At 48.1% G+C, this 115,343-nt stretch carries 98 protein-coding genes, 2 tRNA genes and 1 other annotated feature (2 of these 101 running past the window's edge); of the genes, 58 read left to right on the top strand and 42 right to left on the bottom strand.

The annotated features are described in order from the left end of the window. On the bottom strand, positions 1–193 hold the beginning of the coding sequence (gene cysC, locus EL633_RS13110; protein ID WP_126627609.1) for an adenylyl-sulfate kinase. It extends 362 nt beyond the left edge of the window; 193 of the gene's 555 nt are visible here — the first part of the coding sequence; it begins with the start codon at positions 191–193; its stop codon lies beyond the left edge, outside the window. Between the two features lie 647 nt (positions 194–840). Here cysC and EL633_RS13105 point away from each other — a divergent pair. Further along, entirely contained in the window at positions 841–1,989 is a 1,149-nt protein-coding gene (locus tag EL633_RS13105) for an inositol-3-phosphate synthase (RefSeq protein ID WP_126627608.1), read from the top strand. Positions 1,990–2,216: 227 nt separating this feature from the next. Here EL633_RS13105 and EL633_RS13100 read toward each other — a convergent pair whose 3' ends face one another. The 3 genes from EL633_RS13100 to EL633_RS13090 form a co-directional block, all read right to left on the bottom strand. Further along, positions 2,217–2,432 (bottom strand): carbon storage regulator, encoded by a 216-nt coding sequence (locus EL633_RS13100; RefSeq protein ID WP_246039128.1) that lies wholly within the window; start codon positions 2,430–2,432, stop codon positions 2,217–2,219. Between the two features lie 185 nt (positions 2,433–2,617). After that, positions 2,618–2,923 carry a hypothetical protein gene (locus tag EL633_RS13095; RefSeq protein WP_126627607.1) on the bottom strand — a complete coding sequence of 102 codons (306 nt, stop codon included), beginning with the start codon at positions 2,921–2,923 and terminating at the stop codon, positions 2,618–2,620. Positions 2,924–3,076: 153 nt separating this feature from the next. Continuing rightward, a complete protein-coding gene (locus EL633_RS13090) occupies positions 3,077–4,036 on the bottom strand; it encodes a sigma-70 family RNA polymerase sigma factor (protein WP_126627606.1) in 960 nt (319 codons plus the stop codon). Positions 4,037–4,301: 265 nt separating this feature from the next. On the opposite strand from EL633_RS13090, the gene EL633_RS13085 reads away from it, so the two are divergent. Next, positions 4,302–4,577 (top strand): hypothetical protein, encoded by a 276-nt coding sequence (locus tag EL633_RS13085; protein WP_126627605.1) that lies wholly within the window; start codon positions 4,302–4,304, stop codon positions 4,575–4,577. 56 nt (positions 4,578–4,633) lie between these two features. Here EL633_RS13085 and EL633_RS13080 read toward each other — a convergent pair whose 3' ends face one another. Together EL633_RS13080 and EL633_RS13075 are read right to left on the bottom strand one after the other, a co-directional pair. Then, positions 4,634–5,695: a lytic transglycosylase domain-containing protein gene (locus EL633_RS13080; RefSeq protein WP_126627604.1), complete on the bottom strand. Its 1,062-nt coding sequence runs from the start codon at positions 5,693–5,695 to the stop codon at positions 4,634–4,636. Positions 5,696–5,975: 280 nt separating this feature from the next. Continuing rightward, the gene (locus EL633_RS13075) at positions 5,976–8,420 is read right to left on the bottom strand and encodes an endonuclease MutS2 (protein ID WP_126627603.1); all 2,445 of its coding nucleotides are present in this window, start codon (positions 8,418–8,420) and stop codon (positions 5,976–5,978) included. A gap of 345 nt (positions 8,421–8,765) precedes the next feature. Between EL633_RS13075 and EL633_RS13070 the strand changes: the two genes are divergently transcribed. The 3 genes from EL633_RS13070 (at position 8,766) to EL633_RS13060 (ending at position 12,028) form a co-directional block, all read left to right on the top strand. Continuing rightward, positions 8,766–9,953, top strand: a complete 1,188-nt coding sequence (locus EL633_RS13070) for a hypothetical protein (RefSeq protein ID WP_126627602.1) — start codon at positions 8,766–8,768, stop codon at positions 9,951–9,953. A 97-nt stretch (positions 9,954–10,050) separates the two neighbouring features. Continuing rightward, positions 10,051–10,485 (top strand): hypothetical protein, encoded by a 435-nt coding sequence (locus EL633_RS13065; RefSeq protein WP_126627601.1) that lies wholly within the window; start codon positions 10,051–10,053, stop codon positions 10,483–10,485. Between the two features lie 196 nt (positions 10,486–10,681). Next, the gene (locus tag EL633_RS13060; protein ID WP_126627600.1) at positions 10,682–12,028 is read left to right on the top strand and encodes a zinc ribbon domain-containing protein; all 1,347 of its coding nucleotides are present in this window, start codon (positions 10,682–10,684) and stop codon (positions 12,026–12,028) included. Between the two features lie 84 nt (positions 12,029–12,112). On the opposite strand, the gene lepB (EL633_RS13055) is transcribed toward EL633_RS13060, so the two are convergent. Next, positions 12,113–12,931, bottom strand: a complete 819-nt coding sequence (lepB, locus tag EL633_RS13055) for a signal peptidase I (protein WP_246039127.1) — start codon at positions 12,929–12,931, stop codon at positions 12,113–12,115. A gap of 128 nt (positions 12,932–13,059) precedes the next feature. After that, positions 13,060–13,770: a signal peptidase I gene (lepB, locus tag EL633_RS13050; RefSeq protein WP_246039126.1), complete on the bottom strand. Its 711-nt coding sequence runs from the start codon at positions 13,768–13,770 to the stop codon at positions 13,060–13,062. Between the two features lie 550 nt (positions 13,771–14,320). On the opposite strand from lepB (EL633_RS13050), the gene EL633_RS13045 reads away from it, so the two are divergent. Beyond that, complete coding sequence (locus EL633_RS13045) at positions 14,321–15,088, top strand: phytanoyl-CoA dioxygenase family protein (protein WP_126627598.1); 768 nt, start codon at positions 14,321–14,323, stop codon at positions 15,086–15,088. A gap of 383 nt (positions 15,089–15,471) precedes the next feature. Next, positions 15,472–18,678, top strand: a complete 3,207-nt coding sequence (uvrA, locus tag EL633_RS13040; protein ID WP_126627597.1) for an excinuclease ABC subunit UvrA — start codon at positions 15,472–15,474, stop codon at positions 18,676–18,678. 100 nt (positions 18,679–18,778) lie between these two features. Here the strand turns inward: uvrA and EL633_RS13035 are convergent, their stop codons facing one another. Then, positions 18,779–20,140, bottom strand: a complete 1,362-nt coding sequence (locus EL633_RS13035; RefSeq protein ID WP_161982119.1) for a glycosyltransferase family 4 protein — start codon at positions 20,138–20,140, stop codon at positions 18,779–18,781. 133 nt (positions 20,141–20,273) lie between these two features. After that, positions 20,274–21,146: a peptide chain release factor N(5)-glutamine methyltransferase gene (prmC, locus tag EL633_RS13030; RefSeq protein WP_126627595.1), complete on the bottom strand. Its 873-nt coding sequence runs from the start codon at positions 21,144–21,146 to the stop codon at positions 20,274–20,276. Positions 21,147–21,483: 337 nt separating this feature from the next. On the opposite strand from prmC, the gene EL633_RS13025 reads away from it, so the two are divergent. Beyond that, a complete protein-coding gene (locus EL633_RS13025) occupies positions 21,484–22,092 on the top strand; it encodes a sulfite oxidase-like oxidoreductase (protein ID WP_126627594.1) in 609 nt (202 codons plus the stop codon). A gap of 402 nt (positions 22,093–22,494) precedes the next feature. Here EL633_RS13025 and EL633_RS13020 read toward each other — a convergent pair whose 3' ends face one another. The 5 genes from EL633_RS13020 to EL633_RS13000 form a co-directional block, all read right to left on the bottom strand. After that, positions 22,495–23,163, bottom strand: a complete 669-nt coding sequence (locus EL633_RS13020; RefSeq protein WP_218027481.1) for an MOSC domain-containing protein — start codon at positions 23,161–23,163, stop codon at positions 22,495–22,497. 160 nt (positions 23,164–23,323) lie between these two features. Further along, entirely contained in the window at positions 23,324–24,769 is a 1,446-nt protein-coding gene (locus tag EL633_RS13015) for a SpoVR family protein (protein ID WP_126627593.1), read from the bottom strand. 17 nt (positions 24,770–24,786) lie between these two features. Beyond that, positions 24,787–25,929 (bottom strand): sporulation protein YhbH, encoded by a 1,143-nt coding sequence (gene yhbH, locus EL633_RS13010; RefSeq protein WP_126627592.1) that lies wholly within the window; start codon positions 25,927–25,929, stop codon positions 24,787–24,789. A 125-nt stretch (positions 25,930–26,054) separates the two neighbouring features. Continuing rightward, entirely contained in the window at positions 26,055–27,950 is a 1,896-nt protein-coding gene (locus EL633_RS13005) for a PrkA family serine protein kinase (RefSeq protein ID WP_126627591.1), read from the bottom strand. 844 nt (positions 27,951–28,794) lie between these two features. Beyond that, on the bottom strand, positions 28,795–29,628 hold the full coding sequence (locus EL633_RS13000) for an SAM hydrolase/SAM-dependent halogenase family protein (protein ID WP_126627590.1): 834 nt from the start codon (positions 29,626–29,628) through the stop codon (positions 28,795–28,797). A 475-nt stretch (positions 29,629–30,103) separates the two neighbouring features. Between EL633_RS13000 and EL633_RS12995 the strand changes: the two genes are divergently transcribed. Continuing rightward, on the top strand, positions 30,104–32,368 hold the full coding sequence (locus EL633_RS12995; RefSeq protein ID WP_126627589.1) for a hypothetical protein: 2,265 nt from the start codon (positions 30,104–30,106) through the stop codon (positions 32,366–32,368). 66 nt (positions 32,369–32,434) lie between these two features. Here the strand turns inward: EL633_RS12995 and murA are convergent, their stop codons facing one another. The 4 genes from murA to EL633_RS12975 form a co-directional block, all read right to left on the bottom strand. Beyond that, positions 32,435–33,769 (bottom strand): UDP-N-acetylglucosamine 1-carboxyvinyltransferase, encoded by a 1,335-nt coding sequence (gene murA / locus EL633_RS12990; protein WP_126627588.1) that lies wholly within the window; start codon positions 33,767–33,769, stop codon positions 32,435–32,437. A gap of 15 nt (positions 33,770–33,784) precedes the next feature. Further along, entirely contained in the window at positions 33,785–35,308 is a 1,524-nt protein-coding gene (locus tag EL633_RS12985) for a phytoene desaturase family protein (protein WP_161982118.1), read from the bottom strand. Between the two features lie 258 nt (positions 35,309–35,566). Further along, positions 35,567–37,015 carry an FHA domain-containing protein gene (locus EL633_RS12980; protein WP_161982117.1) on the bottom strand — a complete coding sequence of 483 codons (1,449 nt, stop codon included), beginning with the start codon at positions 37,013–37,015 and terminating at the stop codon, positions 35,567–35,569. A 365-nt stretch (positions 37,016–37,380) separates the two neighbouring features. Further along, positions 37,381–38,106: a hypothetical protein gene (locus tag EL633_RS12975; protein ID WP_126627585.1), complete on the bottom strand. Its 726-nt coding sequence runs from the start codon at positions 38,104–38,106 to the stop codon at positions 37,381–37,383. A 516-nt stretch (positions 38,107–38,622) separates the two neighbouring features. On the opposite strand from EL633_RS12975, the gene dnaA reads away from it, so the two are divergent. The 5 genes from dnaA (at position 38,623) to EL633_RS12950 (ending at position 43,134) form a co-directional block, all read left to right on the top strand. After that, on the top strand, positions 38,623–40,263 hold the full coding sequence (gene dnaA, locus EL633_RS12970; protein ID WP_161982116.1) for a chromosomal replication initiator protein DnaA: 1,641 nt from the start codon (positions 38,623–38,625) through the stop codon (positions 40,261–40,263). Positions 40,264–40,411: 148 nt separating this feature from the next. Next, a complete protein-coding gene (locus tag EL633_RS12965; RefSeq protein ID WP_126627583.1) occupies positions 40,412–40,996 on the top strand; it encodes a hypothetical protein in 585 nt (194 codons plus the stop codon). A gap of 162 nt (positions 40,997–41,158) precedes the next feature. Continuing rightward, positions 41,159–41,467, top strand: coding sequence for an ATP-dependent Clp protease adaptor ClpS (locus EL633_RS12960; RefSeq protein WP_126627582.1), 309 nt, complete (start codon positions 41,159–41,161; stop codon positions 41,465–41,467). A gap of 347 nt (positions 41,468–41,814) precedes the next feature. Continuing rightward, the gene (locus EL633_RS12955; protein ID WP_126627581.1) at positions 41,815–42,324 is read left to right on the top strand and encodes a universal stress protein; all 510 of its coding nucleotides are present in this window, start codon (positions 41,815–41,817) and stop codon (positions 42,322–42,324) included. A gap of 210 nt (positions 42,325–42,534) precedes the next feature. After that, positions 42,535–43,134: a GAF domain-containing protein gene (locus EL633_RS12950; RefSeq protein ID WP_126627580.1), complete on the top strand. Its 600-nt coding sequence runs from the start codon at positions 42,535–42,537 to the stop codon at positions 43,132–43,134. Positions 43,135–43,161: 27 nt separating this feature from the next. On the opposite strand, the gene EL633_RS12945 is transcribed toward EL633_RS12950, so the two are convergent. From EL633_RS12945 to EL633_RS12935, 3 genes are all read right to left on the bottom strand, one after another. After that, positions 43,162–44,349: a DUF711 family protein gene (locus EL633_RS12945; RefSeq protein WP_126627579.1), complete on the bottom strand. Its 1,188-nt coding sequence runs from the start codon at positions 44,347–44,349 to the stop codon at positions 43,162–43,164. 250 nt (positions 44,350–44,599) lie between these two features. Beyond that, positions 44,600–46,498: a glycosyltransferase family protein gene (locus EL633_RS12940; RefSeq protein ID WP_126627578.1), complete on the bottom strand. Its 1,899-nt coding sequence runs from the start codon at positions 46,496–46,498 to the stop codon at positions 44,600–44,602. A gap of 315 nt (positions 46,499–46,813) precedes the next feature. Further along, entirely contained in the window at positions 46,814–48,697 is a 1,884-nt protein-coding gene (locus EL633_RS12935; RefSeq protein ID WP_126627577.1) for a glycosyltransferase family protein, read from the bottom strand. 363 nt (positions 48,698–49,060) lie between these two features. Between EL633_RS12935 and EL633_RS12930 the strand changes: the two genes are divergently transcribed. Next, positions 49,061–52,312: an AAA domain-containing protein gene (locus EL633_RS12930; protein ID WP_126627576.1), complete on the top strand. Its 3,252-nt coding sequence runs from the start codon at positions 49,061–49,063 to the stop codon at positions 52,310–52,312. Positions 52,313–52,330: 18 nt separating this feature from the next. Here the strand turns inward: EL633_RS12930 and EL633_RS12925 are convergent, their stop codons facing one another. After that, positions 52,331–53,257, bottom strand: coding sequence for a helix-turn-helix transcriptional regulator (locus EL633_RS12925; RefSeq protein WP_126627575.1), 927 nt, complete (start codon positions 53,255–53,257; stop codon positions 52,331–52,333). 279 nt (positions 53,258–53,536) lie between these two features. On the opposite strand from EL633_RS12925, the gene rbsK reads away from it, so the two are divergent. The 6 genes from rbsK (at position 53,537) to EL633_RS12895 (ending at position 60,018) form a co-directional block, all read left to right on the top strand. Then, positions 53,537–54,484, top strand: a complete 948-nt coding sequence (rbsK, locus tag EL633_RS12920) for a ribokinase (RefSeq protein ID WP_161982115.1) — start codon at positions 53,537–53,539, stop codon at positions 54,482–54,484. A gap of 127 nt (positions 54,485–54,611) precedes the next feature. Then, complete coding sequence (locus tag EL633_RS12915; RefSeq protein WP_126627573.1) at positions 54,612–54,923, top strand: iron-sulfur cluster assembly protein; 312 nt, start codon at positions 54,612–54,614, stop codon at positions 54,921–54,923. A gap of 350 nt (positions 54,924–55,273) precedes the next feature. Beyond that, positions 55,274–56,134 carry a hypothetical protein gene (locus tag EL633_RS12910; RefSeq protein ID WP_126627572.1) on the top strand — a complete coding sequence of 287 codons (861 nt, stop codon included), beginning with the start codon at positions 55,274–55,276 and terminating at the stop codon, positions 56,132–56,134. A 140-nt stretch (positions 56,135–56,274) separates the two neighbouring features. Then, positions 56,275–57,360, top strand: coding sequence for a hypothetical protein (locus EL633_RS12905; protein WP_126627571.1), 1,086 nt, complete (start codon positions 56,275–56,277; stop codon positions 57,358–57,360). Positions 57,361–57,589: 229 nt separating this feature from the next. Continuing rightward, the gene (locus EL633_RS12900; RefSeq protein ID WP_126627570.1) at positions 57,590–58,846 is read left to right on the top strand and encodes a hypothetical protein; all 1,257 of its coding nucleotides are present in this window, start codon (positions 57,590–57,592) and stop codon (positions 58,844–58,846) included. A 140-nt stretch (positions 58,847–58,986) separates the two neighbouring features. Further along, positions 58,987–60,018 carry a hypothetical protein gene (locus EL633_RS12895; RefSeq protein ID WP_126627569.1) on the top strand — a complete coding sequence of 344 codons (1,032 nt, stop codon included), beginning with the start codon at positions 58,987–58,989 and terminating at the stop codon, positions 60,016–60,018. Here EL633_RS12895 and EL633_RS12890 read toward each other — a convergent pair. Further along, on the bottom strand, positions 60,008–61,291 hold the full coding sequence (locus EL633_RS12890; protein ID WP_161982114.1) for an ArnT family glycosyltransferase: 1,284 nt from the start codon (positions 61,289–61,291) through the stop codon (positions 60,008–60,010). The two genes, EL633_RS12895 and EL633_RS12890, sit on opposite strands and share 11 nt — an antisense overlap. A 144-nt stretch (positions 61,292–61,435) precedes the next feature. Next, positions 61,436–61,670: a binding site (T-box leader), on the top strand. A gap of 92 nt (positions 61,671–61,762) precedes the next feature. On the opposite strand from EL633_RS12890, the gene serS reads away from it, so the two are divergent. Continuing rightward, positions 61,763–63,043 (top strand): serine--tRNA ligase, encoded by a 1,281-nt coding sequence (gene serS, locus EL633_RS12885; protein ID WP_126627567.1) that lies wholly within the window; start codon positions 61,763–61,765, stop codon positions 63,041–63,043. A gap of 170 nt (positions 63,044–63,213) precedes the next feature. Here serS and EL633_RS12880 read toward each other — a convergent pair whose 3' ends face one another. Beyond that, positions 63,214–63,717, bottom strand: coding sequence for a metallophosphoesterase family protein (locus EL633_RS12880; RefSeq protein WP_126627566.1), 504 nt, complete (start codon positions 63,715–63,717; stop codon positions 63,214–63,216). Between the two features lie 138 nt (positions 63,718–63,855). Here EL633_RS12880 and EL633_RS12875 point away from each other — a divergent pair, with 138 nt between their 5' ends. After that, the gene (locus tag EL633_RS12875) at positions 63,856–64,566 is read left to right on the top strand and encodes a metallophosphoesterase family protein (RefSeq protein WP_126627565.1); all 711 of its coding nucleotides are present in this window, start codon (positions 63,856–63,858) and stop codon (positions 64,564–64,566) included. A gap of 155 nt (positions 64,567–64,721) precedes the next feature. Here EL633_RS12875 and EL633_RS12870 read toward each other — a convergent pair whose 3' ends face one another. Beyond that, positions 64,722–64,964 carry a hypothetical protein gene (locus EL633_RS12870; RefSeq protein ID WP_126627564.1) on the bottom strand — a complete coding sequence of 81 codons (243 nt, stop codon included), beginning with the start codon at positions 64,962–64,964 and terminating at the stop codon, positions 64,722–64,724. Between the two features lie 56 nt (positions 64,965–65,020). Beyond that, positions 65,021–65,209 carry a hypothetical protein gene (locus tag EL633_RS12865; protein WP_126627563.1) on the bottom strand — a complete coding sequence of 63 codons (189 nt, stop codon included), beginning with the start codon at positions 65,207–65,209 and terminating at the stop codon, positions 65,021–65,023. A gap of 693 nt (positions 65,210–65,902) precedes the next feature. On the opposite strand from EL633_RS12865, the gene lpdA reads away from it, so the two are divergent. Beyond that, entirely contained in the window at positions 65,903–67,324 is a 1,422-nt protein-coding gene (gene lpdA / locus EL633_RS12860; protein WP_126627562.1) for a dihydrolipoyl dehydrogenase, read from the top strand. 107 nt (positions 67,325–67,431) lie between these two features. On the opposite strand, the gene EL633_RS12855 is transcribed toward lpdA, so the two are convergent. Continuing rightward, on the bottom strand, positions 67,432–67,887 hold the full coding sequence (locus EL633_RS12855) for a hypothetical protein (protein WP_126627561.1): 456 nt from the start codon (positions 67,885–67,887) through the stop codon (positions 67,432–67,434). Between the two features lie 480 nt (positions 67,888–68,367). Here EL633_RS12855 and EL633_RS12850 point away from each other — a divergent pair. The 4 genes from EL633_RS12850 to EL633_RS12835 all read left to right on the top strand — a co-directional run bounded on the left by EL633_RS12850 (position 68,368) and on the right by EL633_RS12835 (position 72,263). Further along, a tRNA-Ala gene (locus EL633_RS12850) sits at positions 68,368–68,440 on the top strand. Between the two features lie 256 nt (positions 68,441–68,696). Then, positions 68,697–68,772, top strand: a tRNA-Ala gene (locus EL633_RS12845). 154 nt (positions 68,773–68,926) lie between these two features. Next, positions 68,927–71,395, top strand: coding sequence for a leucine--tRNA ligase (leuS, locus tag EL633_RS12840; RefSeq protein WP_126627560.1), 2,469 nt, complete (start codon positions 68,927–68,929; stop codon positions 71,393–71,395). 655 nt (positions 71,396–72,050) lie between these two features. Next, positions 72,051–72,263 (top strand): hypothetical protein, encoded by a 213-nt coding sequence (locus tag EL633_RS12835; protein ID WP_126627559.1) that lies wholly within the window; start codon positions 72,051–72,053, stop codon positions 72,261–72,263. 126 nt (positions 72,264–72,389) lie between these two features. On the opposite strand, the gene EL633_RS12830 is transcribed toward EL633_RS12835, so the two are convergent. Beyond that, the gene (locus EL633_RS12830) at positions 72,390–73,352 is read right to left on the bottom strand and encodes a phytoene/squalene synthase family protein (RefSeq protein WP_218027479.1); all 963 of its coding nucleotides are present in this window, start codon (positions 73,350–73,352) and stop codon (positions 72,390–72,392) included. Between the two features lie 401 nt (positions 73,353–73,753). On the opposite strand from EL633_RS12830, the gene EL633_RS12825 reads away from it, so the two are divergent. Both EL633_RS12825 and EL633_RS12820 read left to right on the top strand, forming a co-directional pair. Then, positions 73,754–74,932 (top strand): ArsA family ATPase, encoded by a 1,179-nt coding sequence (locus EL633_RS12825; protein ID WP_126627557.1) that lies wholly within the window; start codon positions 73,754–73,756, stop codon positions 74,930–74,932. A gap of 38 nt (positions 74,933–74,970) precedes the next feature. Further along, positions 74,971–75,351 carry a hypothetical protein gene (locus EL633_RS12820; RefSeq protein ID WP_126627556.1) on the top strand — a complete coding sequence of 127 codons (381 nt, stop codon included), beginning with the start codon at positions 74,971–74,973 and terminating at the stop codon, positions 75,349–75,351. A gap of 21 nt (positions 75,352–75,372) precedes the next feature. On the opposite strand, the gene EL633_RS12815 is transcribed toward EL633_RS12820, so the two are convergent. Continuing rightward, positions 75,373–76,323: an RpnC/YadD family protein gene (locus EL633_RS12815; RefSeq protein ID WP_126627555.1), complete on the bottom strand. Its 951-nt coding sequence runs from the start codon at positions 76,321–76,323 to the stop codon at positions 75,373–75,375. 277 nt (positions 76,324–76,600) lie between these two features. Here EL633_RS12815 and recG point away from each other — a divergent pair, with 277 nt between their 5' ends. The 3 genes from recG (at position 76,601) to EL633_RS12800 (ending at position 81,875) form a co-directional block, all read left to right on the top strand. After that, positions 76,601–79,375 carry an ATP-dependent DNA helicase RecG gene (gene recG / locus EL633_RS12810; RefSeq protein ID WP_126627554.1) on the top strand — a complete coding sequence of 925 codons (2,775 nt, stop codon included), beginning with the start codon at positions 76,601–76,603 and terminating at the stop codon, positions 79,373–79,375. A gap of 107 nt (positions 79,376–79,482) precedes the next feature. Next, positions 79,483–80,691 carry an acetate/propionate family kinase gene (locus tag EL633_RS12805; RefSeq protein ID WP_126627553.1) on the top strand — a complete coding sequence of 403 codons (1,209 nt, stop codon included), beginning with the start codon at positions 79,483–79,485 and terminating at the stop codon, positions 80,689–80,691. A 275-nt stretch (positions 80,692–80,966) separates the two neighbouring features. Next, complete coding sequence (locus tag EL633_RS12800; protein ID WP_126627552.1) at positions 80,967–81,875, top strand: YtxH domain-containing protein; 909 nt, start codon at positions 80,967–80,969, stop codon at positions 81,873–81,875. Between the two features lie 238 nt (positions 81,876–82,113). Here EL633_RS12800 and EL633_RS12795 read toward each other — a convergent pair whose 3' ends face one another. The 4 genes from EL633_RS12795 to EL633_RS12780 form a co-directional block, all read right to left on the bottom strand. Beyond that, positions 82,114–82,797: an HAD family hydrolase gene (locus EL633_RS12795; protein WP_126627551.1), complete on the bottom strand. Its 684-nt coding sequence runs from the start codon at positions 82,795–82,797 to the stop codon at positions 82,114–82,116. Between the two features lie 149 nt (positions 82,798–82,946). Continuing rightward, the gene (locus tag EL633_RS12790; protein ID WP_246039125.1) at positions 82,947–83,570 is read right to left on the bottom strand and encodes an RNA polymerase sigma factor; all 624 of its coding nucleotides are present in this window, start codon (positions 83,568–83,570) and stop codon (positions 82,947–82,949) included. Between the two features lie 367 nt (positions 83,571–83,937). Continuing rightward, positions 83,938–84,885, bottom strand: a complete 948-nt coding sequence (locus EL633_RS12785) for a Rieske (2Fe-2S) protein (protein ID WP_126627550.1) — start codon at positions 84,883–84,885, stop codon at positions 83,938–83,940. A 15-nt stretch (positions 84,886–84,900) separates the two neighbouring features. Then, a complete protein-coding gene (locus EL633_RS12780; protein ID WP_126627549.1) occupies positions 84,901–85,860 on the bottom strand; it encodes a methyltransferase domain-containing protein in 960 nt (319 codons plus the stop codon). A 293-nt stretch (positions 85,861–86,153) separates the two neighbouring features. Here EL633_RS12780 and EL633_RS12775 point away from each other — a divergent pair, with 293 nt between their 5' ends. From EL633_RS12775 to EL633_RS12765, 3 genes are all read left to right on the top strand, one after another. Continuing rightward, complete coding sequence (locus tag EL633_RS12775) at positions 86,154–87,527, top strand: dihydrolipoyl dehydrogenase family protein (protein WP_126627548.1); 1,374 nt, start codon at positions 86,154–86,156, stop codon at positions 87,525–87,527. Positions 87,528–87,862: 335 nt separating this feature from the next. Then, positions 87,863–88,873 carry a diacylglycerol/lipid kinase family protein gene (locus tag EL633_RS12770; RefSeq protein WP_126627547.1) on the top strand — a complete coding sequence of 337 codons (1,011 nt, stop codon included), beginning with the start codon at positions 87,863–87,865 and terminating at the stop codon, positions 88,871–88,873. After that, positions 88,866–89,780, top strand: coding sequence for a phosphatase PAP2 family protein (locus tag EL633_RS12765; protein WP_126627546.1), 915 nt, complete (start codon positions 88,866–88,868; stop codon positions 89,778–89,780). Before EL633_RS12770 ends, EL633_RS12765 begins: the two co-directional genes overlap by 8 nt. Before the next feature lie 75 nt (positions 89,781–89,855). Here EL633_RS12765 and EL633_RS12760 read toward each other — a convergent pair whose 3' ends face one another. From EL633_RS12760 to EL633_RS12750, 3 genes are all read right to left on the bottom strand, one after another. Further along, entirely contained in the window at positions 89,856–91,427 is a 1,572-nt protein-coding gene (locus tag EL633_RS12760) for an MDR family MFS transporter (protein WP_246039124.1), read from the bottom strand. Between the two features lie 133 nt (positions 91,428–91,560). Continuing rightward, positions 91,561–91,845, bottom strand: coding sequence for a DUF427 domain-containing protein (locus EL633_RS12755; protein ID WP_126627545.1), 285 nt, complete (start codon positions 91,843–91,845; stop codon positions 91,561–91,563). Positions 91,846–92,105: 260 nt separating this feature from the next. Further along, positions 92,106–93,209, bottom strand: a complete 1,104-nt coding sequence (locus EL633_RS12750) for a serine/threonine protein kinase (protein ID WP_126627544.1) — start codon at positions 93,207–93,209, stop codon at positions 92,106–92,108. A gap of 295 nt (positions 93,210–93,504) precedes the next feature. Between EL633_RS12750 and EL633_RS12745 the strand changes: the two genes are divergently transcribed. The 16 genes from EL633_RS12745 to tatC all read left to right on the top strand — a co-directional run bounded on the left by EL633_RS12745 (position 93,505) and on the right by tatC (position 104,915). Further along, positions 93,505–94,056, top strand: coding sequence for a PadR family transcriptional regulator (locus EL633_RS12745; RefSeq protein WP_126627543.1), 552 nt, complete (start codon positions 93,505–93,507; stop codon positions 94,054–94,056). An 85-nt stretch (positions 94,057–94,141) separates the two neighbouring features. Next, complete coding sequence (locus EL633_RS12740; protein WP_126627542.1) at positions 94,142–95,392, top strand: MFS transporter; 1,251 nt, start codon at positions 94,142–94,144, stop codon at positions 95,390–95,392. Positions 95,393–95,521: 129 nt separating this feature from the next. Then, entirely contained in the window at positions 95,522–95,902 is a 381-nt protein-coding gene (locus EL633_RS12735) for a hypothetical protein (protein WP_126627541.1), read from the top strand. Between the two features lie 198 nt (positions 95,903–96,100). After that, positions 96,101–96,616: a pantetheine-phosphate adenylyltransferase gene (gene coaD, locus EL633_RS12730; RefSeq protein ID WP_126627540.1), complete on the top strand. Its 516-nt coding sequence runs from the start codon at positions 96,101–96,103 to the stop codon at positions 96,614–96,616. Positions 96,617–96,757: 141 nt separating this feature from the next. Beyond that, complete coding sequence (locus tag EL633_RS12725; RefSeq protein ID WP_126627539.1) at positions 96,758–97,417, top strand: ATP synthase subunit B family protein; 660 nt, start codon at positions 96,758–96,760, stop codon at positions 97,415–97,417. Between the two features lie 226 nt (positions 97,418–97,643). Next, the gene (locus EL633_RS12720) at positions 97,644–98,183 is read left to right on the top strand and encodes a YceD family protein (protein WP_161982113.1); all 540 of its coding nucleotides are present in this window, start codon (positions 97,644–97,646) and stop codon (positions 98,181–98,183) included. A gap of 72 nt (positions 98,184–98,255) precedes the next feature. Continuing rightward, entirely contained in the window at positions 98,256–98,444 is a 189-nt protein-coding gene (gene rpmF / locus EL633_RS12715; protein WP_126627537.1) for a 50S ribosomal protein L32, read from the top strand. A gap of 270 nt (positions 98,445–98,714) precedes the next feature. Then, positions 98,715–99,740, top strand: coding sequence for an ACP S-malonyltransferase (fabD, locus tag EL633_RS12710; protein ID WP_126627536.1), 1,026 nt, complete (start codon positions 98,715–98,717; stop codon positions 99,738–99,740). Between the two features lie 87 nt (positions 99,741–99,827). Continuing rightward, a complete protein-coding gene (gene fabG, locus EL633_RS12705; RefSeq protein WP_126627535.1) occupies positions 99,828–100,598 on the top strand; it encodes a 3-oxoacyl-[acyl-carrier-protein] reductase in 771 nt (256 codons plus the stop codon). A 19-nt stretch (positions 100,599–100,617) separates the two neighbouring features. Then, a complete protein-coding gene (locus tag EL633_RS12700) occupies positions 100,618–100,956 on the top strand; it encodes an Asp23/Gls24 family envelope stress response protein (RefSeq protein WP_126627534.1) in 339 nt (112 codons plus the stop codon). A 104-nt stretch (positions 100,957–101,060) separates the two neighbouring features. Continuing rightward, positions 101,061–101,504, top strand: coding sequence for a transcription antitermination factor NusB (nusB, locus tag EL633_RS12695; RefSeq protein ID WP_126627533.1), 444 nt, complete (start codon positions 101,061–101,063; stop codon positions 101,502–101,504). After that, on the top strand, positions 101,504–101,740 hold the full coding sequence (gene acpP, locus EL633_RS12690; protein WP_126627532.1) for an acyl carrier protein: 237 nt from the start codon (positions 101,504–101,506) through the stop codon (positions 101,738–101,740). Before nusB ends, acpP begins: the two co-directional genes overlap by 1 nt. Positions 101,741–102,540: 800 nt before the next feature. Then, positions 102,541–103,287: an RNA polymerase sigma factor gene (locus EL633_RS12685; RefSeq protein ID WP_246039215.1), complete on the top strand. Its 747-nt coding sequence runs from the start codon at positions 102,541–102,543 to the stop codon at positions 103,285–103,287. After that, positions 103,280–103,567: a hypothetical protein gene (locus EL633_RS12680; protein WP_126627530.1), complete on the top strand. Its 288-nt coding sequence runs from the start codon at positions 103,280–103,282 to the stop codon at positions 103,565–103,567. Before EL633_RS12685 ends, EL633_RS12680 begins: the two co-directional genes overlap by 8 nt. Before the next feature lie 145 nt (positions 103,568–103,712). Next, positions 103,713–104,045 carry a Sec-independent protein translocase subunit TatA/TatB gene (locus tag EL633_RS37835; protein WP_126627529.1) on the top strand — a complete coding sequence of 111 codons (333 nt, stop codon included), beginning with the start codon at positions 103,713–103,715 and terminating at the stop codon, positions 104,043–104,045. 33 nt (positions 104,046–104,078) lie between these two features. After that, positions 104,079–104,915: a twin-arginine translocase subunit TatC gene (gene tatC, locus EL633_RS12670; protein ID WP_126627528.1), complete on the top strand. Its 837-nt coding sequence runs from the start codon at positions 104,079–104,081 to the stop codon at positions 104,913–104,915. A gap of 237 nt (positions 104,916–105,152) precedes the next feature. Here tatC and EL633_RS12665 read toward each other — a convergent pair whose 3' ends face one another. The 3 genes from EL633_RS12665 to EL633_RS12655 are packed head-to-tail and all read right to left on the bottom strand — an operon-like array spanning position 105,153 to position 107,554. Further along, a complete protein-coding gene (locus tag EL633_RS12665) occupies positions 105,153–106,484 on the bottom strand; it encodes an MFS transporter (protein WP_126627527.1) in 1,332 nt (443 codons plus the stop codon). A gap of 3 nt (positions 106,485–106,487) precedes the next feature. Then, positions 106,488–107,057 carry a hypothetical protein gene (locus EL633_RS12660; RefSeq protein ID WP_126627526.1) on the bottom strand — a complete coding sequence of 190 codons (570 nt, stop codon included), beginning with the start codon at positions 107,055–107,057 and terminating at the stop codon, positions 106,488–106,490. Beyond that, entirely contained in the window at positions 107,057–107,554 is a 498-nt protein-coding gene (locus EL633_RS12655) for a hypothetical protein (protein ID WP_126627525.1), read from the bottom strand. Before EL633_RS12655 ends, EL633_RS12660 begins: the two co-directional genes overlap by 1 nt. Positions 107,555–108,041: 487 nt before the next feature. On the opposite strand from EL633_RS12655, the gene EL633_RS12650 reads away from it, so the two are divergent. The 4 genes from EL633_RS12650 (at position 108,042) to EL633_RS12635 (ending at position 111,615) form a co-directional block, all read left to right on the top strand. Further along, positions 108,042–108,428: a hypothetical protein gene (locus EL633_RS12650; RefSeq protein ID WP_126627524.1), complete on the top strand. Its 387-nt coding sequence runs from the start codon at positions 108,042–108,044 to the stop codon at positions 108,426–108,428. Positions 108,429–108,572: 144 nt separating this feature from the next. Next, positions 108,573–109,220, top strand: a complete 648-nt coding sequence (locus tag EL633_RS12645) for a MarC family protein (protein ID WP_126627523.1) — start codon at positions 108,573–108,575, stop codon at positions 109,218–109,220. Positions 109,221–109,477: 257 nt separating this feature from the next. Next, positions 109,478–110,347 carry a rhomboid family intramembrane serine protease gene (locus EL633_RS12640; RefSeq protein ID WP_126627522.1) on the top strand — a complete coding sequence of 290 codons (870 nt, stop codon included), beginning with the start codon at positions 109,478–109,480 and terminating at the stop codon, positions 110,345–110,347. A gap of 56 nt (positions 110,348–110,403) precedes the next feature. Beyond that, entirely contained in the window at positions 110,404–111,615 is a 1,212-nt protein-coding gene (locus tag EL633_RS12635; RefSeq protein WP_126627521.1) for a rhomboid family protein, read from the top strand. A gap of 225 nt (positions 111,616–111,840) precedes the next feature. Here EL633_RS12635 and EL633_RS12630 read toward each other — a convergent pair whose 3' ends face one another. Continuing rightward, positions 111,841–112,284 carry a DUF4288 domain-containing protein gene (locus EL633_RS12630; protein WP_161982112.1) on the bottom strand — a complete coding sequence of 148 codons (444 nt, stop codon included), beginning with the start codon at positions 112,282–112,284 and terminating at the stop codon, positions 111,841–111,843. 446 nt (positions 112,285–112,730) lie between these two features. Beyond that, a complete protein-coding gene (locus tag EL633_RS12625) occupies positions 112,731–114,284 on the bottom strand; it encodes a phytoene desaturase family protein (protein WP_161982111.1) in 1,554 nt (517 codons plus the stop codon). A 75-nt stretch (positions 114,285–114,359) separates the two neighbouring features. On the opposite strand from EL633_RS12625, the gene EL633_RS12620 reads away from it, so the two are divergent. Together EL633_RS12620 and EL633_RS12615 are read left to right on the top strand one after the other, a co-directional pair. After that, positions 114,360–115,112 carry a lysophospholipid acyltransferase family protein gene (locus EL633_RS12620; RefSeq protein WP_126627518.1) on the top strand — a complete coding sequence of 251 codons (753 nt, stop codon included), beginning with the start codon at positions 114,360–114,362 and terminating at the stop codon, positions 115,110–115,112. 9 nt (positions 115,113–115,121) lie between these two features. Continuing rightward, on the top strand, positions 115,122–115,343 hold the start of the coding sequence (locus EL633_RS12615; RefSeq protein ID WP_126627517.1) for a glycosyltransferase family 2 protein. The gene runs 990 nt beyond the window's last position; the window shows 222 of its 1,212 coding nt (coding positions 1–222); the start codon lies at positions 115,122–115,124; its stop codon lies off the right edge, out of view.

Below are 115,343 nucleotides of genomic sequence, written 5' to 3'. Positions count from 1 at the left end.
GCTTAATATTGGTATCGCGATCCTCCTTGCTAAATCCCAACCCCTTACTTAGATGGGTCCGAACCACATCCCCATCCAAAACCTCAACATTGCGGCCACGTGCACGCAAGCGCTGCTCAATAATTTCAGATAACGTGCTTTTACCAGCACCAGATAGGCCCGTAAACCAGATTGTGAAACCAGCGTTCGCCATGATGAGTCGCTCCTTTGTCAAAAAAAGACAAGCCAGGTCATATAAACCCTGCATATCAATCAAATTGTAAGATAGTGTTTGATTCGCATGAAATCCATGTCCCTCTGATCGTTTTTTCGCGCCTTTGGCGCTCCAACGGTTTTACATGTGGCGTCAAAACATGAGTAAAGCTCATGTTTTGACGCCACATGTAAAAGAAGTATGCGCCCTTCAGGGCCTGAGTGCGGCTGTCTGCACGCTCCTTGATAAGAGTGGGAAACAAACACTATCTAAGTGTGGCTTTTCATATTTAATTGTAACATTGGTTTCAATTAAATACCATCATTTTCTGTTTTATCTACTTATAAGCTACATTTAGCGTTCAAAATAGCAACGCCAGTCACATTTCATATGGTCAGAATACATATATTTTCAAAGGAGTAGCAATCAAACGTTAATCGGGGGTATAGTTATACGTAGTATGATCTTTTATTCATGTTTAGCTAACAAGCTTTAGAGCTTCAGCTAAACAGAGATGCACTATTTTTTCAGAGTGATAAACTTAATCTGCGCGGATAGTATTATTCATATAAAGGAGCCGCGTCGAACTGAAGCTTATCCTTCTGACTAGAACAACATAAGCATTTCATAGAGGAGTTTCAACATTCATGGCCAATAATAAAAAGGTACGTGTAGCGATTATCGGAGTGGGCAACTGCGCCAGTTCGCTGGTGCAGGGCGTTCAGTATTACCAGAATGCCAGGGAAGAGGATTTCGTACCAGGCTTAATGCACGTAAATCTGGGCGGCTATCATATCCGTGATATCGAATTTACAGCTGCCTTTGATATCGACAAAAACAAAGTCGGAAAAGATCTATCCGAAGCAATCTATACCGAGCCAAATAATACCTATCGCTTCGCTGATGTTCCTCCAATGGGCGTCAAGGTCTATCGCGGTATGACCCATGATGGTCTGGGCAAATACCTGTCACAAATTATTACAAAGGCTCCCGGCCAGACTGACGATATCGTCAAAATTTTGCGGGAGACCAAAACCGATGTGGTGATTAACTACCTACCAGTCGGATCCGAAACTGCAACGAAATGGTATGTTGAGCAGATTCTCAAAGCAGGTGTCGGCCTGGTAAACTGTGTGCCAGTCTTTATTGCACGGGAGAATTACTGGCAGCAACGCTTCAAAGACGCAGGTCTGCCCATGATTGGTGATGACATCAAAAGTCAGGTGGGAGCTACTATTGTACACCGCATGCTCACGCGCCTATTCCGCGAACGTGGTGTCAAACTGGAACGCACCATGCAATTGAATGTAGGCGGCAATACCGACTTCTTCAATATGCTTGAACGTGACCGCCTGGAATCAAAAAAGATCAGTAAGACCAATGCGGTAACCAGTCAGTTGGATTATGAGATCGGTAGCGATAATGTGCATATCGGTCCTTCTGATTATGTGGCCTGGTTAAAGGATCGCAAATGGGCATATATCCGCCTGGAAGGTACAACCTTTGGCGATGTGCCTCTGAATGCCGAACTGAAACTTGAGGTATGGGACTCCCCGAACTCGGCAGGCGTCGTTATCGATGCGGTACGTCTGGTTAAGTTGGCCCTGGATCGTGGTATCAGTGGCACCCTGGAAGGTCCTAGCTCCTACCTGATGAAATCACCACCAATTCAATATCATGATGATATTGCACGCCAGTACACCGAGGACTTTATTACGCAGGAAACCCCGAACGAGAATGCAGTTAAAGTTGAGGATCACGTCAACGGCCATCAAGTCGAAAATACTATCGAATAAAGCCAGAGCAGCAAAAAACGTACGTACCCACGGAATTGTGGGTACGTATGAACAACGTCCTTATGAAAGCTTTTTGAAAAAGATATACACAGGACGACCAAGCTTCCATTACCACTTCAACACACTCGTCGTTTCGCCTATCTCACCATCCCACGTCCCTGAGGTACATATCCCACTCAAAGAAACAGCAGTGGATCCGCCAGAAAACGCGATGATACAGGTCGTCGCTAGCGAGGTTGTGGCTGGGCTGGAGGCGTAGGAGTATTTGGATTTGTTGCCGGGTCGGTACTAGCGTTGCGTAAAAGTTCTTCACGCACAATAGTTACATCAGGCGGCGCGCTTATTCCTATTTTTACGCGCTCACCTTCGACAGCCAACACTGAAATGTTGATCACCCCAGCAAGCACAATACTTTCACCAACTTTTCGTCGCAAAACAAGCATGTAAAGCTCCCTTCATAAGAAGCATAGCCTAAGCGTCCCTGCGCCGCGACTAACATTAGCAAGGGCGCCTCTTTCAGCGTGACCGCATTAGAAGATCGAATAGCAAATGCGGGTCGACATGCCACTTTTCGTAGACGCAAAGGGAAAACACAGTGGGTAGAGCGAACCTGGCTACATTGATACCACTACTCTGGATGCACACGTACAAAATGGGTTTCATTTCTTAGTATACACCTTGCCAGGGTAACACTATCAACCACATAAGTACCCAGCAGAATACGCTCCCGCAACTCATCGATCTGGAGTGAGTATCCTTCTGAGACCAACGGTAGCACGCCAGTTGACCATGGTTCCGCAACCAGACGCGCCATCCGAGCCACCTGATCTACCCAGGAAAGTGACTGCTTCGTCCTTCGGGTTGTTTTGTTGGTACGTCTTCTTTGCTGCATACCAACCAGGTATAATTGTGAGCCCACACTACCGACTTTCATGGAAACGACTCCCCTATAAGAAAACACGTCGAATTAGCATCAGATGTTCCATCTTTCCCCGCTCATCCATTCTCCCACTACCACCATAATCAATAGTATCGGACCCTTTATTCGCGTTCAATAGGTCCCTGTCAGGCCTGCTGTGAAGACGCCTTAGGAGATTTTCCTACGACCGCGTGTCCCATTTCCTGACAGTGCATTCGATTTTCTTGTTTCCTGACCTGCATAGGTAGGAGAGACTGAACTCGCGCTTCCTTTCTGCGCAGAATTACTTTTACTATCGTTCGCTGACTTTTTTCGACCCGTTCCTGCGCCGACCACTTCCACCTGCCCTTCCTGGTCCAAACGATAGGCATGCAAGGTGCTACGCAGCCGCATAACCGCCTGAATATGCAGTTGACAGACACGCGATTCAGAGACACTTAAGACTTTGCTGATCTCCTTCATGGTTAATTCTTCTTGGTAATACAGAGCTAACAGTAATTTTTCACGATCTGGTAAATGATCAATAGCACCCCCCAATACGTCCGTCAATTCTTGCTTTTCAGCTTGTTCAACGGGGCCGGGTGAACTTTGATCTTCTAGCAGTTCTGAGAGGGAGGTTACCTCGTCGTCTTGAAGGAGTGAACCAAGGGGAGCATCAAGTGAGAGTACTGTGGCATTCATTTCCAGAAGCATCTGTCGATAACGTTCTGTTGACACCCCTAATTCCTCTGCTACTTCATCTTCCTTGGCCGGTCGCCCCAGACGCTGCTCCAGTACCGCCAATGCACTTTCAACCTGGCGTACCCGTGAGATCGCTGAGCGTGGTAGCCAGTTGAGAGAACGCAGTTGATCAATAACCGCACCACGGATACGCACTGAAGCGAATGCCTCAAAGCGCACACCCCGTCCAGGGTCAAAGCGATCAATTGCATTAATCAGGCCAATCATACCATAGCTGACAAGGTCTTCGGCATCCAATAATCCCGTTGGGGGTATTCCCAGACGTCCAACTACAAATCGGACCAGGGGAGCATAGACTGTGATTAATTCATTGCGAATTTCAGAGGTTTTATGCTCTACATATTTCATCCAGAGTATCTCTACGTCCACCCCAGCATCGGTACCCATACTACACCCCTTTATTGCATAAACATTCTTTCGCCACACATTCCCCGCCACTGTTGAATAGAGTGTAGCGTGCAAGCAAGCATTCTTAATATTGACACAGGTCCCTTGATTACTCTCGCAAGAGTCCTCAAGTCATTATGGGTACTGTTGAGCCAATAGAGAGCCGATAGAAAAAGGTATAGCAAAGAAATGGGGAGGCCGAATGCGGAGTGGTGCCGTTCACTATACAGCAGAAGTAAGAGCTGATGAATAGAGGAGACGCGCAATGCGAAATATGCCACCGCCAGACGGATTTACCAACCAACCAAAGCACCTTGCTCACAAACTTGAAACCAGGCCCTACGATTCAGGACCAGGCACGGACCAATTGTTGCTAGATTATCTCCTGGATAGCGGCTTTCAATGGGAAGAGGCTGTGACGCTACTGAATCTACGTGAACATTTATATGATAATGCGGAGATGCGTCAACGTGTGACAGAGGATTATCGCATGCATTTTGTGAAATGGCTTTACGAGCATGGCATGATAAGTGATCATTGATGCAAAAGAAAAGGGGAAGCACCCGATCAGGCGCTTCCCCTTTTTGTGATACGTATTTATCCTTCAATAATATAGACATAGGCCTGCGCCTGTGGATCCATACAAGATAACCAGGCACCACCACAATTACTGACGGCAACATCTACCGCACCAGGACCTGCATTATAGCCCGCCAGAGCTTTGGCATAATCCCCATGGAAGTAGTTATTTAAGTTGCCCATAAAGCGTGCGCCCGCATCCAATGATGCTATCGGATCATGTGGATCAATATGCATATCCGCAGCGGTCCCGGGCATAAATTGTGCGATACCGATCGCTCCTACATATGAATAGGCATTCGGATCAAAATGGCTCTCCTGCTGGATCTGTCGCTCATAGAGATCCGGGCTGATACCATATTTCATAGCATCCTGGCGAGCCAGCGCTACATACATAGCTTTCGTCCCACTCATTGGTTCATTAAAACCATCAACCGTCGAGCTGCCACTTGAACGCCGCGCTAAAATGTCGATATCCTTCTGGCTGACTGATGTCCATTGAAATAGTCCTGAGACACCGGCGCCATGATTTTGGCCAATGGGTGTCAGGGAAAACATCATCATCAGGAAGGTACACAACGTTGCTAGTATCACTAATCCATGCCGCAAACGTTTCGTCAGGTGATGGCCACCATGAAAGTCTAATTCGTCGGTATCCAGCTGGCGTGTTTTCTTTCTGGTCCCAGGAATCACCAGCGGTGCCTTGCCCTGCCGCACCACCAGAGATTGATCCCTGGTAGGTGGTAATGGCGTATAGCTCAAAGGAATAGAAATAGAGATCGGATTGAGCTGTCTTGTTGTTCTTACTGCGGGCAAGTTGCGCTGCACCTCAGCCACTGGCATACGCTTAAAGCCCAGAGGTGGGGTATTCGGTTCTGGTATTGCCCGGCCGGCATTCTGACCAAAACTGGAACCCCTACTTCTGGCTCCATCGGGAACAGGCATCGGCAGTGTTTCTGGTTCAGCAGCCATTTTGTGCATGACATGTGCATCGGTGTCAGGCTTTCCCCTGAGAGTACTGGCACGAGAATCTGCTGGTGGATTCTTCTTCAGGGTTCGCGTCGGTTGAAACTGAGGCATCTTTTGTACTCTTACCACCTTCGATATATTCAGTGCGCGTCACAGTGATAAACCATGCTAGTTTTCACACACCAGGGACAGCTTAGCTAAAATCCCCCCTGGCGGTCAAATCATAGCGGCTACACAGGACCTTATAACCACTGTACGCATGTATTTAGTACTAAATATAGCAAAAAAAAGACCTGATATGCGACAAAAGTCATGTCGCATATCAGGTCTTCTGGCTATTTTTCAGTTACTAAGCAATTTTACCATTCTGTCGGAATGTATATATTTGCGATCAGGCACTTAATTTGACGATGGTTGCACCATCCCCACCTTCCTGTGGCGGGGCTGTGGTGTATGATTTAACCAATGGATGGCGGGCCAGCGCCTCACGTACCGCGGTCCGTAGCGCGCCGGTGCCTTTTCCATGCACGATACGGACCGAAGACATCCCATAGAGGACTGCATCATCCAGATAGCGATCTAGCTCCTCTAAAGCATCCTCGACCCTCCAGCCCCGCATATCTAGCTGCAAACCAACAGGCTCACGCTCGGCGACCTCGGACATGACCACATTGGGACGTGCGGTATATTTGTCTTCTGCGGCAGCTTTGCGTTTGCTGATACGCTCGATGTTATCCACATTGACGCGGAAACGGAGGGCACCCATCTGGACTTCCGCCTCATTGCGATCCGCTGAAAGGCCAACCAGATCGGCGTTCTGACCAAAGCTGAGTACGCGGACAGTATCTCCAATCTGCAATGGACCATCCAACTTCTCAACATTCTCAACCACACGCTTACGCTGGGGTTCGGGGATCGGTGTGACTTTCTCTTCCAGATCACGAGCACGCTGGCGGGCATCGTTCAGACGCTCTCGGTTCAGTTGTCCGCGATCCACCTGCACCCGTACTTTGGACAGCTCACCCAATACAGAATCTAATTCACGGCGCGCCTGAGAGCGGGCCTCGTTAAGGATACGTACGCGTTCCTCTTCAAGATTCTGTCGCTCCTCCTCCAGCTTTTTACGTTGATACTCGGCCTCGACACGCTCCATGTTCAAATGGTAGCGCTCATCCTCCGCTCCTTTGCGCTCACTTTGGAGATCCTCCAGCAGATTCTCCATGCGCACACCGGCACTTCCCAGGAAGCGTCGCGCGCCACGAATAATACGCTGATCCAGACCAAGACGCTGGGCAATGGCCAGTGCATTACTACGTCCAGGTAAGCCAATACTCAACTTGTAGGTTGGCGAGAGCGTCTCTACATCAAACTCAACGGAAGCGTTGACCACATTCTTCTGCTCATGCGCAAAAGCCTTGAGCTCGGTATAGTGGGTAGTAGCCACAGTAGTCACATGCCGATCCAGTAAGAAGGTCAGGATGGCACGAGCCAACGCGGAACCTTCACTGGGATCAGTACCTGCTCCCAGTTCGTCAAAAAGGACCAGCGTATTGAGGGGTCGGGCTTCACGTTGGGCCAGTTCTTCACCAAGTTTGCCACGTAGATCCGGCCTACTACGTTTACGTGCCGCCTCAATACTGGTCAGGATCTCAATGATCCGGCTGAGATGGGATGAAAAGGTACTGAGGTTCTGCTCAATGCTCTGCTCATCACCAATATCAGCAAAGACATTCTGGAAAATAGAGATCTCAGAATCATCATCCACCGGAATATGCAGTCCTGACTGGGCCATCAAAGTTAGCAGGCCAACAGTCTTCAAGGCCACGGTCTTACCACCAGTATTTGGACCAGTGATGACAACCATGAAGAAGTCGCGACCAATATGGAAGTTGGTCGGAACCACCTTACCGGTCAGAAGCGGGTGGCGGGCATTGCGTAGATTGATATTGCCCTCTTCATTGAGTTTAGGCGCGCTACAACGGGTCATGCGACCATAGCGTGCCTTGGCCAGATTAAGATCAAACTCGGCCAGCAATTCAACCGCCAATTTGAGTGGTTCGGCCTCTTTACCTAGTTCGGATGAAAGGACACGCAGGATACGCTCGACCTCTTGCCGCTCCTCAACCTGAAGCTCGCGTAGTTTATTATTGAGCTCAACGATAACCATTGGCTCTACAAACAATGTCGCGCCACTGGAAGATTGATCATGTACAATGCCACGCACCTGTCCGCGATAATCAGACTTCACTGGTATCACATAGCGATCATTGCGAGTGGTAATAATAGATTCCTGTAGGGCAGAACCAAACTCATGTACCAGTGTCCTCAAACGATCTTGCAGGCGCTGATTGGCACCCCGAATATCGAAGCGCAACTTCCGTAAGGTGGCACTGGCTGTATCCAGCACGTCACCATCCTCACTTACCGTCTCCTCGATACGGCGAACAATCTGTGGACGCTGTGGCATATCGCCTCCCAATACCTGTAATAATGGGAAGGTATCTGGATCTAATTTATCCAGTGTACGCGCCACATACAAGGTACTGCGTACCGTCACCAGTACTTCTACCAGATCGCTCGGAGACAACACACCATCACGAGCAGCACGCACAAGCAAGGGACGAATATCGTGGGCACCACGCACCCCGATATCCGAATTCAAATCAAGCAGGCGGGTTGCCTCAGAGGTATAGGCCAGGCGGCGGCGGGCCTCATCAATATTTGCAGTAGGTTCCAGGGCCAGCACCAGCTCTTTACTGGCAGAAAAAGACGCCTCGTGCGCTACTCTGGCCAGGATTTTTGGGAACTCTAGCGTTTGTATACTTTTCTCGTGCATAATCTCGTCTTGGGTCCTTCTTTACACAGCCGCGTCAACGCTAGACGCAGCTTTTTTTCTTCTTTACATATATCCACGGGCAGCGGCCCAATAAAGTGCATTACTTTAAATATCCTCTCCCGGCTTCAATGCTCCAAAAAGCTAGCGGCAGGTCTAACAATTTTGGCATATTCAAAGTAAAATAGGATAGGAGAAAGAGAATACGTGCAACACTCTTTGGTACCTTGCAAGGGCGCTTTCTCTCAAAAAAGTATCCTGTCTCATTTAAAATCGTCGGAGAACAACAAACGCACAATCAAACAAAGATCGGTTTGTCGATCTTATTGATCAAAGGAAGAGAATACGATGGCAAAAACAATTCAAGGTGTACAGCCCATCAGACAGGCCACAACACACACATCACCATTTGCACTGGTGAGGACACTGCGCCTTACAATCGGCCTGGGTATCGTAGTCAGTGCGCTCATCTCGCTTGTAGGCACAAGCTGGGATATTCAATGGCATCTCTTTGTCGGACGGGATCGCACACTTATCCCGCCGCATCTTATGATGCTTACAGGCATAACATTGGGTGGTCTCCTGGCATTAACAGCCGTCTGCGTAGAAACAATGGTGGTTCGGCGTAAACCCCAACTAGCACAGTATAGCACACAATTCGCTGGAATGTTCTATGCCCCGTTGGGTGCGTATATTGCTGGCTTTGCGGCACTGGACGCGGCTGTTGCCTTTCCACTTGATAGTTACTGGCATTCCCTTTATGGTATTGATGTAGCTCTATGGACCCCATTTCATGTTATGATTCTGATGGGAATGGGTATCATGCCGTTAGGGGCAGCGTATCTGCTGAGCTCCACGAAAATTCTGCCTCAACAGACAGGAGAAAGACGTGGGGAAGCGCTCGGCCGCTTTGGTGTCCTGGCCGCTCTGGCCGTCGTCTTCAGTATCTTCACGATCCTGCTGGCGGATGCGCTTACACTCAGTAATTATGTTGATCTGGCAATGGTGAAAATCAATCTTTTTCCCCTGGTAGCCTGTCTGTTGACGGCCTTTATCTTTGCCACAGCCAGAACGGCCATCGGAACGCGCTTTGCGGCCAGCATTGTTATACTGGTCTATATGATAGTAGCCATGATCTTCTCACTATTTGTGCCACCGGCTACCGGCTATCTGGTTACGCTGGAACGATTACAATATCGCAAAGCACTGAACTCCTTTGCCTATCTCTCAATTTTAGCTATGCGTCTCTGGCCACTGGTACCCATTGTACTTGCCCCACTCTACGACTGGATGCACAACTACGCTGGACAACAACAATGGTCTAAGCAGCGCATCCTTTGGAGCAGTACAGGACTCTGTCTGCTGGCGGGTATTCCAGTGATGATTTTGAATCTCAACGCCATTGTCAGAGTAATCCAGAATGTTGGTCCCGTTGGCCTGCTCTTAAGTCTCCTACTTGGTGTGCTCGGTAGCTATGCAGGGACAATACTGGGCCAGCACAGCGGCGAAGTGATGCGTCCAAGCGAACAGGCGTAACCCGCAAAGCTGGAACTATCTGCTAGATAGCCCGTATACCTTATAGAGAGACAAAAGACAGGCGTTAGACGAGCAAGATAGAAATGGAGTAAGTACCATGATTTTGCACGTAGGAGAGCGTGTCTTCTGGGGGGCCCCGGAGGTCATCTATCTGGAAGGTACGGTCGTCACACTACAACCATCTGAACAGAAGGCTGTCGTACACATTGAACGTGCGACACCATATTCTGCTCACTTGATCGATAGTAATATACCATTTGCAGCCAATGGGCTATCTCCCTTACAAGGCAATAGCCCTCCTGGTACTACCGATAAACGCAGTGCGGAACGAGTACCACCGCCACAATTGAGCGATGATGAGAAAGTCCGTCGGACCGCGGCAACTGCGATCCATCAGCTATATGGCTATGAACTGCCTGCTGAACAGGAAGAGACACTGATTAATCAGGTCAAACAAGAACTTGAGCGTGATCCTGCGAAGCGAGCTCAGATTATTACATCGATGGACGAAATTTTGAAACGTGAATGGTAAAGTAACCAGTGGGATGAATGCTCACCCGTTCATCCCACTCAGCCCTCCTACTGTTTTACTTTCATGACCTGAGAAGCCAGCAAAGGCTTTTCGCTCAAACTTTGGTCAGCTCTTACCTTACCTTCATAGACAATATCTGTAATTAGCCATATACTTATAGTAACAATAACACTCTCTATGGAGCGATTTTCGAGCTATGAAGTGTAAACAGTGCCATGCAATCCTGAACGATCAGGCGCGCTTTTGCCCACAGTGCGGCGCCCCGGTAGAGGTCCAGCAACAGAACCAGGCTGTTTCTGAAGAACAGTCTGGCCCAATACCGTCCGAATCAACAGAAGAACAATCATCGCCTGGAGAGTCCCCTCCCTCTGAGGATACTTCCTTACAACAGGAACAAACTGAAACCACGCAGGAGGTGGAAAAACCCGTTTCCGATGACCAGAGCGAGTCTGATCCAAAATCAGTTAGAAACGAGCCAGATGCAACAGTTCGCGTCACGCCAATTTCCAGGCGTGCAGCCCGAGCAGCGCGCAAAGCGCAGGCTGCTATCACCCCATCAGTACCAGCACGACCTCAACCACTGAAAACTATCAGCAAGTCTCTTTCGGACAGTTCTGATCAAGATATGTCCCAGGAGGCACCTGCTAACCAGGAGGCACTGGTCCTTCCCGAGCCAGCAGAACCAGATACCGTGATTGAACTGGAGGCTCTCCATCTTTATGCCAGTGTCCCTTCGGCTAAAGCGCCGGTACCATCTCTACAGATCGAGCAGCAATTTCCGTCTGAGCAACCTACCATGCCAGTGCCGATCCCAAAAGTCTCACATCCCGAGCTTTTCGCGCAGGATCGTAATCTTTCCCAGCAGGCCCAGAACGAGTTGTCACCATTAGAGCAGGCACGCCCGTTACTATATTATAAGTTAAACACAACAACGAAAGGGTCTCAAATGCTTCCAGCTGTTATCAATCCGGCACCCTCAAGAGAAGAGGGACCACGCCGCAAGCGTAGCCGAGGAGGCTGTGTACTGGGTTGCCTCACCGTTCTTATCTTATTACTAGTCGTACTTGGAGCCACCTGGATTTTCGCTGTCCGTCCTTATGCCCATAATATAGCGCAAACAGAATTAGATAAAGCCATGACCTCGGCGGTTGACCAGATGCCCAACGGGAATGGGTTGACGCAGCTCTTACCGCCAAATAGTACCCTACCCATCAATGAAAATACCATCAACAATCTGATCACACTCAATCTGGCCCCTTCAAATCCGGTTCAAAATCCTAAAACCAGCATCGATCCACAACGGATACGTCTGGACTTCCAGATATATGGTTATCCATCCGCGATCAGCATGGTACCCGCGTTGGATAAAAATGGACGGCTGGTGGCAAATAATGTCAATGTGGATGGAGTACTCGGTCTTATTATGTCGCCGGATGAACTCAAACCATTATTGGATAAGCATTTTTCGGATGCACAGAACAAGCTAGGCCGTAGCATCAAAGCGGTCAACTTAAAAGACAACGAACTTGATATTACCCTCTAAAGCAACTTTTTTAGCGCACATAGCCAGAGGAGCGGAGACGACATTGCGTTCGTCTCCGCTCCTCTGTTTGTAATCTCTCGTACATCAGCCACGTTTTGCCTGGATAGCGGTACGACGGTGTCTCCACCTGTTCCAACCGATAAACAGGCTGGGAAGTAAAAGCATCGATGCGGTACCCAGTGGGTCAGTGTTTTCGGAGGGTGTGGCGGTTAGCTGACTGCTTGAGGAGGCCGCCGCCGCACTGGCAGTTCCTAAGGGGGAGGATGCCGTCGCGGGCTGAACATGACGAATAGGACAGAGATTATTGCCGGTGATGGTCTGGGACTGGCTCACATTATTATAGACGGAAGAGACACCTGGCAGGAAACCAAAGTTATCCTGACCAAGTGGCCAATAGACCAGAGCGGCGCGCCCAATGACGTTTGGCTGAGGCACACAACCCCAGTCACGCGAATCAGAGCTGCCATTGCGATTATCACCTAACACAAAATATGCGCCTTGAGGAATAATCATGCGATTGATTGGCGCATAGGGATTTCCCTGGCGCTGCGGATCGACATAGGTTTCGGTAAGCTGCTGGTTATTGACAGTTACTTTGGTATCCTGAATGGTAACCACATCACCGGGTAAGCCAACAATACGCTTAATATAATCCTGGGTAGGATTTGGGGGTGCCACAAAGACAATTACATCCCCACGTGCAGGTGCGTGAAAAAAATACGACCATTTATCGACAATAACTAACTCTTGATTATGTAAACTGGGTTCCATGCTCATGCCATCAATATTAAAATTCTGAACGGCCAGACGGATGACCAAAAACATCAATACAGTTAATACCAGGGTCTCTATAATTTCACGAAAGAGACGATAGCGTTTTTCAAAATCAAATTCTAAATCCACCGCTTTTCCTCTGCGCTCTGTCCAAATGAACAACGATCCTTCTATCAGAATAACGCGCGGCATGCTCGTAAATAACCTGGAGAGAGATTGACGTTGTTCATAATGTGTTCATTTCATACCATTTTGTATCAACGTTTCTTTCGATACCTTGAGCATACCAGGAAAAGTCCTGGCATAGCGAAAAATATCACTTCATCCATCCCGAAAGTACTGTCCTTTAAAGGACTACTGCTAGAGACATTATTTATGTTTGCGGCTTTAACAGGAACATGCGCGAAGACACCAGAAACATCGGGGAGGAAACCGCTATTGCCATCATTGAGAGGCCAATAAACCAGGGCTGCACGCCCCACAATGTTTGTGCGTGGGACAAAACCCCAGAGTCGCGAGTCAGAGCTATTTTTGCGATCATCTCCCATCACAAAAAAAGAATCTTTGGGCACAACTTTATTGACGATTGGCAGATACGGATTGCCTTGATAAGAGGGAGAGACATAACTTTCTTGCAGGACTGTATTATTGACCTTGACTACCGTACCTTGAATCGTGATCACATCGCCGGGTACTCCGATAATGCGTTTGACATAATTTAGTTCAGGATCAGGGGGTGCGATAAAAACAATCACATCTCCACGTGCAGGATCATGTAGATGGTAGGAAACCTTATCCACCATAATGCGTTCCTTGTTATGCAGGCTGGGCTCCATGCTGGGACCATCCACGTCATAATTTTGGACGGCGAGATTAATAATGACAAACATCAAAATCGTGAGCACCAGTGTCTCAACAATCTCTCGCACAACGTGGCTTTGCTTTCCACTTTTCTTTTCTTCTTTCAAACCATTCACCTATGTTACCACAGCATATATAAAAACACTCAGTAGCTAAGCAACGCGGGAGTGCAGAACCTGCAATACCACAGGATATAACTACACCCATCTTCATTATAGCGATGCTTTAAACCCAGACTCCCAATCGTGGCGTGTTAGACGTGATGATGCCTATAACAGTATACGTCTTTCAGCTCCTTCTGTTACGAAAAATCTGCCTGTTAGCTGAACATTGAGCTTCACCATGCCCTCTCTTAAATTGTGCCGCATAGCTTGAATGGACGTCAACAATAAAGATGATCGGCACGCAAAGTAGTTGCGTTTAAAAACACCAACTCATTCATGCAGATACTGTACGAAATATACATTGTTAGCGGAATGGACTCCTGAAAACGCACATCTAACCGTTTCTGTGGTAGGCTTTTAGTAGATAGAATGATTCCCAACCTATTGTAATCTGATGCCCATGCATGGGCGCTTAAGCATTCATATTTTTAGCCCGCTACGATACACATTATGGATCACAGCATACTAAAAAACCTTACGAGGAGCAATCACATTGAATTTAACAACTGAGCAGAAACAAACTTTCTTTGATCAAGGTTTTGTGAAACTTCCCAATGCCGTTCCTGAGCAGCTGGTCCATAAAGCCTTACACGCTATCAATGCCTCGCTAGGTTCTGAAGGTATGGATCCCGCCCGTCTGGTCACTTTTCGCACACAATCCTATTGCCCTGAAGTACAAAGAACCGCCGCGATTACCGACCTGATGACCGCCTCACCACTATGGAGTCTGGCTGAGTCGGCAATTGGAGCTAATACTATCCAGCCGGTACAAAGTGGGCAGATCGCGCTCCGCTTCCCAACAGCAGGACTCGACAAAGTTGGTGGTCCGCACCTCGATGGTATGTATAGTCCTGATAACGGCGTCCAGAAGGGCAGGATTCAAAACTTTACGGCCCTGGTGGGCATCTTCCTGAGCGATATTCCCCAACCCTTCATGGGCAATTTTACCGTCTGGCCAGGAACACACCATCTCTATGAGCAATACTTCCGCGAGCATACGCCTCAGAGCCTGCTGCAGGGACTACCAGCGATTCAATTACCAGAACCTCAGCAGATTACAGGTAAGGCCGGCGACGCCGTCCTGGTTCACTACCAGTTGGCCCACGCCATCGCCGCCAACACCTCGCCTTTTATTCGCTATGGCATCTTCTTCCGTCTTTCTCACATCAACCATGATGAAATTCACTGGGAATGCATGACAGACATCTGGCGCGAATGGGCGGGTATGCGCGACATTACCAGCGCAGCCAGGCGCGCATAAACCCAGGCAGTACCATTTAAACGGAATAGAATAGCCACCTCCAATGTTTTATATAACGGAGGATATGTGGAGGAAGTCCGTGCGTGCAAAGCTGTATCGCAATAGATAAAAAGTAGAAGAACACAACAAAACACGCTTATCCATCCACTTCACACAACCATATATATCCTATCTATGACCTGTCCTATGACCACTTGACGTCAAGAGAACAAGTATAGTAGTGTATATGGAACGTTTGTTTGTATTAGCAATCATTGCCTGACAATACTCTACACGCAGAAAATCATAAAACCAGACCGTAGGAGCAGCTATTGCCCACTACGGCATAACTTGTGTCTTTGTAAGCTATAAAATAATCAGTTAGTAACGGGTGGATTGAGTGTATGCCCCAAGATAAGATCGTGATCCGTGGTGCCCGAGAGCACAACTTAAAAAATGTCGATGTGACCATTCCCCGCGATCAACTCGTGGTGATCACTGGTCTCTCTGGCTCCGGCAAGAGTAGCCTGGCATTTGATACCATTTTTGCCGAGGGACAACGCCGTTATGTCGAGTCTCTTTCGGCTTATGCACGCCAATTCCTGGACAAAATGGATAAACCCGATGTAGAGCACATCGATGGACTTTCCCCGGCTATCTCCATTGATCAGAAGGGTGCGTCCCATAATCCTCGTTCGACCGTAGGCACGGTCACCGAGATTTATGACTATCTACGCCTGCTGTATGCCCGTATCGGTCATCAGCATTGTCCAAAGTGTGGGCGAGAAGTAAGCCAGCAGACACTGCAACAGATCGTGGATGCAGTCTTAAGCCTACCCGAAAACTCGCGTATCCTGTTGCTTGCTCCGCTGGTCCAGGGACGTAAGGGCGAGTATAAAAGTATCTTTGAGGAGATGCGTCGCTCGGGTTATGTACGTGTGCGCGTGGATGGGAAGATTCTGGATCTGAGTGATGAGATCGATCTAGATAAACAAAAGAAACATACCATCGAGGTAGTGGTTGATCGTCTGGTATTACGCAAAAATAAGCAGCAGGCCGAAGCGAATACAGAAGATGGTACTACGCCTCTGAAGCAGGTCGCGGAACCGGCCGCCCTCTATGAAGTCAATGCCGCCAAAGAATCCCACGCGGACGAAGATGGTATTGCTGAACCAGATATCCCCGCTATTCTCCATCAGGAGATTGATCCCGCCTTTCGTCAGCGCCTCTCAGACTCATTGGAGACGACACTTAAATTAGGGAGTGGAGTCGTACTGGTCTCGGTGGTAGATGGAGAGGAGATTCTATTCTCGGAGAAGGCTTCCTGTGCGTATTGTGGTATCAGCCTGCCAGAGATTGCTCCTCGTACCTTCAGCTTTAATAGTCCACACGGCGCCTGCCCAACCTGTACTGGACTGGGAACGCAGTTAGAGGTCGATACCGAACTGATTGTGACAAATCCTAATCTGAGCATCTTGCAAGGAGCGATTGCACCCTGGAGTAAGGTCGTTAATGGTAGCCAGTGGCATGCCGCGACATTAGAAGCTATGGCGCAACGCTATCAGTTTGATCCTAATACTCCCTGGAAAGATCTGAGCGAAGATATCCAACAAAAGCTCCTCTATGGTGTTGAGGAGCCGCTTAGCATTCGCTACACGCCACAACACGGTCATACACGCACCTATAATACCAACTTTGAGGGGGTCATCCCTAATCTGGATCGGCGCTATAAGCAGACCGAGAGCGAGGGTGTGCGTGAGGATATCGAGAGCTATATGTCGTCCCGTATCTGTCCTGATTGTCATGGGGCACGCCTTAAACCTGAGGCACTGGCAGTTACGGTTGGCGGTCGCAACATTGTCCAGGTAACACGTCTGGCGATCTCGCGTACGCAGGCTTTCTTCCATGAACTGGAAAATGGCAAGGCCGAGGTTATTCCACCAGTAACCCATATCACCACCAGTGGCAATGGTAAAAGTAATGGCAAAGCCAATGGGAAGGCCAAAAAAGCCACCGGCAATGGTTCCCTGCTGGGTGATCCATTGACCCCAATTCCAATGCAAGGTCCATTACTCCTGACCACGCTGAGTGAGCGCGACCGCTTTATCGCACGCCAGATCTTAAAAGAGATCCGTGCCCGTATCCAGTTCTTGCTGGATGTTGGTCTGGATTATCTGACCCTGGATCGTGCTGCTACCAGTCTTTCTGGTGGTGAGGCGCAACGTATTCGGCTCGCGACCCAGATCGGTTCCGGTCTCATGGGTGTGCTCTATATCCTGGACGAGCCCAGTATTGGACTGCATCAGCGCGACAATGATCGCCTGATCCGTACACTGGAACGTCTACGTAACCTGGGCAATACCCTGCTGGTGGTTGAGCATGATGAGGATACCATGCGGGCCGCCGACTATATCATTGATGTTGGTCCTGGCGCAGGTGAACACGGTGGACATATCGTGGCCACCGGTACCTACGATGAGATCGTGGCTAACGAGAACTCGATTACAGGCGACTATCTCTCACATCGTCGGAGGATTGAGGTGCCGCAGCAGCGTCGGGAAGGCAATGGTAACTTCCTGACCATCAAAGGTGCCAGCGAAAACAATCTGAAAAACGTGAACGTCGATATTCCACTCGGCAAGTTTGTGGCCATCACAGGCGTATCAGGCTCAGGTAAGAGTACCTTGATCACCGATATCCTGTATCGCAAACTCTCACAGTTCTTCTTCCGCGCCCATGATAAGCCAGGCAAACATGACGCTATCGAAGGACTCGAACATCTGGACAAGGTGATCGATATCGATCAGTCGCCGATTGGCCGCACGCCACGCTCCAATCCAGCGACCTACACCAATGCTTTTACCAGCGTTCGTGAGCTATTCGCCCAGGTTCCTGAATCCAGGATGCGTGGTTATCAGGCAGGACGCTTCTCCTTCAATGTGAAAGGTGGACGCTGTGAGGCCTGTCGTGGTGAGGGTATCGTCAAGATCGAGATGAACTTCTTACCAGATGTCTATGTGCCATGTGAGGTCTGTCAGGGCAAACGTTATAATCGTGAAGCTCTGGAGATCCACTACAAAGGCAAAACCATCGCCGATGTACTGGATATGACGGTTGAAGAGGCATTGGACTTCTTCTCAAATGTACCATCGATCCAGAACAAAATGAAGACACTTTATGATGTTGGTCTGGGCTATATGCGTCTGGGACAGCCGGCAACAACGCTATCGGGTGGTGAAGCCCAGCGTGTAAAACTGGCGACAGAGCTATCGCGCCGCGCCACTGGCCGTACAATGTATATCCTGGATGAGCCAACTACCGGACTGCACTTTGCCGATGTGGATCGACTACTGGATGTACTCCAGCGGCTGGTTGATGCAGGCAATAGTATCGTAGTCATTGAGCATAACCTGGATGTCATTAAGAGTGCTGACTGGCTTATTGATTTAGGGCCCGAAGGCGGTGACGGTGGTGGCACGATCGTGGCTGAAGGGACACCAGAAAAGGTTGCTGAGAATAAGAAGTCTTACACCGGACATTTCTTGAAACGTACACTGCAAGAAGAGGTGGAAAATAAGTCGAAGCGGGTTCTGAGCGCTGTTCCCAATTAGGGATCCAGATGAACTAAAGGCTCGCGCTTCCATACATAAAATACCCGTGACTGACAGCTACAGCCGTCAGTCACGGGTATTTTATGTGCGCGGGGTGGTTTTATGAGTTGTGGGGACGCTGGCCGCTGCTATTGACGACCTCACCATCCTGTTCGGTCACTGCTTTGTGATCGGAGACTGGCTCAAAGGTTTCAGGGACGGTGATAGGCACCTCAGGAACTGCCGGGGTATTCGAAGCATTCCTGGTACCCGGATCTGATTTGTCCAGTTTGATTGGCAGCCCTCGCTGACGCTGACGCGAGTCAATCCAGATAATCAGGCCAGCCATGGTTGCCATGACCAGGGCGATACCAATCAGTTTAAAGAAATGTCCAAAGGAGAGCGCCAGTATGCCAAAGAGGATCGTCAGCCCATAAAAAATATAACATATCTGCCTGACACTCAGTCCAGTCGCCTGGAGCCGATAGTGGAGATGGGTGCGATCATAATGTAAAGGATGCTGTCCTCTGCGAATACGGTTGATCAGGACGATGGCAACGTCCAGAATGGGCACGCCCAGCACCATCAGGGCCAGCGCAATTTTTGCTCCTCCCATAATCGAAAGCACCGCCAGGGCCAGGCCCAGAAATTGCGAGCCGCTATCGCCCATAAACATTTTAGCAGGATTCCAGTTATGCGGCAGGAATCCCAGCACGGCACCAGCAAAAATAGCCGACAGGACTGCGATGGTGTATTGCTGCAGGATCCAACTGGTAATTGTGATAAAGATAGCCGTAATCGCCACCACACCACCCGCCAGACCATCCAGGCCATCAATGAGATTGACCGTGTTCATCATGCCAACCATCCAGAACCAGGTAAAGAGCACCGCTGGAATGGCCAGCAGACGAATATCGGTGTTCTCGATGAAGATGTTGACGGTCCCACCATGATAAAAAGGGACAATGCCAGAGGAAAAGGACTGAAAAGGATTACTGAAACCAAATAGGAGCACACCGTTAAACTTGCCGTTCAAGAAAGGTCCCATCAGGATGATCACTGCGATCGTCTGGGCCAGTAACTTTGGCAGAGGTTTAAGTGGCCTAACATCATCATAGGCATGCACGGCGACAATCAAGGTCGCGGCTGCCAGAAATAACCAGTAGATGATCATCTCTTTGGGTTGTAAGTCTGGATTATGGATATAAAAAAGCAGGGATGCGATGACAAAGCCCAGATAGATGGCGACGCCACCCAGGCGCGGCACACGGTCTGGCTTACGACCGGGCTCGACCCGTCGCGTCAAATTAAACCTGCGGCTAAGTTTCGCGACGACGAAGATCAACAGATACGATACTACGAATGCGCTAAATGCGCCAGCCAGCAGTAAGAAAAGACTTGTATCAGGGTGATCAGCGTTTGACATTAATCTGGATAATACAGAGAATAGTGGCTGGCTATATGTGATATGCGCCAGAACCATGGACATGCCCCCCAAAACGGTGGTAATAACAGATGAGCAGCAGATATCTTAGCTGTACATCTATTCGATTGATTATAAGGCTCTACAAAAGAAAACGCTAGCAGCTTTCCTTTTCAGTGTACTGACTTCGCTTCTATGATGGCAGAGAAACCCGCAGCAGGCGGTCCCAACCAGCATAGTCTTTCTGACAATCCACAGTCACCTGTGGCCAGAGTTGATGAAGCATCTTTGTCAATGCTGCACATTGTTGGTATCCAATCTCCAACAATATGATGCCTCCACTTTTTAGCGTACCAGATGTAGCGGCCTCTTTGCATAATCGATATAAGAGATCTAGCCCATGTGGGCCACTAAACAAAGCTAGATGTGGCTCGTAATCCAGCACATCACTCCTCATCTCATCTATTTCATTTTGTCCGACATATGGCAAATTAGCCAACAAAACATCCACAGGCTCTGGAATAGGTGCCAGCAAGTCTCCTTCTAATAAACGTATGCGCCCTGTCACATGATGCCGTTTACAATTCTCACGGGCAACGGCAAGCGCATCAGCAGAGATATCACAGGCGTAAAGATATGGCAGGCGTGGCTCTTCAAGCGCAATGGAAATAGGAATAGCACCACTACCCGTACCAACATCAGCCACCACGGGCCGCTGTCCTTGCACAATGCGCTGGCGAATCTCGCTCAGGGCCTCCTCTACCAGCAACTCGGTCTCAGGACGAGGAATAAGGACACGCTGGTCCACGCTAAAATCCAGCCCATAAAATTCTTTATGTCCGACAATATAGGCCACCGGTTCATGCTCACAGCGCCGTTGAATGAAAGACCAATAGTTTTGTTCTTGCTCAGAAGTTAACGTTTGCTCTGGATATGCCAGCAAGCGCGAGCGATCCATACCTACTACGCTACCCAGCAACACCTGTGCATCCAGACGGGACCCCTGGAGATCGGCCTGAGCCAGCAAGCGCGCCCCCTGTCCCCATGCCTCCTGATATGTTGTCATCTCTTTTTTTTCCTTGCCTGCAAGAGCTAGCGACCCATAAATAAAAGCGCTCCAAGGCACAAAAATAATGGGCCATTGATAAACTACCCATTGCCAGATATGCACTGATTATATCATCACGATGGCGATACGCTGCATTTACAAGAGGGCAACCCATAATAGCATCTGAATAGTGCGCTGAACATAAAAAATCGCCTGATAAATTGGTATAATTGGAGCTTTCCCCACGTAATTACTTTTGAGGGATAGAATAATCCATGATTATCCGCTGGACAAGTCGATTAGTGTGGTACTAATCAAGGTGTAGTTGACACTGATCATGCAAGGAGTTTTTGGTATGAGTTTATTCGGTAAAAAACCTGCGGCTGAAGTAGAGAAGCGACCAGATGGTCTGGATCGTTTGCCTCCTGGACAGTATTTGACGAAAAAGTGGCCTATCTTGAGCTATGAACGTACTCCCAGTGGGCTGCCATCAGACTGGAAGTTGAAGATTAGCGGCCTGGTAGAGCAGCCTTTTGAACTAACCTGGGAGGAGTTTCTAGCCCTGCCACATACAACCTTCACTTCAGATTTTCATTGTGTCACGAGTTGGAGTCGCTATGATAATACCTGGGAAGGGATCCATATCCGTGAGATTCTGCAACGGGCGAAACCTTTACCCAATGCGCACTTTGTCATGGCCCACTCGTGGACCGGCTATACAACAAATATGCCGCTGAAAGATCTGGATGATGACGATGTAATGATTGTGTTGAAACACGATGGACAACCACTAGAGGCCGATCATGGTGGGCCGGTCCGTTTACTGGTGCCCAAATTGTACGCGTATAAAAGCGCAAAATGGTTGGATGGTCTGGAATTTCTGGAGAAAGATCGTCCCGGCTTCTGGGAACAGCGTGGCTATCATAACCATGCCGATCCATGGAAGGAAGAACGCTTCTGGTAATACCAGAAGCGAAATGACATATATAATATGGGAAGCTAACCGTTTTTGTGCGGACGTGCGCTGACACGTCCGACCTTTTTTCTTATGTGGTGCGCCAGAGCTCTTTTCCTATCGTTGACGCAACCAAGCTCTTTTCTTATGTGGTGCGCCAGAGCTCTTTTCCTACCGCTGACGCGACCAAGCTCTTTTCTTATGTGGTGCGCCAGAGCTCTTTTCCTACCGCTGACACGACCAAGCTCTTTTCTTATGTGGTGCGCCAGAGCTCTTTTCCTATCGTTGACGCAACCGAGCTCTTTTCTTATGTGGTGCAAAAAGTGCGCACTGCGCACTTTTTGCACCACATAAAATTCCTTGCGCGCCAAAGGCGCGCAAAACCAGGCATAAAGATCACGCAGATCATCTCTAACGATGTGAGCGTTGGAGGTGCTGTATTTTCTTCTGAAATAACTCACGGAGATGTTTTCCCATACCATCCAATGTAATGGCGCGTTGGAGCGTCTCAAGCTCGCCGGGCTCGCGTACAAGAGTGATGATCTCACGTACCGTCAGGCTTTCTTCATCGCGATACAGCAGTTGTAAACGATCGCCAGCCGCAACCTCTCCTTCCTGTACCACCGCGAAATAAAATCCGGTGCGCCCACTAGCCAGAAACATTTTGATCATGTCGGGGCGCCCAAGTTTGTTGGCCAGTTTGAAACAAGGAATGCGTGGACGCGTAACGCGCAATTCGGCACTCCCCACGCGGAAACGATCGCCAATCTTGATCTGGTCATCAGAGGTGCCCTCTAGCGTGAAGTTCTCACCAAACGCGCCCCAGTCTAGCTCTCGACCCAGGATTGAACGCCAGTAGGCATAATCGGTAACGCTATAGGCATAGATGGCCTGTTCAATACCACCATGAACACTTAAATCGCCCTGGGCATCACCGGCTAGATTCTCACGCCCAACGGCCACCTGTCCTGTTACAGGCTCTTTAAAAATACCAGTCGGCTCTACTCTACCACGCCAATTTACCTCACGAGGTTGAGCTACATTAACAGAGACAATACGCATATTTTCAGTGGCTTGCATAGCTTATATATTCTCCCGCTATTTTTTATATATTGTCTTATAAGAGTTTGCGCGCCGAAGCCGCGCAGAAAGAATCTTGTGTGGTGCCAAAAGTGCGCTGAGCGCACTTTTGGCACCACACAAGAAATTAGCTCTACTTCTATAGCATGTCCATAATGCCCTATTTTTCTAACGTGCTTTTGCTGTTACGCTCGCCATCATAGGTGAGCAGGATGCGCTTCCCTTCGTAGACCGTCTCCAGATGGACTGGACGTCCCCAGAGCACATACACATGCTGGAGAGTCTTCTCAGCATAGTTAAGATCCAGTTCCTGGCCCTCAAAAAGATGGGTGAGGTAAAGTTCGCGATTGCCACGATAATCGCCATTATCCACCACCAGATAGGGGTGGCCAAAATTGGTTAGATTACCCACGATAGTATCGCGTACTTTCTGCCAATTTTTTTCGGCGATAACCCAATCATCGCCCTCTTTCTTGTATAGGTAAAGATCTAGATCTTTGATCAGGTCCTCCGTCAGATAGTTTCTGAGGAAGGAGATATCATTATCCAGTTCTCGCACCTCAAAGATTTTCTGTCGTCCCTGACCCGGTTTACGACCCAGCCGATCCTGCTCTTCACGAGTGGGATTATCCCAGCGACGCTCAATATCCTCCAGGATCTTAAAGCCGATATAATACGGATTAAGCGAGGTGCGCGATGGGGTCAAGACACTGGAGTGCAGTTGCGCGAACTCGACCGTTTCTGAGTCCGAGATGACGGCTCGATCTCCCAGTTGGCGCATAATACGTGAATGCCAGATCGAGGCCCAACCTTCATTCATGATCTTGGTCTGCATCTGGGGAATAAAGTAAAGCATCTCGATACGTACAATTTCGATGATGTCGCGCTGCCATGGCTCCAGATTTGGCGCATGGCGCAGCAGGAAGAGCAGTAAGTCTTTTTCCGGCTTCTCTGGAAACTTGGGAGTCTTGCCTGGACGAAGATCACGCTCCTCCTCGGCCTTGCGTGCCTTCTCATCCATACCCCAGAGATCATCAAAATCACTACTGAGTGGTTTAGCTACTTCATCCTTTTTAGAAGGATCGCCAGTGTTGAGTAAGAGATTATAATCGATATGCTCTTGAATTGAGAGTACAGCATCCAGGAAGCGCTCAACTTCATCTTTGCCATGGTCAAATTCATATTTAGCAATGCGCTCAGCGTGTACACTGGCCTTATCAATCATACGCCGCGACGTATGTTGAAAGTACGCATTGTTCTTAAAGAAATCTGTATGGCCAAAAACGTGGGCCGCGACAAAGGTATTTTGCAGCAGGTCATTCATATCCATCAGGAAAGCATAGCTAGGATTGGTGTTGACCACCATCTCATAGATTTTGCTCAGTCCAAGATCATACTGCATTTTTTGTCGATGGAACGCCTTACCATGGGTCCAATGGCTAAAACGTCCTGGAAGGCTGTAGGAGGCGAATTCATACATGATGGAGGCCGGCACCAACTCAAAGTGGGTTGGAAAAGGATCGAGGCCGAATTTTCGCGCCTCTTCCCAGGCCGCATCTATTCCATCGCGCAAGCGTTCAATGTCGCTATGGGCAACATCATTCATGCAAGCAACTCCTGACTCTACCTGCCTGCCACAGGATCACGTTGGGCAAAGAACTTGCGCAACGCGGGATAGACCTCTTTTTTATCCGATATGGTGACTGGAATAAACTTCTTGTCATTGATTTTGTTGTACGCCGACATCAAAGTGCTGGGCGAACGATAATGCCCCTCACGAATTTCACCGTACCCAAAGATGTTACACTGCTCCATCAGCTTATTAACCAGTTGCACACAACGATCATTATCCCAGGGCAGATTATCTCCATCCGAAAAATGGAAAGGATAGATGTTCCAATCATTAGGATTGTAACGCTCTTTAATGATCTGTAGGGCTAACTCATAGGCCGAGGAGACCTGTGTGCCGCCACTCTCCCCCTTATGAAAGAACTCTTCTTCCGTTACCTCTTTGGCCTCAGTGTGGTGACTGATAAACACAATTTGCACGTTATTGTACTTTGTGCGCAAAAATCTCACCATCCAAAAGTAGAAGCTTCTTGCAATATATTTCTCGAATTCACCCATTGAGCCCGAAACATCCATCATTGCCAGTACTACAGCGTTGGATTGATATTTGATGGTGGGTTCCCAGGTCTTGAAGCGCAGGTCGTCGGACTTGATGTCTTTGAAGGCAGCATCACCCTTGGCGGCGTTACGCTTGATGTTCTCCATAATGGTGCGCTTTTTATCCAGGTTGGCCATGGCACCCTTTTTACGCACATCGGTAAAGCGCACGGCCTCAGTCTGCATCTCTTGTTGCCGCTTCTGCTCTAGATTTGGCAAACCAAGATCTTCAAAGATTAACGCGGCCAGTTCTTCCATTGAGATCTCAGCTTCATAGTAATCATAGCCCGCATCCTTACCAGCATCACCCTTCTTGCCCTTACCCTGCTTCGGCTCCTGAGCTACTACATCGCCGACCTTACTTTTACCGTTGCCCTGACCAGCATGCTGCTGGCGACCAAAATCATAGCGGAAATTATATTCTTCAAGAGAGCGAATCGGTACCCGGACAGTCTTCTTACCATCTGAAAGAATAATGCTCTCTTCGCTGACAATCTCACCAAGATTCTTTTTTACCGCTTCACGAATTTTCTCTTTGTGGCGTTCCTGGTCGATCTGACCTTTACGGTGCAATGACCAATCATGTTGGGAGACAGACATGGATGATTTCCTCCTTGCTACTCTGAGACAACTCGGGGATGGAGGTATTACCGTTGGAAGTTCGACATTGAACTACCAACGGCTTCCTGCACGTTCCACGGTGATCATCCTGCATCTGACACAAATTATCGATTTAAGAGGCTACCAGTGTAGCGGAGGAGTTCATTTGCGCTCTCATAGGTGTACCCTTGCTCAGCAACCAGGCGCTCAACGACTTCATTGATCTTACGCAGCTGCTCTTTATCTGGAGTACGGGTCGAGGTCGTAATTTTCACGACATCGCGCAGATCGGCAAACAACTTTTTCTCAATAGCTTCTTTCAAGCGCTCATGGCTGGTATAGTCGAAGGTCAAACCTTTACGGGCCAGAGAAGAGATACGAATCAGAATCTCCTCGCGGAACGAACGCTTGGCGTTCTCTGACACCCCGATCTGCTCCTCAATTGAGCGCATCAGATGCTCATCGGGCTCCATCTCCTCGTCGGTAATGGGGTCGCGCAACTTGGTTTTATTACAATACGACTCAACGTTATCAAGGTAGTTGTTTAACATTGTGCGGGCAGACTCTTCATAAGAGTAGACAAAAGCACGCTGAACTTCCTTTTTGGCAATCTCATCGTACTCTTTACGTGCCTCATGAATGAAATTAAGATAACGTTCACGCTCTTCGCGGGTAATGCTGGTATGTTGATCCAAACCATCGCGCAATGCACGCAAAGCATCAATGGGGCTGATATAAGTGACATTGTTCTTGATCAAGGCATTGGACAGACGGTTAATGACATAACGCGGGGAAATGCCATCCATGCCCTCACGTACAGCTTCTTCCTGAAGTTCGCGCACATCCTTCTGCTTGAAGTCTTCCATATCTTCGCCATCATAGAGCTTGAGCTTCTTCATCAAGCTCATACCCGCTTTCTTGGAGGGCTCCAGGCGGGTTAGAATCGCGAAGATACTGGCGATACGCAGGGTATAGGGAGCGATATGCACATTTTGGAGGGAGCTTTGTTTCAGCAACTTCTCATAAATCTTGACTTCATCAGAGACGCGCAGGTTATAAGGAACCTTGGCCAGAATAATACGGTCCTGTAAAGCTTCCGATTTCTTGTTACCAACAAACGACTGATACTCATGCTCATTGGTGTGGCTTACCACGACCTCATCAGCATAGATCATACTGAAGCGCCCGGTTTTGATGTTTTGTTCCTGGCTGAGGGTCAGGAGCACATACAGGAACTTCTCGTCTGTTTTGAGCATCTCGACGAATTCCATTACGCCACGGTTAGCAATGTTGAGCTCACCATCAAAGCGATAGGCACGGGGATCACTCTCAACACCAACCTCACCAATGGTCGAGAGGTCGATGCCACCGACAAGCTCACTGATATCCTGGCTCTTTGGATCTGAAGGAGTAAACGTACCGACACCGACACGATACTTCTCACTGAAGGTAATACGCTTCAATGGAACTTCCTCAATCCGGCCACGATAATTATTATCCACCATATAGCGGCAATGGGGACACAGATCACCCTCAACATAGAGACCAAAGTCTTTCTCGACTTCTCCACGCAACTCATAAGGAATCAAGTGGAGTGGCTCCTCATGCATTGGACAATCTTTAATCGCGTAGATCGCTCCTTCGGGCGTGCGACTATAGGCTTCCAGGCCACGCTTAATCAAATGTACGATTGTCGACTTACCACCACCAACTGGTCCCATGAGTAGTAGGACACGTTTACGAACTTCCAGGCGCTGGGCAGCAGAATGGAAGTAGTCCACAATCTGCTGGAGAGGCTTCTCAATACCAAAAATCTCATCACTAAAGAACCTGTAGCGCGTCTCTCCTGTACGGGTGGTATCTACCCCCCCGTCCATAATCATGTCATAGATGCGTTCATGAGAAAGTCGAGCTACCGCTGGCTTCTTACAGGCTATCTCGAAGTATTCCGCGAAGGTCCCTTCCCACATGAGCTCGCGCTCACGGTCCCGGTATTCTTCTAACCGCTTCACCAGATCCATAGTTCATCCTCTCTGTGTATCACTAGGTAGTATAAGAAGAATGGGGTCCTTACCCTTGCTGGGGGCTTTCTTACTACTACGCTTTTTTGATTGAAGCTACGTTGTACGAACCAGAAAACGCACTACGTGACCGGGAGGCAAGAAATGAGAGTACCGATCATAATGCACTTTATCTCCGTCATTTTAGCGGAACGCATTAGAGTCATAAGACCAAAAGGGCCGGATTCTTGCTCGTCATGTATAGCGAGAAAACCAGCCCTTTCTACTCTCCTGAGGATAATTATTTAAATGTAGATCTGTGATACTCTGTGTCCAACCCTTAGGTTGATGCCGCCTGGATAACTGTGAGAGCTGCATCATATTGATGCTCCTACGCCATTTCAACCGATTTCTTTGTCACTCCAGGTATCAAGCAAGAGATGAACGCTATCTACGATTGAATATGCTATTCTCATCCTCCACGTTGCCACCGCTGTGGGCTCCCATTATCGTATAGAGTATAAGCTCATTATAGCATATTTCTCTCAAGCAAACAATTCTTCTAGGATAGTCTGGACAGGTAATTTTGCCGATTTGGGCTGTTCTCTCTGATTTTCTAATAAATGGCCGCTCGTTGAAAGCTAAATTCTCCTTTTCTTCATAAATAGCAATTTAATCGTTCATGAGTCGTTCTATTTTTGCGCGCCGCCTGCGGCGGCGCGAGAGGGAGAAAGAAGAGCGGGGACACCCCGCACCCCGGCAGGGAGGGCCCTGCACCCCCAGCATGTCTGCCCACACCCCGGCAGGGAGGGCCCTGCACCTCCGGTTTTAAGCACTTTTTCGCCACGGCACCTGAATTTTCACTCTATCTATTGTTAAAGAGCAGGGTAACAGCCTCTCCGCGCTGGATGTTCAGTTCACGAGCGGCGGAACCATTACGGATCGCGATGCCGATATAGCCAGAACTGTCAACATAAAGAAACGGCTCCTGCGCATTCCCTGGCGCGGCAAAGAAGCGACGGCGTTCAGTGATCATCAGTTGTTTGCCAGCAAGGAGGAGACGGACCCCCGAGCGCTCAAAAAAATCTGGTAGCAGATTCAGAGAAATGGAACTGATCAAGTTACCAAATTGGTCTATATATATGATCTCGGACTCAATACGGTCATTCTTGATAAGTGGTTGCTGAAGTTCAAGTTGCTGTAAGCTGTCTGCCTGGATCATTTCACCCAGTTCATGCAATTGCTGTCCTGCGGCGATGTGTGCAGCGACAGGAGCAAAAATGTCTCGGCCCTGGAAAGTCGAGCTGACATTTGGAAGATGGTAGGCTCGATTGGTCAACCTGACTACAGCCTTCGCGGTCTGGTCCGCCAGTACAAAATGGAATAGACCATTGTCGGGTCCAACAAAATACCAACCACCAGCCTGCAGCGCGATAGGCGCGCGCTCACTACCAACACCTGGATCCACCACACAGACAAAGACACTCCCCTGCGGAAAATAGTGATAGCCAGTCCCGAGCACCCAGGCGCCAGCGATAACATCCTGCGGCGGAATCTTATGGGTAAGATCAATAAACGGAACCCCGGATGCAATACCAGACATAACCCCTTTCATAACCCCTACATAATTATCATCCAGGCCAAAATCCGTTAATAAAGCAATCACAGCAGCAGCCGATGAAGAAACAGGTTGGTACATAATACATTCTCCTCTTATATGCTATACTATCCCATAAAATAAAAATAAAATGAAGCCATCAAGGGAAAAAACCTAAATGGCTCATTTGCTTTGTGCGGGCTTGTGACCTTTGTCCGTGGGGATGCGTCATTAGTCATGCATCTGACTCCATTCTATGACATCATAGGCGATATATGCTATACTAGCCCCGAATACAGTCACGGCACAGCACGCGCCAGAGCAATTCGGCACGCCCGGCCAGTTACAGTACTACCACAGAGGTTTGTAGGCGGCGCCACATAGCTATCCAGATGTCTGGATCGCGCCAAGGAACAACTTCCCTACTCTGTGATGCGTCTCCTCCCGTGTCTGTAAAAGTTAGGGGTATATGCACAGGAGGCTTTGATGGACAGCGTTGTAGGGCCTAGCGAATGGACATTGAATCTTACCCCTGTGAACTCAGTTTCCATGCGGCTAACAACTGGAGTGTACAGGCATGAATATTAGTACCGGCGGACCACATATTCTTCTCTTTGAACGTGATCAACAATTCGCAATGCTGCTCAACAGCGAGTTACAATTAGCGGGCTATACTAACCACACAGCACGTACGGCTGTGGAGGTTTTTGACGCTATCGCTCGCTTTCCTATCCGACTTGTGCTGGTAAATTTAGCACAGGCCGCCACCGCGCGACGAGAATTCTGGGTCGCGCTAGATACCCAGCGCCGCGATCGTAAGGTTCAGGTTTTAACCTTTTTATCAAGTAATCTGGCCAGCTATGGGCCAAGTGAATTTGAGGACCATGCACAACATGCCAATGTAGATATGGAAATTGATGGCATGCTTGGCTTGATGAGCCTGGTTGATGCAGTCCGTAACCGTGTACCTAGCGCTACTGTACCAATGGAAAGTACGAATAGCGGTAATACGTTACCACGCATGCCACGCTTCTCCACATCCAACCAGAATCCGGTACAAACTTCATCGATGGGGAGTGGAAATTCCTTCCCAACAGCCCTTTCATCAGATACCAATTCGATGCGTGCTGCTCCCCGCCCGACAAATTCACAGGTTCTGCCTCAAACACCAGTGAATAATCCAATACAATCACCCCCCACGTATTCACAACAAACGACAGCACAGAATACCAATCCATCCCCGATCACGGGTATGCCTGGTTCCAACCAACCATCCTACAGCGAAAAAATTCGTGCCGTACTCTATCCTAACCAGCGCAACTGGAACACACCAGATACTGGCAACCAGAATATTGCGGTCGATCAAAGAGAAAAAAGTAGTCCACCCCCAGCCCAACCAACCACGTCAACGCAATTTTCATCCTACGAAACACCTGCCCTGCAACGCCTGGCAAATGGACAAAACAGTCCCGATAATCAGAACGAGTCTAGTCTGGCTCAGCTCTCACGCATGGTTCAAGGCTTTCGCTCGCCTGCCAGAGACGAGCAGTCCATCAATTCAGCATTTTCATCCACTACATCACAGTGGACGCCACTGCAGACATCATCCTATAATACGCCACCATCCCCGCCAACCGAACAAGTCCAATACCAGCAGCCTGCTCCACAAACCGAAGGTACACATAATTCTGCCCCATTCCGTAGCACGGTTTCTCCCTCCGCGACCAGTTATTCAACCCTGGAAGCACGCCAGGAGCGCGGGATTAATCAGGAGAAGCCCATACAACAACAGGCACCACGGCAACACCATAACTTTGCACCACCAGTAATGCCAGTCAGACAGCCCACACAAGGTGAGGATAGAATTGGTACCCAGCCATTACGCGCATCACCAATTCAGGATATGCCAATTGAACGTACCGTCACCGGACCCGCTATCAATGAGATGAATAGACGGCCCGACGTACTATCACGGACCAATTATGGTCCACAAACCGCGCACCAGCCAGCGGTAAATCCGGGCAATCAACATACATCACCACATCTGGCTTCAATATCGGCAGCGATGCCAGTGGTGACACCACCCCCCGCTCCCGTTAAAGAAGCAGCGGCGATACCACCCACACATGTCCCCAATAAAGACATGGCGGAACTCTTTGCACCAGAAATTCAAGAAGCAGTAGCAACAAAGATACCTGAGCCAGCACCAAACGTTCAGGAGACACCAGAAACCAAAATTCCAGAGGCCGAAGCGCCAAAGGCCGAAACGACCACGGATGCCAGGGAGCAAACCGTACTGCGAGAGAAAGATAAAAGCAGTCAGGCAACTTTTACGCGTCCAGAAGAGCTACAATTAAACGATGTACATATTCCAGATGACGTCGCCGAAAGTATGACCACGAACAATGCAGTCCTGCTTGACATTGTCCAGAGTCTTCCGCCGATGCCATCACTAGCCCAGCAGCAAGCAATTGAGCCTCAGGTCTTAAATGGTAGAGCAACCCGCTCACTCAACAAGGTTCTGCTCGATGGACACCTTGTTCCACAAGATCGCTTAGAGGTAGCCCAAAACATTCAGCGTATGTTACGTGGGGTGGATTTAAATTATCAGCTTGGTGAGATATTGCTTATGTTTAAGTTACTGACTCCCGACCAATTATTAGCGGCGAGCCTGGTAAGCTATGGCTTGATTACCACAACTCAGATCAGCGCCCTGGGAAAGATCCGTCAGGAACTGCACTCAATGGGGCTTGAATACGACCTGGAAAATCTCTTGATCCTGTTCAGAATTTTAACCCCTGAACAGTTACGCGAGGCTCGCTCTAGCCTACAAACCAACTAATCATACCAACACAATAAAAAGGGAAAATGGCGCGGCAGTCGCGCCATTTTCCCTTTTTATTGCTGGCTAACTAACTTTCTCGATATAAGCACCCAGGCTGCGCAACTTGACATCTAGATGTTCATAGCCACGCTCAATATGCTCAATACCATACACTTCGGAAGTTCCCTCCGCACAGAGAGCGGCCAGGATGTAAGAGCAGCCAGCACGGATATCAGGAATATCCAGGCGGGTCGCGACTAGCGGCGTTGGCCCACTCACCACACAGCTATGCATATGCTGCTGCTCACGGAAACGGCAAGGAACCTCTCCCAGACACTTGGGATACAAACCGACGTGGGCGCCCATACGTGTTAACGCGCTCGTATAACCAAAGCGATCCTCATAAATAGTTTCATGGATCACCGACATCCCTTCCGATTGCGTCAATAGCACGGTAAAAGGTTGCTGCCAATCAGTCATAAAACCAGGATGGACATCTGTCTCTAACGAAATAGCTGGCGAAACGTTGGAGTCGCCGATAAAACGAATACCTTCGTCATCCACTTCGAAGCGTAAGTGCATTTTAAGCAAGGTATTCAGGAAAGACAGCAATGTGTCCTGCTGGGCATGCCTGAGGTAGACATCTCCACGGGTCAAGTAGGTGGCAATCGCCAGTGAGACAGCTTCATTACGATCACTGAGCAGGGTATGGCTGGCTCCATGCAAGGATTCAACACCTTCAATGACGATCCGTCGATCCACTTTGAATTCGATGATCGCGCCCATCTTTTGCAGCATTTTTACCAGATCAACGATCTCAGGCTCATTAGCTGCATTCTCAATAATGGTCACACCTTTAGCCAGTGAGGCTGTAATCAGTAGATTCTCGGTCGCCATAACGCTAGGAAAGGGTAGTGAGATCGTGGCACCGTGTAGCCGCTCAGGAGCCCGGCAATGATAATATCCATCTTTTTCAATAATGTGGGCACCCATTTGCTGCAAACCCTGGATATGGAAGTTAATCGGACGGGGGCCAATACGATCGCCACCCGGCATCGGAATAACAGCTTCACCGCAACGATGCAACAGGGGTCCAATCGTCATCACACAGATGCGATTCAGACCACCAACCGTAGTTGAAACATGGTAATCCTTGATATCGGTGGTTTTAATCGAGAGGGTATGCTTCTCACGATCTAACTCTACCTGGGAGCCAAATTCCTGACATAGCTTGACCGTTAACTCCAGATCACCCAGAATCGGAATATTGCGCAATGTGCAGGTATCGGACGTCAATAGCGATGCAATCACCATTTTGGTCACCGCATTTTTGGCACCGCTCAGCGTTACTTCACCATGCAGAGGCTGTCCCCCTGTCACCAGGTAATGGGGAGACAACGATGCTTGCTTCTCAGACATAATTACTAGACCTTCCTAAGATTTTCCAGAATTCCCTGGAGCCTTCCACAACCAGCGTAGCGCGTTTAAGCGGGAAGGGGGTAGCATCACATTACGGCGCAGACGGCGATCCATCTTATGCGCCACAGATTGCTGCTGATCCAGATCATCTAAGAGATCTAGAAAATTATTGACACTCTGTGCCACACCCTCAACCATTAGATAACCAGATGGCTTGACCGCATCTCCTACCAGATAGAGTCCCTGCACGTCCAATTGCGGCTCCACGTCTTCGCCCTGAGCTACGCGGTTCACCGGCCACTCGCCACGATACGTTCCCATTGTCAGAATCTGGCAATGCTGGTCGAAAGCGGCTCCAAACATGAACCGCAGATCGGCCAGGGCCAGGGCGCGTTCCTCCTCAACGTTATTGCTTTGAATAACTTGATGGCTGATCAAAAGATGCTTGCCAGCTGGCGCCAGAGAAGGATCACTATTGGTCGGCTGCACCATGCCGGCAATGCGTTTGGTGTCCAGACAATACATGATTCCCTTATGAGGAATCAACGAGATATCGCTCAAAATATGGACTTTTAAGCCCACAGCTTCCTGCACATCATCGGCAGCGGTATCATTAAAGGTATGGTCATCAGCATATTTTTGCTTCAGTACCTCGGCCTGCCGCACACGGCGATTTTCGAGCAGTCCGGTGGTAGCTCGCGGACCAATATCGCTCACGACCAGGGGAGCCCGCAACACCTCTTCAGCCCCTGTTACTTTATGCTTGATCCTGACCCCCGTCACCTTATTCTGCTCTTGTAAGATCTCAAGGACCTCACAGGAAAGGAAGATCTCACCGTTATAGCTCTGCACAAGCTGTGTTAACTGCCTGGTCAGCTCACCACATCCACCCGCCACAATGGCAGGTGCACCATAGCGAAACATATTCTTGGTGGTACGGATTACCTCGGCTGTACTGACCTGGTGTAGTTCCAGACTGAGGGCAAAGCGAGAGATGCTGGCAAAAAAAGCCACCAGTTGCGGATTACGCCGCACATCAATCTGGCGCTCCAGCCAGAGATCAAAGGGCATTTGTCGTTGCTGGTCCGGCAATTTTTGAAAAAACATTACATAGCCAAGGCGCATAAACTGGCGAAACTGGGCTGGTCCGAGAAATTTTGCGACCCCCAGCAAGCCACGCGATCGATATTGCCGACCATGTACATGGAAGGACCCAAAGACATCCGCATCATAGAGGCGATGCGGTACATTCAAACGACGTAACATATGTGAGAGCACACCACTACTACCAAAAGGTACCATGTGGACGGCTCCTGTGCTGACCTGTACTCCATGCAAATTTTTCGCGGTAAAACGTCCACCACTATGTGGCAGGCGCTCTACGAGCAAAACTTGTTTGCCACGTTGTAACAAATGGGCCGCGCTCAACAGACCTCCCAGGCCTGCGCCAATAATAATGGCATCAAATTGTTTGGTTGGATGCGCGGCCAAGGTATTTTCGGGAGCAACCTCAACACGCGCCGGCACTTGTTCGTACATAAAAATTCCGGTAAATAACACGTTTGATGATACTTCGACACACCACACAGCACGATCCAATTTTAGCCTGAAGGACATCAGCGGGAAGGGTTGCAGGTATTTGTCGGGTAGTACATCAGGACAACCTGAAAAATGGAAAGGGCGGTCATTGCCTACCGCCCTGTTTGTATGTCTTTTTACGCCACCACTGCTAGAAAATTTTCTGTACAGATGGACGCATTCCACTTCCTACAACACCAATGTTAGGAGGAATAGAATCTATCGCTCTTCACCAATCAAACTGCGTAACAGACTATTGCACTCGGCCATAGTATTTAACACATTCTGATGAATCTGGAAGACTTTGTTAAGCTCACGTGCTTTACGAGCTAACTTGGTCACATATTCAATGTCGCGAGGATTATTCATCACATCTTCCATCAGTTGCAACAATTCAGCCCAGGCCAGAGCCTCACGACTGCGAGCAACATCGGCAATCATGCCATCCATACGGTCAGAGACACGGCGAATACCACTACGCAACTGGTTAGCAGTCTGTACATACTCCTCATCATGACTACGCACAGCGTCCTGGGTGGCATTAAATTGCTCTTGCAATGACATAATCTGTCCATCCAATGCAGACAGAGCCGCAGTTAAAGCGCTCAGGTCTGGTAAGTTTGGCGCAGATATATGCGAGAAGCGGTTAAATGTCACATTTCCATCCACTGGAACCGAGGGGGTGTAGGCTGGTTTTTCCACGTTCACTGGTGGTGCATATGGTGTCTTTTCAATAGCCGCCGGCGCTTCAGGAACCACAGGCTCAGCTTCTGGCGCGACTACTTCCTGCTGGGGCTCTTCAGGAGCGACAGGGTCAGGGGCTGGAACGGCCCCATAATCTGAAATGTGATCCATCACCTCTGGAGTTGGCGTTGCGGGCGGCTCAACTGATTGCTCGTTATGAGACGAAGCATCATAAGAGGCCAGATCAGCATTTTCCATCTCAGCGGTACCATAATCATCACGATCAGACTGATTCTCACGGGTATTATCACCATGTGTGCGATAGGTCCGATCGGGATTGGCATCATCATTGGGTACAGAGATAGTTGGCAGATCTTCCAGGGCTCCATGAGCGCGGAACACTAACTCATGCTCACCAATACCAACCTGGTCGCCATTTTTCAGCAGATAGGGATTAGCCTCTTCCAATTGCTGTCCATTGACAAATGTGCCATTGGCGCTATGCTCATCATGCAAGAGATATTGACCATTCTCATAACGAATCGTCGCATGGCGACGCGAGGTCAATTTGTCTTTCGATAATAAGATATCACTGGTCGGCGCCCGGCCGATAACGATCTCATTCTTATCTAAAGGATATTCCTGAATGACATCTCCATTATCAGACCGCAATACAAAGAAACCAGGTTCAGTAATCCTATCCATAGTTGCAACTGGCTCGTGGGCTGGTGATGCTTCAGCCGCTGCGCCAGCCGCAGTCGGAGCCGCGGGATCAACAGGTGCCCAGGATGGGCCACTGGATGGCGTCGGCGTTGGTGGTGGTGAACTCCAATCATCGGCGGCAACGGTTGCATCGCCAAGCACTGGCTGTGCCTGCTGATCTGGAGTAGGTGAGGGAGTCGCTGGAAGCAGGCGATTGCCACAATTCAAACAGAAGTTGTCACCTTGCCGAGTCTCAGCCCCACAATAGGGACACTTATCCATGTTAAAAGTTCCTCCCATTGGTATACGCGCTTGAATATAGTACGCGTGCACGTAAAACTTCTGACTATTATATCAGAAGTGTAAGTTGAGCGTCGAGTGTAGCTCTCAGAAGACCTGCATCCTGTGCTTTCTCCGCCACACCTTCTCCAATACATTCAGTGCTTTTTATCATTAGCACCTGAAATACCATCATTAGCATTGTTGACTTGTTGAAGTCGTATGCTCCCCCGCTCCACGACAGGCATTCTTCCTTCTTTGAGGATTGTGAAAATAAGCTTTTCCACATATCAACACTCCATGTATTACGACGAAGTGGCTGAGAAAATTTCACGCACCCGCCTCTATAGATAGACGTTAGCTGCGTGTTATTTAGCGGGTGTCCAATCTACATTCGCTTGCAGGTTCTGAAAAAACTGCTGGAGATACGCTGTGGTACCACGAGCCGAAAACACAATGTTTGTTTTGTCGTGAATGCCATTACATAATTGGACAGGATCTTTAGCAGCCGTGGCGGTCGGTGTGACATTTTTCCTGGCCGTGGCATTGGTATCCTGTGAGACAGTACACTGAAAAGCTACATTTTTAATCCGTACCGGAGCCTGCGAGAAACTGATAGCATCCTGGTTCGGCAATACATACGTAATCGTAAAATTACTGCCGAAGATAGGGTCGCGTAACGAGCCAGAGACATTTAAGAGGCAGGTACCAGCCGGCAGATTTTTGGGTAGATACAGATCAAAGCCAAGGTTGTCCTTCATGGTTTTCCAATCTGCGATTGTCTTTGGTTTACCGTCGGCTGGACCCAGGGTGGATGCCTGACCATTTGTGGCTTGTGCACGGGGCGAAGCCTGATCGCGGAAAACCTGATGTGGCTTATCGCACCACGCTAGCTGCGCTAAACTCAGTGGGGCTGGAGTTGGGGTAGTCTGCACACCATTGCCAGTCTTCTTAGGCGTATCATCTGAACAAGCGGCCATCACCAGACCCAAAAGGATAAGGAGACAGATCAAAGAAAAGGATATACGTATAGGCAAATGGCCAGACGCTCCACGGCCTTGCCGTCGCTGACCAGATTGAAAAGAGAGAGACATAAAAAAGCTCCTTAACTTAAGTATGTATAAAAAGGCATGTTCTGCAACAATATTCTTCCCGACCCACCTCATCGCCCTCGTGTCATACACCTATACACTTCCCCGATGGGAAGCTGCTAGTTTTATTATATGCGGCAAAAAATGGGCTAAACCCATTTTTTGCCGCATATAATAAAACTAAAATAAGCCTGACTGGTTCAGTATACTTTACACAACGTATAAGCACTATGAAATAATGCTCAAAGTGGTACCAAAGGCAGCAATCACCCTCCAAAAGCATCCAACACCACAAGAACATTCTGCCACCAGTTATAATGGTCTGGATGGTACGAAAGGAGGGCTTTACAGCGTTTTGATTTAATGCTACCATTACACTCTGCCGTCACGAGATTACTATCAGAGAATTATTTTTGTCTAAAAACACCTATACATACAGCTGATAACGTGCGGAGAGTGTATAAAAAAGCAAATTGAGACACTAGCTACAATAAACCAATCCCCAAAGGGGTGCTGCGTGTGAATGCAAAACAAATATGGCAAACAGCAATTGAACGATTACGAACAAGAGTAAACTCTGCCGTTTTTACCACCTGGTTTCAGGGAACCTCGGCGCTCTCCTTTCAAGATAGCGTCTTTATTATTCGTGTTCCTACCACCTTTGCTAAAGCCCAATTAGAAACCCGCTTCCAGGAACTAATTCGTTCTACGTTAATAGACGTCACAGGGGGTCCTGTTGAGGTCCGTTTCGAGGTTACTAAAGAGCAGCCAAGCGCATCAGATGCATCATCAGATCAGGGTTCCTATCGCCCAGCCAAACGCACCTACCGCCTTTCGAAGGGAAGACTTTCAGCTCCATTACGTGGAAAACGCGTCCCACCTGCTGATGGGGCCACCACAATGAATGCGATGGCCCCATCGACGCCTCCCGAGAATGCTTATCGTCAGAAGAAAGAAGATTATGGCATTCCACAACGATCGGCAACCTCCTATAATCCGGAACCCGCTTCTGAACCACCGACCGCGCTATCTTATGTCTCTTATCCTGAGGGGCAGGATATACCCGCAGAGTCTATACGCAAAGAGCCAATCAAAACCCAGGAATATAGTCCGGTCCATCCCAGTATTGAGGGCTTGCTGAATCCGCGCTATACGTTTAGCTCGTTTATCGTTGGCAAATCCAATAAACTGGCCCATGCCACATCACTTGCCGTCGCGGAAAATCCCGGTCGAGTCTATAATCCACTTTTCCTATATGGTGGGGTAGGACTGGGCAAGACCCATTTGCTGCATGGCATCGGCCATGCCGGTGAAAGCGCTGGACTCAACGTACTGTATACGACTTCTGAGAAGTTTACGAACGAGATCATTAACGCTATTCGTTTTCAGAAAACGGAAGAGTTTCGCGCCAAGTATCGTCAGATTGATATTTTATTAGTCGATGATATTCAGTTTATCGCGGGTAAAGAATCAACTGAAGAAGAATTTTTTCATACGTTTAATTCACTACACAATGCCAATAAGCAGATTGTGGTGACCAGTGATCGTCCTCCCAAAGCAATTAGTAGCTTACAGGATCGCTTACGCTCACGCTTTGAATGGGGACTATTGGCGGATGTGCAACCACCTGAGTATGAACATCGCCTGGCCATATTACGCTCAAAGTGCGATTCGTTACGCTTCACTGTGCCAGCGAACGTGATTGAATATATTGCTCGCCCTGTCTGTAGTAGTGTGCGTGAACTGGAAGGCGCGCTCAATCGCGTCATCGCCTATGCAACCTTGCACGATGCACCACTCACTGTCAGTCTGGCGGCCCAGGCCCTTGAACACATTTACGATACCAAGCCACCAGTCACCTCTAACCTGACCGTCGAAGAAGTATTTGATGGCGTCTGTCGCTACTACAACGTCAATCCTCAGCTTGTACGCGGCAAACAACGAGATCGTGACATTGTCTGGCCACGACAGGTTGCGATGTACTTGATGCGCGAGGAGACCACCGCCTCATTGCTACAAATTGGGAGCGCACTGGGCGGTCGGGATCATAGCACCATTATGCATGGATGGGAAAAAGTGCACGCCGAGATCGGCAATAATGAACAGGTACGCCAGGAAATCGCCGCGGTCCTCGATTCACTACAGAATCGCTCTTTTTAAGTCCGCAGCTTTAAACCGCCAGCCAGCAACCTTAAACAGTTGCTGGCTCACGGTCGGCTTGCGAGAAACATCCCCCAAATTCCATTCAGACAGTGTATAATAAACTCCAAAACGAGTATCAGTGCACCCTTACTAGGAGCTACTTTGTATGCAGAAACAACAACACGCCAGCTATGATCTGCTGGCGATCTTTCCCGATGAATCGAAGGCGGAAGCGGCCTCAGAGAAGCTCAAAAAAGCTGGCTTCAACCAGGAAGAGATTTATCAAATCGCGCCCGGTAGCATTGGTAGTGGCCAGTTCCGCGAACATGGACCCAATCAAGCCCGTGGAGACTTCTTCCTGCAGACGCGACGGTCAGGTCCTAATCCGGCTGTTATCCTGCTATTCGCCATTGTATGTGGCCTGGTAGTAACAGGACTTACCTTTGCTACTACGTTTGCTTTACCTAATCTACCTGAGCCAACCACCTTGCTGGTTGGTGCAGCAGTAGGACTGGTGTTAGGAGCGATCATGGGCCTGCTCAGACGTGGACGTGTACGTGGTGCAATAGGACAACAGGAGCCGGCGAAAGCCCCCCCTTCAGCCGCAGGTTCGCGTCAGGCACAAGGCAAACTCAATGCCATTGCCCTGCGCTTCGAAAATCCTGAAAATATCAGCCGTAATTCGCGAGCACGTGCAATATTACTCAACAATCAAGGGCGCATCGATCGAAGTGTCAGTCGCCAGGAGTAAAGCCGCAGCATATACAAACATCCCATTCCACTCTGAATGGGATGTTTTTTTCAGTTTATAGTAATGTTAGCTAAGACACTAGTAAAATAGCTAACTCTTGGTTACAATAGATTTGGGAAAACTTAGGGCACAACCATACTGTTTGTAACGGAGAATGTATCCATGTCCAAGGATCAGTGGACTATAACACGTTTCCAGGTGAAGCCAGAAGAGATCGTGCTTAACCGCACAAAACTTCTGCCTCCATACAAGGTTATTGTCCATAATGATGATTACAACGAAATGAACTATGTAATCTTTGCTCTCGTCCATGCAGTCAACACACTGACTATACCGGAAGCAGAGCACATTATGTTGACGGCTCATCTCAACGGGCAGGCCATTGTTGTTATTTGTCCTCGCGAGGTAGCCGAATATTACCAGGAACGATTGTTAAGTTATCAACTTACAGCAACTATCGAACCAGAGTAAAGAAACAGAAAAGCGGCCAATTGGTCGCTTTTCTGTTTTATTGAAAACAAGGATGGAGAAATTTCGACGCGAATGCCCTTTTGTTCCCCACTATAACCTTTTTTGTGCGTCTTTCGTAATATAGACAACATTACTTGCACAAAAACAATGAAAGTAATCGATAATGCTAGCAGGTAGTCAGTACAGAAGTACTTATGTATGTTTCCATTATTGACGCCGCTTATTCAGAAAGATAGAATTCTTAGTCGCCCGGATGTTAGATTCATAGACGTTCGTTTGAAAGTAAACTGACACTGAAGGTGCCAGATGATGCTGTTTTATCACGCTCCATCAGGAGGGGAGAAATCATGGTTCACTTATGGGGTTCCAAGACCAAAGAAGAGACTGAGATCAGCAAATCAGCTCTAGGGGAATGTGGCGCTGGAGCTATCGCTGTTATCATAAGTGGCGAGAAATTGGATGCCAATCTCGTCTATCTTGGTTGCCAGATGGCAAAAGGAGCCAAACGTAAGGTCCATCTCGTTCATGTCATCGAAGTGCCACGTGCATTGCCGCTAAAAGCCGTCCTCACACAAGAATCCGAACGCGCAGACCAGATGCTTAACTCAGCTATGGGAATTGCTGATCGCGTGGGTTGCGACGCAGTTGCCGAAGTTGTGCAAGCACGTGATGCTGGTCCTGCTATTGTTGATGAAGCGAGGGATCACAATTGTGGTTTATTATTAATCGGTTTGATGCGACACAATGGCAAGAGCCAGAACGAACTAAGTAAAACCGTTTCGTATGTACTGGCCAATGCGCCCTGTCGTGTCTGGTTGGTACAAGATCCTCCACCGGGAAACGCAACGCATGCATAGAGGCTCATAAGTAGACAAACAACAATGTAGTTGGGCAGTTCCACTTAATCATAATTTGTAGTACAGTCAGTCAGGGAAGAAACTGAAGTGCAAGAAAATCGGGCTTTTTCTGACTGCAACTGATACATATACTCCCATACATACGTATTACTAAGTGTATGTGCAATTGTAAGCACATAGAAACTAGCATCACGTGTTGGGGAGAGAATTATGATGAAAGATGACTCGAATATTAAGAGCCAGGCGGAACTCCCATCAAAAGATTATTACAAAGCGCTTCACCAGGCTGCATTGACAATTTCGTCCAGCCTGGAGCTTGATCAGGTATTGCAAAGCGTTGTGACGAGTATCACTGAAGCAATGCAAGTCAAAGCCTGCGCCCTACGCCTGTTAGACACTGAAACAGGACAACTGCGGTTAAGCGCAGTCAATGGGCTAAGTAGCGAATATCTGGCTAAAGGACCAGTCAATGTGGTCAATAGCCCTATCGATAGCGAGGCAATTAAAGGCTCACCAGTCTATATTCCTGATGTACGCACTGATCCTCGCTTTCAATATAAAGAGGCGGCCCGCCATGAAGGGCTGGTCTCAGTGCTTTGTGTTCCCCTAGAAGTACATGGTGGCGCCATTGGTGTCATGCGCGTTTATACCGATCGTCCGACTGATTTCGTCGAAGACGACATCCAGTTCCTCTCAGTATTGGCCAGCCTCGCTGCCCTGTCGATCGAAAATGCCCGCCTCTACGAAAATATCCGCAGTTCTTACCATGGGGTGATGAACGCCTTCTGGGGCACCCATGTCTCCCTTTAGTAGCCACCTGTAGTTTGACCACAATACTTACTCTTCTGTAATGCGTGTGTTCGTAAGATACGGTGAAGTAAATTGTGTCAACTCTCCAGCTCGTCGGCCTGGTACCGGAAAAAGTCGGGCAGAGAGTGGTTTTTGGTAGCGTAGCGCCAGAGTAGCAACATCCAATAACAGATATGCAATGCTCTCTGGTGTGCTATCACCAGCCAGTGGAATAGTATCCAGGCCCGTCCCACAAACAGCGGAATACAAGAGAAGTTGGTGAGCGTTTATCCGCCTTTCTTCCCAGCGCTGCCCTAATACCACATCTTCCAGAACTGGCAGCATCAAGCCATTATAGCCACAGGTCGGCAATGAGGTTTCCTTCAAGGCTGTGGTTAATGCGGCCGCCACTGCCAGTGTTCCGGAAGAGCCCAGAGGACCATATCCACATAGCTCCATAGCTCTTACAATACTAACCTCACCCATTGGAGCCGGCGAAAGGTCAATCCCACCGAACCGCACTCCCTGCTCCCGCGCAATAGTTTGTCCTAACGCGACCACCGGACCTGCCTGCTCTTCCAGCGTAGTGCGTACACGATTAGTAATCTGCGGCAAATCAAGGGCCCGCCGACCATCAGCCCCCAATTCCTCTAGAGCCTGCATAACTACTTGAGCACCCTGTAAACCAATTGTGATAGTGCTAGCACCAGCATGATAAGCGGCCGGAAAGAAAGGACCATTGGGAGGAACACAGGCCAGCATCGCAAACCGAAAATTGCCAAAGCCTTCGGGCGTCTCATGAGCCAGCCTGAGCATCAAATGAGCAATTGGCAGTGCAGCGTCAAAGCGCAATCCATGCTCCGCATCCGCCAGGCTTACCGTCGCGTTTAAAGAATTAGTAGCAATCAAAATATCGCCCAGCACATCCAGACGCTCTAGCGAGAAATCGGGCCGATAGGCAAAGGCAGTGCCAAGTGAGCAATTTTCCAACTGCAATGAATCTAGAAATCCCTGCACGTCCTGCGCATACTTCAGAATCGCGGCAGGAGACCAATCTGCCAGATCAGTCAACAAAGGACGTGTAGATAGCCGAACCGTCTGTACCACATAACCAGCAGCGTTATAACGCTGCTGTGCCTGCTGGAGAAGCAGTCGGGCCTTCTCAAATGTTTGTCGAGAAATAGGATGTGCTTCCGCGATACCAAGTGTAATCGTACGAACTACAGGCACAGACATAGTCATTCCTCACTTCATAAATAAGGTTCATCGCTTTTATGCTGGCATTATAACGCAAACAGACAAGTGCAAGGGTGTCCCCGCATCTTTCCCCACTTTCATTCAGACTACAATCGCCGGGAGGTGCAGGAGGGCCTGGCCGGCCCGCCTGCCGGGGGTGCGGGAATGTCCCCCGCAGCGCTCCCCTCTCCCCCCGCCGCCGCAGGTGAGAAGGGCCCTTTATATATATTTAAAACCAAAGCTTTTACGCTTAACAGCTTCCATAAATTCCATGACGTGGGTCACGCAAATACTTATCAATCCGTGGATCTTTAAACGAGATCTTCTGCTTGGGATTTACGATCAACACATCCCAGCCAGGTTGAGAAGGAAAACGCTTAGCCGTATATTGCAGATGATACTTATCAAGAACTTTCTGAAAAACAGGATAGGTATCAGATGCATCGACAAAGAATAAGAAGGCATAATGATCGGACTGCGCTATCGCGGCACTCTCCGTGTGGATACGTCCTTTGGGAGGTGGTTCAGATGCTATAATCTCACCATTCGTTACAAAGGTGATAGCATCAGCAATCCAACCGGTAGCAAAGGCATAGCGAATACCATTCTGGCGCATATATTGAACCAGTGGGGTTTCATCGGGCAGCATTTTGTAACAGGACGCATTTTTGAAAATTGTCGGTGGATATGATGTGGCATAGGCCGTAAATTGTGCTGAGAAATAAATGACCAGCACCAGCAGAATAGCAATTTTAATTGGAAGACGTAGACGCATATTTCTTGCAGTTTTATTCTGTGGTACTCTCCCGGCTACCATCTGGTCGTCCGCGTTTGTCTGACTTTCAGTACGCCCAGAGGATGGAATAGTAGCTTGCCATAGCAGTGCCACCATAGCCGCCAGAAAGAATGGAAGCACAATAGTGAGCGGCACCACATAGCGTCCGGTCTGATCAAACTGTATACATGGCGTAATCGGTGTCTCACGCGCCACAATAGAAGAAAAACAGAAGACAACCGACGTGATGACCATAAAGATCAAAGGCACCAACGTTAATTCTCGCGCCCGCATTACTACGGGATGCTGCCAGAAAATAGAAGCGAGGATAGCGATAATTGCCAACGCAATACAGATACCACTGATCACCAGACCCACCGTTAATACACCTGAGTGGCCAATTTTCACATCAGGCGCAGTCGGAACTGATCCACCAATAACACGGGCAGCGGTACAGGTGCTATAAATTTTAACCAATTGCAACTTCATGTGCAGGCTTGAGGATTGGCCAGCCCCATTATGGATCACATATGTAATATTAGCCCAATTATGCTTAAAACCATAAATAATACCCGGAATAAAACCAATGACAGCACTGGGAATGGTTGCAAAGGCCAGCAATGTTTCAAGCAGGAGCTTACGACGAGCATCTGGACGTTCAACCGGATGGAGCAATCCAACCAGAATAATGCCCCCGATCCAGAGAGCAACTGCCACAACCGCATAAACCACCAGAGGATCAATCCAGAACCCAAATCCGATCAAAAATCCCAGCCAGAGCCAGCGCCAGGTCAGCTCGAATCTAGAAGCCTGGGCCTGCCAACGTTGAGTAAGTTGCAAGCCAGCGAGCATGATCCACAGCATACTGATCATTGCCTCGATATATCCACCCCAGGAACGTAGTTCAATCACGACATCATAGAGGGGTGGCAGGGCAGCAATGAGCGTAGCCACAATCATAAATATACTTTTGACAGAACCCTTGAGCTTTGCCTGATCCGCAAGCGCTGACGAGAAGAACCAGGTGAGGACCACGAGAGAAAGAGAAATACAGGTCATGCCAATGCGCAACACGAGTACTGAGGGGCCCGCAACAGCAAAGAAGAGCGCAAGAATATAAGCTTCCAGGCTCCCCATATAAGGTTGATCATAGTAATAGATTGGATGAAGACCACGCAAAATATTTTCAGCCTGGATCCCGGTTAGCGCCTCATCGCCAGGAAGAGCAGATGACCCATGAAGGATAAGAAAGATACGAACAATAATACCAACTAACAGGCAGAGCCATAAAGGTGAGTGAAGTATTTTTTTCCATCGTGGTATTGCATGTTCCTGTACCTCCTCCTGGTGAAGAGGTATCGCTATAGAATGCATTAAGTCAACCTTTCATATAATACAGCATTGAAGGGAAAGCGGGATACAGGGGTAGCAGCCCATAGATGCGAACGTAAGTAGTACATGAACAATTGAATCAACGAAAGAGACCTCAAACCGATCCAGATAGAACGTCTGGGTCAGTTGCGTGACCATCTCGGATTCTTGATGTACGCAGTTTTGCGGATGATACCGCACCACGCGACCGCCATCAGACGCATTGGCTGCTGACGTGTTCGCACCTATGGGGAGTGTCCCCCTCCCGCCATAGGCGGGAAGGACCTTTATATACGTGTAAAGCATAAGCATTTACGCTTAACAGCCTCCATAAATTGTGGAGTGCAAATACTTATCAATTAGAGGATCTTTAAACGAGATCTTCTGCTTGGGATTTACGATCAACACATCCCAGCCAGGTTGAGAAGGAAAACGCTTAGCCGTATATTGCAGATGATGCTTATCAAGAATTTTCTGAAAACCAAAATGGGTATCAGATGTATGGACAAAGAATAAGAAGGCATAATGATCGGACTGCGCTATCGCGGCACTCTCCGTGTGGATACGTCCTTTGGGAGGTGGTTCAGATGCTATAATCTCACCATTCGTCACAAAGGTGATAGGATCAGCAACCCAACCGGTAGCAAAGGCATAGCGAATGCCATTCTGGCGCATATATTGAACCAGTGGGGTTTCATCCGGAAGGATTTTGATACAGGCCGCACTTTTAAAAACTGTTGGTGGATATGATGTGGCATAGGCTGTAAATTGTGTTGAGAAATAAATGACCAGCACCAGCAGAATAGCAATTTTGATTGGGAGACGCACATTCCTTGCAGTTTTATTCTGTGGTACTCTCCCGGCTACCATCTGGTCGTCCGCGTTTGTCTGACTTTCAGTACGCCCAGAGGATGGAACAGTAGCTTGCCATAGCAGTGCCATCATAGCCGCCAGAAAGAATGGGAGCGCAATAGTGAGCGGCACCGCATAGCGTCCAGTCTGGTCAAGCTGCATACATGGCGTAATCGGGGTCTCAAGTGCCACAATAGAAGAAAAACAGAAGACAACCGACGTGATGACCATAAAGATCAGGGGGAGCAACGTTAATTCTCGTGCCCGCACTACTACGGGATGCCGCCAGAAAATAGAAGCGAGGATAGCGATAATTGCCAGCGCAATACAAATACCATTGATCACCAGACCCGCCGTTAATACACCTGAGTGGCCAATTTTCACATCAGGCGCAGTCGGAACTGATCCACCAATAACACGGGCAGCGGTACAGGTGCTATAAATTTTAGCCAATTGCAACTTCATATGCAGGCTTGAGGGTTGGCCAGCCCCATTATGGATCACATATGTGACATTCGTCCAGTTATGCCTGAAACCATAAATAATACCCGGAATAAAACCAATGACAGCACTGGGAATGGTTGCAAAGGCCAGCAATGTTTCAAGCAGGAGCTTACGACGAGCATCTGGACGTTCAACCGGATGGAGCAATCCAACCAGAATAATGCCCCCGATCCAGAGAGCAACCGCCACAACCGCATAAACCACCAGAGGGTCAATCCAGAACCCAAATCCAATCAAAAATCCCAGCCAGAGCCAGCGCCATGTTAGCTCAAATCTAGAAGCCTGGGCCTGCCAGCGTTGGGTAAGTTGCAAGCCAGCAAGCATGATCCACAGCATACTGATCATTGCCTCGACATATCCACCCCAGGAACGTAGTTCAATCACGACATCATAGAGGGGTGGCAGGGCAGCAATGAGCGTAGCCACAATCATAAATATACTTTTGACAGAACCCTTGAGCTTTGCCTGATCCGCAAGCGCTGACGAGAAGAACCAGGTGAGGACCACGAGAGAAAGGGAAATACAGGTCATGCCAATGCGCAACACGAGTACTGAGGGGCCCGCAACAGCAAAGAAGAGCGCAAGAATATAAGCTTCCAGGCTCCCCATATAAGGTTGATCATAGTAATAGATTGGATGAAGACCACGCAAAATATTTTCAGCCTGGATCCCGGTTAGCGCCTCATCGCCAGGAAGAGCAGATGACCCATGAAGGATAAGAAAGATACGAACAATAATACCAACTAACAGGCAGAGCCATAAAGGTGAGCGAAGTATTTTTTTCCATCGTGGTATTGCATGTTCCTGTACCTCCTCCTGGTGAGGAGGTATCGCTATAGAATGCATTAAATCACCCTTTCGTATAATGCAGCATTGATATGACCTTGATAACTATCTATATATGCTTAGCGCTGTACCAAAACAAAAATTCATTTCATGAAAAATGTACATAGAGGTGCAATAAATAATTAGAACAGCAGCTACTGCTAGATATTACGCAGTATAAAATTCCTTCGGTATTTATTATTGTAGATGTTATTTGCTATTGTAAAGCGTATAGGAAAAAAAGCTGAGGATATATTCGATCTTTATCGTGATCTGGTTTTGCTGGCGAGGATTTGTGAGGTTTGTGTGAAATACATCTCTTGACGAAATTGGGCACCTACCGTACACTTTCAGCATGCCAAACAAATAAGGGAGTGTACATGAATGCAAACATCAGGGATTGATTTGATACAACAGCAGGAAGCCACACAAACACACGAGTGTTTTCTTTGTACACTTGATCCCAAACCTCCCTGTCATACACCTCAGATCTCTGGCTATCTCGTAGGGGCACATGAACGTCAATATCAGGGTGAGCGCATCGCAATAGTAACATTGGACACAGGCACAGAACGCATCGAGGTCCAGTTAGAACATCACTATTACCGCAGTCTGATTAAAGAGTTAAAGCTACGCGCAGATGGTATTCCAGCTCATTCCCTAAAGATACGTATGTATCATCTTCCGACAGAGCCAGTGCAGATTGAATATAAGAATGGCAGTCGCTCACGCTATCAGGGTAACTCGTATACACTGGCAGTGTTGGAGCCGGATATATTACTCAACATCACTGATTTAAATCAGGCCGAGTATTGTTCACGTCAATATTTATTGAATCGCCTGATTCCCTCTACTGCCTCCGCTGCCACGATCCGTGGAAATATTGTGCACTATTGCTTTAAAGAACTACTTAAAGAACATGATCGTGGCACCTTTAGCAGATCGGCGACGTCTGAGTCCGAGGGTAGCAATGCTCCCGAGACGGCACTACAGGTGATGCAGCGCCATCTAAAGCAAGCTATGGAACTGAATACCATAGAGATCGCACTGGCTGATGTAGCGGTTGAAACGATGCAGGACGATGTGCTGCCGCATCTGGAGAGCCTGGCACACTGGTATGAAAGCGAGAGTAATACACTCTGGACATTGCCGGGTGTGGTTGCCGACGATCAGCCAGCGTCTGAGACGAATCAGGTGCGTGCTGAGACTTTTCTGCTGGCACCTGAAATTGGCTTACGCGGTCGCCTGGACCTTTTCTGGCAACAAACTGGACAACAAAGATTACTGGAATTGAAGACTGGTGGAGCCAGTGGCGAGCTACCCAAGAGGGATCATCGCTGGCAGGTGCTGGGTTATCATGCTTTACTGGCAGTACGCCGCCAATCCAAAATGAAGCGCGCATTTGCTACCTTGCTCTATAGTGGTACACCCGGCAAGGCACAAGCCTTCGGGATTCGAGCCACTATTCGTGAAATTCAACGCGTCAATGAGACACGCAATATTCTGATCCTTAATCGCGTCACTAACATCCCTTCGGCCCCGCCAGGACCTTCACGCTGTAGTAAATGTGCCATGTTGGAACATTGTCAGACGGTGTCAACCCTCTTACACTGGGAGCCACCAGCATTGCAAGAGCAAGCCGCTGCGGATCCCACGGATACTGCCAACGTGTTAGAAGAGATGATAGAGCCAGTACTGCCTGTAACCACGCAGTCTCCAATCGTGCAAACAGATCGTGAGTTTTTCGAAAAATATTATCGTCTGCTACAGATCGAAGGACGTGCCGGTGAGCAGCAACAGGCACAGTTGTGGCTACAGCCAGTACAGCAACGCCTGGAACGCGGAAGCGCTATTCGGGGACTACAACTGCTTGGCTCACCATCCATTCAGAGTGATGGTTGGTCGCTCACCTTTAGCTGCAACAATACGTCAGAACTGCGCGAAGGTGACGAGATCCTGTTAAGTGATGGCGATCCGATTACAGGTGAAGTTGTCAGTGGCACCATTACAGGCATCAGTGCCGAGCTACTCACAGTCTGGACCCGCGAATTAATCGGGCAGCCTCAACTCATCGACCGCTATGACAACGACCTTGTCCATGTACGCACCCTGCAAAATCTGATCCGCTGGCATCATGTACCATCCCACTTGCAGGACCTGGTAGCAGGTAAGATCCGACCTCGCTTTATTGGCGAGGAAATCCTTGGGCGCAGTGACTTTAATCGTGAGCAGAATCTAGCCGTCGCACGTGCGTTGCAAATGAAAGATTATCTACTCATCCATGGTCCTCCGGGCACCGGCAAAACCAGTGTGATCGCTGAGATCGTCAAACGCCTGATAGGACAGGGGCAACGTGTTTTACTGGCAGCCTTTACCAATCAGGCCGTGGATAATATGTTGAAACGCCTGCAGAAAGATGGCTTTTCGCAATTCCTGCGCCTGGGCAGTGAGCGTAGCGTCCATGAAGCAATCAAACCCTGGCTGCTTAAAGAGTTGCTCACCACGCTCGAACAAACAGGGGCAAGTCATGTACAGCTAAAGGAAGATCCATACCATCCAGATAAATCATATCAGGACTATGTCTTTGATCTGCTCTACACTACACCAGTCGTTGCCTCTACCACGGCCACCTGGTCTTCAGATAAATATAGTCCGCATACAGCTAAAAATGGTGAGTCCGATCTGGATAATGCTGGCTTTATCTTTGATGTGGCCATTATCGACGAAGCAGGACAGTTGACTATTCCTGCTATCCTGGGCGCGCTACGCTTTGCCAAACGTTTTATACTGGTTGGCGATGAAAAGCAGTTACCTCCACTGGTACTCAGCCAGGAAGCATCTTTGGAAGGATTGGGAGACTCGCTATTTAGCTTTTTAAAGCAACGTGACGAAGAATATATGCAACGCCATCCCCTGGATGTCAGTGCCTGCGTACCACTCACAACCCAGTACCGTATGAATAAATGGATCTCCCATTTTTCGTCCACCGTCTTCTACGACCAGAAGCTACTCGCCCATGCCTCGATCGCTAATCGACGCCTGATTTATCCGCATAAACCGAATAGCGCGGCCAACCCTCCTGTGGAGTCTGAAGGCATCCAGAAAGCGTTGGATCCACGCTTTCCGTTATTGTTTTTAGACATACAGGATGAGCAGGCAGCGCCAGATGCCAAGCAGAGCAATGCAGAGGCTCGCGCGGTCCGCGAACTGGTAGCAGGCTTACTGGCCCGTGGCATTCAACCACAGGACATTGGGATTATCGCCCCTTATCGGGCACAGGTCGCCAATATCCGCCGCCATTTATTCTCTCCAGATCCCATGACCAACTGGCAGGCTCTACCATCCAATACCCTGTTAAATGTCGATACGGTAGACCGCTTCCAGGGTGGCGAACGCCTGGTGATCATTATGTCGTTCGCCACCAGTCAGGAACCGGCACTAGAGAGCCAGCGGCGCGACTTCCTGATCAATGCACAACGCTTGAATGTCGCCCTGACACGTGCGCAACGCAAGCTTATCCTGGTCGGCAATGTTTCCGCACTGGAAAATCTGCCAACATTTTCTCGCCTGATCACCTATTGCCGTAGTATGCACACGTTACTGCGAGAGGCTGAATATAGTAAGGTGCGCTCATAGCTCGCCAGCCCACGGACATTAGAGAGATTGTAGATTAACCAGACCTTTTTTCATGGCATAAATGACCAATTGAGAGCGATCATAAATAGATAATTTATGATACACGTTGCTAATGTGATTACGTACCGTCTTCTCGCTCACCTTGAGCAGACGTGCGATCTCCTTCACAACAAAACCCCGGGCTATCAAAATCACTAATTCACGCTCACGAGGAGTTAAACCATCATCTTGTGGTGGCACTGGTTCAGTTGCCTGTAGATCGGAGACTGGATATGTCAGTAGCGCTGAGATGCGTACAGGAACTGGCATGTCCACATGTAGATGGGTTCCCTGAGCCGAAATACGCGCGATTGAGACCTGTCCCCCAAGCAGCGCGACACGCTCACGCAGGCCATTCAAACTCTGATGCCATCCCTGGGCCAGGCCAACACTCGCAAAAACAGTAGACATGCCATCATCACTGACACGCATATGCAGGCATTCCTCTCCTCGGGATAGCGACACGACAATAGATGCCGCGGCCGCATGCTGACAGATATTCAGAATGGCCTCGCGCAACACATCGTAGAGATTGGTGGCATATGCGCCTGACAGGGGAGAAGGCCAATCATGACACTCGAAGGTTACTGTATAGCCAGCATCTTGCATGCTCTTGAGGAGCGTCAGGACGGCCGCCATAAAGTCGAAATCATGCGTAGTCGTCTTAGTCTTACACAATCCACCAGAGGTCTGACGTAACGTTAACAGACTGGTAAGGGCCAGGGTATGCCAGTTAGCCACATTTCCATCCAAATCCTGCTCGATGGATTGGCAGGAACGAAAATGCTCAAGATCGGTCACCAGGACGGTCAGGGATTGTATTACGTTATCGTGCAATTCACGCGCCAGGCGGCGCTGATCTTCCTGTATTATCTGCATGTCAGGTACGTCGATACCAGGTAGCATCTTTTTTTCTTCCTCCGCTTACCACATTACTCATCACGGTCGGCTTTGCTATACATATAGATATAGCAACCTCTATATATATTATAGTATTTTGATAGCCTAAAAGCGGCATAATTACTATTTTCTATGACGTATTACTCAGATATCGCCATGTGCAGGTCCTTTTCCGACACATCGCGCCCGCGCAAACAACAGGTTGCAACGGTGAATGGCATTATCGTATGCTGCTGGCATGTGTCAGCAGGTTCAGGTTATTTTATGTATTTGTGGAGGATATTTATGAGCAGGCAAACTATTCTTGTGGTTGGAAGTATTAATATGGATCAGGTGGTGGATGTACCTCATTTACCAGTCATGGGTGAGACGTTGTTGGGAGCGAGCGCGCTCAAGCTTATTCCAGGTGGGAAAGGAGCTAATCAGGCGGTGGCGATGGCACGGCTAGGAGGTCAGGTGGCGATGGCCGGGCGCGTCGGCTCAGATCCGTTTGGGACTCAATCGCTACAGGCTTTACGCAATGACGGCGTTGCGACTGACCTTGTAGCGATAGATCCTGCTGTGGCTAGCGGTGTGGCCTTTATTTTTCTGGCTTCAGGTGATAATGCCATTGTGGTGGCGTCTGGGGCCAATGCCCATGTTGGTAAGGAGTCCGAACAATATGCCCGGATCCAGCAATCTTTGCGACAAGCCAGCGCCTTGGTACTACAATTAGAGATACCCCTCGAAACTGTCAGCAAATTGATCACGGTCGCCCATCAAGCAGGAGTGATGACGGTGTTGAATCTGGCGCCCGCACATAAATTGCCAGAAGATATTTTACGCCAGGTTTCGGTGCTGGTAGTCAATGAGAGTGAGGCCAGCTTGCTCAGTGGGCAACCGGTCGAGAGCCTGGATGAGGCACGTAGCGTAGCACGACAGCTACATACAGCGGGAATTCCATTGGTCGTGATTACCCTCGGTTCCCGTGGAGCGGTCCTGGTTACCACCGATCAACAGGGCAATGTCCAGACCATCTATCAAACAGCGCCAGATGTAAAGGTGGTTGATACCACTGCAGCCGGCGACTGTTTTGTAGGCGCTCTCACCGTCGCACTAACGGAGGAACAATCTCCAGAGGCAGCCTTGCACTTCGCTATTATGGCCAGCGCCCTGAAAGTCACACGCTTCGGGGCTCAATCAGGTTTGCCAACCCGACCTGAAGTCCTGGCATTTGAGGGCACGCAGCCATAAAGCCATCCAGCCATAAAATGTGCTCATCCAACTTTGACAACTTTTTCGGTTGGGTGTATATTACTGGCAGGAATATAATCCTACTAATTTACTCGGATTAATGGGGGCACAAAGGAGCTGTAAATAGATGGCAGAAATTAATGAAGCAGAACTCATGGACGCACTTCATGAGTGTTATGATCCGGAAATACCAGTAAACATCGTTGACCTTGGCCTGGTCTATAATCTGGATATTAACAATGAGAGTGGCCATGTCGATGTCAAAATGACCCTGACAGCAATGGGATGCCCCATGGCCGGCGAAGTTATGTCAGAGGTTGAGATGAGAGTTGGGCAGGTCGAGAATGTCAAAAGTTGTAAAGTTGATCTGACTTTTGATCCTCCCTGGTCACCAGACCGTATGACTGAAGATGCTAAATGGGAACTTGGTATGATGTAATCGCAGCATCTTTGCGATAAAAGACCCATGGGCGTTATGACTAGCATAACACCCATGGGTCTTTTTGCTGTGCTTAAGAGGACTCATGCCAGCTTTGCTCTCGTAAGCTCAAAATGCTCAATAACGCCATGCGCAAATTTCCACATCTCCATACCCACTCTTTTCAAATTTTCTACATCTCCATAAAACCCACCCTTGTTTTTGAGGAGGAGAATGGCACGGCGGTCGTGACCGCCGTGCCATTCTCCTCCTCAAAAACAAGCGAGCGCCGTAGGCGCGAGGTGTGAGGGATAAAACTTGCACATGACGTTAAATAATTATGGAGCAATCTGTACAATATCGGTAGGAGGATGATGATGGAATTTGAGGAAGCACCCGAGACAAAGAAACAGATAGCAACTTCCAACAAAGTTATCAGGAAGAAGCGCATTGCCATGGCGGCGGCGCTGCTTTTATTTGCGCTCAGCAGTAGCATTGTCGGTTATTCAGCCCTTTATCGACCATTGATACAACAGCAGCGGATTACAGCAACCGCACGGGCAAGAATTGTACAAACAGTTCAGGCACGAGCTACACACGCGGCACAATTATCAGCTACGGTAACGGCCCAGAACGAAGCAAAAGCAACTGCGGTCGCCTATCATCAGAAAAACTATGCTGAGATGACCAGTTTGTCGCCAATCATTAATGATGACCTGCGTAATCCAGACACCTATGACTGGGAGACCGGCTCTGGTTGCTCCTTCAAGGACTCCTCTTACAATACCTCAGTCAGTCAGAAAGGCTTTTTCTTGCCGTGTATCGCGCAGAACATTCAGCTCAAAAACTTTGTGTATCAGGTGGACATGAACATCACTAAAGGTGATGCTGGTGGCCTGATTGTACGTGCCCATAGCGATACTTCCCGCTCCTATATTTTTGTGGTTGGACAGGATGGTAGCTACAGCATTTATTACTATGAGGGTAATCATAAAAAGGCCGCGCTAGCACTGGCCGAAGGATATAGTGAGCATATTAATACGGGCTATCATAAAGAGAACACGCTAGGCGTTCTGGCCAGTGGTACCTCACTTGATTTCTACATCAATAAAAAATATACGACCAGCGTCATTGATACAACTCTGGGCAGTGGACAGATTGGTGTACTGGCTAATAACTACAAACATAGTACAGAAGTTATCTACTCACATGCCCGCGTCTGGAAATTCTAGCACGCACCAAGCACAGATAAACTGGCATACTCATGCATTTGCAATAAACATCAATTTTGCCTTACCAGGATGATAGCTTTTAAATGCACAAAAAGCTGAGAGATATTTTGTGCCCTTAAGAGAGGGGATAGAAGAGGTTTATGGAAAGATGCACGAATTGTGAACGTTTACTGTCACCAGGGATGATGCGCTGCCCCGCTTGTGGGCAAATGGTTTCAACAACCTCTGGCAAAATAGGATATTCTTCTTACGCCTCTGGTCCATTCCAACAGTTGGAATATCGTCACGGCACACCTAAAAATATCAACGTGGCCAGTACGGTTACCTCACGTTCTCTACAATCAGCTCAAAAACTCTCAACACTTCTGATCAGCGCCATTGTCATAGTCACGCTGCTACTACTGGCTAGTGGTGTTAGCTTAATGTATTATGCTGGTATTATTCATCCAACACAACTTCATAACCAGGCAACCGCCACGGCACAGGTACTTCAAAACGCCAGCAGGCATACTACGGCTACCGCGCACGCCCATGCCACAGCTACCGTACGCGCGGATAAAGCGGATAAAAAGGCGGCCGCCATAGTAGCAGCCCAGGCTACAGCACAAGTAAAAGCAGCTATAGCCATGCAACAAAACATGTATGCCCGGAGTACGAGCGGCAAACCTGCATTTAGTAGCCCTCTCTTCTTTGAAAGTGGAACCGACAAGGAAGGCGAAGCAGACTGGGATATCTATCCCACTAAAGATGGTGGGGGCTGTGCCTTCACAGGGAATGCCCTGCATAGTAGTGTTTTTCAAGCTAATTACTATGCGCCTTGTATCGCCCATGGCCTGCGTATCCACAACTTTGCCTTAGAGATTCAGATGGCGATCCTCAAGGGCGAGGAGGGCGGTGTTATCTTCCGCTCCAATGCTCACGACAAAAACTTTTATAGCCTACGCCTGAAAACTGATGGCATCTACGCCCTTATTCTGACTAGAGACGATGGTCATACCACTCCCCTGATCTACGAAAAAAGTCCGTTTATTAAAAAAGGAAATGGACAAGCCAATATAGTCACAGTTATTGCCCGCGCAAGCACTATCTATCTGTATATTAATAAACACTATATGGGTAGTGCCAGTGATCATACTTACAGCGCAGGAGCAATTGGAGTTCTGGCCATTGATCGTCAGGATGGTACCGATGTGGCTTTTAATAATCTACGTCTCTGGAAATTATAGCGCTACACAGATACAAAAAAGGCACGCATACCTGACCATCAATAAAAAGTAGTACTACAAACAAAGAGATGATTTGACAGAATATCTATAGCAACAAATAATAGACTAATAAGAATAGATCTATCGGTATTTGTTAGCACATAATAGAGAGAAGTGTATGAACTGCCAGGCCTGCGGATTATTTATTGCTTATAAAGTCTATCAATGTCCTCGTTGTGGACATATACTTATGGATTCACCACAGGAGTTCTCCCAATTAGAAGGAGCAGCCCTAACGCCTTCCAATCCATCACGCAACTTGTCATCAGATAACCAGCCAACACGAACACGTAGCGGCGCCTTGCGTCCTCCGGCCAAAGTGCTTTTTCGCCGTCCTGGCATGCAGGCGCATCCAGAGGGAGCAAATCCTCAATCAGGGCCCTTGACACCAAACACGTCACCACTACAACCAGAGCAGGATGTAGCGGCGCCACAGTCTGCCCCATTGCCCAATCCAGTTGCCTCTTTTCCACCAATGATTGAACGGCGCCCAATGAGGCTCCCCTCACAACCAGTAAGTCCAAAGAGTTATCAACAGTATGATACCCCGCCAGTGTCACAACCAGCCCCACATAATCCAATCTATATGGCCGCGCCTCAACCAGCAGCCAACCCCCCATTACAACCAGTACAGACAGTCCAACTCTCTCCAGCGGGAGGAAGCGGCCGACGAGCACAATTCGTCGAACAGCGTAATCACAAGAACAAGAAACTTGCCAGGACCATTATTTTTACAACTCTCACAATCTGCATTCTGCTAGCACTCAGCCTCGGGGGTTATTTGCTTTTACAAAATCCAGGCCAGACCGACAATCAATCTACACAGGCCAATCCTACAGCAGTACCAACCTTGCCAGCGCTCACCGCTACGGATCCACAAACTCTCTACCAACAAGCGACGAAACGTAAAATGTTATTGGAAGACACGCTTACAACTCAAAGTCCCTATAATTGGCAAGCAATAAACACAGATGGGGAATGCTCGTTTAAAGATCAACAACTCCATCTCTCTAGTATTCAAGGAGATAAAGCGATAATCTGCCTGGAACAGGGTTTAACATTTGATAATATCGCCTTTCAGGCGCAAATGACGCTTAATCAAGGAGACACCGGTGGCCTGCTTATTCGCGCCAATCCAGATGGAAATACGCTCTACATGTTTGGTCTCACCAACGTTGGACGTTTTCTACTGGCCAGTGCACAGGCAAAGACAGGTGCACAGACGCATATCATTACGGGAGGACTCAGTTCAGCCATCCAGCAGAAAACCAATCAATTAACCATCATTGCTCGCCAGCATACGTTCTATCTCTATGTGAATGGACAATTTCTGACCAAAGCTGATGATACTACTACCAAATCGGGGCAGATCGGCTTCTTCGCTGGCGACTCAGAACAAAATATACCGGATGCTACTTTTAGCAATGCCAGAGTATGGGGTGTTTAAAGCAACTACGCTTCTATATCCACAAAATCCAGAGATAATCGCTCACTTCCGAAGTAAACCATACGTCCGTTTTCGTTTCAAAAAAGCACATTTATGGTATCCTATAAAGAGCTGAACATGCCCATAGAAGTTATGGAGAGATGATGTCCGATATAGATTTGCAAAACAGGCCAATGGATACACCAGCACTTGCCAAACAAACCGGAGGCGACAAGACAACAACAGTCAGACCTAGCTGGCCTCCACCACCTCGTCCCCGTAAGAAACGCTCAAAACTAAAACTGGCAAGCTCGATCCTGGTAATTATTATTTCTTCTCTATTACTGATTAGCAGTCTTGCGCTGATACTCTTCAAAACATCAACCGGCTATCAAGCTTCCTTACGCCATGCAGCGACTGTTGAGGTACAGCAAACACGCAGCGTGCAAAATACCGCACAAGCACAGGCGCAAGGCACTGCTAACTATTTTCAAACGGCTCAGGCACAGATTGAAGCCAGTGCAACCGCTGAAGGCAATCAAGCAGCCATCGCTACCCAGACCGTTAATGATGCCACAGCCACAGCTACGGCTGGCGAGAAACTTTATCAGCTCTGGACGGCTAGCAAGACACTCATTGATGATCCTATGCAGGATAACAGTGGTAGCAGTAAATGGGATAGGGGTGGACCAGCAGCGAATACTGGCTGCAGTTTTACCGATAATACCTACCACGCCAAAGAAGCTCAGATAGGATATCTCCAACCATGTATCGCGCAAGGCACGAATGAGACCGATATCGCCTATCAAGCCAGTGTAAGCATCCTCCAGGGCAATCCTGGTGAGGCAGGACTCCTCCTGCGAGCCAATAGTGAAGGTAGCTCTTATTATTTTTTCCATGTGGGCAGCAATGGCTCATATGCACTTGATCTCTACCAGAGCGACAATCAGGGAAAAATATTATTGCAAGGGCTCAGTGACGCCATCACGCCAGGCCTACAACAAACGAATCAATTGATGATCCTGGCCCATCAAGATAGTCTTACAATCCTTGCCAACGGACACTATTTAGGCGCAATCTCAGATGATACGCTGACAAGCGGAAAAATCGGGGTGGCGGTAATTAACAATGGCACGCCCATTGATGCCACGTTCAGCGACGTCAAGGTCTGGAAAAACGAAATCAAATCCTAAACCGCTTTGCTGCTACGGAAAATTTTAGTAGTGACGGGAGCGCCGCGACAGCCAGCAGGATCAATAAAGGTTCAATTGGCGCTCTAAAGCGGGGAATACCATAGAATGCTATATTTTGCGCAATAGTCACTAGCAGTACCCCATAGACAAACAATAAATCACGCCAGCGCCGGCGCGTAAACCAGAGTCCTGCTATAAATAAGAGATAGATAGGCCACGGGGTAATCCTCATCAGCACCAGAACCACGCGCGTAGAGATTTGATTCGTGAAACGATCAGTAGGCAGATCAGCTTCATGCGCATCAGGAACCCACATATTGGCCAGATGAGCCGTAAGTAACGACGGCATCTTATCCAGATGCGTTTGCATCCACAGTAAAGCATAATCTTTATACAACTCTTCACGCCCTATCTCGCACCTGGCATCACATGTATACAACGGAAAGTGTCTGGAAATCCCGGGCACGGACGTCAAAGGGTTCAGCCAGGTCATCTGGTCCCAGGAGCGCTGGGAGATCAGATCATTGTAGGATCCTAGCAGGACGGTGCCATCGCCCGTGGCAATCGGCAATACACGCTGGGTGACCAGATAATTACGCCACGTCCATGGCACAATCAAAAGCAAAGCCAGTGCTGGCACTAATACCAGCATACGCCCCACATAACGCCAGGCAAACAGCCGTTGCCATCCCATGACAAGTAGCCAAACCAAAAATAGTACCAGCAACACCAATCCATTCGGTCTGGTCAAGGCCAGCAAGCCAGGCAAGAGACCACTGGCAACTGCCAGTAGCAACGTGCGCTCACGCTGGAAGCGATAAAGTAGATAACAAAAAGCCGTTAACAGAAAGGTATAGAGCGTCTCCGAATAGAGCCAGCCAGTATAGATAAAAAGATTGGGATAGAAAGCGGCGCTCATGCCGGCGACTAACGCCAGGCGCTCAGTCAATAAACGTCGCGCAAAGAGATAGATTAATAAACATGTCGCGGCATCTAAGACACAGAGAAATAAGCGTACAAACAGATCATTTGGACCAAATAGCAACGATAACAGACCAATGAGTAGTGGCCAGAGTGGTGCACGCCCAACAGTAGGGATGTTGCCATGCAAACAGAAACAGTGTGTTTGTACTATATGCAGGCCAATATCTCGATATTGCGCAGAATCATGCAGCGGCTGATAATGGGCCGCTACAGTCAAATTATAGCTAACGCGCACCAGCAAGGCCAGTACAAAAATAGCCAGGGCTATCTTATTACTTCGCCAACGCATATCTATCATAGTATCCATCACTAACTTATAACGTTTCCAAAAAAACCTTCAAGCAGAAAAAAGGTATCAATAGTGTAACATTTTTTGCTCTGATTGACTGTTGACAAATAATAAAGCTACTGCTATCCTGAAATGGAAGAAATAAGACAGGCAATGAATGGGACCAGTACCTCTTGTCATAGCAAAACAGAGACCTGCGGGACGGTGCGACGCAGGATAGGCAGGAGAGAAATCCACCCTGGAGCCTACGCGCTAAGCGTCAACGGTTGCCCCCGTTATCAGGTTGTAATGAGTTTCACTACACGCTCATCAGGGCTGTTGTATTGAAAGAAGCAAGGTGGTACCACGATTTCGCGCACGTAGCGTCGTCGTCCTTTAAGGAAGGACACGGCGTTTTTTTATTGCCCATAAATAGCGTGGTCCGCATTCTTTAGTGGAGGCACGCACACAAAATAATCAAAGGAGAAGAGCATGCTTGACCTGGCATTTATTCGTAGCAATCCAGATGTGGTAAAAGAAGCGGCACGTCTGAAAAACAACTCGATCGATATTGATGCCCTGTTGGCCCTGGATCAACAGGTGGTGGCCTTGCAACATACAGTAGAGGATACACGCGCTAAACAAAATCAGCTTTCAAAAGGTATTCAACAGGCGGCCAAGGAAAAGAATACCGAGCTACGCAACAATCTGATCGCAGAAGGCAAAAAGCTGGCTGAGTTCATCAAGGCCAAAGAACCAGAGCTGACCCAACTCGTGGAAGAGCGCTATAACCAACTGTTACTGGTACCCAATATTCCTGATCCCAGTGCCCCCGTTGGAAAAGATGAGAATGATAACGTTCCCATCAAGTATTGGGGAGAAGCACCAAATTTTGAGTTTAAGGCACTGGATCACTATGATCTGATGCTCAAACACGATCTGGTTGATATCGAGCGCGCAGTCAAGGTAGCTGGCTCACGCAGTTATGCCTTACGCAATGATGCAGCCCGACTAGAACTTGCCTTGATCAATTTCGCCATGGATAAAATGGCGCGCAAAGGCTTCACTCCTTTGATTGTACCGGCAATGGCCCGTGACTTCGCATTTGTCGGCAATGGGCAATTTCCTAAAGGCCGAGATCAGGTTTATGAGATCAAAGATCAAGACCTTTTTCTGGTTGGTACGGCTGAAGTCTCGATCACAGGCATGTATAAAGACGAGATCATCAAGGGAGAAGAACTACCACTCAAGTTCGTTGGCTATAGCCCTGCTTTCCGTCAGGAGGCCGGTACATATGGAAAAGATACCCGTGGCGTCTTCCGCATTCACCAGTTTAATAAAGTTGAGCAGTATATTATCTGTAAAGCTGACCATGAAGAGTCAGTTTTCTGGTTTGAACAACTACTGCAGAATGCTGAGGAGCTAATCCAGGCTCTTGAGCTTCCTTACCGTGTCGTCAACGTCTGTACTGGCGATATGGGTGACGGCAAAGTTGGCATGTATGATATCGAGTGCTGGGTTCCAAGTGAGGGGCGCTATCGCGAGACCCATTCATGTTCGTACCTGCATGATTGGCAGGCGCGCCGTGGGAATATACGCTATCGTGATGAAGAGGGAAAAGTTAAATTTGCCCATACCCTCAACAATACAGCGATTGCCTCGCCACGTATCTTAATTCCGCTGCTGGAAACCCACCAGCAGGCCGATGGGAGCATTCGCATTCCTGAAGCGCTGCGTCCATTCATGGGCGGACAGGAATATATTGGCCGCTAGTTCAAGGGTTCTTTTATTGTGGTCAGCAGATCTGGTCGATGCCTGTCGTCATCGATCAGATTTTTTGAGACGTGGCAGAAAATTGTCAGCGGTACCGCTGACAATTTTCTGCCACGTCTCAAAAAAATCTGGCTCTGCTTCGCAGAGCCAGAGCGTTTGGGCACGGCAAATTATTTTTTGGCAGGCAGAGGAATTATTTCAGCTACAGCCGTTTGCAATTCATCATCAATGGTCAGTAGTCCAATACTACAGGTAGGTTGGCGACGTCGATCGGTGGCACTACCAGGATTCAAGAGTAATTGTCCATCATGCTCTTGATTATAAGGATTGTGGCTATGACCAAAGATCACCACGCGTGCATCAGGAAATTCCCGTCGCGCAGTACGCGCATAGTTACGTGCCTCCCCCAGAATATGTACAATACCAATCCTGCAATGACCAACCTTTACCTCTTTCTTGATTGGCAACTTCATGACTACTTCCTCATGCTCAACATTTCCCTGTACCGCCACCACCGGAGCAAGCGTCTCCAACTCAGAGATCACAGACAGTACAGAGAGATCACCCGCATGAATGATTAGTTCAACATCAGCAAAATATTCCCATATCTCATCCGGTAGAGCCGAAAATCTGGGCAAATGCGTATCAGAAATAACACCTATGCGATGATTCATCTTTGTATCCTCTCATATTTTGAGATATAGTAGTTATGATCCTTTAAAGGATCATAGTAATAGTGCGAAACGTAGGAACATACTACCAAGCTAGAGAGTAGGGACACTGTACCGAGTGTCTTCAATCAGGATATCATAATGCGTATTGCGATTATATCTGATATACATGGAAACATTGTAGCTTTAAATGCTGTGCTTGAGGACCTGAGCAAGCAGGATAACATCGATCAACTGGTTATTGCCGGCGATCTCTGCCTGAATGGTCCTTATCCAAAAGAGGTTCTTGCTACCCTGCAAAACCTACACTGTCCTGTCATTCAGGGCAATGTAGATACAGATGTTGTGATCCAGAGCTCAAAAAAAGGGCCAAAAAAACAGAGTGTGATTGCCTGGACACGCGAACAGATTGGTCCTGCCGGTATCGATTATCTGGCGGCACTCCCTTTTAGCCATCTCGTCTCCAATCCCAATGGCACCGATCTGCTAGTCGTCCATGCTAATCCACTTAATCAAGAGGAAGCTATCTTCCCAACCACACCTGATAGCAAAATTGAGCATCTCTGCAGAAAGCTTCCACCTACTATTGGCGCTCTGGCTTTTGGGCATTATCATGTGGCCTATAAGCGCCGCTGGCAGCACCTGTTGCTGGTTGACGCTGGTAGTTGTGGATTACCACGTGATGAAGATCCAAGGGCCTCTTACGCCATTGTGAACTGGCAAGATAACATCTGGCAGGCTGAACACCGGCGCGTCAAATATGATGTTAAAGCGGTTGTCAAGCAGCTTAAACAGAGTGGTATTCCAAATGTGGATAAGCGCATTAAAGTGTTAACTGAAGCTAAATATTAGCATATATGCATTCATAAATTGTCAGACAAAGCAGTCTGACAAATCTCTTTGTTATCGCAAAAGCTATCCTTAAGGATAAGTTTACCTCAAACTATCTTCTTCCTGTGATAAATTTAGAACCACCGATTTTTCTTCATGAGCTATCCTGTAACTATTCAGGACTGGTCGATGCCTGCGGCATCGACCAGATTTTTCTTGTGCCGTTGCAGAAAATTGTCGGCTGCGCCGACAATTTTCTGCAACGGCACAAGAATTTTTTTAGAATTTTTTTTTGCTCTGCTTCGCAGAGCAAAAAAAATTCTTTTCAACCTATGAATAAAGGGATAAAACAAGGGAATAAAGGGGTAAAACAAGGCCACCAGCAAGCCGGGTGGTTTGCTGGTGGCATAAAAAAACATACTATTTGATTAGAACGTAAGTATTACAAGTCTGCATATAAACGAACGGCAACAGATTAACATAATTGATAATCATGCTCATCCGAGCACGCAATATATTGCAAACAACTGGCTAAATTCAGCGCTGCCATATCTGGAGTCTCGCCAACATTCTGGTCATCTTCGTCCAGATAAGTAGCAGCATCGCCTACATCCACTAACTCAAGTTCCTCAATAATCGAGCGCAGTTCTCCTGTTGTTGTCATTGGTTTATCTCCCAGTCCTAGACGTTTGAATTAAATGCATTCACTTCCACCTGTAAAGCTGGCAAGCCTCCGACTTCAATGTCCATGCCAGCTATTTTTCACTGGAGGGCTTGCGGGCGCAAGCTTCCCTTGGATATTAGAATAATTTTTCTCTGTATCTATTGATACGTTTTATTTTCAAACTCGTCATTATAGTAGGCCAAAAAGGTCATCCACTGACCATAAGAGGTCACCAGAGCTTGAGTACCGAGACAGAGAGAAACGTGATATACTGACGGGGAGTAAAACGACGTATCAAAGGGGTAACGGGACAGGGAGTATAAGCTACTATTTACGACTTTCAGGAACGCATCATCCTGTCAGAAAGAGCTATCCCGGTTCTACCTGCGAAACGAGATGCACGTCTATCACGATCCTGGCATTCAGATGTCTGGTTCCAAAGGCGGTGCCGACACACCATCTATGTCAAATAGAGATGCAAGGGGCTCAACCCTGGCTGGACGCTCTTCCTCCTTCGTGCCGCTCACCGCATCTCATTGGATATGAAAATTAGTCTATTTAGACAAATATACTTTTGTACCCATGTATTGAGAGAAGAATAAGCTATCCATAAGGTCTAATAAACCTGCTTGATGCTTTCAGACTTACTCACATATATAATCAATGGGTTCATAAGAACTGCAGGAGAAATTTATGACGAGTACTCATTATGATGTTGCAATCATTGGTGCTGGCCCTGGTGGCTATGTGGCCGCTATTCGCGCGGCACAGCGAGGTGCCAAAGTTGCGATTGTAGAAAAACAGTATATGGGCGGTACCTGCCTGAATGTTGGCTGTATTCCGTCCAAAGCTATGCTGCATATTGCTGAAACCCTGCACAATCTTTCTTCAATTGAAGAACTAGGCATTACCTTGCCCCAACCACCTGTCTTCAATATGAATAAGGCTGTCGCATTTAAAGATAAAGTCGTCAAACGTATGACCAGTGGTGTCAGTACGTTGATGAAGGGTAATAATGTCGATGTGTTCGATGGACTGGGTAGCGTGGATGCGTCCAGGACCGTAACTGTCACGAAAGACGGTAACACACAACAGTTTAGTGCCGATAAGGTTATCCTTGCTAATGGTTCCGTACCCTTTATTCCTTCTATGCCTGGCGTGGATGGCGATAAAGTGATGAACAGCGATACCTGCTGGAATCTACCAAAGACGCCTGAAAGCTTGATTTGTGTCGGCGGCGGCGTGATTGGTATTGAGCTTGCCTGCATGTTTGAAGCACTGGGAACTAAAGTCACGATCCTGGAAATGCTCCCCAATGTGCTGGCTCCAGTAGATGAAGAGGTCCGTAAGCTACTTGTGCGTATCATGGGCAAGCGTGGCATCAATATTGTCACTAATGCCAAAGTTGAGAGTATCGTCGACGAGAACGGACTGAAAAAAGTTCAGACCACCACAGACAAAGGTGAACAAAGCTTTTCAGCTGAATATGTCCTGATGGCCGTTAGCCGCCGCCCAAATACCAGTGGGTTGGAGCAGTTAATGGAACAGGGACTCGATACTGACCGTGGGCGTGTTCGCGTCAATGACAATCTGGAGACCAATCTACCAGGCATCTATGCTATTGGAGATCTGATCCATGGTGCAGGCCTGGCACACGTAGCTTCGATGGAAGGCGAGATTGCCGCGGATAATGCGACAGGACACCCTGCCATCATGAACTACGACGTGGTACCGAATCCTATCTATACCTTCCCTGAAATCGCCTCCGTCGGCCTGACAGAAGCCGCAGCACGTGAAAAGTATTCTGAGATTCGTGTCGAGCGCTTCCCCTGGAGTGCGATCGGAAAAGCGGTTGCAATTGGCGAGACTGAAGGCTTCACAAAGGTCATCATCGGTAAATATGGTGAATTCCTGGGCGCCCATATCATTGGTCCGGATGCCACCAACCTGATTACAGAATACTCGCTAGCCATGCGTGGTGAATTGACCGTAGATGAGGTTGAAGAAACCATTCATCCACATCCAACGCTCAGTGAAGGATTACGCGAAGCCGTGCTGGCCGCAGAGGGACATCCTATCCATATTCCACCTCGCCAGGCAGCTCGCGCCCGTTAAACACACATGGTAAAAAAGATCATTGTACTATAAAAGAGTCGCTGGTAATCAATCTTTTACCAGCGACTCTTTTATATGTTCAGCATGCAATATAAAGAACGCTACCATCAACTCTCTAGCTCACCGCGCTGCCTTTTTTGCAGCAAGGCTGTCCAGGCCATCCGTTCAGCAATTGACATAGGTAAAGTGAAAGTATATGGTTCGTCATGATCAGCTTCCATGCTCAACTCAAATTCCAGCCTTTTCACATCTATAGTATTAATGCGCTTACCGGCCAGAAATTGATCTGCGGAAACCGAACTTGAGATCTGCCCGGCGTTCTGCCTGGCCAGCATATCATCCATCTCAGTCTCAGAAGAAGCAAAAAACACACGTATATTATCTTTAGGAATATAACTATAAGCGCGCAATAATGTAAAGAGGGCGTGGGGCGATGTCAGTAAAGTTGAACGCCATTTCCAGACCGCTTGCTGAGTTATTGCCTGACTACCATGGGATTGTATATGTTCAATATTTTCTACAGTGGCTTGTTCAACACAAAACGCAACTCGATAATAAATCATTGTAGCTTTACCTCTCACTTATAACCCCACATACCAGATGGGCCACACGAATACAATCAAAAACGGTTGTCTCGGCTTTCAGCTATACAACAATGTCTTTGACTGCTGCCTCCCTGCTCACCATGAATAAAATCTAGTGTCTATATTCACTATACGTCATTATGCACTACTTTTGGGTTAAACATAACCCTTTTGGGGGGTATGACTGTCAGCTTGCTATGAATATTCAAGATAGAACAGGCAAAAAGCATATACACGACAATACTATGATCTTTTCCAGGCTCTATGGCATTGAAGGGGAAAGCGGGGTGCAGGGGCGGCAGCCCATGATGGAGCGCGACGTGTCCTCGCAACCCTCCCCCACCACCTTCCCCCGAAAGACGGAGAGCCCTTTTCTAGCTGGACATTGAAGGAAATGCCGAAAAAAAAACAAAAAAGGGTTTACAATAGCAGACAATTGTGCTAATATCTATCTCACATGGGGATGTAGCTCAGCTGGTAGAGCGCGACAATCGCACTGTCGAGGTCAGGGGTTCGAGCCCCCTCATCTCCACTAATCGTACCATTAATTGACTATCTTGCAAATCGCACGTGCGTATGATATAGTAGATTTCGTCATAAAGAAGGCGATGAGCAGGAGTAGTAGGTCTGCCAAACCAGAGAGCAGCCGGGTGGTGCGAGACTGCAATGAAGACCGAACTCGCCTGTGAGCAATAAGTGTGAAAGAGTATTAGCACTTATCGGCACGCTCCGTTACCGCGTATAATAAAGAGTAGATCTTGGTTGCTGAACCGGTTCACCAGATATATGGGCTTGTAGCGCAGCTGGTAGAGCGCCTCCATGGCATGGAGGAGGTCAGGGGTTCGAGTCCCCTCAGGTCCACCAACGCCACCATTGATCGAAAATCAGGGTGGTACCACGGAAAAGTCTTTCGTCCCTCATGGATGAAAGGCTTTTTTGTCGTTATATCTGGTTTCTCTATTCTTTTCCTGCCAGCAATTTTATCGTTCGGTGTATAAAAATACATGGGGGACCCCTAATGATCACACGTACTAAATTTGATCCCAAGGAAATTGAGAGCAAATGGCAAACAAAATGGGAAGCAGACCATATCTACCATGCTTCCGACGATTCTGCTAAACCCGACTTTTATCACCTGGTGATGTTCCCTTATCCATCCGGTGATCTGCACATGGGCCATTGGTATAATTATTCTCCTTTTGATGCCTATGGCCGCTTTAAGCGTATGCAGGGTTACAATGTCATGCAGCCAATTGGCTTTGATGCCTTTGGCCTGCCAGCGGAAAATGCCGCGATTAAGCGCGGTATTCAAGCTCGCACCTGGACCCTGGCAAATATTGAGAATATGCGTAAACAGTTGCGCGCGATGGGTGCGCAATGGGACTGGCAACGCGAGGTGATTACCTGCCTGCCAGATTATTACAAATGGACCCAGTGGCTGTTCCTGCAATTCTATAACAAAGGACTGGCCTATCGCACAAAAGCGCCCGCCAACTGGTGTCCCGGTTGTAATACTACACTGGCAAATGAACAGGTGCTGGCCGATGGCACCTGCGAGCGCTGTGGAAGCGTAGTAGAGCGCCGGGAGATTGATCAGTGGCTGCTGAAAATCTCTTCTTATGCAGAGCGCTTGCTGGATTTCTCTGAGGTAATAGATTGGCCCGAAAAAACGATTACGATGCAACGCAACTGGATTGGTCGTAGTGAGGGTGCCGAGATCCGCTTTACCGCGAATATTGGAGATAAGCAAGAAGAGATTCCTGTCTTTACGACACGGCCAGACACAATCTATGGTGTCACCTTCTTTGTACTGGCCCCCGAACATCCCTGGGTTGATAAAATTACGACTCCTGAACAGCGCGCCGAGGTCACGGCCTATGTTGATCAGGCTCGCCGTATGACTGAGATCGAGCGCATGAGTAGCGACAAAGATAAGAGCGGAGTTTTCACCGGAGCATATGTGACCAATCCTGTCAGCGGCGAGAAAATTCCAGTCTGGATCGCCGACTATGTGCTGATGAGCTATGGATCTGGAGCCATTATGGGCGTGCCAGCCCATGACCAGCGCGACTTCGAGTTCGCACGTAAATTTGGGATTCCCATTCGTGAAGTCATCTGCGCAGAGGAAGATGAGGCCAGCGATACAGCTACCTGGAGCGAGGCTAAAGAGGCATTGGGCCGAATGGTTAACTCGGGTCCTTTTGATGGTACGCCCGGCGATGAATCTAAGGCACGCGTCATCCAATTTATTAAAGAAAAAGGCATTGGTCAGAGCACCATCAATTATCGACTGAGAGATTGGTTGATTAGTCGCCAGCGTTACTGGGGTTGTCCTATTCCGATTGTATATTGTGCGGACCACGGTACGGTGCCGGTACCAGAAGATCAACTGCCAGTACGACTACCGGAAAACGTCCAATTTAAAGCTACTGGTGAATCACCATTGCGCTATGAGCCTGAATTCCTGAATACTACCTGCCCCATTTGTGGCGGACCCGCTACACGCGAGGCCGATACCATGGATACCTTTATCGACTCTTCATGGTATTATCTGCGCTATGCTGATCCACATAATAGTGAGGAGGCATGGAGCCAGGAAAAAATGCAGAAATGGCTCCCGGTTGATCAATATGTCGGTGGTGTAGAACACGCGATTCTGCACCTGCTATACTCACGCTTCTTTGTCAAAGCCCTGCATGATATGGGGCACCTGAACTTTGACGAGCCATTCCAGCGTCTGTTCCACCAGGGCATGGTCCTGGGTTCCGACGGACAAAAGATGTCGAAGTCCCGTGGTAACGTTGAAGCTCCTGACAGATATGTTGATAAATATGGGGCAGATACGGTCCGCTGCTACATGATGTTTATTGGTCCGTTTGAAGCCGGTGGCTTGTTCCGGGCGGATAATCTGGAAGGTATCTGGCGCTTCTTGAATCGTGTCTGGAGTCTGATCGGCGATACCTGGACGAATAAACCAGATACAGCCGAGACAGCGGAGAGCAAAGCCATCGAGCGGCTACGCCATAAAACGATTAAACGCGTAACTGAGGATCTGAATCACTTCCGCTTTAATACTGCCCTGGCCGCGCTGATGGAGTTTAATAATGCTCTGATCAAACAGCAGCGTGACAACGTCGCCCATAGCAGCGCTTACCGTGCAGCCCTGGAGACACTGCTGCAATTGCTGGCACCATTTGCCCCACATCTCACAGAAGAATTGTGGCATCAAACCGGACATACCAAAAGCATTCACACCTCGGAATGGCCCGTTCATATCGAGGAACTAACCAGAGACGAAGCCTTCACACTGGTCGTCCAGATCAATGGCAAGGTACGTGAACGCATCGAAGTCTCTGCTGACATCAGCGAAGAAGAAGTACGTACACTGGCGCTCAACAATGAACGCGTACAATCCTTTATTGGTCAGGCCAGCATACAAAAGTTCATTTATATTCCTGGCCGTCTGATCAATATTGTTGTTCGCTAACAACTCAGTTCACTCATAACTTAAAGAAGCAGGAATCAGGCCATGAACGTGGCCTGATTCCTGCTTCTTTCTTTGTTTTCCTATCATAGATGGCGATTAGCTACTATACTGCTCCAGAACTTTTATCACTGATTTTGGAAAGCGGTTTCTAATATTTTGGTGCCCCCATTCGCAATCATCTGACGTCTATTTAAATACAAGGTAAAGTATCCTCTAGTTTAACCCGACTAGAACATAGAGGGATGGTGACCGGGCCAGATGTAGTAAAAAATCTCACGTGGCCTGTATGGAACCTTTCCGTAGTGTCAAACGTATATAGGGCAGATAGTTCATCTGTACTGGATCAGCCATAGAGGAGCGGTATAGATGAGCCAAACACCTGCAAATGTGAGCTATTTCACACTGTAATTGTCACGCAATCGATAGCAACTGCGATCTTTTTCCGCTTATACTTTGTGTAGTGAATGTGAGATGGGATAGATTTTTGGAAGGGGGGCTAGTGCCAGCAAAGTGATATTTGAAAAAGGAACACATCCAACGTCTATTGTATTAGGATTACTCCTACTATATAAGACTTTTGGAAAATGAACTAAAAAAAGCGGGAACAATGCTGCGGTGAAGTGCCTATAAAGGGCGTTGGTGGAAGGATACGGACATGAATACGCAACCTCTAGAAATGATAAATCATACTCATAGTGCCGAGACTGAGACAGATAAGCTAGTTAGCAACGGGTTTTCCCAGGACGAAATTATTTCACTATTCTGGCTTCGTCAATGGTATCAGCATGGTGGTAGTGACCGCGTAGAAGTACTGCGCCATCTGGAATTTCTAAAACTACTTGTTGTGAATGGCAAAGTCGAACTTTAATTTCGCCAGTAGCACAAAGTACGCGCATGTTATTCCTATTTACACAATACAACATTTTATTTTCAAAGAAAACCCCCATTCCTGCTCACAAGCAGGAATGGGGGTTTTCTTTAGGCTGAGCGCCGCCTAACGATGAGAAGAGACCGCACTCTGTTGCTGCCTTATACTATGCGATCCCTTCGCATGCAGATCAAATTGCTGCATGAACCAATGCGTTGAAGCCGTCATGAGTTTTGTCTTCAAAGGGACGCTTGCACGCATGGTAAATACATTAAAATTATTACTACAGATACGATCCAGTATCCTACGATACAGGGTTCCACTTAAACGCACAGCCAGACGACAATCAGCATCCAATAATTCGATACCCAGAGTGCCGCGCCGATAATACTCATCAGCGCGTCTTATTTGGAAACGCACCAGATCACAAAAAGCATCATTGATCACACCAGCCATCAGATCAGATTCGCGATAGCCAAAACGCTCCATCTCATCAGCGGGTAAATAAATACGATCTCGACGAGCATCTTCCCCAATATCACGCAAGATATTCGTCAATTGCAAGGCAATACCAAGATCTACCGCATAAGATAAAGCTGTATCATCCTCATAACCAAAGATAGGAGAGGTCAGCAAGCCGACTGTGCCAGCAACGCGATAGCAGTAAAGAGAGAGTTCTTCAAAGTTTTGATAGCGCTGGCGTGTTAGATCCATTTCCACGCCCGCCAGTAAATCCATCGCAGGCTGAAACGGAACCGAATAATGTTCGAGCATATGTTCCCAAGCCCGGAGTATGGGGTCATCACCGGCCGTACCGCGCTCATATAAGCGGGTCAGAGCCTGACGCCAATCCTCAATGGCTGTTGCTGGAGAACTCGATCCTGATAAATGCCCAACCGCTGGCGCGGCACCATCTGCTGCCTCATCAACGATATCATCGACCTTGCGACAGAACGCATAGATAGCCCAGACGGCCTGTCTTTTGTGTGGTGGCAAAAAAACAGAACCCCAGTAAAAGGTCTTTGAAGCTCGTTGCGTCACTTGACGACAGTACTCATAGGCATCTGTCACCCCTTGTCCCTGTCGCATTGCATATCTCCTATCCATTTTCCATTGAACATCGGTACAACTTTTTTATCGAATGATAAATAATCAGCATGATGTTCTTATTACAACAATATCCTTTATGTTGGCGCTTAGATCAACCATACTTTTGGGTTACGCAATAAAAAGCTAATCCTATTGACAGTATAATTTACACAGTCATAACAAAAGTATTCGTCTCGTATCATGGCGCGATCACAATACAGATGTCTGTTCCTTGTAGAAATGGGTAACATATTACTACACCACAACAAGAATACATCATCAAACCTAAGTGGCGCAGTTTACGTACATACTACTGAAAGAATATGCTACGAGAAAGTCGTCGTGACCGCTAAATCGTTGCTACGAGTTTGATCATATAATAAAAAAGAACAAGGAATTCTATGCGCATTATTCTCTATCTCGGCAAAGGTGGCGTTGGTAAAACCACCGTTTCGGCTGCCACAGCTGTCCGGTCCGCGATGCAGGGAAAACGTACCCTGGTCGTGAGTACCGATCTTGCCCATAGCCTTGCTGATTGTTTACAAGCCAATCTCACATCAGAACCAAAAGAACTGACCACGAATCTCTGGGCTCAGGAAGTCAATGTCTTAGATGAAATGCGTCAGGGATGGGGAAAACTCCAGGAATCTATGACGAAGACACTACGTAAACAAGGCATCAATGCGGTTCTAGCAGATGAACTGGCCTTGATTCCTGGCATGGATGAGATTGTGAGCTTGATTAATATCTATCGTAATGCTCGCGATGGAAACTTTGAAGTTGTCATAATTGATGCAGCGCCAACTGGTGAAACGGTTCGCCTGCTGAGTATGCCTGATACTTTTCAGTGGTATGCCAGTAAAATTATAGGATTACAAAACGGCTTTAGCTTCGCCCGTCCTTTGCTTAAGGCAGTACTCCCAACCACCGAAATCATGGAAGCTGTCAATGCTCTCAGTGAGCGTGTGAAGACGTTACGCGAAGTACTCAGCGATCCAGAAATTAGCTCATATCGTCCTGTGGTCAACCCTGAACGGATGGTCATCAAAGAGGCACTGCGGGCCGAGACCTACCTGGCACTCTTTGGCTATCCCATCGACGCGGTGGTCTGCAATCGGGTTATTCAAGCTGGAAATTATCAGGATCCCTTTATGCAAGATCTGTATCAGACCCAGGAAAAACTGCGCCAGCGTATCCATCAGACATTTGCTCCATTGCCAGTATGGGAAGCACCATACCACTCACGAGAGATTCTCGGTATTGAGGCATTGGGAAAACTGGCCGATACCATTTTTGCTGATCAGGATCCAACACAGATCTTTCACCGTGGACCTGTACAGGAGATTATTCAGCAAGGAGATAGTTATATCCTACGCCTACCACTCCCACATGTCGAGATGGATAAAGTAGTGATGAGCAAGAAGGGTGATGAGATGGTCGTTGAGATTGGAAACTTTAAACGCGACATCACGTTGCCGGCAGTCCTGGCTAACCAGGAAGCGACCGTTGCCAAATTCGTTAACAATGCGCTAGAAATCCACTTTGGAGCGCCTTCAGAACAAGCCAATAAATCAGCCTGAGCAGAAAAAGCCTGTTCAAAATAAGGAAATTCGGCAGCATGCAAATCACAACGCTTTTAATCTTATTAACAGGATTCGTTTTTTGCGCTTTATTATGCTGGCTCTACTTACGTAGTAGACAAGGCGACCAGCGCATCATTACTACTGTGAATAGCATGCTGCTACCCATCTTGAGTGCGCTGGTCGTAACAATCAATTTACTCTTTGCCTATCGCAAGACCACACCAACCTGTACAGGTACGCCTGCGATCTTGTTTATAGCTGGCATCGTGCTGGCTATTGCTCTTATCCTCTTTGGCTGCCTGCGCTTCTTCTTCACCCAGCGACGCGACCGCAGAACTATCACGCAACCGCTGCTGTTAGCAACGATGCTTGTCACTATCACCTTCCTCGGTATGCGCCTTGGCAACTGCCTGTAAACAAAGAGACAAGCTTGAGCACTATTCAGGTGACAATGAGTTGAGTATATCCCGTGCTTCAGACTCATGCGTTGCATCCATCAGAACATCGAATAAATCGCGCAGCCGATCAGCATGCAACTCAGCCTGTAACCGCTGCTGACAGAACTCATCCAGATCCGGAAAGCGCTTATGAACACAACGACTTATCGCATCTCGAAACGCTTGCTCAGCACCTTGCTCGATACCTTTTTGCATACCTTGCTCGATACCTTTTTGCATACCTTGCTCGATACCTTTTTGCATGCCTTTTTCGAGACCCTTTTGCATGCCGGTCTCTAGCATTTCTTGATAAGCCCAGGATTCTTCAAGAATATCGTGCATACGAATGAACCTTTCCTTTAACCACTGTTTGTCCGCACTATCTTTAAAAACCAGAGCAGCTAGCGCATAGCCGAGAGGATACAAATCCTGTCTGCCAGTTGACTGCAAATCAGCAATCATTTCTTCAACAATTTCGCGTTGCGCGCCATCTTTTGTCAGAGGAAGCAATGGGAGCATACCTTCTACGCCTAATTGGCGCAACTTATCTGAAGACATTTCCCATAATTTTAGATTACGAAATTGGAAGTAATGGACAAGTTCACCATTCGGTAAACGCTGCTCGTAGGGAGGCTCAACTACATTTTTTTCTTCGATCAGATATAAAACAACGGAATAAACAGGTAACGCGGCCAGACATCCCGTTAAGACATTATATTCCCAGACGCGTCTGGCCATATTTTTATCCGCTTTACGTTGAAATTCAACGTGTAAAACGATATCTTCATTATTCCAGCGCACATTGTATAAAAGATCGGCATCTATTGTGCGCGTTCGTAGCTCTTTGTCTCGCTCACCTGTAAATTGGGCACCCGCCAACATTAAAGAGACAAAGGATTGAGGATCTGCTTTTACCAATAATTTTAGAATATCATCCCAGATTTTTGTCATATGCCCCCTCTTCTTCAACCGCCCTCTTTCTGTAATTTAACATCTCTTATTGGCTATGTACAGTTACAATATATTCATTTTTATACATGGATTTCGAATTTTTCAGGGGATGTATGCATATATTAATGCTAGTAGATAGTGCTAAAGAATAAATGATTTTAGCAAATATCTCTAGTACTTGACACCCGTTCCAATTACCTTCTATTATGGACGCTGAATATGAAACGTATGGACGCTGGAAATATGTATACCACAAGACAGAATAACAAAATTATCTATGTCAAACCATAACACAGTAACACTGACAACGTATGTAGAGCGCGCGCGCAAAGTCCTACAACATGAGCAGCGCACAAATCATCAGGATCAGGCCATCAAACCGGGTGGTGTCGAGGCATTTACGGCTCGCTGGTATGCGGATGCCAGTGCCCTCTGCCAGGCCACCGGACAGGATACTGGTCCTTTTCATCGTTTTGCAGAACATCTCCATGGGTATCACGAGCAAGATCCTATCCAGCGAGCAGCCAGTCTGCGGGCGGCCCTGGCAATTCTCAGTGAGATGGAGCCTGCTAAAACTGGTAACGCAGCGAACACACTGGCTTCACCAGAAAAAGAATATAAGCCAGCAAAAAAACGGCCAGTCCCTACGCCTGAGCAGCAAACAGCCCAGAGAGCCTCAGGGCAACGCCAGGTCTCTGCTGCTACTGAGAGCAATACACCTAAAACAGCACTCAGGAGCATGGCAACAAAAAATGGTGCTAAACCAGGGGCGGCTACGTCTGCATCGAAAGAGGCAAGAACAACTGCAACAAGCGTTAATATACAGGATATGCCTAATCCTATTCAGTTAGAAGCCGGTATGTCGCAAGGCCATACCTCATTGACATTACTGAGCGCAGACATCACAGCAATTCCTGGTGTGGGCTCAAAGGGAGCCACACAGCTCCATACACTGGGCATACGCACAGTACGCGATCTGCTCTTCTATTTTCCGCGTGAGCACCGTGACTATAGTCAGTTAGAAAAAATTGCCAATGTGCCATTTGGTGAATTAACCACGACAATGGGACTAATCTGGGACGTTGAAATAAAGCGCACGGGTAATGGACGTACGCGTACCATCGCTACTATCTCCGATGAAAGCGGAAAGCTCTACGTCTCCTGGTTTAATCAGCCATATTTGCAAAAACAGTTGCAGGCCGCAAAGGGAGCCTATCTGGTTGTCACAGGCATCAAACAACGCTTTGGCAATAAAGTCGAATTTTCAGTGCGGAGCCATGAGTTACCTGAACAAGGTGACCTGCTCAACACTGGTCGTATGGTACCTATCTATCCTTTAACAGAAGGCTTAAAAGCCAAGAAATTACGCCGCTTCACCAAATATGTGGTTGATCGTTATGCCAGGATGATACCGGATCATCTTCCAATGTCAATCCGTGAGGATGCGCGCTTAATGATGCTTTCACGCGCCATTGAGCAGATTCATTATCCGGATAATGAAGAGATGCGCGTGCTCGCTCATCGCAGACTGGCTTTTGATGAGCTATTTGTGCTTCAGCTCGGTATGCAAGAACGACGAGCGCGCTGGCAGCATGAAGCAAAAGATGGGAGCGCCTTCACGCGTTACGACCATCGCATTTTTATCGAGCCAGATCAGAATTCTGCCAACACATCGAAGTCATCCAGAAAAGTCGCTCAACCCGAGACTCCATTACTGGGCTCAACTCTCTGGTCAGTAATTGCCACCGATAAACCTTTTGAGGAAACCTTGCCATTTACTTTTACGCCGGCCCAGCGCCGGGTAATAACGGAGATTTTTCAAGATCTAGGCAAGCGTAAGCCGATGTGTCGCCTGTTACAAGGAGATGTAGGTGCCGGTAAAACGGCGGTAGCGGCTTCAGCTTTGCTGCTAGCCGCTCTGAATGGCTATCAAGGGGCAATCATGGCTCCAACCGAATTACTCGCCGAACAGCATGCCCGCAGTATTAGCGCTATGTTAGAGCCATTTGGAATTCAGACCGTACTGCTGACGGGTAGCCAGCGCCAGCGTGAACGTAATATGGCCCGTCAGGCATTGGAAGCAGGACAGGCCGCGATTGCTATTGGCACTCACGCCTTAATTCAAGATGATGTGAAGTTTCATAGCCTGGGACTGGTGATTGTGGATGAACAACATCGCTTTGGTGTAGAACAGCGAGATGCCTTACGGCAAAAAGGGCTACATCCCCATATGCTAGTTATGACGGCAACACCGATTCCAAGAACACTGGCCCTGACACTCTACGGTGATTTAGATGTCTCATCCATCGACCAGTTGCCACCTGGACGCCAGAAAATTATTACACGCTGGCGTACCGGCACCCGGCGTAATGAAGCCTACGCCCAGATCGCGCAACAGGTCTCAGAAGGGCGTCAGGCGTTTATTATTTGCCCTTTGATTGAAGAGTCAGAGACTTTATCAGCGAAGGCAGCCACCAGCGAGTATGAACGCTTACAGCGCGAAGTTTTTCCGGAATTACGTGTGGGTCTTTTGCATGGAGCAATGAAACCAGCAGATAAAGATCAGATCATGCATCGCTTCCGTGACCATGAACTGGACATTCTGGTGGCAACTTCGGTGATTGAGGTTGGTATCGATATTCCTAACGCAACCGTGATGGTAATTGAGGATGCTGACCGCTTCGGACTTTCGCAACTCCATCAGTTCCGTGGTCGCGTTGGACGTGGCAAGCATCAATCCTACTGCTATGTATTGAGTGCCGAGGCCAGTCTGCAAGCCCAGGAACGACTGGGCGTCTTTCAAGATGTCGATGATGGCTTTAAACTCTCTGAAGAGGATCTGCGCCTGCGCGGACCGGGTGACTTTGTTGGCGTACGTCAGAGCGGTATGCCTGAACTACGAATAGCTGACTTCGGAGATACGGTCCTTATCGAGCAGACCCGCGCACAGGCAGAACAACTCTGGAGTGAAGATCCATATCTACGCAAATCAGAACATGCGCCATTACGGGAACGCATGTATCTATTCTGGCAAAATTTTATGGCTCATTAAGCTGCAACCTGATAAACTGGTAATGTCACAGTCGCCAGTACGAAGCACGTGTTATAAATGACCTGGATGTCGTTGTTTAGCTTCCGAATGGAAGAGGATATAATACAATGAAAATACTGGTTTTTAATGCGGGATCAAGTAGTCATAAAAGCAGCTTATACGAAGTAATGGATCAACTTCATGATACTCCCCCTGATCCACTATGGGAAGCTGAAGCTGATTGGACCAAACAGCAAGGCCAGACAGATCTGGAAATAAGGGCAAATGGAAAGACCATCAGTCAGCAACTCTCGACCGACGAGCGAGAAGAGATTATTCATCACATGCTCGAAACGCTCTGGTCGGGGCAAACGAAAGTTATCAAAGATCTTTCAGAAGTGGATGTAGTGGGTCACCGTGTTGTGCATGGAGGAACAGAATTCGTCAATGCGGTCCGTGTGGACCAGCATGTGAAAGATGCGATTCAAAAATTAAGTATATTTGCTCCCCTGCATAATCCAGCTGACCTTAAAGGTATTGAAACAGTCGAAAAACTCAAAAAAGATATTCCGCAAGTTGCGGTATTTGATACCTCGTTTCATAGTCAGATGCCCCTGGAAGCAAAAGTATATCCTGGACCGTATGCGTGGTATGAACAAAGTATCCAGCGCTATGGTTTTCATGGTACCAGTTATCGTTATGCATCACGCAGAAGCGCACACATTCTGCATAAGGATCCGAAATCCTTGAAAATGGTCATCTGCCACCTTGGCAATGGTTGCTCGGTAGCGGCCATTCAAAATGGACAGAGCATCGATACCAGCATGGGCTTTACACCCCTGGAAGGATTAATGATGGGCACTCGCTCAGGCTCAATTGATCCAAGTATCTTGCTTTATTTGGAGCGTGAAAAAGGCTATGACGCGGATAAACTGGACCAGGCGTTGAATAAAGAATCTGGCTTCAAAGGTGTCTCTGGCCTCTCAAGCGATGTGCGCGCAATTCATAAAGGGATTGAGGATGGAAATGAACGCGCAAAGCTTGCTCTGGATATCTTTATCCATCGGCTACGCTCCACCATTGGTGGTATGATCGCGACCCTGGGGGGTATCGATGTACTCACCTTTACCGGAGGTATCGGCGAACACGATGAGATTGTACGCGCCAGAACATGTGAGGCATTCAGCTTTCTTCATCTCAAATTAGATCAGCAAAAAAATGCTACTTCCCGGGCGGACCAACAAATTTCTACATCCGACTCCACTGTACATGTCCTGATCGTCAAGGCCCAGGAAGACTGGGAGATTGCACGTCAATGCTGGCAATTAATGCAATAAATCATGACTGGCTTTTGTGTATGGTACATGTATCTTATTGCTGTGACACATGTACCATACACAAAAGATGCGATTTTCCACAGGCGCAAACTACCCGAAACAGGTCGCACAAACAACACATCTAATACTATTTTTAAGACCATCTATTCTTCGAAGAGTACTTGTATACTAAATGAAACTACATACGTAGCTGAAGCGTGCTTATAGTGCACAGGTAAACCACAAACATAAATAATTTTTTTGATAAACAATTTTGGCAAGCAAAAGGAGGGCGTATGACCAGATTAATAGATCGCCTGACATCAAATCAACCAAAAACAAAATATGAGCAGGCGCAAGAGAGATATGAGCAGGCACAGGATGCTTCAAAGGCATCATATGCAAACCTCAAAGATGCTGCCCAAACAGCATACGAGGCCACGAAAGATGTAGCGCAGTCGGCGATTTCCAATACCAAAGATGCAGCACAATCAACCTATGATGTGACGAAAGATGCTGCCCAATCAACCTATGGCAACGTCAAAACAGGCGTCTCCAAAACACAGGGTGCACTACTTGCTGGTGCTGGCGCGGCCAGTATTCTGCTACAGCAGAATCAAAAGCAAAATAAAAAGAACCTGAAGAAGGCTCAGAAAAACTTCAGCCTCTTCCAATCTAAAGCTCAAGACCAGATCAATACCAGCCGTGGAAAAGCTCTGGATACTTTTTCTACTGGTACTTCACTGGCACAGGATGCTCTTTCGAGCGGCAAAGATGCTTTTTCGAGCGGCACCTCACGGGCGCAAGATGCTCTTTCTACTGGTGCAGCGCTGGCACAGGATGTCTTTGAAAAGAACAGCAAAAAAGCTCAGAAGAACCTGAAAAAAGCCCAGAAGAACCTGTCACAATTCCAGGATAGTGTATCTCCAAGTCTGGATGCCGCACAGGAAGCCTTACAGACGAGTTCTAAGAAGGCCAACAAACAATTACAAAAGGCCGCTTCGAGCGCCAAAGATTTCACTGGATCTGTTCAGGATCAGTATGAACACTATCAGCGCAAGCGCCAGCGGGGAAAAACCCTGTTCCGTCTTGGCCTGGTAGCTGGCGTGGTCGCAGCATTGCTCTATACTCCAATTGCTGGATCAGAGGCTCGTGCGCGATTGATGGAGCAGGTCAATAAATACCGCACCTACTTCGGCATCTAGTAACCTTCCCTGAGAGTTCAGGCGCTACTAGATACAAATGAAAAGAGGATGGGAATGATTAGTTCCCATCCTCTTTTCATTTGTATCTAGTAGCGCCATATGCAAGTTTTATCCCTCACACCTCGCGCCTACGGCTCTCGCTTGTTTTGAGGAGGAAAATGCCGAGGCGATCGCAACCGCCTCGGCATTTTCCTCCTCAAAACAAGCGAGTATGTGGAAAACTTGCACATGGCGCTAGCTAGATACCCCGGCTCAAGGGTGATTCAGCATAATGGTTCAGCAAGTCTTCTGGTCCGTCATAGATAGCCAGGGCTCCTTTTAAATCTCGATCACTCCAACCACCACTACGAAACGCAATCGTGGCAAGGGAGGCCTTAGAAGCGGCTTCAATATCATAGGCGGTGTCCCCGATCATAATCAGTTGGTCAGGGTCTAAGCCAATAAGGTCAATGGTGGCATGTATAATATCAGGATCTGGTTTGGATTGACTGGCCTCTTTTGACGTGGCTTTTTGCTCAAAGAGCTGGTCAATATTGGGTTCAATCAGTTGCAACATCTCATGCAATTCATCTGGCTCAGCTGAGGTAGCAATAGCTAATTTTAAGCCTTGATCGTGCATGTGATGGAGTAATTTCGCTGTACCTGGAAAAGCTTTGACCGTCGAAAAATATTTTTCTTTGAAAATTTTTTTCCGACTCTCGGTAATTTTTTTGCCCTCGGGACTATCTTTTGAGATGTTTAGCACTTCAGGCAGTACTTTATCACCACCCATACCAATCAAAGGAGCAACCTTTTCAAAAGGTACATCATAACCATGTTCTTTCATAGCCTCTACCCAGGACTGGGCATGCGCTTTGTTACTATCTACTAAGGTTCCATCCACATCCAGGATAACGCCTTTTACAGGCCGATGGCTGGTCATATATCTTCCCTCTACTTTTCAAATTTGTATAGTGAAGAAGATAAACAGTAGCAGCTGGATCCCTTGCTCACCATACAAATGCAGTTTTGTGTTACTTTACATTGCCTATTCATACTACTCTTATGAAGGCAAAAAAGTTCTAAGCGACACTAGGCATAGATAGTCTGGGATTGCGCCAACAAAATTTTACGCAACAATACCTTGGCACGATGGAAATACGTCTTGGCCGTCGCCTCAGGCATACACAGCACTTTACCAATTTCAGAGAAACTTAATTGCGAGGCATAACGTAAAATGACTACCGAACGGAACTTTGGTGGCAGAGATTCAATCGCCTGACGTAAATGCATTTGCAGGTCACGACGTTCCATCAATTCTTCAGGCAAAGGTCCAGGATCGGGAATATCACTTAAAATCGAAAATTCACCATCACGGTTTTCTACTTCTAGTTGAGAAAACCGGATCGCATAGCGATGCCGTCGCCGTAGCTCATCAACACAACAATTACGCGCAACTTGAAATAACCATGACTTAAATGGCTCACCTGTTCCTAATTTTGGTAGCGAGGTATAAAAGCGTAGGAAGACCTGCTGGAGTACATCACAAGCCAGGTCATAGTCACCCAGAAAGCGACAAATAAAGTTAAAGAGGGGAGTATGGTACCTGCGTACCAGGAGTTCAAAGGCGTGTTCGTCTCCGTCGAGAATCATCTGGGCCAGCACGGCATCAGAGAACTCTTGAGGGGAGGTTTTTATAAATTCTGGAGTTTGCACGGGTAACCTCTTCGTTTCTGAATGTATTCATGATCTAGCCGATTATTCTTTTTACAGATACTAGCATATACTCTTCAAACGATAATTACAATGGCATTTTGCTTAAATAAATCTCTATAATTCTACTTTAAATCATAAATCAAGCTCAATTGCTAAAGCATTGTTTTATGTTATGCTTGAAATTCCCATGTACTGTATTTATCGTCAATTGTTTTATTTTTCAGTAAATAAAATTGGGCCATGGTGTCATGACCCAATGAAATGTCCCGTCTGCGGCGGGAGGGGAGGAGAGAATGAGGGACACTCCCAACCCTGGCAGGCGGGCCTCACCGGCCCTCCTGCACCTCCCAGCATCATCATAAAAATCTCAGGCATGTTCGAGGCGGCGTAGCTCGATTTTTCCGTCGCGCTCACGTACGGCGAAGGTTGGTTGAGAATAGACGGCCGGACTATTGACGACAGCTCCGTCACACATGCGGAAACCGGAGTTGTGCCAGGGGCAATAGACGACGCCATCTTCATAGCTGCCTTCATCTAATGGTCCACCCAGATGTGAGCAGGTGGCGGCGATTGCATGAATAGTTGAGCCTTCTTTGAGAAGTACCGCTGGCATACCTGCGGCATCTACACGCGTTAGTTTGCCTGGCTCCAGATCGCTGGCCTCCATGACTGCCACATATTCATCAGGCCCGGCCTCAGGAATGACACGGTTGACGCCAATCGCATCTGAATACGCCAGTTCACCACCGATATAGGAAGAATAAATGGTCAGTCCATAGGCCGCACTGGAAAGTGCGATGGCGGTCTTACGTTGTCCGGTGAAGCGCAATACCGCAGAGGAAGCATTAAGAACAGTAACACTGCCATTGAGGAGCGCATGCAACATACCAGTTCGCTGCTCCTGACCATCGGTATCCACCCAGTTAGCCAGACCGGTTGCGGCCGATCCCGTTGCACCCGCCAGGCCAAGCCACATCATCATATCCGCGCTTCGAGCCATGGCATCATCATCTTCATTAGCCAGCCAGACCAGATCAAAAACCATCGTAGAGGTCCAGGCACCAATGGGAATCGTCACCAGTATGGGGTGAACAGGATGTCCAAGCCAGATTCCCGCTAGCATATCTTTGATGCGATAGCTAGCATCTTTTGGGCTACCAAATAATCCATTCACCCATCCCTGCAAAGGTGAAGATAGTTTATCCAACCAGGGCATATTTGCGATCAGTTTGGCGCTATAATGGCGCAAGAGAGGAGAACGTGGTGGTGTGTCCATCCAACTTGTTGCCTTTTCATTTGTGGTTTCTGCAACCATATATATGATCCTTTCTTATACCGCAAGCCAAAAGTAGTCTCGTGGTGGGTTCATTCCAATTACCGAAAAAGGAATTTCTGGTTTTTGTACTTTTTGTAAGTAATCCACTACAGCAGGATTATGCCCATAAAAGAGGTGCGCAATGCGTAGCGCACATTCAAAAGAGCGAAAATAAATATACATTTCACCCTGCACAGGCATTGATACATAATGAAAGCCATGCTGCTCAAACCAATCCAGGTCTTCGGTGCGCGGCCAGATGATAATAATCTTGCCACCGGGCTTTGTTACCCTGCGTAACTCTGCCAGTCCTGGCTCCCCTCCCTGATCATCCAACGCAGTGAAAGCAGAACAACTGATTACTGTATCTATAGACTGATCAGGCACAGGTAAATGGGTAAAGCGACCCGATTGGGGCTGGATGCGCTTGCCCTTATCATCCACACGAACTTTTTGGCGTAAAAGATGCAGCAAACCTGGTGAGGGTTCAACCGCGTAAACCTTCTCAGCCCCAAAACGCACACATTCAAATGATGCACGCCCACTGCCTGCGCCAGCATCCAATACTACTTTTCCAGCCAGATCAGGCTGGATAGCTTGAAAGATGCCTTCATGCAGACGTTCACCTTCGGTCAATTCCTCATATAGATCTGGAGTTTTCCAATAAACAAGCTCCCAGAATAGATGATCGAGAAGCTCTTTCCGGGCCTGTTCGGCCTCCTGGGTGGGCAATGGATGTCGTAATTCATCTTGCAACAGTTGTTGCTGCTCAGGAGAGAGGCTTTTAGTAATATGGGATATAAGCGTAGACGAAGCACCATGCAAACCATGTGCAAGCAGTGTTCTAGAAAGCTGGGAATCACCGCAAGCAAGCATATGATGCAAAGTATCCTGATCAAACACTAATAAATCTTCAATGGAAAATGGATTTTCAAACAACACATCAGACTGAGCAGGTACATCACTACTCGCCATGTATCTTCCCTTCTTCTAGCTATCATAGGCATTTTGCTTAACACACACCGACATTCCCTCCTCCCATTATCGACTGCAAAGATGTTATCCTCAGAAGAATCGATAAATCACAGTACTATTTTTCGTACGCGCCTTTAAAGCAAATAGTTTCTAGCATAATGAATACTATAGGACAATTTTTTCATGATCAAAGCCTGTATGTGCGAAAATGGGTTATATGCCTGGTCCACCAGCGAGAGGACTGGCACGTATCACAAGTACTGTTGATTTGTAGCAAGGAGCATTGAACATATATGACAGTGACTACATATGATCTACTGGTCGTTGGAGGTGGGGCAGCCGGCAGTACTGCTGCATCTACGGCAAGTGAGATGCACAAGCATGTCGCATTGATTGAGGAGGACAAATTAGGGGGCACCTGTCTAAATTATGGTTGTGATCCAACCAAAACACTCCTGCACATCGCCACAATCCTACATCAATCTCGCCATGCGCAACACTATGGTTTAGAGATTCCTCCACCAGCGATAAACTGGGAGCAGGTTCAGACCTATGTTCAGGAGATCATAACGCGTATTCGGGGTGGCTCAGTAACGGAAGCTATTGGCAATCTCAAACAACAGGGTATCGATGTTTTCCATCACAACGCCACCTTCATCTCTCCTAACACCTTGAAGGTGGGAGACCAGACACTCCAAGCCGATAAAATCATTATTGCATCTGGAACACAAACTTCATGTCCTTCCGTGAGCGGCTTGAAAGAACTGGGATATATCACCAATAAAGAGGCGGTCGTACTCAAACAATTGCCAGCAAAATTGGCGATTATAGGTGGTGGCCCACTTGGCATTGAGTTTGCTCAATTATTGCAACGCTTTGGTGTTGAGGTTGTCGTGTTAGAGCATGGAGAACAGATACTCAAAAAAGAAGAGCCAGAAATGATAGCACTGCTCCGCAAGATTTTGAGTGATGAAGGCATTCAGATCGAGACCGGTGTTGAGCTACAACGGGCAGAGAGAGCAGACAACGGTAAGAAACGCTTAGTCTATCAACAGGCACAACAATCCAGGCAACTTGAAGTAGATGAAATCTTAATTGCCAGCGGACGTATACCGCAGTTGGATACCCTCAATCCGGCCGCTGCTAATCTACACATTACAGAAAAAGGCATTACGGTAGATGCCACGCTGCGCACGAATAATCCCCATATCTGGGCGGCTGGCGACATCACTGGCGGTCCTAGATTCACCCATGTCGCCAGTGATCAAGGCAGGCTGGCCGCGCAAAACGCCTTTGCGGCAATTCCCAAACCATTCACCGATCAACCTATTCCATGGGTCACATACACCGATCCCCCACTGGCACATGCAGGCCAAACCGAACAACAGCTACAGCAGGCAGGAACCAACTATAAAGTTGCCCGCCTGACATTCAAGGAAAATGAACGGGCCATTACTAATGGCAGAACACGAGGGTTGATAAAGTTACTGGTCGGCATGGATGATACAATCTTAGGAGGTCATATCCTTGGTGATCGAGCCGATGATCTGATCGCCCAGATAATCCTGGCAATGCGTACCGGCATCACGGCCCAATTTCTAGCCGATACTATCTTGCCATATCCCACATTAAGTGAGGTGATACGCTGGACCGCAGACCGTTTTTGATGTGTTGGTACAGTAAGAGCATATCTAATAATTCCATTCGAGCACAGTGGAAAAATCGCAGAGGGATTGGAAGCGAAAGAACAATAAACTATGGTGCTTTAAGAGGTGCACATAGTAGCTTTTTCATAGAATGGGTAAGATGACACTAACTCGTCCGTTGGTGCGTGTATTAAATAAGGTTATGTCGAGGGGGGATGGGTAAACATCGCTATAGTAGAGAGAGCCACCACAGACACTTCATTTTCACACGTCTATTAGAAGTGCCTGCCAATGCAGTCTCAGTCAAATAAATGCAGGGATGTAAATGAAAATTATACACCAAGGGGAACCGTTTTATGCGCACCGTACTTATCCTCAATCCAACATCCGGTGAGTCAGCACTGGCTGAAAATCACACAACTCTAGATGATACCAAAGAGTTGATTCTGGCCTCTTTACGGACCCACAATATAGAACCCACTGTCCAATATACAACCGTAGAAGATCCTGGCACTGGTCTCGCGCGTCAGGCAGCGGCTGATGGCGCGGAGATTGTCATTGCTGCGGGTGGTGATGGAACACTGCATGCAGTAGCTACAGGGCTTATTGGAACAAAGAGCACACTGGGCATTCTGCCGATGGGAACCATGAATAATATTGCTCGTAGCTTGAAGATTCCAGAAGAGATTGAGAAAGCCTGTGAAATTATTGCTAAAGGTTCAAACAGTCGCATAGATGTAGGAAAAGTGAATGACCAGATCTTTTTAGAGGTCTCGGGTGTTGGCCTGGAAGCTGCTATCTTTCCTGCTGCCGAAGAATTCAAAAGCAAAGGCATAGTCTCAACGGCCCGTGGTATCGCACAAGGACTCTATACACTTTTTACTTTTAAGCCGACCCGCTTTACAGTGACTTTTGATCATAAAAAACGGCGCCATGTTCATGCGATTCAAATTAGCGTCTGTAACTCACCATATTATGGAGCACGATTACAATTTGCACCCAACGCAGTCATGGATGATGGTCTATTGGATGTGTTAATCTACCGCCGATTCAGCAAGTTTAATTATATCCGCCACGCCATTTCGATCAGTCAGGGTAAACGGGACTTGAGCCAGAAAATCAGTCGCCGTAAGGTGAAAGCGATCACAGTTGAGGCGGAAAATCCAGTAGAAATACATGCAGATGGCGTTCCGGCAGGGCACACCCCGGCAACCATTGTGATCGAAGCCGGGGTACTACAGGTGCGGGTGCCTAAAAAGATTGCGGAAGGCCCCAATATCACCAAACCGGAGAACAAGAAAAGAAATATCTATCGACGGGCCGTACAACGCGACCAGAAGCAAGAGAAAGGTCCTGTATATGTTTAATCCTCTTCGTAGACCAACCAAAAAAGGGGTAATTCCTGAGCAGATAAATACTGATGCAAATGCAATCAAAGTACAAACACCACCTCTGCCCCAGGTGAAGTTGCCTGAGGTGCAAGTGCCACCAGTAATGACAGAAGCGCAACGTCTCGCGGCCGAATCCTCGGTCTCAGGACGGAGGGCTGTATCACGTGGTACCATGTTTATGGCATTCTATCTCTGGCTACTATCCGGAGCTGTAATTCTCTCCTTGATTGCTCGCCGCACACAATTTTTTCCTGGCGATATGTCGATTACAGCCAGATTACAAAAATATCGCCATCCCTGGTTAAGACGCTTCTTCTTTGGCATCTCAGAAGTTGGCTTTGCTAAATATGCAATTCCACAAACAGTGGGTGTGGCGGCCATTTTCTGGGTCTTGCGCTTCCGCCTTGAAGCGTTATTTATTCTGCTGACATCGTCATCAACGTTGCTCAACGCCATCGTTAAACGTGTCATTAAACGGCCACGCCCCACCCAGGAGCTGGTCACGGTCGTTAAAGTCATCAATGAACCCAGCTTTCCCAGTGGACACGTGATGCACTATACCAACTTCTATGGATTGCTCATCTATCTACTGGCTACCAACTGGCGCTCAGGACGGATTCGAGACATTTTAATCGGCATCTGTACCGTCTTAATTGCCTGTATCGGCCCGTCCAGAATTTATCTGGGAGCCCACTGGCCCAGTGACGTAGCGGCTGGCTACATTTATGGAGGCCTATGGTTTAGCGGCATAATGGTACTCTATCTGCGCGTCAAAGCCTGGCTCCATCCCTTCACAGGCAAAAAGCCAGAAGTCGGCTTACAGTTACAGCAACCTGGTGACGAGGAAGGAAAAGAGCTTGCCGAGAATTTAGAGCAAGCTTAAATTCAGCTATGAAAAGCGAGAGGGCGCGGTGTGCATCAATTCTGAACACCGCGCCCTCTCGCTTTGCTTTACACCTTAACCTATATGGGGTACGACGGCATCGGATTGGGGCTGTTCTTCAGTAGCAGTGGATTCGCTTTTATACATGTATTGATCAGCACGACCACCGGGAAGCCAGAACATAGCCACAACACCAATTATGGCCAGGATGAAAAGGAGCAGGTAAACCCAGAACAGGCTTTGTGAAAGGGCTACTTGCAATTGATTGAGTAGAGCTGTGGGCAACGTTTCGCGCACACCAGGCGTCAATAATACATTGGCTGGCGATACACCCTTTGGTAAGTGCTGCAATACACTCTGATAATTAGCAAAGATGGGCGTAAAACGCTGGGCCATCTGAGCATTTAAGATCGAGCCCATGATCGCCACACCGATGGTACCACCAATCGTGCGGAAAAACTGCGTTGATGCAGTCGCCACGCCACGCAAATTCCAGGGTACTGCATTTTGTACCGAAAGAATATAGGCAGAACTGGAAAAGCCCAGACCGGTTCCAATCAGGACCATCGCCACGATAATAAACGCCAGGCTAATCTGAGGCGTAAACAGCAAGGCCATACCAACACCTACCAGCGATAAAGCGGTCCCAAACAGGGCGGTTAAGCGATAGCCATAGCTTATCACGATCTTACCACTAATCGTGGCCGCAATCGGCCAGGCCAGCAAAAGGGGTCCCAGAATAATACCGGCATCGGTAGCACTTCCACCCTTAACCCCCTGCATAAACAGAGGCACATAGGAAGTAACCCCAAACATCAACGTTCCTAAGACCACACCACCAATACTTGAAATGACAATGATGCGATTCTGGAAAAGATCCAGCGGAAGAATCGGCTCGGCAGCCCGTCGCTCTTCACGCAGGAACCATGCTAATAACAGCAGCGATACAGCAAAGAGTCCAATGCTTTGCCACGAAATCCAGGACCAGCTGGTACCACCCTGTAAAAAGGCGAAAAGCAGAGCCACAATACTAACACTCAAGGTTATAGTACCAACATAGTCTAGATGATGCTTTTTTCGCTCAACCTGCTCTTTTAAGGCAAACAGGAGTATAAGTGCCGAGAGTAAACCAAAAGGAACATTGATGAAGAAAACCCAACGCCAGGAAAAATGATCCACAATCAAGCCACCGAGAGCCGGGCCAATGATACTGGATAATCCCCAGACGCCGCTAAATAAACCTTGAATACGAGCACGTTCTTTTAAAGCAAAGATATCACCAATGATAGTAAGTACAATTGGTTGGACTGCACCTGCTCCCAGACCTTGAATGGCTCGGAAGATAATCAGCTCCACCATAGAATGAGAGAAACCGGACGCGACAGAACCAATGAGAAATACCACTGATCCAAATAAAAAAAGCGGCTTACGGCCATAGAGATCGGCCAGTTTGCCATAGATAGGCACCGTAGTAGTTGAGGTAAGAAGATAGGCCGAAAAGACCCACGAATAGAGGGTAATACCACCCAGTTTGCCAACGATACTGGGCATGGCCGTACCAACAATGGTTGTATCCAGAGCAGCAAGAGCCATACCCAACATCAAAGCAATTGTTACAAGAATTTTAGCATTCCTGGTCATTTGCATGTTCCTGATTTATTCCCTTCACTTAGCAACATAACTTCCCATCAAAACATCACACACACAAAAATTTATTCCCTGCCAGTGTTGTCGACAAAGCACGAAGACCAGTTAGCTTACCTTCTTCTAACGCATAGAATTAGACTTCCACCGATACACCACGCCAGAATGCAACGTGATCCTTAATTTGTTTGGCCGCATCTTTGGGCTCAGGATAATACCAGGCTGCATCCTTGTTTGCCTCGCCATTCACCTCGACCGTATAGTAACTGGCCAGACCTTTCCATGGACAGGTGGTGTGGGTATCGCTCGCTTTAAAATATTCTTTGTTTACAGAATCAGGTGGAAAGTATTGATTACCTTCAACTACCACGCAGTTATCGCTCTCGGCCAGTGTAACGCCGTTCCAGGTTGCTTTGGGCATGGAAAAACTCCTTCTATCAGTATGCTCATGCATACGCGCTAGCACTAAATGCCATGTGCATTTTGCCTCATCTTATGGATAATAAGATGGAAACACGACTTTAGAGAAAGAATCCGCACATGACAGTATTCATAATACAACGATTTCACTTCTCTCACACAGCATAGAAGCAAAACGTTGAAAAAACAGAGACATGCTAGTAAGAAGACGAGGCATGGCAATGGTGTGGGTCATTAGGAGCGGCAGATATGCAAAAAAAATCAGCTCCTGGGAGATAAAATGGAACGGCGAATGGCCGAGGAAGATGAACGCCAGGATGGAATATAGGCCTGGACCTGAAAGAGGGTTGGTGACACACGGGCAGCTGGCTTCTGCACATTGATAACTTTACCGCTGGCAATACGTTGTAATTCGCGTTGAATGTTTCCCATACTGGATGGTCGTCGCTTTGGATCAAGCTCTAACATACATAAAATCAAGATACGTAGCTGAGGATGCTGAGGGAGTTCCAAATCTTTGTGCGCAAATGGTGAATGGGAAGGATCGATGCCGGTGATCAGCTGATACAGCACAATGCCAAGGCTGTAAACATCGGCCTGCGGTGTCGTCTGGGCTCGTCCATATTGCTCAGGAGCCGCGTAACCGGGAGATCCCAGCACCATGGTATCCTTTAACTTTCCGTATTTAAAATGGCGCGCAATGCCAAAATCAATCAAATAAATCTGCCCTTCAGGCGTACGCATCACATTAGAGGGTTTCAAATCACGGAAAACAATGGCGGGCCGACGCGTATGCAAAAAGCTCAGTACCGTCGCCAGCTGAATACCAATTTGCAACACTTTTTCAATGGAAAGGGAGCCACCACGCTGCTGTAGATAATGCTCAAGGGTCTCACCTTCAATAAAACTCATCACCAGATACCAGTTACCATTCTCTGAAAAATAGTCATAGATACTTGGTAAATTGGGATGGGTTAGCGTCGCGAGTAGTACAGCTTCGCGCTTAAAGCTTTCAGCGGCATCAAGCAGTTCCTGCTGACCCAGACCTTGCTGAATCATCTCTTTAATCGCCACACGTCGATCCATGAACTCTGTATCGATGGCTTGATAGATCTTGCCATAGCCACCTGAGCCTATCTGCTTCACAAGGCGGTAACGGTGCTTTAAGAGTTCTCGCACCTTTAAGGGCTGAGAGTCACGTTCTGAAGCTGGCACAACCGCAATCGGGATTGATGGATTTGAGGCAAGTGGCTGAGGTAAGCTGATCTGAGTACTGATAGAGTGGCCACAAAAACGACAGAACCTGGCGTGCGTAGGGTTTGCCGCCCCACACTCTGCACAAAATAAATGTGTATCCTGTCCCATGAACAGCTCCTCAACTGTGGTAATATCTGTAATAATCTGAAAACCAGTACCAATGCCACTCACTGATGATTGGTTCTATTCATACGATTGAACGGTAGCAGACATATACAACATAGAATAAAATAGATATTTTCTGCTACAGTACTTTCATAATATAGTATTTCAGCTGGAATTACTATGGTATGCTTCACAGTTTTTACAAAATTACGCGTACATTTGTATTTCACGTCCCCTTGACTTGCAGGGTTTGTTTCCGATATAATCAAGTCAGATTTGACTTAATTGGCGGTGGCTTATGTATAAACAAGTTGTGTTGCTTGGTGTATTGCTTGAGAGGCCTATGTATGGGCAACAGATTCGAGAGTTCATTGAGATGCATCATGATCTTGCCAATCATATCAAAAAACCTACTATCTATTATCAGTTGGAACGCCTGGTTGCCGATGGCTACCTCGAGCTTCGGCGTGAGACGGTAGAGGCTCCTGGGCCTGGTGCGGCCCATGAGGAAGTGGCTTTGCGTGAACGGGATCTGTATTATATTACGGAGCGAGGAAAAGAATATTTCGCTACGCTCTTACGCGATATGATCAGTACTTTTACGCCTGGCTTAAATGAAGTAGATGCATGGCTGTTTTTCTTACATCACCTGACCGCTGATGAAGCATGTAGCCTGCTACAACAACGCTTCCTACTTATGGAAGCATATCGCAACAACATCGTTCAGCAGATGGGATCCGACTGTGAGGTAGACGCCGCGCACCGACTCGTTAATGAACACAAATTAATGCTGCTGGAAGCTGAAACACGCTGGCTCGTACAAACGATTGAGCATATTCGAGCGGAGTAACATATGCTCATAATCAGGAACCAGAAACGGGGCCAGCTGCATTATAGAATAGAAACAACATAGAGGTACAGGAGCACTTTTGGTCATGCAGCAAAAAAAGCGATCACCGCTGATATTGATGGCACTCACAATCTTGATCGATTTTACGGGCTTTGGCTTAATTATTCCGCTTTTGCCATTCTGGGCTCAGCATCTAGGCGCAAATCCAATTGGAGTTGGCGCCATTGTTACTGCTTACGCCCTGGCACAGTTTATTTTTACGCCTGTGCTAGGTGGCCTGTCTGATCGCTATGGACGCCGACCCGTGATTATCATCTCATTGCTTATTGAAACACTATCATTTGGGTTGACCGCGTTGTCAGGCTCATTACCAATGTTGCTGCTGGCGCGTTTCGTAGGAGGCCTGGGTGCTTCTAACATTGGCTCGGCTCAGGCAGTGGTCGCTGATGTGACGCCAGCCAAAGAGCGCGCAAAAGGCATGGGATTGATTGGGGCCGCCATTGGGATGGGATTTGTAATTGGACCGGCAATGGGCGGAATTCTCTCCCCATTAGGGCCAGCAGTGCCTTTCTGGACGGCGGCTGGTATTGCCCTGCTTAATGCGCTCCTGGTCTTCTTCTTTTTACCAGAAACGCGTACACAAAAGTTGCCATTAACTGCTGAAGAAGCGGGTGAAACACACTCGATGAATCGCTTGAATGTCCTCTGGACAGGCTGGCAACGGGCAATACAACTACCAATTGTACTCAGACTGATCCTGGTCAATCTGCTGTTTACGATTGCTTTTACCGCCATGGAAACAATTTTTCCGCTCTTCTCTCAGCAAAAGTTCGGCTGGGGCTCAACCCAGAATGCTTACCTGTTCACCTATGTTGGCTTTGTAGTTGTCCTGATGCAGGGTGGACTGGTCGGGCGACTGGTCAAACGTTGGAATGAGCAGAAGGTTATGTTTGGTGGACTGCTTTTGCTGGCAGTAGGACTGATCATGCTGGCATTTAGTAACTATCTTGCGCTAGTATTAATCAGTGTGGGACTATTAAGTATCGGCGATGGCGCAATTAGTCCAACCATTTCTACGTTGCTGTCCTTTGCCAGTCCGGCAGAGACACAAGGTGAGCTACTAGGGTTAGCCCAGGGCGTCGCGGGACTGGGTCGGATAATTGGACCATTAATCGCTGGTGGCGTTGATACTTATAGTAGTGCGGGCATTCCCTTGCTTATTGGTGGCCTGCTGGTATTGCTGGCAACCCTGGTGGTCTTCCCAATACTTAGTAGGATTCAAAGTCCTCATGATCGTAAGGGAAGTACTATATTGGAGGCTGGCCGCTCTCAATAAATTTTTTTCGCATGATAAACATATGCTTTTCCAGGCATAACGTTTTTCATAGATACATGCCTGGCAAACAATTTTCAGGTATGTAAGACTCACTCACCGTCAACATGTATTTTTTAAGGAGATTTAACCGTGATTGTTCGTATTGGTATTATGGCATTGCGTATCTGCGTTGTGCTTGCACTTATTGTAGGTATTTTACTCTGGGCCAACCTGATTCCAGATGGTATTGTTATGATTCATATGCTGCTGGGCCTGCTGGCAATGATTGCCCTCTGGCTGCTAGCCTTTGGTATTGCAACCGCAGCTAAGGGACGCAATATGGGATTGGCCATTGGCGCTTTTGTACTGGGTTTGCTCCTGCCAATCGTTGGCCTGGGACAACTTAGCTGGCTGTCTCTCGGTTCATCACATATCGTCATTCAGATCATCCACTTATTGATTGGCCTGGGTGCCATCGGCGTTGGTGAAATGATCGCAGCACGTTACAAACGCAACAATAAACTGGCATAAACCATTCGCAATATTGCCTGCAACGCTTGCTTCTTTTAAGTGGTGCCGTGGGTGTGCTGATCGGCACACCCACGGCACCACTTAAAAACTTTTTCCTCAGCTATTGCCGAACTGCGGTGAATATGTTTTAATGTCTGTATCTATTTTCAATGCCTTTCATTGGCAGTTTCTAACACAGACGTTAGCAAAGGAGCTTATGTGAGTCAGCAGGAATCGCGTCACCGCCTCGCTATTTATCCGGGCAGTTTTGATCCCGTCACCAATGGACATCTTGACATCGCGCTCCGAGGAGCACGACTATTTGATGAGCTTATTATCGCGGTCTACGCTTTCCCCATCAAAAATCTGCTTTTCTCGGTTGATGAGCGGGTAGCACTCTGGCAAGAGGTTCTGGCCAATGAGGGTCTGAACAACGTACGTGTAGAAAAATATACCGGTCTGACCATTGAATATGCACGAGCAATAGGCGCGCAGGCAATCATCAAGGGATTACGCTCACCCAATGACTTTGATGCGGAGTTTCAACAAGGGCTGATGAATCGCAAATTAGCTCCAGATATTGAGACCGTATGTTTTTTAACCAATCTGGACCAACTCTTTGTCAGTTCATCTTTAATCAAAGAGGTCGCAAGTCTGGGAGGAGATGTAGCCGATATGTTACCCGCATCGGTGGCACAGGCACTCCTGAACAAGCAGAGCGAGACTCGAAAATAGCCAGCGCATAAATTGCAACATACCGGGTAAGCTGTTCGTAGAATAAACGTACGTTAGCCGATAGACCTCTTTTTGGGATAAAGAGGGATCTCGCCACGTCCGGAGGGGACATAACGGCATGGGAAGGAGGCAAGGAATAATATGGATATACTCTACCTTGTAGATCGTTTGGAGAACCTTGTCGCCAATAGCAAGCGCATGCCCCTGGTCAACCAGATCATCCTTAAAGAGGCAGATCTACTGACCATTATTGAACAAATGCGTACATCAGTTCCCGGTGAAATCAAACAGGCCCGACGTATTATGCAGGAAAAGGAACGTATCCTGGCCCAGGCCCAAACCGAAGCGTCAACCATGGTATCCCGTGCACGAGAAGAGGCGGAACGCACCATGGCACGCGAAGGACTGCTGCGGGCAGCCGAAGAACGTTCGCAAGAGATCATACGCCGGGCCAACGATCAGGCGCAATCAATTGTTCGGCGCGCCGAAACACACACTGAACAAATGCAAATCGACTCAGACACCTATGCCTCCGAAACACTACGCAATCTGCGTGAACATCTCCTTAATGTGGAAATGGAAATTGAACGCACAGTCATGAGTATTGAACGAGGCCTCGATAGCCTGGAAGGACGTCCAGAAAATGAGGAAACCGAGCTAGAAGAAGATGTGGCGACACCTGATGAAATGGTGCCACACGCTGATGACGATGACGATGATGACGCACTACAACCCCGGCCCATGCCAAGGCGCGCCTCGCTAGCAGCCGATACCATGGGTGGCCCAAACTATCCAGTGTAAGCAACTACCTTGCTTATCCGCAAGGGGCATATCCTTACGCTTCTCTCTTTCAATCCGGCCCACTCGATACTTTTATAACGAGTTGCAGGACTTGACACCCTCCCATGCCTTGTCTATAATGAGCAAGCGCCAGAGAAGAGTAAGGAACAATTCACCTTGCGCCAAAACGTATTTACCGGCAAGAGTTCAATACTCGTTTAGATCTCAATGGGAAGGATACAATTCCATGATCTTTAATGTGGCGCAATTAATGAAGTCTCCGTTTGGTTCGGGGGCGGCATTAGAGGCAGATATTCAGGAAGAACAGGTCCAGCTCGATAACGATCTCAAGGTAATCGGACCTATCAAGGGGCATGTACGCATGCGCCGTGTTAATCAGGGACTCCTGGTTGATGGGTGGGTTGATCTTACGACTGAGCTCGAATGTGCCCGTTGCTTAAAACACTTTGAGCAACCAATGCATGTGACATTCGAAGAGCGCTTTTACCCTACGGTGGACGTGGTAACGGGTACGCCACTTCCTCCAATCGATGAGGATGATGTTTTCCCCATCGACGAGCACCATCAGGTTGATCTCACCGAAGCAATCCGGCAAGCCGTCTTGCTCGCGATCCCGATGGTGCCTTTATGTAAGGAAGATTGCGCAGGCCTGTGTGCACAGTGTGGCCACGACCTCAACCTGGGTCCATGTGACTGCCAGGAACCTGAGGTTGATACCCGTCTGAGCGTGCTCAAGCAATTATTGCAAAACGAAAAATCATCATAACACATTAGCATACACGAGTAGGTACACCTGATCATTCAGGACACAATACTGGTGGAAGAGGAGAAGACAGTAATGGGAGCATTACCTAAACAACGCATCTCGCACGCTCGTCAGGGAGAGCGCCGTGCGCATCATCATCTGGATGTACCACAGCTAGTTGCCTGCCCACAATGCAAGCGTCCACGCCTTTCGCATCACGCTTGCCCCAACTGTGGCACCTATCGTGGTCGCCAGGTTATCTTGCCCAAGACAAGTAAGTAAGAAGTAGCAAACGCTACCATGAACGCACGCCTGGTCGCGTAGTGGTATCATGGTTGGTCATGAGTCCTACCTACCCTAACCCCATCGCAGGATGTACGGTGAGAGCTGTCAGGATGACAACGACCAGTTATGAATGAAGATGGAATTGAATTCCTGCTGGCAACTACGGTGCGGCCTGCGTGCGCTGCTATGGCTGGATAGAACTTTACCTCTTTCTATCCATAGCCATGGATAGCGCAGCTTCTTCTGTCTGTAAACGAAGTGAACAAAATGACGACACAAGTTGCCTTTCTATTTCCAGGGCAGGGAAGTCAAAATGTTGGAATGGGAGCCGATGTCTTTGCAGCCTCTACGGCCGCCAGACACGTCTTTAACACTTTCGACGAAACTTTAGGCTTCTCACTCAGCAATCTTTGCTTCCAGGGTCCTGAAGAGACCTTACGCTCTACCATTAATGCCCAACCAGCGATTGTCGCGGTCAGTCTGGCATATCTTGCAGCCTTCCAAGAAGCCCTCTCTCCCCAAAATTCATCCTGGTCTACACCACTTATTCCCAGTTATACTGCCGGTCATAGCGTAGGTGAATGTACCGCGTTAGTGGCTGCTGGCGCTATTGATGTGCCTGGTGTGGCTTATCTGGTACGAGAACGTGGTCGTTTGATGCATGAGGAGGAAGAGCGCTGTCCCGGCGGTATGGCCGCGATTATTGGTATGGATGCAGAAGCTCTACAGGAGATTTGCCAGGAAGTCAGTCAACAACACCACAACGATACGGGTAACACCGAACAGCATCCGGGATTCGGGCAGGTGGTGCTGGCAAATTACAATGCGCCAGGACAAATCGTTATTTCGGGCGAGCAGCACGCTTTAGAGGCGGCCTGCGCTCTGGCCAGGGATCGAGGCGCCAAACGCGCCATTCCACTCTCAGTCAGTGGTGCCTTCCATTCACCAGTTATGCAACCGGCCGCAGCAAAATTGGCCGCATCTATTGCCGCTACTCAGATTCAAACAGCCGCGCACCCGATCATCAGCAACATTAGCGCCTTACCGATGACCGATGCCTCAGATATTCGCCAGGAACTGGCCCAGCAGATCGCTGAGTCCGTTCAATGGATCCGCACTATTGAATATTTAGCGGCCCAGGGCGTCAACACATTTTTTGAGATTGGTCCTGGTCAGGCACTGGCAGGAATGATCAAACGTATTGTAAAGGGAGCCACCATCATCAATATTGGAAGTGTGGCCGACATTGACAAAGCGGTTGTTAAAGTACAGGATCTGGGCTTGCTAGCCTGACGTTTATACTAAAGATAACCATCACTAGTTGTCTTCCTGCGAGGAAAACACACCGTATAGCATTATGACGGGAAAGAGAAGAGCGACATGAGCCGTGAGGATTACCCACAGCAGCCGCCACTTTCAGGGCAGGTAGCCCTTGTTACAGGAGCATCTAGAGGTATTGGCAAAGCAATCGCATTGGAACTGGCTCGTCAAGGGGCAGCCGTCTGCGTCAATTATCGAGGTAGCGAAACGCATGCATATGCGGTCGTTGAACAGATCATGGCGCACGAAGGACGCGCTATCGCGCTAGCCGCAGACGTAAGCAAGGCGGACGACGTTCAACGCCTTTTTTCAGCCGCCAGTAGCCAGCTTGGACCAGTGCAAATCCTGATCAATAACGCGGGAATCACACAGGATAACCTTTTGTTACGTATGAGCGAAGACGATTGGGATAATGTACTTGACACAAATCTAAAAAGCGCCTATCTTTGCAGTAAAGCAGCAGCGCGTATGATGGTACGCACCCGTAAGGGCAGTATTGTAAATATCGCTTCTGTGACCGCTCTGAGCGGCAACCCTGGTCAGGCTAACTATACGGCAGCCAAGGGTGGGCTGATTGCCTTCAGCAAAACCCTGGCACGGGAACTCGGTTCACGCAATATCCGTGTCAATGCCGTCGCACCAGGATTTATCGAAACAGATATGACCGCTGAACTTTCGCAAGAGGTACGCGGTCAACTGGCCGAAAAAATCGCGCTGGGACGCCTGGGTACACCCGCAGAAATCGCTACCACCGTCGCATTTCTGTGTACACCTGCAGCCCAATATATCACCGGTCAGGTAATCAGTATCGACGGTGGTTTATCACTGTAACCAGGAGGTATCAAGCAAGATGGCCATTGAATCCCAACCGACTGGAGTGGTACGCGTAGCACGTCCCGTGCTAACAACCATCGTGTTAAGTACCGCTTTACAAATCCGTGGTGTCGTCGGTATGGCCCATACCAGTGACCAATGGTCACGCCTATTGGGTCGAGATGTACCCTACCAAGGCATCAACCTTACAGTTAAAGACAATACTGTTTCAGCTGATCTTTACCTTATCGTTGAATCTGGTAGTAATATAGTGGAAGTAGGAACGGCAGTCCAGGAAGAAGTTGCCACCGCCATTGAAAATATGATCGGTATGCAAGTACGAGACGTAAACGTCTATATCCAGGATGTCGCATAATTTTACGTATCTGATGAGTCAAACACCGTCTGTTTGTTTTTGCCATACGTTACCAGTATAGCTAGAACGTTCCAGACACCAGCTAGTCACCATTTGAGGACACTATGCCAGGGATACGCAGGCAAGCGCGAATGATCGCACTGCAAACACTCTATGAATACGATATAGCCAACCACGCCCCAGAAGAGGTCTTGCAGCGTCATGCCGAGGAGCGCAATCTGCACCCCAAGGTCGTAGAATACGCTAGCGAGCTCGTTCTAGGTGCGTATAATCATCTTACTGATATCGATGCCCACATCCAAAGTGCGGCCCGTGAATGGCCGTTACAGCAGATGGCCCGTATCGACAAAACCATACTCAGACTTGCAATCTACGAAATTCTGTTTAATAATACTGTACCAGCCAAGGCGGCTATTAACGAAGCGGTGGAACTTGCCAAAACATACGGCAGTGAAACCTCAAGTCGCTTCATTAATGGAGTTCTTGGTACAATATTTAATAGGGCCCAACAACAGCCCATCTCAAAAGCTGAAAGCGAGGTAAATTAATGCCTACCATCCATGATCGCCTGAAAAAAATTATTGTTGACCAGCTCGGCGTTGATGAGAGCGAAGTCGTTTCAAGTGCATCCTTCGTTGAGGATCTCAACGCAGATTCACTGGACCTGGTCGAACTCATCATGTCACTCGAAGAGGAATTCAAATTACAGATTTCTGACGAGGATGCCGAGAAGATCACAACAGTTCAGGAAGCCGAAGATTACATTGAAGAGCATTTGCGCTAATATTTCGCAATGCCAGTGAGTGGTCACTCTTCGGTTGCAGGTTTGCCTGCCATGGTAAAAGTGGAGAGGGAAGAGTAGGGACGTAGTCCCCCATCCCGTTCAAGGGGCAACTGCCCCTTGTATCCTCTCTATCCCTCAGTCAAACTGAAGGCTGATAGGTCACCGGGTACTTGCTCAATATCTTCTTATGCACAGCAAGTGCCACCCTGATAGGGCGACCACCCGGTCGCCCATTTTAATCTCCAATCACTATTTCTCCACCTAAAAACACCATATAACCATTCCATCACCCATTTATATAATCTTCACTTTAATAAAATGGTATATAAAAAAAACGCTTCCTTCCCGCCTGCGGCGGGAGGCTGGGGAGATTCGTGGGGGACACCCCCATCCCCGGCAGGAGGGGCTCGCCGCCCCTCCTGCACCTCCCCGCTGTATGCCAATTTCATTCTTTGAAAATCTTTTAAGTACTATATGTAAGCTCCTACCATCACTCTTTTGAGTGGGGACGAGCGCATCCCATCATCCCTCTTTTGAGTGGGGACGAGCGCATCCTATCATCCCTCTTTTGAGTGGGGACGGGCGCGGCAGCCGCCGCGCCCGTCCCCACTCAAAAACAAGCGAGCGCCGAAGGCGCGAGGCGTCAAAAATAAATACTGACACAGTATTATTAAGCAATTTTATTTTTTCATCAAAGTGATGTCACAAATCCATGGTGCCATGCATCTACATTAACGTAGACGGAATTCTCACCAGAGAACGCCCTCTTACAAACGCGAAAAGAGTTGTGTGTGGATAAAATGCCTGCAGCACAAGCTGTCGAAGTACTTATTCATGAATACTATAAGCTGGTATTCCATACGATCTATGGCCTCACCAATAATTGGGAAGAAAGCCAGGATCTTACGCAAGATACCTTTCATCAAGCGCTGAAGGGCATCGATGCAGCGCAAGCCAGTAGTGGCGGACACTTTCACGCCAAAGCCTGGCTGCTACGCATCGCCCTGAATACTGTACGCATGCAAAAAAGAAGGCGAGCTTTATTTAGCTTTATACCCTTTTCGAGTATGCAGGAGAGGCGTCAGATAGAAGGGAAAGAGCAAGGGAGAGCCAGCGATGAGCTTGTTCAAGAACAGGCGGCCCCGGTACAACCCGGTGGCTATGGCAGTGCAGGCCACGAAGATCCGGCCGAAGTGATCGCAGAACAAGATATGGTACAGCGCACAATGGCACAATTACCAGAAGCGCTACGTGTCTGCCTCTTGCTCTCAATCGTAGGAGGTCTCTCGACACCAGAGATCGCAACCCTGCTGGATGTAAAGGAAGCGGCCGTGCGGCAACGCCTGGCACGGGCACGCAAGCAATTCCAACAGCTCTATACACAGGAGAGTGGCGAAGAGTTAGTAGATACGGTACCACCGCAATCCACTGACTCATTAAACCAGTCTAATGACTCAGAACACAACCAGCGAAGAGCGCAGCCCGATCGGCACCAACGCTTATCCCTGGCCAGTCAGACACCATCAATATGGAGTGGCTATGTATAACGACTCAATAGAGACCTTGCTGCTACGCCACCATGGTCCAAATAGTACAGTACCGGAAGGTCTGGAGCAGCGCCTGTGTGCCTCGATACAGCGGCAAGCAGAGGCAACACGCCAGCAACAGTCACAGATCAGACGCTTGAGCGAACAACGCATCAGTCGTCGCCGTGTCGTGCAACTGGTAGCCTTAAGCTCCGCTGGCCTGGGTCTACTAAGTTCGGGCATTGCCAGCATTGAAGGCATACTGAACAGCCAGGAAGGGCAGCAACCGGCATATTCCTAGTCATTGGATTATTCTCTCGTTTAGAGCCTATTTTACAGAGTGACTGATCCAAATTCAGTTTCACAGCGTACATTCACTATAGAAAGCAAGTTTTCAATGTGCGACATACATGCGTCAGCACACCAGTAGGAAAGGACATTTCATCATGGGTTTACTTGGCGGACACGGATTAGAATTTATCGTCGTTCTTGTCGTTGCTTTGCTTGTCTTTGGACCAAAGAAACTGCCTGAAATGGGTTCAGCCATCGGTAAAAGCATCAAAGAATTCAAAAATGGCGTCAACGAAATCACCAAACCAAAAGAAGACGAAGAAGAGATTCAGTCCAAGCAGTCAGCAACTGAGTCAGCTCGTTTAGAGTTAGAGGTCATTGAGCGCGAATTGGCCGCGAAAAAAGCTGCTCTGGCCGCTCAGGAAGCTGCACAGCCCGAGGTGAGAGCCACACCATCCGAGGTGAAGAGCACCCCAACCGTTGACTAATGAAAACTGCTGACACTAGTATAGGGGGATCTTATGGCTGCCAGTGATCTAGATCAGCAGGGCCTGCTACAGTCAGGAGGAATTGACAACTCATCAAATGACAATGATGAGGACGAGAATGACCCCTCTGCCATGTCACTGATAGATCATCTTGAAGAGCTCCGCTGGCGCATCTTTAAATGTCTGATCGCAGTGGCAGTAGGCGTGGTCATCGCTTTTATCTTCCGTGACTGGCTCATTCACATATTGGATGCGCCATTGCCACTTTCGGCCAATAGCATTGGTGGAAAAGAAGGCCACAAACTGGTGATGACGGGCCTGGGAGAAGCTTTTACAGTTTCAATCAAGCTCTCAATCGTCTTTGGCCTGGTTTTCGCCTTGCCAGTCATCCTGTATCAACTATGGGCATTCATTGCACCAGGACTCTATGATAAAGAGAAAAAGCATGCGGTCCCGTTCATTGGATTGGGATTGATACTTTTCGTCATAGGTGTCACACTTGGTTACTTTATTCTACAGTTTCCAGTGAGTTTTCTGATTAACTTCGGAGCAGATAACTTTACAGAATTGATATCGGCTAATAGCTACTTCTCATTTGTATCGTTCTTCTTGCTCATCTTTGGAGCGGTCTTTGAACTACCACTAGTGCTGACCTTTCTAGCATTAATTGGTATTGTGACAGAAGGCTTCCTGAAGAGTAAGCGTGCTATGGCCCATGTGGGACTATGGGCGGCTGCGACGGTTATTACGCCTGGTGGTGACCTGTACAGCCCGATTTTTATCGGTGTAGCACTATCAGTACTCTATGAATTCAGCATCTTGCTTATTCACTTCACCGTGAAAAAGGATCCAGCTGAAGAGATCGCTTAACACTACTAAAAAAGCCTGCATCCGTTAGACACTGGATGCAGGCTTTTTTATTGGGCATATCTCGCTTTCATGGCGTTCATAAATGCTTGAAATGAGTATCGCACCAAGGTGCTTCTGATATTTTATTATTAATGATATGGTGCAAAAATGTGTGTTCACACATTTTTGCACCATATCATTAATAATAAAATATGATCGGGGGCGTCAGCGCTCCCCAGGCTGGCACTAGTTCTATGCTTAACTATGTGATTCTTGCCAGCGGCCACGACCAAAGCGGCTCCAGAGAAGGGCCAGGGCACAGGAGTAAAGGATGGTGGTTGCGATGAAGACCGGGATGTATCCAGTGCGTGCAATCACTACACCGCCAATTGAGGCACCCACGGCCCACATAATCTGGTAGGAGGCCTGATAACTGCTATTAGCCAGTCCTCGATGCTGTGGTGAAACAACCTCCATAGAAAAGACTTGCAGGATGCCCTGGGACATATCCATTAGTCCCTGCCGCAAAGGATAAAGGGTTGCGGCCAACGGTAGTGAATTGGTAATGCCAATCAGCAACATCACTGGCAAGCTAATGACTCTTGGTACGACAAGGGCAGCCACCTTACCAATGCGTAGGACGAGCCAGGGGGCGAGTAAAGTAAGCAGTGCGTTCAATGTATTAGCAGCCGCGTCAATGCCCCCAAATAAGGCTGAGGTCGCTCCTAGATGCTGTACAAAATACACATTGAAGTACGGCAGTAATAGACCTGCTCCAGTTCCAATTAAAATCTGCACCAGAATCATAGCAGTTAATGGATGAGCAAGCAGGAGACGCGGAGGTATCTTTCTCCATCCAGCCACAACAGCCAGGCGAGCTTTCAACCCAATCCTGGGGATTGCAACCTGATCCGGTTGGAATGTCGACCGGGGTCGGTCATCGCTTAAGAGAAAAAGAGGAATAAAACTGGGGGCCGCGATGAGTCCAGCGAGTAAGAGGGACAATTGATAGGAGCGAGCCAGCATCTGAGGCGCGAGCAACCAGTGCAGCCAGATAGGTAAAGGAGCCATCAGCCATGCTAGCGAGCGAAACCAGAGTGGTAAGATGCCACCCAGTCCTTCTCCAATTACGGTTGTAACCAATAACAGCACAATGTTCAGGCTAAAAAGATGGGGACGCTCCTCGGAAGTACTGTTGCGCGTGAGGAAAGGGGCATTAACAACCAGCACACAGGCCCCACCAATACCGGCGATAAAAGCGCTTAGGAGTAAGAAAAAGGGCGTGCGCAGAATTATCTGTCCTGCTCCGGCAATTCCAACCAGCACACTTCCCCAGATCAGAATAGCCTTCCCACCAAAGCGATCCACACATAAGCCAGCCGGAAAAATAGCCAGGCCACCACCAATGGTGCCAATAAATAAGACTAAACCAATAAAGTCAGTTCGATAGCCAAGCGCGATCAAATAAAGATTATAGAGAACCTGAAGAATTCCTATGGTTATGCCACTCAAAGCATTGCTGATAAGATACAAACGGGCGTTTCGTTGGAAACGCCCGAATTGCTGTAAGTAAGATCGAAAAAGCGCCATATTTTATCTTTGACCGGGCATCACTTGTTGCCGGGGTTCCTCGTGGCGGGGTTCCCGGCCTGGAATCACTTCTGGCCGTTCTTCCATCAACGCACGATAACCAGGACTGGTAAACTCGAGTCCTTCTCGATCGACTACTGGCTCCTTAGTCACTTCTCGATGCATCAAGCCAGGCAAGAAAAATGCTTTGGCGATTGTCTTTGCCTGCAAAGTGCGCGCGCGAACTTCGATAGCCGCGTTGGTAACTCGATCAGATACCTGCTCTACTTTTTGGTCTATATCATTCAGACGTTGCGGAACTATGCCCGCCACACGCGCTACTGGTTGCGCATTGTCTGCCGGAGCCACACCACGTTCACCCGAGCGAGCCGAACCATTAATGCTCTCCACATATGGGCGCAATAATTTGATCAACTGTACTTTCTCTTCCAACCAGGATGTAGCAAAGGAGGTCAGCAAATTGAAAGCGACAGTCACCAGGATAAAAAGCAGAACAAACACACAGATCACGAGGGCTGCAATCTGTCCTGCAGCTGTCAGGATAGTATTAGCAGCCAGTACTATTGCAGCCATTATTCACCTCTTCCATCCAGGGACGCATTTGCAGCGGCCATGGCCTCCATCTGCTGTTTACGACGCTCATCAGCACGACTTCTCGTGCGGCCTTTACCAAGAAATACACGGCCCATCTCTTGAGCAGCCATCACACCGGCTACGGTGCGAACACCAGGACCCAGCGCCAGTTCTGAAGTAAATTTGGTCGCGGTACCAATTGTAGACACGGTATTTCCCGCGGTCTTTGCTGTATCCTTCACAATGTTCAGGGTTTCATTGAGTGAACCCATCAATGGCTTCATCTCATCCTGGACCAGCTTGATGGTACGATACAGTTTATAGACTGAGTATATCTGATAAATGGTGCCAGCGACCAGCAAGAGCGCCAGAACAATCAAGACGATATAAAGCAGTTCGGGCAATTTGCCAAAGATAGTGGCGAGAACTACGCCGCCAACCAGGACAACACCCACAACCGCGCCAATAATAATAGCGAAATTTTTTGCCTTTTGCATAACGTGCCTCCGAATACGATTCTAAATTAATGCTGCTCCATTATAACGCACGGGTATGAATTCTTGTGGTAGTAAAAATCCTCAACTCATCCAGAACAACCAGAAGTGGCTGCAATTAGAATCTGAGTAGAAACATATTATGAGACGCCGCCCATGCGCCGGATGAGGCATATAGAGATACCTTTACCCTTTTAGTACGTAAAAACAGACCCATTCGGCGACAGGGCAGGTAGCAGTAGGAAGTACGCTTCCTTAGAAAATTCAGTTGTACATGAAAGAATGCTGAGACTTTTCCAGAGAGTATTGTTATTTTTGCTTTTTAAGAGTATCTTCCAAATCAGGCACAACAATAGCCTGAATAGGACCAATTCGAAATAATTTTACCTATTCTACAAGCTATTACGTAACAGATACAGTCGAGTAATGAAGCAGGACATTCTGGTATCACCAATTACTATAAAAACAGCGCTTAACTAAGGAGGGGTCAATGGACCCGATATTCGCGGATCTCGTCATTTTTACATTTGGCTTGCGTAACATTCACTTTACATTGAGCGTCGGCCAGGTGCTCTGTTGGGTTTTGGCGGTGGTTGTAGGCAGCTGCGCACGCCTGATTTTTGGTCGCCGGGTAGCATTTGGCATCTTTGGCACGATTGTGGTGGCATTAATTGGCATCTGGTTCGCTACCGATGTAATTTTAATTAATGTTCCTCAGGATATTCTTATCTATGATGTGCCTTTATTCAAGGCATTGGCGGGCGCACTCATTTTTGAAGTGCTCTGGTATCTGATCGCCTATCGTAGCTACCGTCTCTGGTCACGCCGTCGTCGCCTGTATGCATCAGCTACACCAACACCAACAGCGGAACCATAACGCATACGTTCAAGCATAACTCCAGGGATGGTTCTTCAGTTGAAACGAACCATCCCACATCACCCCCTTCATTCGAGCTCTTGTGTGATATAATGGCGACGGTTTGTTTCTGTTGACTTTTTTCACTTTATCGAGGCTTCTTTTGTGGATACCACTTTTACTTTTACGATCAGCGCATTTGTGACCTTCATTACCGTCATTGATCCTGTTGGGCTCGCCCCGGTTGTTGTTGGACTTACCTCCCATTTTACAAATGCACAACGCAATGCTATAGTTGCGCGCGCAACCTTTATTAGCGCAGGCATTATTCTCTTTTTCGCACTGGTAGGACGTTTTCTCTTAGATCGGCTAGGCATCGAGCTCTATGCATTTAATATTGCTGGTGGAGCTCTGCTTTTCCTGGTAGCAGTTGATATGCTCTTTGGTCGCCAGTCAGGCACACGTGAAACCAAAGCCGAAGAAGAAGAGGCCATGACCCGTGAGGATATCAGCGTCTTTCCGCTAGCGATCCCCATGATTGCTGGTCCTGGCACCATCGCAACCACAATTCTTTATGTGGGACAGGCAACACCTCATCCAATGAATCTGCTGGCAGTGGCTGGCGCGATTATCAGCGCGCTGTTCCTGGCCTGGCTGGCAATGCGTAGCTGTACCTGGATCATCAAACACATTGGAAAAACAGGCATCCTGGTCTTATCCCGTATTCTAGGTATTCTCCTGGCGGCTCTGGCTATCCAATTTATGCTCAATGGTATCGCAACCTATATCCAAACTGCCAGCTTCATCAAATAATGATGATGCATGGATATTCCGCAACCTTACCAATACCAGGTGCATACTTGCGACCTTCTTCATGTTAGTACGTAATAAATACAAAGAAGCAGAGTACTTCAGGACCTCTATGCAATCTGGCTACGGGATAAAACAGGAGTAGGACAGGATGACATGGCGAGGCAATAAGATGCGCTTGCTTCACAGTGCCTGAAGTACGTCCGTATGGCACAGAAAAATTGGGTAGAAGGCGATATGAGAGATAAAGCGAGGTGCACGTGAACAACCCTCAAAGCATTGATGGACTGGCCACGCGTACCATGCGTGCTAAAGTGAGCTATCGGGCCGCATTAGCTACCTATCGCTCCCATTCTCGCTTTGGCCGCATCTCATGGGTTACCTGGGCAATTACCCTTGGCTCAACGTTATTCTGGTGCTTTACTGCTTACCAGGTAGCGCAGGCGACAGGAGCCCATAGTGTCCCGACAATTATTAAGCATATACTTGATAACGCCATTGATACACAGGCAGGTAGTGATACGGCACTGACCGATGTGCTGATTCGCTATGGAGCCAAAGATAACGATCTGATACTGCATGGACAATACTGGCGTTTTCTGACGCCAATTTTTTTACATGCTAATCTCTTACATGTTGGACTCAACATGCTTAATTTGGTTATTCTTGGCACGTTTCTGGAGCGGCTGGTTGGTCATCTACGTTTCTTATTGATTTATCTGATTACTGGCATTATCAGTATTATCGCCAGTTTTGCTTTCGCACCCGAGGTTATCAGTGTGGGTGCATCCGGAGCCATTTTCGGACTGGTGGGAGCTTATAGCCTATTTGTGGTTATCCATCGACGCGCCTTTCCACATGGTGGATTATTTGCGCTGCTCTGGCTTGTTTTTATCGTAGGTATTAATTTAGGTGTGGGCCTGATCATCGCGAATGTTGATAATTATGCCCATATTGGTGGTTTGTTGAGTGGTTGTATACTGGGCTGGTGGTTTACTCCTCTTTATAGACAAACCCGGGAACATACACTGATCGACACGCATCAACTGGCCTATCGTTGGCCCTTGGCACTCTTGACAATTTTAGGTACACTACTACTTGCTATTTTAGCTTTGCAATTAGGAAACTAATCGTCGGGCGCAAAGCATCTTTTGCGTGGACGATCGCAATATTGGGAGGAAATCTCGTGGAAGCTCAAACGGAACTCCAAAACTATCTCGAACAGGGTCGAGAAGCATTGGCCCAGGGAAAAGGCAGAGAGGCTGCGATCGCCTACGCCCATGGTGCTCAACTTGAAACACAAAATCCACAGGTCCATCTGGGTTTGGCCGAAGCGAACCTTGCCCTCGGTAATTATGGGGTGGTGCAGATGGCCTGTAAACGTGTACAGGAACTTCAGCCCGGCGGTGGCACTGAAGGCTGGACCGCACAGGCATTACTCGAATTATTAGATCATCGCTATGATCGAGCCCTCCAGAGTGTCGATAAAGCGATCGAAAATGATCCAGGTGTCGGCTATCTCCATGCGCTGCGCTCATATCTGTTACGCGCAAATGGACAGGATTATGACGCCAATCTGGCTCGCGCCCGTGCGACCCGTCTCTCCTATGGAGGACGCTTTGAGAATTGTTTTCCTGCTCTTGAGAAACCAAGCATGGCAGCTACAGCCAGCACGGCATCAGCGGCTACAGGCATAGGTGCAGACAGTACACCGGGACCCGATACCAGATCACAAACCACCCGCAATACAGCATCCAGTTGGCCACAATCAGAGACGATGCGCCGTCAAGTAGTAAGGACCCGCTTCGCGTTAAGTAAATATCCTAACATCATAACCATCAGTCTGATCCTCATCAATATTCTGATCTATCTCTGGATGACAATTAATCCTGCGGTCTTCATCTTCGGTGCTCAGGACAATGCGAGTATCCTTAATAATGGAGAATACTGGCGACTGTTTACAGCCATGTTCCTGCATGATCCAACCAACATTTACCATATTGCCCTGAATATGTTATCCCTTTACTTCGTAGGTCAGGGCGTTGAAATCATCTATGGCAAATGGCGTTACCTGGCAATTTACCTGGGTTCAGGCATCCTTGGTGGTATCACCTTCCTCTTCTTAAGTCCTGGTGGGGTGGCTGTCGGAGCCTCGGGTGCCATCTTTGGTATCTTTGGCGCGATCGGTATCTTCTATCTGATCAATCGCCGGGCCATGGGTCGTGCTGGCACAGGAGCCATTGGACAGTGGATGTTCTGGCTGGCCCTCAACCTGATCTTTGGCTTCACACCAGGCTCAAATATCGCCGTCTGGGCCCATATTGGTGGCCTGATCGGTGGCATGATTCTCGCCTTCCTACTCATGCCCCGCTCACGCCGTGGACGCATGTTTTTCTAAGATTTTCTCTTTTTGAAACGCTAGAAAGGACAAGAAGCAAGTCGCATATAATGCAGCTTGCTTCTTGTCCTTTCTATTACACTAAAGATAGGGAGTCCGGCTTGCAATCTCGCTGTGACCCGGCTGAGTCACATGAATCCTATCAATGTACCGTTAACTATCACCACGGCACAAAGACAGGGTGATCCTATCCATGCCCTTTACCCCCCTGCCTGACTCCCATCTTTATTTTTCGCGCTCGGACTTACGGATGATGCGCATAGCTTCTGCTACGGCCGAGTCAGATAAATCTGGTTTACTATCATCATCCTCATCCGGTTGAAAGACGCCCAGTTCTTCTTTCGCGGGCAGCATGTCGGCAATCTCTTCTTCAGAAAGATCGGTCAGTTCCTCATAGGCAATTTCAGCTCCGTCTTCAAGTTCATCGAGGATCGCATTCAAATCGCTGATACCACGAAAGGTTACGATGATTTTTTTGCCGTCTGTATTTTCATAGGCATCGTTTAGCTCTTGTCCCTTAGCCAACGCTTTGGTATAGGCCTCTTCAGGAGAATCGGCCCTGATCAGAATCAGGTTGTTATGGACAATATTTTCGTTGTCTCCCTCAACCTTAATTTCCTCGACCAGCTCTGCTAGATACCACTTTACATTATCTGGAATGTATGCCATGAAGAAACTCCTATCTCTGTCCACACCCTGTGTGTGCATGATTCATTAAAGCCATGTGCAACCTCTCAGTTGCGCTGCTCGCTTCTCTGTGAGCCATGAGTGACCCCGAATTTTAGAACGGGTGCCCTCTTTTCCTCAATGCGCCTGAGAAGCGGGGTTGCAAGGGGCAGCCAGTCCTTAGCCGGGGTTCGAGGGGTGTCCCCTCGTTTCTCTTCTTCCTCCGCGCACCGCCTGCGGCGGCGCGCAAAAGGGGGAAAAGGGTTTTTCGGGGGACACCCCCCACCCCCGGCAGGGCGCTCCGCCCCTGCACCCCGGTTTCGGAGTGACTCATGCACAAAATTGATGATGGAAAAGTGCGCATGGCTTTAATTATAAAATTTAGTATCTGTTTGAGCATTCTAACATGAACGCAAAAACATGAATAGCTGGAGCTCATTCAAGCAGGACTAAGCATAATCTTCAGCGATCAGGCCTGCAACGATTTTGCCTGAGAGCATGACTAACGGAACTCCGCCGCCGGGATGGGTGCTGCCACCGACAAAGTAGAGGCCTTGTATCTCGAGCGCCCGGTTAGTAGGACGGGTGAATGGCGCCATACGGGCGTTGGAGGATAGACCATAGATGGAGCCAGCGTTTGCTCCATAGTTACGCTGAAAATCCTCGGGCGTCAGTATACGCTCACACACAAGTTGCTCACGGATATCGCTGAGGTCTATCTGTGGATAGCTAGCCAGTACGTCCAGTACCAGATCTCGATAATGCAGAGCTTCTTGCTGCCAGTTGGATTTAGCTGTCAGGTAGGGGGCATTGACCAGAACAAAGAGATTCTCATGGCCTGCAGGTGCCTGGCTAGGGTCGGTACGGGTGGTGGCACAGACATACACGGTTGGTTGGCGTTGCGGTACTTTGCGCTCAAAGAGATCCTGAAACTCAGCCGGATAGTCGTCTGAGAAAAAAATGTTGTGATGGGCTAGCTCTGGATATTCTCTCTTCGTACCAAGCAACAGGACAAAGCCGGAACTCGATGGCTCGAGCTGCTCCAATTTTCTGGTCAGCCGTGCCTGACCAATCGCTGGCGAGAGGAGTTCACGATAGGTGGTGACGACATCACTATTGGCCACCACCAGATCACTGCGAAGTACCCGATCACCAGCTAGAACGACCCCACGGGCCTGTCCATGCTCAACCAGGATCCGCCGCACCTCACAGTTCGTCTCAATCTCTACACCCAATTCTCGGGCAACCTTTTCCAGGGCCTGAGCAAGTGCATAGATACCCCCGCGAGGATACCAACCACCATCGGCCAGCTCGACATATGGAATGATACTGTAGACCGACGCGACCTGATAGGGTGAGGAGCCATTGTAGGTGGCATAACGATCAAACAACTGCCGTATATGTTCATCCTCAAAAAAGGAGCGCACATGCTGATCAAGCGTGGTAGGTGCCAGGGCTGTCAGTACCGCATTAAGGCGTTCAGCTAATCCACTTTGCTCCTCGGTAGCATGACCTTGCAGGACAAAGCGTATAAAGGTCTGCAGGACATCCATAGGACTACCCAGACTGTTATAGAGAAAAGGATCAGCGGAAGCCTCAAAAATTGTGCGGGCCTGCTTGAGGAAGCGCCAGAAGGACTCGCCATCATGTTTATTAAAGTGGGCGAACTCGCGGGCTAGCTTCTCGTGATCACGCCAGGCATGCAGAATCGCTCCATCACGATAAAAATAACGACAGGTTTCATCTAACGACTGCAGGTCCAGATAATCTTCGAGGCGACGGCCCGCAGTCGCAAATAGGTCACGTAAGACGTAAGGCATGGTGATCAGCGAAGGCCCGGTATCAAAACTAAAACCATCCATCTCAAGGTGATTTAGCTTACCACCCACGCGCGGTTGCCGCTCCAGCAGGGAAACCTGATGTCCCTGGGATGCCAGATGGATGGCGGCAGAGAGTCCACCGATACCAGCACCAATAATCAAAACTTTTTTATATACAGACATACTCATACCTCGTTATAATATTCTTAAAAGAAGATGTTATCACAGCTTCCAGATGGGTAAGGAGATAAACGTTATATGATCCCTGCACAGAAGTTTCCGCCTGGCGAGAAACTTGTCTGGTTATTAGTACATAGCTCACTGCGCGGCCACTTTGATCGCGTATTTCTGCGTGTCCAGGAGGACCTGACTGACGAGCAACGGCAAATGCCTATCATTATCTGTGCCAACCACTCAAGCTGGTGGGATGGCTATGTGGCAGCCCTGGTTGAACGACATTTAAAGCTAGATGGCTATTTGATGATGGAAGAGCCGCAGCTTAAACGCTATTTCTTTTTTCGCTGGATCGGTTGCTTCTCTGTCGATCGTCATAATCCTCGCTCAGCCATTCAGACTATTCACTATGCAGCTAAATTACTCAAAAAACGCACGAACCGTATGGTCTGGCTCTTCCCACAAGGTGAGATTTCCCCCAATGATTATCGCCCACTCACCTTTTTTAGCGGAGCCGCCCATATCGCCAAACTGGCAGCCCCTGCCCTCATCTATCCCGCAGCTATTCGTATTGAATATCTCGCCGAGCAGCGGCCGGACCTGTATATTAGCCTGGGTAAGCCGATGTTGATTGGTGAACAAGAACTGCAAACAAGTGGCTTCCTGAAACAGTACACCCAATGTCTACAGGAAAAAGTTACGGCAGAGTTGGATGAGTTGCGCGAAGATGTTATTCAGGGCCGCACGTCTAATTTTACCCGCATCATGCGTGGTCGCTCATCAACCAATAGAATGTTTGATGCGGCACTGTTACGCAAACAAATTCAGCATCAATAGAGGTTGAGCATGCTCTCATTTGAACAAGTTAGCACTATTATTTCTCAAGCGATCCCATTTTTTTCAGGCATTATTCTGCTCATTCTGCTGATAAATCTCTTTATTCTCTTGCTAAATCTGGCTACATTTGTCCGTCTACGCAGTCAGGATGTAGCTGATGACAATGATCAAGTGCCGCTGGTTTCGGTATTAATTCCTGCGCGCAACGAAGAAGCAAATATCGAAGCATGT

Source organism: Dictyobacter alpinus (assembly GCF_003967575.1).
Classification (GTDB): Bacteria; Chloroflexota; Ktedonobacteria; order Ktedonobacterales; family Ktedonobacteraceae; genus Dictyobacter; species Dictyobacter alpinus.
This window is presented reverse-complemented; position numbering and strand designations above follow the sequence as displayed.

Excerpts from the sequence above, each read along its gene's own strand:
- EL633_RS12875 (WP_126627565.1), top strand. The coding sequence starts at position 63,856 with ATGCGTATTGCGATTATATCTGATATACATGGAAACATTGTAGCTTTA.
- tatC (WP_126627528.1), top strand. The coding sequence starts at position 104,079 with ATGGCTGCCAGTGATCTAGATCAGCAGGGCCTGCTACAGTCAGGAGGA.
- recG (WP_126627554.1), top strand. The coding sequence starts at position 76,601 with ATGTCAAACCATAACACAGTAACACTGACAACGTATGTAGAGCGCGCG.
- EL633_RS12630 (WP_161982112.1), bottom strand. The coding sequence starts at position 112,284 with ATGGCATACATTCCAGATAATGTAAAGTGGTATCTAGCAGAGCTGGTC.
- EL633_RS12980 (WP_161982117.1), bottom strand. The coding sequence starts at position 37,015 with ATGGATAAGTGTCCCTATTGTGGGGCTGAGACTCGGCAAGGTGACAAC.
- EL633_RS13100 (WP_246039128.1), bottom strand. The coding sequence starts at position 2,432 with ATGCTTGTTTTGCGACGAAAAGTTGGTGAAAGTATTGTGCTTGCTGGG.
- uvrA (WP_126627597.1), top strand. The coding sequence starts at position 15,472 with ATGCCCCAAGATAAGATCGTGATCCGTGGTGCCCGAGAGCACAACTTA.
- EL633_RS12765 (WP_126627546.1), top strand. The coding sequence starts at position 88,866 with ATGTTTAATCCTCTTCGTAGACCAACCAAAAAAGGGGTAATTCCTGAG.
- EL633_RS12895 (WP_126627569.1), top strand. The coding sequence starts at position 58,987 with ATGATGTCCGATATAGATTTGCAAAACAGGCCAATGGATACACCAGCA.
- EL633_RS12870 (WP_126627564.1), bottom strand. The coding sequence starts at position 64,964 with ATGTTTTTTTATGCCACCAGCAAACCACCCGGCTTGCTGGTGGCCTTG.
- EL633_RS12815 (WP_126627555.1), bottom strand. The coding sequence starts at position 76,323 with ATGACAAAAATCTGGGATGATATTCTAAAATTATTGGTAAAAGCAGAT.
- EL633_RS12700 (WP_126627534.1), top strand. The coding sequence starts at position 100,618 with ATGGCCATTGAATCCCAACCGACTGGAGTGGTACGCGTAGCACGTCCC.
- EL633_RS13105 (WP_126627608.1), top strand. The coding sequence starts at position 841 with ATGGCCAATAATAAAAAGGTACGTGTAGCGATTATCGGAGTGGGCAAC.
- lpdA (WP_126627562.1), top strand. The coding sequence starts at position 65,903 with ATGACGAGTACTCATTATGATGTTGCAATCATTGGTGCTGGCCCTGGT.
- EL633_RS13020 (WP_218027481.1), bottom strand. The coding sequence starts at position 23,163 with ATGCAAGCCACTGAAAATATGCGTATTGTCTCTGTTAATGTAGCTCAA.
- EL633_RS12930 (WP_126627576.1), top strand. The coding sequence starts at position 49,061 with ATGCAAACATCAGGGATTGATTTGATACAACAGCAGGAAGCCACACAA.
- EL633_RS12830 (WP_218027479.1), bottom strand. The coding sequence starts at position 73,352 with ATGCGACAGGGACAAGGGGTGACAGATGCCTATGAGTACTGTCGTCAA.
- EL633_RS12945 (WP_126627579.1), bottom strand. The coding sequence starts at position 44,349 with ATGTCTGTGCCTGTAGTTCGTACGATTACACTTGGTATCGCGGAAGCA.
- EL633_RS12800 (WP_126627552.1), top strand. The coding sequence starts at position 80,967 with ATGACCAGATTAATAGATCGCCTGACATCAAATCAACCAAAAACAAAA.
- EL633_RS12655 (WP_126627525.1), bottom strand. The coding sequence starts at position 107,554 with ATGCAAAAGGCAAAAAATTTCGCTATTATTATTGGCGCGGTTGTGGGT.
- EL633_RS12740 (WP_126627542.1), top strand. The coding sequence starts at position 94,142 with ATGCAGCAAAAAAAGCGATCACCGCTGATATTGATGGCACTCACAATC.
- EL633_RS12780 (WP_126627549.1), bottom strand. The coding sequence starts at position 85,860 with ATGGCGAGTAGTGATGTACCTGCTCAGTCTGATGTGTTGTTTGAAAAT.
- nusB (WP_126627533.1), top strand. The coding sequence starts at position 101,061 with ATGCCAGGGATACGCAGGCAAGCGCGAATGATCGCACTGCAAACACTC.
- EL633_RS13070 (WP_126627602.1), top strand. The coding sequence starts at position 8,766 with ATGGCAAAAACAATTCAAGGTGTACAGCCCATCAGACAGGCCACAACA.
- EL633_RS12960 (WP_126627582.1), top strand. The coding sequence starts at position 41,159 with ATGTCCAAGGATCAGTGGACTATAACACGTTTCCAGGTGAAGCCAGAA.
- serS (WP_126627567.1), top strand. The coding sequence starts at position 61,763 with ATGCTTGACCTGGCATTTATTCGTAGCAATCCAGATGTGGTAAAAGAA.
- EL633_RS12785 (WP_126627550.1), bottom strand. The coding sequence starts at position 84,885 with ATGGTTGCAGAAACCACAAATGAAAAGGCAACAAGTTGGATGGACACA.
- EL633_RS12775 (WP_126627548.1), top strand. The coding sequence starts at position 86,154 with ATGACAGTGACTACATATGATCTACTGGTCGTTGGAGGTGGGGCAGCC.
- EL633_RS12865 (WP_126627563.1), bottom strand. The coding sequence starts at position 65,209 with ATGACAACAACAGGAGAACTGCGCTCGATTATTGAGGAACTTGAGTTA.
- murA (WP_126627588.1), bottom strand. The coding sequence starts at position 33,769 with ATGTCTGAGAAGCAAGCATCGTTGTCTCCCCATTACCTGGTGACAGGG.
- EL633_RS13005 (WP_126627591.1), bottom strand. The coding sequence starts at position 27,950 with ATGGATCTGGTGAAGCGGTTAGAAGAATACCGGGACCGTGAGCGCGAG.
- EL633_RS12725 (WP_126627539.1), top strand. The coding sequence starts at position 96,758 with ATGGATATACTCTACCTTGTAGATCGTTTGGAGAACCTTGTCGCCAAT.
- EL633_RS12880 (WP_126627566.1), bottom strand. The coding sequence starts at position 63,717 with ATGAATCATCGCATAGGTGTTATTTCTGATACGCATTTGCCCAGATTT.
- fabD (WP_126627536.1), top strand. The coding sequence starts at position 98,715 with ATGACGACACAAGTTGCCTTTCTATTTCCAGGGCAGGGAAGTCAAAAT.
- EL633_RS37835 (WP_126627529.1), top strand. The coding sequence starts at position 103,713 with ATGGGTTTACTTGGCGGACACGGATTAGAATTTATCGTCGTTCTTGTC.
- EL633_RS12750 (WP_126627544.1), bottom strand. The coding sequence starts at position 93,209 with ATGGGACAGGATACACATTTATTTTGTGCAGAGTGTGGGGCGGCAAAC.
- EL633_RS12745 (WP_126627543.1), top strand. The coding sequence starts at position 93,505 with ATGTATAAACAAGTTGTGTTGCTTGGTGTATTGCTTGAGAGGCCTATG.
- EL633_RS13075 (WP_126627603.1), bottom strand. The coding sequence starts at position 8,420 with ATGCACGAGAAAAGTATACAAACGCTAGAGTTCCCAAAAATCCTGGCC.
- EL633_RS12820 (WP_126627556.1), top strand. The coding sequence starts at position 74,971 with ATGCAAATCACAACGCTTTTAATCTTATTAACAGGATTCGTTTTTTGC.
- EL633_RS12825 (WP_126627557.1), top strand. The coding sequence starts at position 73,754 with ATGCGCATTATTCTCTATCTCGGCAAAGGTGGCGTTGGTAAAACCACC.
- EL633_RS12995 (WP_126627589.1), top strand. The coding sequence starts at position 30,104 with ATGAATATTAGTACCGGCGGACCACATATTCTTCTCTTTGAACGTGAT.
- EL633_RS12805 (WP_126627553.1), top strand. The coding sequence starts at position 79,483 with ATGAAAATACTGGTTTTTAATGCGGGATCAAGTAGTCATAAAAGCAGC.
- EL633_RS12890 (WP_161982114.1), bottom strand. The coding sequence starts at position 61,291 with ATGCGTTGGCGAAGTAATAAGATAGCCCTGGCTATTTTTGTACTGGCC.
- EL633_RS13095 (WP_126627607.1), bottom strand. The coding sequence starts at position 2,923 with ATGAAAGTCGGTAGTGTGGGCTCACAATTATACCTGGTTGGTATGCAG.
- EL633_RS12925 (WP_126627575.1), bottom strand. The coding sequence starts at position 53,257 with ATGCTACCTGGTATCGACGTACCTGACATGCAGATAATACAGGAAGAT.
- EL633_RS12910 (WP_126627572.1), top strand. The coding sequence starts at position 55,274 with ATGATGATGGAATTTGAGGAAGCACCCGAGACAAAGAAACAGATAGCA.
- EL633_RS12965 (WP_126627583.1), top strand. The coding sequence starts at position 40,412 with ATGCAGAAACAACAACACGCCAGCTATGATCTGCTGGCGATCTTTCCC.
- yhbH (WP_126627592.1), bottom strand. The coding sequence starts at position 25,929 with ATGTCTGTCTCCCAACATGATTGGTCATTGCACCGTAAAGGTCAGATC.
- EL633_RS12985 (WP_161982118.1), bottom strand. The coding sequence starts at position 35,308 with ATGTACGAACAAGTGCCGGCGCGTGTTGAGGTTGCTCCCGAAAATACC.
- EL633_RS12905 (WP_126627571.1), top strand. The coding sequence starts at position 56,275 with ATGGAAAGATGCACGAATTGTGAACGTTTACTGTCACCAGGGATGATG.
- leuS (WP_126627560.1), top strand. The coding sequence starts at position 68,927 with ATGATCACACGTACTAAATTTGATCCCAAGGAAATTGAGAGCAAATGG.
- EL633_RS13015 (WP_126627593.1), bottom strand. The coding sequence starts at position 24,769 with ATGAATGATGTTGCCCATAGCGACATTGAACGCTTGCGCGATGGAATA.
- EL633_RS12950 (WP_126627580.1), top strand. The coding sequence starts at position 42,535 with ATGATGAAAGATGACTCGAATATTAAGAGCCAGGCGGAACTCCCATCA.
- EL633_RS13065 (WP_126627601.1), top strand. The coding sequence starts at position 10,051 with ATGATTTTGCACGTAGGAGAGCGTGTCTTCTGGGGGGCCCCGGAGGTC.
- EL633_RS13080 (WP_126627604.1), bottom strand. The coding sequence starts at position 5,695 with ATGCCTCAGTTTCAACCGACGCGAACCCTGAAGAAGAATCCACCAGCA.
- EL633_RS12955 (WP_126627581.1), top strand. The coding sequence starts at position 41,815 with ATGGTTCACTTATGGGGTTCCAAGACCAAAGAAGAGACTGAGATCAGC.
- EL633_RS12685 (WP_246039215.1), top strand. The coding sequence starts at position 102,541 with ATGCCTGCAGCACAAGCTGTCGAAGTACTTATTCATGAATACTATAAG.
- EL633_RS12680 (WP_126627530.1), top strand. The coding sequence starts at position 103,280 with ATGTATAACGACTCAATAGAGACCTTGCTGCTACGCCACCATGGTCCA.
- fabG (WP_126627535.1), top strand. The coding sequence starts at position 99,828 with ATGAGCCGTGAGGATTACCCACAGCAGCCGCCACTTTCAGGGCAGGTA.
- acpP (WP_126627532.1), top strand. The coding sequence starts at position 101,504 with ATGCCTACCATCCATGATCGCCTGAAAAAAATTATTGTTGACCAGCTC.
- EL633_RS12650 (WP_126627524.1), top strand. The coding sequence starts at position 108,042 with ATGGACCCGATATTCGCGGATCTCGTCATTTTTACATTTGGCTTGCGT.
- rpmF (WP_126627537.1), top strand. The coding sequence starts at position 98,256 with ATGGGAGCATTACCTAAACAACGCATCTCGCACGCTCGTCAGGGAGAG.
- EL633_RS13090 (WP_126627606.1), bottom strand. The coding sequence starts at position 4,036 with ATGGGTACCGATGCTGGGGTGGACGTAGAGATACTCTGGATGAAATAT.
- EL633_RS12620 (WP_126627518.1), top strand. The coding sequence starts at position 114,360 with ATGATCCCTGCACAGAAGTTTCCGCCTGGCGAGAAACTTGTCTGGTTA.
- EL633_RS12900 (WP_126627570.1), top strand. The coding sequence starts at position 57,590 with ATGGATTCACCACAGGAGTTCTCCCAATTAGAAGGAGCAGCCCTAACG.
- EL633_RS12770 (WP_126627547.1), top strand. The coding sequence starts at position 87,863 with ATGCGCACCGTACTTATCCTCAATCCAACATCCGGTGAGTCAGCACTG.
- EL633_RS12625 (WP_161982111.1), bottom strand. The coding sequence starts at position 114,284 with ATGTCTGTATATAAAAAAGTTTTGATTATTGGTGCTGGTATCGGTGGA.
- EL633_RS13035 (WP_161982119.1), bottom strand. The coding sequence starts at position 20,140 with ATGGTTCTGGCGCATATCACATATAGCCAGCCACTATTCTCTGTATTA.
- EL633_RS12835 (WP_126627559.1), top strand. The coding sequence starts at position 72,051 with ATGAATACGCAACCTCTAGAAATGATAAATCATACTCATAGTGCCGAG.
- EL633_RS12935 (WP_126627577.1), bottom strand. The coding sequence starts at position 48,697 with ATGCATTCTATAGCGATACCTCCTCACCAGGAGGAGGTACAGGAACAT.
- EL633_RS12660 (WP_126627526.1), bottom strand. The coding sequence starts at position 107,057 with ATGGCTGCAATAGTACTGGCTGCTAATACTATCCTGACAGCTGCAGGA.
- rbsK (WP_161982115.1), top strand. The coding sequence starts at position 53,537 with ATGAGCAGGCAAACTATTCTTGTGGTTGGAAGTATTAATATGGATCAG.
- EL633_RS13085 (WP_126627605.1), top strand. The coding sequence starts at position 4,302 with ATGCGAAATATGCCACCGCCAGACGGATTTACCAACCAACCAAAGCAC.
- EL633_RS12720 (WP_161982113.1), top strand. The coding sequence starts at position 97,644 with ATGATCTTTAATGTGGCGCAATTAATGAAGTCTCCGTTTGGTTCGGGG.
- EL633_RS12915 (WP_126627573.1), top strand. The coding sequence starts at position 54,612 with ATGGCAGAAATTAATGAAGCAGAACTCATGGACGCACTTCATGAGTGT.
- EL633_RS13000 (WP_126627590.1), bottom strand. The coding sequence starts at position 29,628 with ATGTACCAACCTGTTTCTTCATCGGCTGCTGCTGTGATTGCTTTATTA.
- EL633_RS12855 (WP_126627561.1), bottom strand. The coding sequence starts at position 67,887 with ATGATTTATTATCGAGTTGCGTTTTGTGTTGAACAAGCCACTGTAGAA.
- EL633_RS12755 (WP_126627545.1), bottom strand. The coding sequence starts at position 91,845 with ATGCCCAAAGCAACCTGGAACGGCGTTACACTGGCCGAGAGCGATAAC.
- prmC (WP_126627595.1), bottom strand. The coding sequence starts at position 21,146 with ATGACAACATATCAGGAGGCATGGGGACAGGGGGCGCGCTTGCTGGCT.
- EL633_RS12665 (WP_126627527.1), bottom strand. The coding sequence starts at position 106,484 with ATGGCGCTTTTTCGATCTTACTTACAGCAATTCGGGCGTTTCCAACGA.
- EL633_RS12975 (WP_126627585.1), bottom strand. The coding sequence starts at position 38,106 with ATGTCTCTCTCTTTTCAATCTGGTCAGCGACGGCAAGGCCGTGGAGCG.
- EL633_RS12795 (WP_126627551.1), bottom strand. The coding sequence starts at position 82,797 with ATGACCAGCCATCGGCCTGTAAAAGGCGTTATCCTGGATGTGGATGGA.
- EL633_RS12760 (WP_246039124.1), bottom strand. The coding sequence starts at position 91,427 with ATGCAAATGACCAGGAATGCTAAAATTCTTGTAACAATTGCTTTGATG.
- EL633_RS13060 (WP_126627600.1), top strand. The coding sequence starts at position 10,682 with ATGAAGTGTAAACAGTGCCATGCAATCCTGAACGATCAGGCGCGCTTT.
- EL633_RS13025 (WP_126627594.1), top strand. The coding sequence starts at position 21,484 with ATGAGTTTATTCGGTAAAAAACCTGCGGCTGAAGTAGAGAAGCGACCA.
- EL633_RS12940 (WP_126627578.1), bottom strand. The coding sequence starts at position 46,498 with ATGCATTCTATAGCGATACCTCTTCACCAGGAGGAGGTACAGGAACAT.